This window comes from Actinoplanes sp. NPDC051343 (genome assembly GCF_044455125.1).
GTDB lineage: Bacteria > Actinomycetota > Actinomycetes > Mycobacteriales > Micromonosporaceae > Actinoplanes.
Map to the genome: position 1 here is coordinate 515,082 of NZ_JBITEL010000001.1, position 115,343 is coordinate 630,424.

Below are 115,343 nucleotides of genomic sequence, written 5' to 3' on the forward strand. Positions count from 1 at the left end.
GGTCCGTTCCGGTCGGCGGGGTGAGCACCGGCGACGGCAGCACCCGGCACGACCCGGCGATCTGGTACGGCACCGGCGGCGTGGCCCTGCTGGCCGCGCTCGGTATCGCGGTCGCCGCCCGCCGTCGCGACTTCGTGCTGCCCCGCACCGAACGATGACCGTCATGCCGCGCCGTCGCCCGGTTCTGTTCGCCGCCGTCGCCGTCCTGGCGATCGGCGGCGCGGCCGCGATCGTCGTCGGCCTGCGCGACCGCCCGGCTCCCGAGCCGCCGCGGTCGGCACCGCCGGCCCTGTCCGCGCCACCGGCCACCGCGTCCGTCCCCGGGAAAGCGGGCGAGGCGCTGACTCGTGGTCCCCTGCTGCCCACGTCGGTTCCGACCCGGGTCGCGATCCCGGCCCTGCACGTGAACGTCGCGCTGGCCACCCTCGGCCGCCAGGCCGACGGCAGCATGCAGGTCCCGGCCGACGGGCACACCGTCGGCTGGTACAAGCTGGCGCCGACTCCGGGCTCGCTCGGCCCCGCCGTCCTGGCCGGCCACGTCGACTTCAAGGGCAAGCCGGGCTCCTTCGCCCGCATCTCCACCCTGCACCGGGGCGACCGGATCGCGGTCACCCGCCAGGACGGCACGACCGCGAAGTTCGCGGTGACCGCGGTCGACCGCTACGCCAAGGACCAGTTCCCGTCCGCCGCGGTGTACGGCCCCATCGACCACGCCGGCCTGCGCCTGATCACGTGCGGGGGTCCATTCGACTCCGGCACCGGCCATTACGTGGACAACATCGTCGTCTACGCCGACCTCCGATCAGCCTCCGATGAACGCTAGGCCCACGATGCCGAGCACGTAGAGGACGAGCACGGTGATCGAGTCGGCGCCCATCCGCAGCCATTGCCGTTGCGGACGGAAGACCAGGCCGACCATGTAGCAGACCGTCAGTACCCCGCCCAGGGCGGTCAGATAGACGTCGCTGCGGTGCGCCTGCGGTAGCACCGCCTGCCCGGACAGCACCGTAGCCAACAGAAACAGCACCGGCAGGAACGCGTTGCCGCCGAAGATGTCGCTGACCGCCAGCTGGTAGTCGCCGAGCCGGGTCGAGGTCAGCCCGGTGGACAGCTCCGGCAGCGAGGTGGCGGCGGCCAGCACAGTCGCACCGAACAGCACACCGGACAGTCCCCACCGGCCGAAAAGCTCGTCGCCGCTGCGTTCCAGGAACACCCCGGCGACGAGCGTCGCCGCGGCTGCCGCGGCGAAGACCGATGCCGTACGGCGGGTGCTCACGCCCTTACTGGTGGCCGCGTTCTCCTTGGTGGTGCGTGAGTGGCCGCGCGGCTTCGCCTGGCTGCCGGGCGCGTCGCCGCCCTCGTGCCACGGCAGGCCCCGGCCGGCGCGGCGCAGGAGCAGGAGCCCGATCCCCCAGAGGACGGCGATCAGCACCGGCCCGGGCGCCAGCCGCCACATGATCATCGACGCCGGAAGCTGGGTCGACATGACGACGACCAGCAGCAGGGCGACGACGACGGCGCCCTCGAGCAGCAGGGTCAGCGACGCGGCGAGGTAGGTCAGGGGTTTGCGGGGCCGCACGCCGGCCGCGTCCAGTGCGACCAGCACGACAGTCTGAATGGCGATGCCGCCCAGGATGTTGCCGACCGCGACGTCGAGCTGATGAGCGAGGGCGGCGCTGACCGTGATGGCCAGCTCCGGAAGGTTGGTGGCGACCGCGAGCAGGATCAGTAAGTCCTCAGAGGACGCCCGCCCGGATGGCGAACGCCACGGCATGCACCCGGTTGCGCAACGAGTGACGGCGCATGACCCCCCAGAGGATGTACTTGAGCGTGCGCTCCGAGATGTCCATCGCCTTCATGATCTGGACCGTGTCGAGGCCTTCGGACAGGTAGCTCAGGACGGCTGTCTCCCGCTCGGACAAACCGGGGCACGTCTGCGTACCCGTCCTGACCCGGCGTACCGACCGCAGCTGCCCGCTCAGGTCGGCGGAGGCCCGGGAAGACGCCGGCGCATCGTGGCGGATCGCGTGGTGGATCGCCGCCAGCAAATGGTCCGGGGTCGCCTCGACGGTGTGCATGATCGTGACGGCACCGGCCGCGGACAGCGCGGACAGGTCGGCCTCCGCGCTCCCGTCGGTGATGACGACCACCGCCGATCCGTGCGCCCGGTGCGACACGATCAGCGGCCGCATCGTTGCCCGGGTCAGCTCGGTCAGGTCGGCGATCACCACGTCGCTGCGCCGGTCGGAAGTGAACCGGTGAGCGGACACGCCGGGCAGCCCGTCCAGCATCGCCACGATGCCCGCCTGCCGGAGTTGCTCGTCGGCGAGAACCGCCACCACGGTCGAGTGCGTCATGGCTCTGCACCTCTTGTCGCCCCTCGGACCACCACGCCGGGGACGCTACGGACCCCCGGCAGGCCGGTCGATGACACAGGCATGTCAAACGCGGGTGGTGCCGGCACCACCGCCGCCTTCGTCCGCTCTACCGGTCGGACGCCGATTCAGCGAGCTCGCGGGCGTGGCCGCGGGTGGCGTCGTCGGCCGGGAAGAAGCATTCGATACGCAGTTCCTGCAGCGTTATGTCCTGCGCGGTGCCCAGCGTGGTGACGGTCGAGAAGTAGTCGAATCGGCGGCCGTCGCGGGCGTACTGAATCGGTACGACCGGCGTCGTGGGAGGTGTCGAATCCAGCGACCGCAGCGACGCCGGCACGCCCGGGTAGTCCAGAACTTCCCGCAGGATCGCCTGCGCACGCTCGTCGGCAACTCCGCCGATGGCCTCGCGTCGCACCCGCCGCACCAGCGCCTCGCAGACGTCCGGCCAGTTCCGCACGTACCGCCGGACCCCGTCCGGGTGGAACATCCGGCGCAGCACGTTCGGCGGGTCCGGAGGCGCCGTGGGGTGCCCGGCCTGCAGAAACGCGAAGAAGCGGGCGGCCGCGCGGTTGGCGTACCGGATGTTCCAGTCGCGGTCCATGATCAGGGCCGGGTACGGCTCCTGTTGGGCCAGAATCGCGTCGAGAGCGTGCCGGATCGTGGCCAGTTCCGGTTCGTCGAGGGCCGACTCCTGGTAGACCGGCGCGAAACCCGCGGCGAGCAGGAGGCTGTTGCGTTCCCGCAACGGCACGTCGAGGACCTCGGCCAGCTTCAGTACCATGGCGCGCGACGGGCTCGAGCGGCCGGTCTCGATGAACGAGAGGTGCCGCAGCGAGACCACCGAGTCGGCGGCCAGCGCCAGCTGGCTGAGCCCCCGTGCATTGCGCCAGCGTCTGATCAGCGTGCCGACGTCGGACATCACGCCAGTATCCCCGCTCGCGGCGGCCGCCGCGCTCAGCGGCTCGGATCCCAGGCGTGCGGGCGCAGCCGTTCCTCGAGCGGGAGGTCCGCAACCGTCGCCGTGTAGTTGGTCATCGTCGAGATCGCCACGCCGGCGATGACCTCGAGGACCTGGTTGCGGTCGAAACCGGCGGCGAGGAACGCCGCGGTATCGGCCTCCCCGAGGTGGCCCCGCTGGACGATCAGGGCGCGGGTGAGCGCCGACAACGCGGCGAATCGGGGGTCCGCGGGCAGCCGGCGCTGCCGGATCGCGTCGACCTCGGCCGGCGGCACACCGTCCGCGAGCGCCTCCAGCGTATGGAACGCGACCGCCCACGCGCAGTCGTTGGTCACGGCATTTGACAACAGCAGCACCTGCCGCTCGGCCGGGGTGAAAGTGCCTTCGCCGCGGAAATGGCCGAAGGCCGAGAAGAACGAGTTCATCAACGGTGCCGAGTTCGCCATTGCCGCGGCGACCGCGGGAATGAAGCCGAAGGCCTCCTGAAGGAGGACGAACGGTTGTTTGGCGTAGTCCGGAGCCGTGTCGATGGAGTGCATCGGATAGGTCGTCATGGCGGCAACTCTGCCCCGGCCCCGATCGCGAAACAATTCCCTCCGAGGTAAACCCGGTCCGCCCCGCGACGTCATCGAACGAGGGCCGCCGCGGCGTACATGGCGGCCTCGGCGGGCGTGGGCCGGGGCTGCGGCTCCGCGGCGGCCCGCCACTGCGTGGTCGGCACGACGCCCGGGGGAAGCAGGCTCATGCCCTCGAAGAAGCGCGCGACCTCGGCCCGGCTGCGGAGCCGGCTGGGCACACCGCTGCGCGTGCCGGCTTCGTCCACCGCCGCCGCGGTCTCGGGGGACATGAAGTCGGCCGTGGCATGACTGATCACCAGACAGCTGCCGGCGGGGAGAGCGGAAACCAGATCCTTCACGATGCGGTACGGGTGCTCGGCGTCGCCGACGAAGTGCAGCACGGCCAGCAACATCAGGCCCACCGGCCGGCCCGGGTCGAGGGTGGCCCGCAGCGTCGCGTCGTTCAATATCCGCTGCGGGTCACGCAGGTCCGCCTCGAGGTAGGCGACGGCGCCCGCGCTCCCCCGCACCAGCTCCTGGCTGTACTCGAGCACCAGAGGATCGTTGTCGACGTAGACGACGCGCGCGTCCGGCGTGATCGCCCGGGCCACCTCGTACGTGTTGCCCGCGCTCGGAATACCGGTGCCGATGTCGAGAAATTGCGAAATGCCGAGTTTGCGGGACAGGTGAATAACCGCGCGGCGAAGGAAACGGCGGTTCTCGATGGCCGAGGTGCGAATCGCGGGTAGCGCGCCGGCGATCGCGTCACCGGACTCGCGGTCGGCGGCAAAGTTGTCTTTTCCGCCGAGCCAATAGTTGTACCGCCGGGCGGGATGAGCCACCGTGGTGTCGATTCGCGTATTGGCGTCTTCCATGGTGATGGAGGGTAAACGCCGCCGCGATCACCGGAAGTACCTTGTCCATGCCGGTCAGATCTTCTTCCCTTTGGAACACCTCCGCGCCGGCGGCCGAGCATCCGGTCGTCATCTGACCCGGACGTCGCCCGATTGACCGCCCGCGTCCAGATATCGCAGCACCGCGACCACCCGCCGGCTCGCGCTGTCCGTCGGCGGAAGGCCGAGCTTGCTGAAGATCCGATTGACGTACTTGTTGACCGCACGTTCGGTGACGACCAGTTCGGCGGCGATCGCCGAGTTGGACAGCCCCCGCGCCATCAGCCCGAGCACCTCCCGCTCGCGCGGGGTCAGCCCGGCCAGTGCGTCGGTGCGGGCGAGCCGGTTGAGCAGACCACCGACCACCTCCGGGTCCAGCACGGTGCCACCGGCCGCGACCGTACGCAGCGCCGCCAGCAGCTCGGTCACGTCGCTCACCCGATCCTTGAGCAGGTAACCCACCCCACCTCCGGCATCGGCCAGCAGCTCACGCACGTAGGCCTGCTCGATGTACTGCGACAGGATGAGGATCGGCGTGCCGGGCCGGCGCCGGCGCGCCTCGATGGCCGCGCGCAGACCCTCGTCCCGATAGGTCGGCGGCAACCGGATGTCGACGATCGCGAGGTCGGGACGCTCCCGGTCCAGTGCCTCCAGCAGCGCTTCCGGATCGGCCACGGCCGCGACCACCGTGCAGTCCAGCTCGGTCAGCAGCCGTTTCAGGCCCTCCCGCAGCAACAGCAGGTCCTCGGCGATCACTACGCGCATGGCAGCTCCACGTGCAGCACGGTCGGGCCGCCGACCGGGCTGGTCAGCGACAGGTCACCGTCGAACGCGGCGACCCGGCGACGGAGGCCGAGCATCATGCTGAGCGACCCGAGGCGGCCCGGCGCGCCGTCGTGCAGATCGCGGCCCCGGAACGCCGGCACCGGCCGGTGCAGCATCGCTCGTACGCCGGTCAGCGCATTCGCGGTCATGAGACTGAAGTCCTGGCGGATCACTGGCCCGACTCCCATGGTCATGGCGCCGCCGGTCGTCGCGCTATCGCTGCTGACGCGGGGCGGAAAGAGTTCGGCACAGGGTATCAGCGAGGTCGGGCAGCGTACTGACATCGACACCGGCTCATAGGGTGTTCCGGCCGGCCGATCCCGGCCGTGGCGGATCTACCATGATCTTCATGACGATTTTCGACGTGACGATCCCGGGCGGCACCGACCCGGACGCGAAGCTCGGCGCGCGACCGGGTGTCGCCACCCTGGTGGTGAATGTGGCGTCCAAGTGTGGCCTCACGCCGCAGTACAACGGCCTCGAGCGCCTGCAGGAGAAATACGCCGGCCGGGGATTCACGGTGCTCGGCGTGCCGTGCAACCAGTTCGGCGGGCAGGAGCCGGGCACCGCCGAGGAGATCGCCGAGTTCTGCTCGGCGACCTACGGCGTCAGCTTCCCGCTGACCGAGAAGGTCGAGGTCAACGGCGAGAACCGGCACCCGCTGTACGCCGAGCTGGTCGACGTTCCGGACGCCGACGGTTACACCGGCGACATCCGCTGGAACTTCGAGAAGTTCCTGGTCGCCCCGGACGGCACGGTCGTGCGTTTCGGCCCGCGGACCCAGCCCGAGGACGAGTCGGTGGTCACCGCGATCGAGGCGGCGCTACCCGCCTGACCGGCCCTGTACTCTGCTCCTTGATCCGAGCCGGAGGGGACCGTGTCCGCGTCAACCTTTACTCTCGCCGGGCGTTACCGGCTGACGCGCGTCCTGGGCGAGGGCGGCATGGGCCGCGTCTGGGAGGCCCACGACACGCTGCTCGGCCGGGACGTGGCGGTCAAAGAGATGCATCCGCCGTCGGGGCTGACCCCGGGCGAGTACGAGCAGTTGCGCCGGCGGGTCCTGCGGGAAGCCCGGGCGATCGCCCGCATCGACCATCCCAACGTCGTTCGCGTCATCGACGTGCTTCACGAGCGCGGTGAGCCGTGGATCGTGATGGAGCTGGTTCCCTCGCGGTCGCTGTTCGAGGCGGTGCGGCGCGACGGCCCGATGTCGCCGGAGCAGACCGTCCGGATCGGGATCGCCGTCCTGGCGGCGCTGCGCGCGGCGCACGCGTCGGGACTGTTGCATCGGGACGTGAAGCCGGCGAACGTCCTGCTCGGCTTCGACGGCCGGGTGGTGCTGACCGACTTCGGGCTGGCGCTGGCCGCCGGGGACAGCTCGATGACGACGACCGGGGTGGTGCTCGGCTCGCCGTCCTACCTGGCGCCCGAGCGTGCCCTCGATCAGCCGGCCGGGCCGGCCGCCGACCTGTGGTCACTCGGCGCGACCCTGTACGCCACGGTCGAGGGCCGGCCACCGTACTCGAAGTCGTCGCCGGTCGCCGTGCTGGCTGCGCTGGCCGGCGACGAGCCGCCGCGCCCGCCGGTCCGGGCCGGCGCCCTGGCCCCGGTGCTGGAGGCGCTGCTGGAGAAGGATCCGGCGCGGCGCGCGGACGCCGAGACGGCCGACCGGATGCTGCGTACCGTCGCGGCCGGCGGCACCGTCCGGCACACGACCGCCCGGGTCGACGCGACGCCCGCCGGCCGCGGCGGCAAGCGGTGGCGGCCGGTCGTGATCACTGCGGCGGCCGCCGCGGTGGTTCTGGCCGCGGCCGCCGGTTTCGTCCTCAACCAGCGGATCCGCCCGGCGGCGGAAGCCTCCGGGCCGGGCGGCGTGAGCGCGCCGGCGCCGCAACCAGGTGGTCCCAGTTCGGCACCGACGCACTCCCCCGCGAGTTCGGCTTCGGCTTCGGCTCCGAGTCCGAGCCCGAGTTCGACGCCGAGCCCGAAGGCAAGCCGGACCGTCGCGCCGCCGCCGCCGATCGACCCGGCGACCTGGTTCCGGCTGGTCAGCCGGGGCAGCCGGAAGTGCGTGGGCGTCCGGGGCGACGCCGCCGAGGAACGTACGCCGGTCCAGCAGTTCACCTGCGGAACGGTCAAGAGCCAGCACTTCCGTCTGATCCCGACGAGCGACGGCAACCTGCGGATCGCGATCCGCCTGGACAGCTCCGAGAGCCTCGACGTCGCCGACCAGTCGCCCGCCGACTTCGCGTCCATCCAGCTCTGGCCCTACAACGGCCGGCAGCAGTGGAAGGCGGTCACCGAGAAGGGCGGCTACTTCCACTTCGTGAGCAGGTTCAGCGGCAAGTGCCTGGACGTGCCGAACGCCTCCACGGAGGAAGCGTTACAACTCGATCAGTTCGACTGCAACGGAACCGCCGCGCAGAGCTTCCGGCTCGAGAAGGCGTAGCTCAGCGCACCAGCCGGGCCTTGAATTGCATCCGCGGGGTGGCGTAGAACTCCTGGGCCGGCACCAACTGCAGCTCCCGTTCGCCGGACCGGTAGGTGGTCTCGATCAGATCGAAGACGCTGGACGCCGTACGCTCCAGGGCCGCCGCCGCATCCCCGGTCGCAACATAATGGGCGGTGAACAGGGCGGCCGTGACGTCACCGGATCCGTTCGCTTTCAACGGCAGGTGCGGGGTGCTGACGAGCCAGGCGCCGGCACCGTCCACCGCGAGCATCTCGATCGTGCCTTCCTCCCGGTCGGGGCGCTCCACGCTGGTGACCAGCACGACCGACGGCCCCATGGCGCGGGCCAGGTCGGCCGACGCGAGGGTCGACTCGATGCTCGCCGGATCGGTGCCGGTCAGGAAGCCCAACTCGAACTGATTGGGGGTGATGATGTCGGCCACCGGCACCACCCGGTCCCGGAGCAGGTCGGGAATCTCCGGCGCGACGAAGCATCCGGACTTGGCGTTGCCCATGACGGGATCGCAGGCGTACAGCGCGGACGGGTTCGCGGCCTTCACCCGGCGCACGGCGTCGACGATGACATCACCGATGCCCACCCCGCCCTGATATCCGGACAGCACGACGTCGATCTGCGGGAACACTCCCCGCTCCTGGACACCGAGGAGGATCTCGGCCACATCCGGCGGCGGGATGAGCGGCCCCCGCCAGGCGCCGTAACCGGTGTGGTTGGAGAAGTTCACGGTGGGGACCGGTACGACCTCGACACCGATCCGCTGCAGCGGGAACACCGCCGCCGAATTTCCGACGTGGCCGTAGGCGACGGCCGACTGGATGGACAAGACCTTCATCGCCCCAGCCTAGAGTCTCCGCCACCCCGGTCAGGGGACGAACGTGACGTCGGGGAAGCGGGGGGACGGCCCGTCCAGCACATGACCGTCGCGGCCGCGCAGCCACCGGTCGAAGAACGCGGCGACGAAGGTTTCCCCGGTGGTGACGGCCCGCGCCTGATCGACGCTTCCGATGACGTCGGTGACGAAGGTGTCCGGAAGTTTGAGCTGCCGGGCGATCTGCGGCAACAGCGGCACCGTGTCCTTGTAGGAGTCCTCGCCGTTCGCACCGTTCAGATTCACGTCGCGGTGCCAGCCCAGGCTGTCGTCCCACAGCATCTTCCAGGACGGTGTCCGGTGGTGGTCGGTGCTCGCGTCGCCCATGAACATGAACGGCCGGTCCAGCCCGTGCCGTGCCACCGGCCACAGCTGGAGCGCGTCCGGGAGGAGCGGTGACTCGACGTTGCCACCGAGGTCGACGGCGGCCCGGATGCGACGGTCCTCGTCCATGGTCTGGAAAGCGATCAGCCCGCCCGCGGACACGCCGAACATGCCGACCCGGTGCAGGTCCAACGCACCGGCCAGACCGGTGGGGAGCCGACGGCCCTCCGCGTCCGGGTTCCGGCCGCGGTCCAGCGCCGTGATCTGGTCGAGAACGAAGCGGGTGTCGGCGATCCGCACGTCGAAGATCTTGGCCGCGAGCGCCGGGAAGTCGTTGTTCTGCTGGGCTTCCTGGAACCACTGCTCCCACCGACTGGCGACCACGCGACCGCCCGGGAACTCCACCTCGGACGAGTCGTAGGTGTGGTCGATCGTCACCACCACGAACCCGCGGCCGGCCAGATCCTGCACCTCGGTGGTCTCGAAGGTTCGCGGGTCGCCGGCTCCGGGCGAATACAACACCACCGGGAACGGTCGCTCGTGCGACGCCACCGGTGCGCCCTCGTGACCGCTGGTCCGGGTCGCGGCGAAGTCCACCGAGTCCGGCGGTATGCCGTACAGGCTGGAGCCCAACATCCCGTTGCCGGCGGCGCTGCCGAAGTGAGCCGCCGCGCCGGGCCGCATGTAGGGCACCGGCGGGAAACGGCCCGCATCCCGCGCCGGGTACCAGATGCTGACCATCAGCTCGCGATACGGCGGTGTGACGGTCCACGGATCGGCGCGGGAACGGTCGATCAGGTGCAGGTCGACCGCGCCCACCGGGTATGGACCGGTGGGGGCCGGCAGGGTCAGCCGGGCCTGCGCCGCGCCGGCCGGCGAGGCGGACGACGACGTGGCGGACGCGGTGACGGCACCACAGACGAGCAACGAGGCGACCAGTGCTGCACATGCTTTCCGCACCATGAACTACTCCTCGGGAGAACCGGACTTCATCGGTTCAACGCTATGAGCGCCGAGGGGTGCCATAGAAGGGGGCTGATACCCACTTCGGGGATGGGGGTCAGCCCCCATCACGCCAGGTTGCGCGCGAGGTGATCGGTGACGGCGCGGGCGTCGTCCTCGATGCCGCTCAGGAACGTCGACCGGCGCCGGCGCAGCAGGGGCAGGCCCAGAGCGTAGAGACCCGGGGCGTCCAGCACACCCCCGTCGTGGCGGAGCCGGCCCTTCGCGTCGACCACCGGCACGTCGAGCCAGCCGTAGTCGGGACGGAACCCGGTGGCCCAGACGATCGAGCCGATCTCGCCGCCCCGCAGGTCGATCCGCAGCCGTGTGGCGGTCGGCACCACCGTGGGCGGGAACTGCTCGGGCGGTCCGACGTCGGGCTCGCGCCCGGCGACGTGCGCCCACTCGTCGAACGTGGCCAGCAGCCGGTTCATCTTGAGGTCGGCCAGTGAGCACACGTTGCGCAGCCCGCCGGAGAACAGGGCGACCCCGTCGCGGACCGTCGCGAACCGCCCGACCAGCTCGACACCCAGGCCGGTGAGCGCGTTGAGGTCGAGCGTGCCGCGCCCGGCCGTGCCGACCAGTTGCGGCGAGGGCAGGCGGCGCGCCCGGTCGAGGTCGTCGATCTCGTCGTAGCGCTGGTCCCAGACGCCCGAGTGGTGCATCCACCAGAGCACGTCGCGTTTGCGGTAGAGGCGCGGCAACCGGACGTGCTCGCCGGTCGCGAGGACCACCGGGCGACCGGACTGCCGGATCTCGGCCGCCAGCTGCACTCCGGTCGCCGACGCGCCCACGACGAGAACGCCGCCGTCGGGAAGCTGCGCCGGCCCGCGGTAGCCGAGCGGGGTCACCTGCTCGACCGACGACGGCACCTCGCCGGCGAACGCCGGCACGGTCGCCACGTTGCAGGCGCCGCTGGCCAGCACGACCGCCCGGCATCGCAGCTCACCATCGCCGGTGACGACCTGGTAACCGTCGTCGGCCGGGCGCACCGAGGTGACGTTCGCGCCGGTTCGAACCGGTGCCCGGGTGGCGTCGGCGAATCGCGTGATGAAGTCGGCCACCTCGCCCGATGTCATGTATCCGTCGGGGTCGGGGCCGTCGTAGGACTGGCCCGGCAGCCGGCTCAGCCAGTTGGGGGTGAGCAGCCGCAGCGAGTCCCACCGCTCGCGCCGCCACGAGTTGGCCACCTCGCCCCGTTCGAGCACGACGTGATCGACCGATCGTTCGGTGAGGAAGTGGCTGGCGGCCAGGCCGGCGTGCCCGGCGCCGATGACAACCGTGGTGACGCGTTCGATGACTCGGCCCCCGCCTCAGGCGACTTCGACGGTGACGTCGGTCGGATTGGTCAGGGCGTCGAAGACCGCCGAGCGCTTCTGCGACTGGGCGACCAGGGCCTCGATCTCCTCCTTCGTCGCGTCCGCGTCGACGTTGAAGACGACCTTGATGCCGTTGAAGCCGTTGCGCACGTCACTGTCGGCGCCGAGGATGCCGCGGATGTCGTGCTCGCCCTCGACGGTCGCCTCGACCGAGCGCAGCTGGATGCCGCGGTTCTGCGCGACCGAGGCCACGCCGGCGGTCAGGCAGCCGGCCAGACCGACGAGCAGGTATTCGATCGGGGTGATGCCGTTGTCCTCGGCGGCGAAGACCTCGGGGTGGTCGGCCGCGAACACCGTCTCGCTCTTGTGCGACTGCTCCTGGCCGAGCCCGAAGAACTTCTCCACCTTCGTGGTGCTGTGGACGCCGTTGTCCCACTTCGACGAGGCCCGCCAGACGAACTGGGCCGCTTCCGGCGCCCCCTTGAGCACTTCGCGCGCTTCGAGCAACGCCTGCACGTTGACGCCGTTGTCCACCGTCATGTTCGGATTCTCCCCTTAGTGACTGTCTCCTACTGAATCCATAGAGATTCTCGACAACCATAATGGCCCGGCCGGACGGCGCATAGATATCATCGCCCACATGGTGGCACCCTCGGCTCTTCCGGCCGGCACGGTCGGCACGGTCGAAACCCGATTCCTCGATCTGCCGCAACCGTTGCCGCTCGACTGCGGGCGCGAGCTGCGTTCGGTCCGGGTGGCCTACGAGACGTACGGCACCCTGTTCCCCCGGCGGGACAACGTCATCCTGGTCTGCCACGCGCTCAGCGGCGACGCCCACGCGGCGGGCTACTCGGCGACGGCCCCGGCCGAGAGCACCCGTGACGGGTTCGCCGCGGAGACGCGCGACGGGGCGGCCGGCAAGGCGCTGGGCTGGTGGGACGGCATGATCGGGCCGGGCAAGGCGTTCGACACCGACCGCTGGTTCGTCATCTCCACCAACCTGCTCGGCGGCTGTCGCGGCACGACCGGACCGTCCTCGACCGATCCGGAGACCGGCCGGCCGTACGGGTCCGGGTTTCCGGTCGTCACCGTGGCCGACATGGTGCGCTGCGAGCGCGCCTTCCTCGACGAACTGGGCATCGAGCGGCTCGCCGCGGTCGCCGGCGGGTCGCTGGGCGGGATGCAGGCGCTGCAGTGGGCGGTCACCTACCCCGACCAGGTCGACTCGATCGTGGTGATCGCGTCGACTCATGCGCTCCACCCGCAGGGGCTGGCCTGGAACGCGATCGCCCGGGAGGCGATCATCCGGGACCCGGCCTGGCAGGGCGGCGACTACTACGGCACCGGCCGGGCACCCGAGGCCGGCATGGGCGTCGCCCGGATGGTGGGGCACGTCACCTACCTGTCGGCCCCCGCGCTCGAGGAGCGCTTCGGCCGGCGGTTGCAGTTCGCCGACGACATCCGCTACACGTTCGACGAGCCCGAGTTCGAGATCGAGAGCTACCTCGACCATCAGGCCGACTCGTTCGTGCGGCGCTTCGACGCCAACACCTACGTGCGCCTGTCGCGGGCGCTCACCTACTTCGACCTCGCCCGGCAGCACGGCGATGGGTCGCTGGAGCGGGCGCTCGCCGGCATCAGCGCCCGGACCCTGCTGATCGCCTTCAGCTCGGACTGGCTCTATCCGCCCGCCGCCTCGGCGGAGATCGAGACCGCCCTGCGCGGCCTCGGCAAACCGGTCGAGTTCCATCTGATCGACGCGCCCTACGGGCACGACTGTTTCCTGCTGGAGGAAGCCCGGCAGATTCCCGTCGTCCGCCGCTTCCTGAACGAAGGTCGAGCATGACAACACAGCGCACCGAAGAAGCACACGAGTTCGGGTTCGAGACCCGTCAGTTGCACGCCGGTCAGCGGCCCGACCCGAACACCGGCGCGCGGGCGGTGCCGATCTTCCAGACGACCAGTTACGTGTTCGAAGACCCCGAGTCCGCGGCGGCGTACTTCAATCTGCAGGAATACGGCAACACGTACTCCCGGATCATGAACCCGACCGTCGCGGTGTTCGAGGAGCGCGTGGCCAACCTGGAGGGCGGCTCCGGCGCGGTGGCCTTCGCCAGCGGCATCGCGGCCCAGGCGGCCGCCCTGTTCACGCTGCTCCAGCCGGGCGACCACGTGGTCGCGTCCTCGGCGCTGTACGGCGGCAGCGTCAATCAGCTCAAGCATCTGCTGCGCAAGATGAACGTCGAGCTGACCTGGGTCGATCCCGACGACCCGGACGCCTGGCGCAAGGCGGTCGGTCCCAATACCAAGGCCTTCTTCGGCGAGACCATCGGCAACCCGGGCGGCAACATTCTCGACATCGAGACGATCGCGGGCATCGCCCACGAGCACGAACTGCCGCTGATCGTCGACAACACCTTCGCCACGCCCTATCTGTGCCGCCCGATCGAGTGGGGCGCCGACATCGTGATCCACTCGGCCACCAAGTTCATCGGCGGGCACGGCACGAGCATCGGCGGCGTCGTGGTGGAGGCCGGCACCTTCAACTGGTCGAACGGCCGTTTCCCGGTGATCGCCGACCCCTCCCCGGCCTATCACGGCCTGCAGTTCCACGAGACGTTCGGGGAGTACGGATATCTGATGAAGCTGCGCGCCGAGACCCTGCGGGACCTCGGCGGGGCCCTGTCGCCCTTCAACGCGTTCCTGTTCCTGCAGGGTCTGGAGACGCTGTCGCTGCGGATGGAGCGCCACGTGACGAACGCGCGGAAGATCGCCGCCTTCCTCGACTCGCACCCGCAGGTCTCCCGCGTGAGTTATGCCGGCCTGCCGGAGAGCCCCTACCGGCCGCTGGTCGAGAAATATCTGCCGCGCGGCGCCGGCGCGGTGTTCTCGTTCGATTGCGTCGGAGGCCGCGAGGGCGGGCAGGATCTGATCCGTGGCGTGACGCTGTGGTCGCACCTGGCCAACGTCGGTGACGCCAAGAGCCTGATCATCCACCCGGCCAGCACCACGCACCGCCAGCTCAGCGACGACGAACTGCAGGCGGCGGGCGTCGGGCCGGGCACCATCCGGCTGTCGGTCGGCACCGAGACGGCCGAGGACCTGATCTGGGACCTGGAGCAGGCGTTCAAGGAGATCGAGGCGCGATGACCGAGCTCGAGCACTACCAGGACGTCACGCGGATCCAGCGCGTGCTGCACAACACCAGGTCGATCGCCATCGTCGGCCTGTCGAACAACCCGCTGCGGGCCAGCTACTTCGTCGGGTACTACCTCAAGCGCCACGGCTACCGGGTGATCCCGGTCAACCCGCGGGAGCCGGAGATCCTCGGCGAGACCAGCTACCCCAGCCTGCGGGACGTACCCGAGCCGATCGACGTGGTGGACGTCTTCCGAGCGCCCAGCGCCGTCCCGGACATCGCCCGGGACGCCGTGGCCGTCGGCGCCGGCACCCTCTGGACCCAGTTCGGCGTCATCAACTTCGACGGGGCCCGGATCGCCGAGGAGGGCGGCCTGAACGTGATCATGGATCGCTGCCTCAAGATCGAGCACGCGCGGTACGTCGGCCGGATGCACTGGCTCGGTTTCAACACCCACCGCATCACCTCGGTGCGGACCGGACTGCAGTGACGTGACGCACCCGAGCCCGGAGATCTGGCTCCGGTTCCTCTCCGGTCCCGACGTCGACGGTCTCGGCATCACCACCGCCGAGGTGATCGCGGCCGTCGAGGCGGTCGTCGACGCGCACGGCCGCGGCCGCACGGTCTTCGAACCGCGCACCCACCTCGTGCCGGACAACGGCGGCGTGGGTCACTTCAACGTCCTCCGCGGCCATGTCTCCACGCTCGGCGAGCACGGGCTGAGCGGTGTCAAGGTGGTCGGCGACTTCGTGCCCAACTACCAGCGGGGCCTGCCCAGCGAACTCGCGCTGATGACCCTCTACGACCCCACCACGGGCGTTCCCCTGGCGATCATGGACGCCACCCTGATCACCGAGGTACGCACGGGCGCGATGACCGCGGTCGGCGCCAAACATCTGGCCCGGTCCGACTCGCGGGTCCTCGGCCACGTCGGCGCGCGTGGCACCGCGTTCGCCAACGTGACCATGCTCGACAGTCTCTTCCCGCTCGAGGAGATCCGGGTGACCAGCCGGCGTCCCGAGTCGCGCGAGGCCTTCGCCGCGCGGTTGCGGGAGGTGACCGACACCCCGGTGCGCGCGGTGGCGACGGCGGACGAGGCGTACGACCAGGCCGACATCCTGGTCGAGGCCTCCCGGCTCGAAGAGCCGACCCCCCTCCTGCGGACGGCCGCCGTCCGGCCCGGCGCGTTCGTGGTCCCGTACGGCACGGTCAGCGCCGTCGAACCGGACCTGCTCGACGTGATGGACAAGGTGGTCGTCGACGACTGGCGCGAGTCGCGCTCGGGCCGGTTCGGCGCGCTGCGCGCCCACGTCGACACCGGCCGGCTGAGCGAAGAGACGCTGTACGCCGAGATCGGCGAGATCGTCAGTGGACGCAAGCCGGGCCGGGAGAGCGCCGGCGAGCGGATCCTCTTCTGGCACCGCGGACTGTCCATCCTCGATGTGGCCCTCGCCGGCCTGATCCTCACCCGCGCGCAGGCCGCGGACGCCGGCACGATGCTGCGCTACCGGTAGGGCGCTCCCGGAAGGGCACAGCCGAGCGCAGTCGACGAGGGCACGGCCCGGGTGTCGACCAGGGTCTTTCACGGGTTCGAGCCGCACCGGCCGTTGCGAGGCTTCGGTGTATCGAGGAAGCCCGTTCGCCAGGCCGCTGCCGACGGGCCACGTCGGCCTGCCCGGATTCCGGCTTCCTCGCGCACGGACTCCGACCGAAAGGTAGTGCGTGACATGACCACGATCCGGCCCTTCACCGTGCACTTCCCGTCCGAGGCGTTCGACGACCTGCGCCGGCGGCTGGCAGCGACCCGCTGGCCGACCCGGGAACTCGTCGGCGACCGCTCGCAGGGGGTGCAGCTGGCCACCATGCGGGCGCTGCACCAGTACTGGGAAAAGGAGTACGACCTGCGGCGACTTCAGAACCGATTGAACGCGCTGCCGCAGTTCACCACCGAGATCGACGGGGTGGTCATTCACTTCGTCCACGTCAGATCGAAGCACTCCGGCGCGCTACCGCTGATCATGACGCACGGCTGGCCCGGCTCGGTGATCGAGATGCTCGACTCGGTCGGACCACTCACCGATCCGACCGCGCACGGCGGCACCGCGGCGGACGCGTTCCACCTCGTGCTGCCGTCGCTGCCCGGCTACGGCTTCTCGAGCGAGCCGGCCGAGGTCGGCTGGGACCTGGTGCGCACCGCCAAGGCGTGGGCGGAGCTGATGCGCCGGCTCGGCTACGACCGGTACGTCGCCCAGGGCGGCGACGTGGGCGCTGGTGTCACCGACGCGATGGGCCGGCTGGGACCCGACGGCCTGGCCGGCATTCACACCAACCTGCTGGTGCCGGCCCTGAACGACCCGGCGTCGCTGCCGGCTCGGACCGAAGAGGAACAGGCGGCGCTGGCCGCGATCAAGGTGTTCCAGACCAGCGGGAACGGCTACTTCGTGGAGATGGCCACCCGGCCGCAGACCATCGGGTACCCGCTGCTGGACTCGCCGGCCGCACTCGCCGCCTGGATGATCGACCACGACACCGACGCGTACTACAAGATCGCCGGCGCGTTCGTCGACGGGCGGCCCTCGGGAGGCCTGACCCGGGACCACATCCTCGACGACATCATGGCGTACTGGCTGACCGGTACCGGGGCCTCGACGTCCCGCTCCTACTGGGAGGCGTACGGGCCGGACGCGCCCGCCGCGGGCAGCAAGCCTCTTCCGGACCCGCGGATCCCGGTCGGCTTCAGCACGTTCCCGGGTGAGATCTGGCGGACGCCGCGCAGCTGGGCCGAGCAGTCCTATCCGACGCTCAACTACTTCGGGGTGGCCGCACGGGGCGGCCATTTCGCGGCCTGGGAAGAGCCGGAGCTGTTCGCGGAGCAGGTGCGGGCCGCGTTCCGTCCGCTGCGCTGACCGTTGACCAATCAAGAGGTGGAGAAACGATGACTTCGTCCGCGTCCCAACCCACTCGACGGCAACTGCTGCAGGGCGGCCTGGCAGCCGGCATCACCGTTGCCGCATCGGCCGCTCTCGGGACGGCGCCGGCCGGCGCCGCACCGCCCACCGGCCCGGCCGGGATCCGCCCGTTCCGGGTCGCCGTTGCACGCGAGCAGGTGGCCGACATGCGCCGTCGCGTCGCGTCGACCCGCTGGCCGTCCCGCGAGCTCGTCCCGGACCGCTCGCAAGGCGTGCAACTGGCGACTGCCCAGGCTCTCGCCCGGTTCTGGACGACCGGCTACGACTGGCGCCGATTCGAGGCGAAACTCAACGCGTTTCCGCAGTTCACGACCGAGATCGACGGCGTCGACATCCACTTCGTCCACGTACGTTCGCGGCACCGCAACGCCCTGCCGCTGGTGATGACCCACGGCTGGCCCGGTTCGATCGTCGAACTTCTCGAGGCCGTCGGCCCGCTCACGAACCCGACGGCGCACGGCGGCACCGCGGCGGACGCCTTTCACGTCGTGCTGCCGTCGATCCCCGGCTACGGCTTCTCCGGCAAACCGGACAAACTTGGCTGGGACTCCGTCCGGACGGCGCGCGCCTGGGCGGAACTCATGCGCCGCCTCGGCTACCCCCGGTACGTCGCCCAGGGCGGGGACGTCGGCGCCGCCGTCACCGACAACATCGGCCGCCTGGCGCCCGCCGGTCTGCTGGGCATCCATCTGAACCTGCTGGTGCCGGCGTTGGCCGGCACCGGCAACCTGCCGAAGAACACCGACGAGGAAAAGGCCGCGGCGGCCGCCCTGCAGGTCTTCTCGACCAGCGGCAAGGGCTACATCGTCGAGCAGTCGACGCGACCGCAGACGATCGGCTACGCGCTGCTGGACTCCCCGGTCGCGCTGGCGGCCTGGATGCTCGATCACGACACCGACAGCTACCTGAAGATCTCCCGCGCGTTCCGCGGCGGTCCGCCGTCGGGCAACCTGACCCGCGAGCACGTCCTCGACAATATCTCGGTCTACTGGCTGACCGGCACCGGCGAGTCGGCCGCCCGCATGTACTGGGAAAGGACGCAGTTCGCCGGCTCCGGCCAGCCCCTCCCGCCGGTGGCTGTCCCGGTCGCGTTCAGTGCCTTCCCGGGCGAGATCTTCCAGGCGCCGCGCAGCTGGGCCGAGAGCAGTTACCCGACCCTCGACTACTACCACCAGGCCTCGCGAGGCGGACACTTCGCCGCCTGGGAGGAGCCCGAGCTGTTCACCCGGGAGGTTCGTGCGGCCTTCCGGCCCCTCCGCTGAGAGGCAACCAGCCGGCTCCGGGCGCTGTTCAGGTCAATGCGGCGATGGCCGTGGTGACCGCCAGATGGCTCAGCGCCTGGGGCAGGTTGCCCCAGAACGCCTCGTCGCCGGCATCGACCATCTCGGCGAACAGGCCGACGTCGTTGGCCGAACGCAGCAGCTCGCTCAGGCGCTTCTCGGCCTCGGCGCGCCGGTCGAGGCCGGCCAGGGCGGCGACGGCCCAGAAGCCGCAGGCGGTGAAGGTCTTCTCCTCGGCCGCGGCACCGGTGTAGCGGTAGAGGTGCGGCCCGGCCGACAGCTCGTCGAGGATGGCGTCGAGCGTCGAGTTCATGCGCTCGTCCGCGGCGAAGCCGGTGGTGCGGGCGTGCAGCAGGACCGACGTGTCGAGCCGGGTCGTGCCGGGATACCAGGTGTACGCGCCGACGTCGTCGTTCCAGCAATGCCTGTCGATCCACGCGCGGATGCGGTCGCGTTCGGCCCGCCACCGGTCGTTCTGCCCGGTGATATGGCCCGCCTCGACCAGGTCACCGGCGTGCTGGAGCGCCTGCCAGCAGGCCATCTTTGAGCTGGTGTAGTGCTGGGAGTCACGGAGTTCCCACATGCCGGCGTCCCGGTGGCGCCAGATGTCGCAGACCCGGTCGGCCGCGGCGGCGAGGAAGCGGGCGGTGTCCAGATCGAGCACGTTCCCGGCCTGGACGTAGGTGTGTACCAGGTCGAACAGGTCGCCGTACACACCGAGCTGCAGCTGCCCGGTGGCGGGGTTGCCGGACACGACCGGGCCGATGTCGCGCCAGCCCGGTACGTCGTGCTCGGTGATGCCATCGGGTTGCGCGCCGTCCAGGCCGGCGAGCACGGGAACGCCGCCGTGCCGGGACCGGACGGTGCGTAGCAGCCAGGAGACGCTGGCGTGCATGTCCTCGAAGTCGCCGAAGGCCAGCATGCAGTGCAGCGCGTACGCCGAGTCGCGCAGCCAGGCGAAGCGGTAGTCCCAGTTCTTACCGCCGGCCGGGCTCTCCGGCAGTGACGTGGTCGCGGCCGCCGCGATGGCCCCCGACGGCCCGTGAGTGAGCAGCTTGAGCGTCAGCATGCTGCGCAGGGCCTCATCCTGCCAGGGCCCGTCGTAGGTGAATTGGCTGCTCCAGCGCCGCCACTGCCGCCGGGTGCGCTCGATGTTCTGCTCGACGCGGTCCAGCTCGGGCAGCCGCAGCGGTTCCCCGCGGCTCGCGACCAGGGCCAGCAGGTGCCGGGAGCCGCCGTGAGTGGTGAAGCTGCCGTGCACGGCCTGATCGTCGACCGACCGCTCGCCGATGTTGCCGGCGCACAACGCCATGGTGATGGCGTCCAGGCGCAGCACCGCGCCGTGCGGCGTCTGCTGCACCCACGGTGACCTCGAGTTGAGGCCGGTTCCGGGCGCGACCCGCCAGCACATCTCCACCCGGCCGTCGACGCCTTCCACCTGCCGTGCGAGCTCGGTCCAGGGCGGCGGTCCCGCGACGCCCATGGTGAGCGCGTCGGTGACCCGGACGACACCGGACGCGGTGCTGAACGTGGTGACCAGGATGTTGGTGCGGTCCTCGTAGCGGCGACTGACCTCGAACTCACCGACCGGCCGCAACGCGAAGAACCCGCCGTTCCCGGCGTCCAGCAGACGGGCGAACACCGGCATCGAGTCCAGCCCGGGTATCGGGAGCCAGTCGATCGAGCCGTCGGTGGCGATCAGAGCGACCGTACGCGTGTCGCCGATCGCGCCGTAGTCGCGCAGGCCGGCGTAACCGGCGTCCGATCGCATCCGCACCTTCTTCCCGCTCAGAACGCCCCTACACCTGGCCGCTCACCGCGCCGCCCTGATCGAACAGCCGTTCCTTGCGGACCTGGTCGATCACGGCGGCCGACATCTGCCGTCCCCAGCCGGGCCGGGCGTGCTTCTCCAGGACGGTCTGCGGGTCCACGCGAAGGCGTTCCGCGATCGCGCTGATGCGCTCCCGCATCTCCTGCTCGACGGCCGCCCGGTCGGCGGTCAGCCCGTGCTGATCCAACGTCTCGACGAACTCGTCCACCAGGCGAGCGAGTGTGATGGGTGCGGGCAACGGTGGCTCCTCGGGCTGGTCGGTGATCTGGCGAAAGTCTGGACCCCCGATGATCACGCGGCCGCGACGACACGGCGGTCAAGATCGGGGTATCCGTCGTGCGGGGTCGGCCGTTCGACCAGTCCGCGGTACGTCCGCGCGGCCCCGTCTGCCGCATCCTCTACTGGACCTGATTCTCCCCAGGCCGTTGATACAAGTCGATGGCTTTGCCAGGCTGGCCGGGTGAGAACACAACTCAGCCGTACGCTCATCGCCTCCGGCGCGGCCCTGGCCGTCGCGTTCGTCCCGGCCGTGACCGACGCCGGGGCCGCCACCGCGGCACCGGCCGCTCCGCACTCCCCGCGCCCCGCGTCGGCGACCGCCGCGCCGGGCAACTACGACGCCCGCCACGACCCGGCGATCACCGGAATGCCCGGCAACCGGGTCGCCAAGCCGACGACGGCCGTCAGCAGCATCCGGGCCACCCTCGGTGAGCAGGGCATCGTCGACATCGACCCGCTGACCGGCACGCCGCGGCAGCTCGCCCGGCTCGACGGTTTCCTCACCGGGCCGTCCCGGAAACCGGCCGTGCAGGTCGCCCGCGACTATCTCAGGGCGCACGCCGACCTGTTCGGCGTGGACCCGGCGACGCTGAAGCTCAGCCGCGACTACACCGACATCGCCGGCACGCACCACCTCAGCTTCCTGCAGCGGGTCGGCGAGGTGCCGGTGTTCGGCAACGGCATCCGGGCCGACGTCGCCCGCAACGGCGCCCTCATCCAGATGACCGGGTCGCCGGTGCGGCAGGTGCCGGACGGGCTGGCCGCGGCCCGGCTCACCGGCAGCCAGGCGCTCGACACAGCCCGCCGCGACGCACAGGAGACCCGGCCGACCCCGAGCGACAAGGCCGAACTGGTCGCCTTCCCGACCGCGGGCGGCCTGCGCCTGGGCTATCAGACACTCACCATGCAGGCCGGCTTCCTGCACGTCGTCGACGCGCAGACCGGCCGCATCCTCTACCGGCAGAACCTCACCGACGACCAGACCGGACCGGACGCGACGGTCTGGGACAACTATCCCGGTGCGCCGGCCGGCGGCCGGCAACGGCCGGTCTCGCTGGGCCGGTGGCTTTCGCCGTACGCGAAGACGCTGAGCGGCACCTCGTCGCACGTGTTCTCCGACCTGAACGACAACGACATCGCCGACCGGGGCGAGGAGGTCGGGCCGAGCTCGCCGGGCCACTTCGTCTACCCGCTGAAGCAGTTCACCGGCGAACTCTGCTCCGCGCAATATCAGTGCACCTGGGATCCGTACCGGCCGTTCTCCTGGCAGGCGAACCGGGCGATGGACGCGACCCAGCTGCTCTACTTCACCTCGGTCTTCCACGATCACCTGCTGGCGGCGCCGATCGGGTTCACCCGCGCGGCCGGCAACTTCGAGACCCGCGACGGCGACCCGGTCGAGGTCAACGACCTGGACGGGGCGAACACCGACAACGGCTTCCCGGACGCCGCCCACGTCGACAACGCCAACATGGCGACCCCGCCCGACGGCACCTCGCCGACGATGCAGATGTACCTGCAGCCGGCGCCGAACACGCCGACCCTTCAGGACCCCTACGTGCCGTCCGACGTCGGCAACGAGGCCTCCTCGGTCTACCACGAGTACACGCACGGGCTGTCCAACCGGCTGGTCGTCGACGCGGCCGGGGTGTCCACGCTCAACGGTCCCCAGTCGGGGGCCATGGGTGAGGCGTGGAGCGACTGGTACGCGTACGACTACCTGCAGAGCGTCGGACTGGAGAAGGACACCCGCAAGCCGGGCGAGCTGGTGATCTTCGAGTACTCCACGGCCGGGGCGAACACGATCCGCACCCAGCCGCTGGACTGCCCGGTCGGCGCCTCGGCCACGGTCTGCCCGGGCACGCCGACCGCGGGGCCCGGCGGCTACACGTACGGCGACTTCGGCAAGATCTCGCGGCGCGGCGCCGAGGTGCACGCCGACGGCGAGATCTGGGCGGAGACGCTGTGGGACCTGCGTACGGCTCTCGGCAGCAGGCTCGCCGAGTCGCTGGTGACCCGGGCGATGGAGCTCTCCCCCGCCGACCCGTCGTACCTGGACATGCGCAATTCGATCCTGATGGCCGACCGGGTCGTCGCGGCCGGCCGGCACCAGCACGACATCTGGAAGGTGTTCGCCGCCCGCGGTATGGGCTTCTTCGCCGCCGTGGCCGACGGCTCGGACACCGCGCCGGTCGAGGACTTCTCGATGCCGCCCGCGCCCGGTGCGGCCAGGAGCTCGGTCGCCGGCACCGTGACCAACCGGGACACCGGCCGGCCCGCGGCCGGTGTGGCGGTCACCTTCGGCGGCCACAGCTCCGGCTTCGGCGGCTCGTACGCCGCGGTCACCGACGCTCGTGGCCACTACCGGATCAGCAACGTCTTCGCCGGCACCTACCCGAAGGTCGCGGCCGGCGGCGCCGGCTTCGAACGCCAGGTCCGGACGGTCACGGTCACCAGGCAACCGGCCACCGTCGACTGGGCCGTCCGCCGGGACTGGGCCGCGTCGGCGGGCGGCGCGCAGATCGTCGGCTTCAACGGCGAGGACAGCAGCGGCTTCGGCTGCGGCCCCGCCCAGGCGATCGACATGTCGCAGGGCACCGGTTGGAGCTCCGACGCCGCCCTCACCGGCGGTACGGCGATCGAGCCCCGCTTCGTCACGGTGCAACTGCCGGCGGCGGTCGACCTGACGTCGATCGAGGTCGAGCCGACCGGCGCCTGCGGCGACGACCCGAGCGCCTCCACCGGCGACTACCGGGTGGAGACCTCGCCGGACGGCGCCGCGTGGACGGTGGCGGCGACCGGGCACTTCGGCCCGGCCGACCGCGACCGGATGAACGCGGTCCCGCTGACCGCCGGAACGGCCGGCGTGCGGTTCGTCCGCTACACGATGCTCGGCACCCAGGTCGCCGACGAGGGCGGCACCTGCCCGAGCGATCTGAGCGGCTGCTCCTTCGTCGACACCGTCGAGGTGGGGGTGTACGGAGCCGCCTGAGCCGCCACCCCGAGCTGAATGAGGTACCCGTAGGAGCTCACAGCTCGGCGGCGAGGACCGCGTCCACCCGGCGCATCTCGACGTCATGGCCGGATCGGGCGGCGGCGAACGCCGTCCGGTGCCGGGCTATCTGACCGTTCTGGTCGGTGGCCTCGAAGCCGTGCCAGACGTCGAGCACGTGTGTGCGCTGTTTGCAGACGACGTCGGCCGAGGCGGCCGCCGTCTCGGCCGGCGTGATGTGCGGGCTGTCGATGTCGAAATCGGTGCCGGCCACCGCGGGCGACGCGTAGTGGTGACCGCTTTCCAGCATGCAGGCGGACCACCGCGCGAAGGCGGCCGTCACCGCGGGGTCGTGCAGCGCGTCGCGGAAGGATCCGCTGCCCAGCGCGGCCACCACGTCGGCCTCGCCGACCACGCCGTCCGGGGACAGGGCGGTGACCGCTTCCCGGGTGCAGGTGCCGGTCAGCGCGGTGCGCATCGCCGGGGTCAGGGCGCCGAAGCCCGGTGCCGGGGACGTGCCGCCGAGGTTCCGGTTCACCAGGTGGTAGCCGTACCGGGCGGCAATCGCGGGGTCGGTCACGCCGTAGCGCCGCTTGTTGCCGTACCAGCCCAGGTCGGTGACGGTGTGGGCGTTGCCGGCGGCGATCTGCTGGCGGGCCTGGTCCGGGTCGAACGCGTAGCCGAGCCTCCGCATGCACTTCCCGGCCAGCAGCTCGCGGGCGAGGTCGATCCGGCCGGTCTCGGGCAGGGTGAACGCGTACGCGTCGGCCGGCAGCACGAAATCGCCGTGTGTGTCCGCGGGAGGCGGGGCCGCGGCCGGCGGATCGGCGGCGCAGCCGGCGAGCAGTACGACGGCGAGTAGAACGACGGCGAATTTCATCGGGAGCCCCCATCGGTGGCCCGCCGGGAGGCGGCGCCGGGCGCCGCCTCCCGGTCGGCATCAGTAGACGACCTTGACCGAGGCGTCCTCGTTGTAGGTGTACGAGAGCTGGCCGGTCTCCTGGCCGTTCAGGTAGTCGGCGTTGCCGGCGTACCCGTGGTTGAAGAAGATCCAGCACTTGCCGGTGGTCAGCAGGTCGCAGGAGGCGGCCGCCGCGTTGTTCTTCACCGCCTGGCCCGAGCCGGCGCCGGTGCCGCTGAAGAAGGTCTTGCCGGCCAGGTCCGAGACGTCGGAGCTGGTGCCCCAGTACGCCGTGCTGGCGCCGCTGTTGTAGTAGAGGCAGAGCGTGTACACGGAGCTGTTGCAGCGCGACTCGACGCCGGCGATCGTGCCGACGTGCCGGCTCGCCGCGTTCGCCGCCCCGGCCGGGGTCAGCGCCGCGGTCAGCGCGATGCCGGTGGCCAGCGCGCTCAGGCCCATGGTGCTCAGCTTCTTGATGACGGTCATGCTCGGGTTCTCCGTTCGGTTGCCGACGCGGCTTTTCACCGCTGCACCGACCACATCGGAATTCGCCGATGTTCGGCAGAGCCGGGGAAGACCGAACAATCAAGACCGAACATCAATTCTTGTACGCGGCGGCCGGCCGAACAATCGCATCGTCGCCCGGCCTGCCGTTTCGGCCCCGGACCGCACCACCAGCCGATTGGTTGATCAGGCCGGGTAGGCGCAGGCCGCCGCGGCCGCCGCCACCCGGTCCGCGGCGCTCAGTACGACTTCCGGGTGACCGGAGGCGGCCGAGCGCGCGTCGACCACGGCGGTCGGGCCGTCACCGCCCAGGCAGGCCGCCGCCACGATCAGCACCGGATCGGGCCCGGCCTCGGACGGCTCGAGCTTCCACGGCACCCGGAAACCGGGCTTCGCGACCGATTCCTCGGTGAATCCGACCTGTCGCCATCGGCGGGGCGAGTCCGGCCCGTACAGCGCGGCGAAGCCGACGATGTCCAGGCGGGTGCCGGTGGCGCTGAGCCGCATCGCGCCCGGCAGATCGGGGTCGGCGCCGACCGCCAGGCGAACGGCGGCCGGGCCGGGCCGGTCGTCGGAGCAGTGCGAGGGTGCGAGCCCGGCCGGCGGGTTGCCGTGCACGATGCCGGAGGCCACCACCCCGCCGCCGGGCAGTTCGAACCAGCGCACGTCGGGCGTGCCGCCGGTGCTGTCGTGGATCTTCTCCCCCACGCAGTAGCCGGCGAAGCCGACCGTGCAGCCGGCCGGGATGGTGACGAGCGGCGCCGTGTCGCGGGCCGCCCCGGCGCGTACCCGTGCGCCGGCGCCGTAGGTGACCGCGGTAAACGCCGGCTTCGCGGCCTGCGCCGGACAGGGGGGCGCGGCGCCGGCCTGCCCGGATGCGGCGGCGCGCGACGGGTAGGGATCGTCGATCGCGAAGGCGCCGACCGCGCCGATGACCAGGGCGGCGAGCGCGGCGAACACCCCGAGCTTCCACCGCCACAGCGGCCCGAGACGCGCGGTGAGCCCGGCCGGGGCCGGCGGATCGGCCGGGGAGGGTTCGGGCCGCGTCCAGGTCGGCACGTCCGGCGCTTCCGGCGGCGCGGCGCCGTCCAGCGCGATCTGCAGTTCCTGCCAGCGCTCGCGCCACAGTCCGACGTCACCCTGGCACGCGCCGACGTAGGCCAGCACGACGTCCAATGTGGGCCGGCGGACTCCGCCGGCGGCCTCGGACAGGGTCCCGGCGCCGTACCCGGCCGTCCTGGCCAGCACCCGGTACGTGGGACTGCCTGCTTCGGCGCGGACCTTGCGTAACTCGTACGCGAAAGCCTGCAACGGTCCCGCAGCCGGATCGACCATTTTCTCCTGGCGAGCCACCGCGCCTCCCCTCGGACGTGACCGATGGCGATCGATGGGTCACCGTCGCACGCCGAATCATCCCGGGAGTATCACGAAGGAGACACGTGTCGTTCGACACGTGCCTCCCGCAAACACAGTGGACGGTTCAGCCGCAGTGGCCGTACCCGCTGGTCCAGCTGCTCGTCTTGTACTTGCCGCCCCACTGCACGCACGTGTGCGGCGCGTACGCGGTGACCGGCCCGGCGTAGTAGGTGTACGAATGGTTGTCGCTGTGCAGCGTGCCGCCCTGCACCTGCAGCGACGCGTTCATCGGCACCACGCCGTCGATGTCGGTGGCGAGCGTGACCACGCAGTTGTCGCCGGTCGCCGCGTTGTACGCGAGGTAGACGGTGGCCCCGGCCAGCGCGTGGTGGTCGACGACGCCGTAGCCGCTGCCGCACACCTGCGTCGCGCTGTACGGGTTGGACGTGTGCGGTGCCGGCGAACCGCCGCCGCTGCCGCAGTGCTCGTAGTCGCTGGTCCAGGACGCCGACTGGTAGGCGCCGCCCCACCGCACGCAGGTGTTCGGCGCGTACGTCGTCACCGGCCCGGCATAGTACTGATAGGCGTGCGGGTCGTCCTTGAGCGTGCCGCCCTGGGCCTGCAGCGTCGCGTTCATCGACACCGTCGCCGACGGGCTGTCGGCCAGGGTGACCACGCAGTTGTTGCCCGAGTCGTCGTCGTACAGGAGGTAGATCGTGGCCCCGGTGATGTGGTGCGAGTCGACGACGCCGTACCCACTGCCGCACACCTGCACCGGCGAGTACGGGTTGCCACCGGACGGCGGCGTGGTGCCGCCGCTGCCGGACGCGCCGACGATGCCGGTGATGTAGTAGTCGGCCGCCGACACGAACGCGCCGGTGTGCGCCGACGCCGCCGGAATGGTGACCTTGACGACCGACGAGGTGACGGCGAAGTGTGCCATCGTGCCGCTCTCGCCACCCCAGTCGCCGTTCGCGGTGACGACCGAGCCGTCCGAGTTGACAGCGGTCACGATCGCGACGTGGTCGGCGTACCCGCCCGGGCTGGACGAGTAGACGACCGCGTCACCGGGCTGGGCGGTCGTGTGGAAGGTTCCGTTCGACTGGCCGTACGTGTAGAAGCTCTGCGCCGCCGCGGTCAGTCCGGCAGTGCTCAGGCCCGAGTTCCCCCACACCCATTTGGCGAAGTCGGCGCACCAGTATTCGGGGCCGCCGGAGTAGCCGCCGGCGCAGCTGTGCTCGTACTGGCTGCCGCCGAGCGAGTTGGTGGTCGGGTGGTCGGCGCAGGTGCCGGCGCTCTTGCCGATGTTGGCCGCGGCCAGCGCGGCGGCGCCGCTGGTGGTGGCCGCGGTCGCGGGCCGCGGGGCGGCCTGGGCCGGCGCGACGGTCAGGAACGCCACCGCGGCTGCCGCGGCGACGGCCCAGACCGAGAACGTGGTGCGTCTCAACGGGATCCTCCGTCCGGATGCGCCGCCGGACCGGACGTCCGGGGCGCTCCCCGAGGTCTATCGGCCGGAGCCGTTGTTCGGCAGGGCGGCGCCGCCGAATCAATCAATTCCGGACAATGAACGGCAGACTATGTAGCCATGTGTATAGTGGCGCGCCATGACGATCGCCGCAGCATTCCTGGCGTTGCTCGAAGGCCGCCCGCAGCACGGCTACGACCTCAAACGCGCCTACGACCAGCACTTCGGGCACGACCGGCCGCTGCACTACGGGCAGGTCTACACGACGCTCGCCAAGCTGCTGAAGAACGGCCTCGTCACGGTCGACGGCGCGGAGGGCGAGGGCGGCCCGGACCGCAAGCGGTACACGATCACCGAGGCCGGGGTGACCGACGTCGAGCGGTGGCTCGACGAACCCGAGAAGCCCGATCAGTACCTGCAGAGCACCCTGTACGCCAAGGTGATCGGCGCGCTGCTCACCGGACGCTCCGGGGCCGGCGTACTCGACGTGCAGCGCGAGGAGCACCTGGTGGCGATGCGCGAACTGACCCGGCGCAAGCGGGGCGGCGACCTCGCCGACCGGCTGATCTGCGACCACGCGCTGTTCCACCTCGAGGCGGATCTGCGCTGGCTGGAACACACCGCGACCGTTCTCGGTGAACTGGCCGAGCAGGTGCGGCGATGAGCGCGCTGCTGGTGGCCGGGCAACTGCACAAGACGTACGGGCCGACGACCGCCCTGGCCGGTGCCGACCTCGCGGTGCAGGCCGGCGAGATCGTGTCGGTGATGGGCCCGTCCGGCTCCGGCAAGTCGACACTGCTGCACTGCGCGGCCGGGCTCACCGCACCGGATGCGGGCCGGGTGACGTACGACGGACATGACCTTTTCGACATGAGCGACGTGCGCCGCAGCGCGGTACGGCGGCGCGAGTTCGGCTTCGTGTTCCAGTTCGGACAGTTGGTGCCGGAACTGACCGCCCTGCAGAACGTGGCTCTGCCGCTGCGGCTCGACGGCGTCTCCCGCCGGGTGGCCGAGCGCCGCGCCGCCGGCCGGATGGACCGGCTGGGCCTCGCCGACAAGGCACGGTCCCGGCCCGGGGAGCTGTCCGGCGGGCAGCAGCAACGGGTCGCGGTGGCACGCGCCCTGATCACCGACCCGAAGGTGATCTTCGCGGACGAGCCGACCGGCGCCCTCGACTCGGTCGCCGGTGAGCACGTGATGGACATGCTGACCGACGCGGCTCGCGAGTCCGGCGCCGCGGTCGTCCTGGTCACGCACGATGCACGGGTCGCCGCGTACGCGGACCGCGGCATCGTGGTGCGGGACGGCCGCAGCTTGACGCGGCGGGCAACACGGTGAGCCGGGTGTTCGCCGAGCTCGCCCTCGGCATCCGGCTGGCGTTCTCCGGTGGCCGGCGGGGCGGGATCCGCACCGCGATGGCGACCCTCGGCGTGGCCATCGGCGCGGCCGGGCTGCTGCTCGCGGCGTCCGTGCCGGTCATGCTCGACGCCCGGCACGCGCGCACCGAAGCACGCGACGACGGCACCCTGGGCCGGGTGATTCCGGCCGGGCGCACGACGATCGTCGCCGACAGCTCCTCGTCATGGCACGACCTCGAGATCCGCGGGCGGCTGATCTGGCCGGACACGCCGGACAGCCCGCTGCCGCCCGGCGTGCCCGCGTTTCCCGCCGACCGTCAGATGTACGCGTCGCCCGCGCTCCAGGACGCCCTCGCCGGGCCGGACGGGGCGACGCTGCGACGGCAGATGCCGTACGGCATCGCCGGAACCATCGCGCCGGCCGGGCTGTCCGGGCCGCACGAGCTCGCCTACTACGCCGGCTACCGGCGGTTGACGACGCTGGACGAGAGCAGTTCCTGGCGGGTGGAGCGGTTCGGTGTCCCGGACGACTACACGCCCAGCACCAGGACGTACGTGATCGTGGCAGCCATGGTCGCCACCCTGCTGCTGCCGGTCGCCATCTTCATCGGCGCCGCGCTCCGGTTCGGCGGCGACACCCGCGACCGGCGGCTCGCCGCGATCCGCCTGATCGGCGCGGACCGCCGGGCGGTGCTGCGCATGGCTCTCGGCGAGAGCCTGGTCCCGGCCGGGCTGGGCCTGCTCCTCGGCGTACTTCTCTACCTGGCGACCCGCAGCCAGATCGCCCGCTTCCGGCTCTTCGACGTCAGCGTCTTCCCGTCCGACGTCCATCCCGTACCGCGCCTGGCCGCGCTCGTGGTGGCCACGGTCGTGGTGTTTTCCGCGGCCGTCACCCTGACGGGTTTCCGCGGTGTCGCGGTCGAGCCGCTCGGGGTGTTCCGCCACGCGGGCGCCTGGCACGGCCGGCTGTGGTGGCGGCTTTTCCCGCTCGCCGCGAGCGCGCTCCTGCTTTATCCGGTCCTGCTCGGCGACACCGCCCTCAACCGGGACCGCACCGGTCTCGGCGTGGTGCTCCTGATGGTCTCGCTGATCCCGCTGCTGCCGTACCTCGTACCGCTGGTCGCCCGGATCCTGCCCGGCAGCACCGCCTCCTGGCAGCTCGCCTCCCAGCAGTTGCGGCGCAACCCGGCCGCATCGACCCGGGCGGTCAGCGGCATCGTCGTAGCGGTGGCCGGGGTGATCGCCCTGCAGTCACTGTTCGCGGCGGTCGAGGCGCACCGGTCGATCCCGTTCGACCCGGCCGGCCGGGCGTTCGTCCTGCAGGCGCCGGGCCGCCTGACCATGGACGCCATGCGGCAGCGCACCGCGAGGTTCGAGCGGGTCCACGGCGTACGGGCCGGGACGGTGGTCAAATACACGCTCTACCACCAGGCCGGCCTCGGAACCAGCTATCTGATCGTCGGCGACTGCCGTTCGCTGAGCCAGATCGCCGCCCTGGGCCGGTGTGCGGACGGCGACGCCTTCACCGTCGGCCGGGTCGGCACGACGGTCACCCTCGACCGGGGCGGCCCCGTGCCGGTGCCCGGCCGCCGGCTGGCGGTCCCGCCGGGCACCCGCCACGCCACGCTGGTCGGCATCGACGCGCAGGTCGTCGGGTCCGCCGTGCTGATGACCGCACTGCCCGCCGAGACGGCCGGAGTCGAACCCTGGTTCGTCGAGACCAGCATGTTCACCACGGAGGATCCCGGGAAGGTGACCGGGCAGCTTCGCGGCATCTCGGTCGAGATCGACCCATTGGCCCAGTTCACCGCCACCGCCCCGAAGGCCGACGCCTACGGCTCGCTGCGCACCGCACTCGACATCGGATCCACACTCGTCCTGCTGATGCTGGCGGTCGGCCTGCTGCTCGACGTGGCCGCCCGGCTGCACGAGCGGCGCCGCCTCCTCGGCGTGCTGTCCGCGGTCGGCGCCCGCAGCTCCACGGTCGTCTGGTCGGTGCTGTTGCAGGCGCTCGTGCCGGTGTCCGCCGGTCTCACGCTGGCGGTCGGCGCCGGAGCCGGGATCGGGGCGATGCTGATGCGGTTCTCGGAGGTCCCGATCCGGTTCGGTGCTTCGGCGATCCTCACCCCGGTCGCGGCCGGCGCCGGGCTGGTGCTGTGCACCACGGTCGCGGTCCTCCTGCCGGCCGCTCGCCGCATCACCGGGACCGAGGAATTGCGTTACGAGTGATGGATAATGCATCGATGTCCCCCGTTGGAATGATGAAACGGTTCGGGCCGTCAACCGGATTGACCCGGGGACTCGACGATTCGAGACTGGCTGCTGGACTCATGCCGACCCGGAAGGCCATCGTGAAGGCGAACAACGCCGGCAGATCGGCCGACGGCACCGAAATATCCAGTGGGCTCGTGGTCAGGCACAATTTCGACGACTCGGTGGTTGAAGTCGCCGTCCGCGGCCAATGGTGCCGGCAGACCGCGATGCACGTCTACGAGGCGATGCGCAAAAGCCTCGCCGAGCACCCCTCCGCCATCATCTTCGACCTCCACGAGCTGAGCGATCTCGACGGCCGCAGCGCCGCCGCCTGGATCGCCGCGAGCAAGGCGGCCGCGACGCTGCAACCACCCGCACAGGTCGCGTTGTGCGCGCAGCCCACGCGTCAGGTCGTCGCCCGCCTCCGCCAGCTGGGCTGCACCCGGTTCCTGTCGCTGTTCGTCACCCTCGAACAGGCCCGGACCGCGGTGGCAGGCGCCCTGCCCCTGACCGACCGGCTGCAACTGCGGTGGATTCCGCCGCATGCGGAATCGCTCACCGCCGTACGCGACATGGTCGCGCTCGCCTGCCGGGTGTGGGGAATGGGCGTGCTGGCCGGTGTCGCTCAGGAGGTGGCGATCGACCTGGTCGCCGACTCGCTGATGCATGCGGGCACCACGATGCTGTTCACGGTGAGCCGCCGCAGCAGCAGCCTCTACCTCGCCCTGCGTGATCACGGAACCGCGCTGCCTCCCCTGCACCAGCCCGGCCGGTTGACCGTCCTGACCGACCGCAGCTACGTCTGGGGAGCCTCGGCCACCCACGACGGCAAGGTGGTCTGGGCCGTCGTCCGGGCCCGGCGCGGCTGCAAATGACGTCACCGCTGTTTGCCGGGCCATTCCGTCGGCCGGCCGGTCTCAGTTCACGAAGTCCTGGGTGACCCAGACGCGGCCGTCGCTGCCGCGGGTCACGGCCAGCCCGAGGTGCTTGAAGCCGGCGTTGAGCAGGTTCCTGCGGTGGCCGTCGTTCGGCGCCACCTCGGCCAGCATGAGGTCGGTCAGCCCGTTCGCGGCTTGCGTGATCGAGGCCGGGTTGTCCTGCGCGTTGCCCTGACCGATGTTCTCGCCGGCCGAGGTCCAGGACACGCCGGCGGCCGTGAACCGGTCACCGAGGCCGGCCTCGCCCGGACACTGGTGCGAGAGGCCGCAGCCGCCCACCATCAGCGCGTTGTGCGCCTCGGACGCCTTCGACAGGGTGGCGCTGAACGCGTACGCCGGAAGGCCGTTCGCCGCCCGGGCGGCGTTGATGTGCGCCAGCACCGCATCGAGCACCGCGTCGCCGGTCGGGCTCACCGGAGGCGTGGTGGCCGGCGCGCTGGTCGGCGGCTGGGCGGTCGGCGGCTGGGTGGTCGGCGGCTGGGTGGTCGGCGGCTGGGTGGCCGGCGGCGCCGTGGTGGGGACGGTGGTCGGCGCGGTCGTGGCGGGATCCGTGGTCGGCGGCTGGGTGGCCGGAGGACGGGTGGACGGCGCCGTAGTAGGAACCGCGGTGGTTGCGGTGGGCCGCGGCCGGTGCGGACGGGCGGCGGCAAGCTCGGTGGCCGGGCCCAGGTTCGGGGCGGCCTGCCCGGCGGCCGGACGGTGATGCGTCGTCTGGGCCGACGCGATCCCGGCGGCTCCGGCGCCGAGCACGCCCAGGGCGCAGGTGGTCAGCACGAGATATCGGGTACGGGCAGGCTTGCGGTGACGCGTGGGCACGGCGTTCCTCGTCGATCGGCGGGGCGTGGGGTTCCCGCGGTGGTCGTCCCGGGCCGGGACGGACGCCGGACGGGCGCCCGCTCGACTCTGCGGGGCGGGCATCCCGCCCGCACGATCGCTAAGGAATATTTAAAGAGAGGCTCACCGGCGCCTAAAGCCGGCGGTACCGCATCGGCAGGCTCAACGGGCCCCGCACGAACAGGCTCGCCTTCCACCGCAGCTCGTCGCGCGGCACGGTGAGCTCGAAGTCGGTGAAGCGTTCGAGCAGCCCCCGGAACGCGATCTGCGCCTCCAACCGGGCCAGCGGCGCACCGACGCAGAAATGCACGCCGGCGCCGAACGCCAGGTGCGGATTTCCCGTCTCGGGAGCCAGGTGCGGGCAGGCGCCACCGGAGAAGCGGCGCGGGTCCTGGTTGGCCGCGGCGAGCAGCACGGCGACCACGTCGCCCGCGCGCATCCGGGTGCCGGCCAGCTCGACGTCCTCCACCACGTACCGGAAGGCGGTCATTTTCGCCGGGGCGTCCACCCGCAGCAGTTCCTCGACCGCCCCGTCGACCCGGGACAGGTCGCTCTGCAGCTCGGCCAGCATCGCCGGGTTGTCCAGCAGCGTCAGCATGCCGTTGCCGATCAGGTTGAGCGTGGTCTCATGACCGGCGGCGACCAGCGCGAACACCATCGCCGCAGCCTCCGCGGGCGTCATGGTGGCGCCGCCCTCGGAGACGGTCACCATCGCACTCAGAAGATCATCTTCGGGCTGCGCCCGCCTTTTCTGTACGAGCGAGCCGGCGAACGACAGCATCTCCGCCATGGCGGCCGGCACGAGGGGCATCTTGTCCGGATCGCCGGTCGCGAACAGCCCCGCCCACCGGTGGAAGTCCGCACCGCGCTCGGGCGGCACGCCGACCAGCCGCATGATCACCGAAACCGGCAGCGGGAACGCGAAGTCGCGCACCAGGTCGCACTCGTCGCGCCGGGCCATGGCATCGAGCAACTCGTCGGCGATCTGCTGCACCGAGGGCCGCAGCCGCTCCACCCGGGCCGGCGTGAACACCTTGTTGATCAGCCGCCGCAGCCGGGTGTGGTCGGGCGGGTCGAGGAACGGCAGCATCGGCGGCAGGCCGGCCACGTCCTGGTGGACGAGCATCGGGGACGCTCGCGCGGCCGGGTTCGCGTACGACTCGCGGTTGGCGAACCGCCGGGCGTCGGTGAGCAGCTTGCGTGCCTCGTCGTGCCCGGTGACCAGCCACATGTCGACATCGTGGTAGCGCGCCTGATGGATCGGACCGGCGGCATGCAGGCGGGCGAAGATCTCGGCCAGCTCGGTTCCGCTCGCCGCGGTGAGCGTGGCGACATCGATCGGCATGCGTCCAGATTAGACGCTCGCACGTCACGGCAGGGCGATCGCGGCCACCGCGAGAGCGCACAGGGCAAGGCCGGCACGCTGGGCCGGGCTGAACTGCTCACGCAGCAGCACCCGGGCGAGCAGCACGGTGACGCCGGGGTAGAGCGAGGTGAGCACGGCGACGATTGCCAGCAGCCCGGTGTGCGTGGCGTAGAAGTAGAGCAGCGTCGCGAACAGGCCGGCGACACCGACCAGGGCCGCCACGGCGGCGGAGCGTGGCGGCAGCCGTACGGATTGGCGCGCACGCACCGCGAGGGCGACCATCAGCAGAAACGCACTGGTCTGTTCGCAGGCGATCGGCCACAGTCCGGCGCCGTCCCCGGCCCGCGCCAGGCCGACGAACATCAATCCGAAGGCCAGCCCCGCACCCAGACCGTCAGCAAACCCGGCCCGGAAAGCAACCCGGCCAACCCTGCCGGTGCCCGTCTTCGCGGCGCCATCCTTCCCGGCGCCGGCCTTTCCGCTGCTGGCCACGAGGGCGATTGCCGGCAGCGCCACGAGAATGCCCAACGTGGTGAAGATGCCCGGGCGCTCGCCCGACACCATGCCCACGGTCACCGGCAGAACCGCCGCCCCGACCGCCGAGACCGGTCCGACCACGCTCATCTGCCCGCGGCTGAGCCCCCGGTAGAGCAGCAGCGTTCCGGCTCCCCCGCCGATGCCGCTCGCGAGGCCCCAGCCGATCGCGGACGACGACGGCCAGGCCCCGCCCATCAGAACGATCGCCATCCAGGCGACGACCACGGCCGGCGCCGCGCCGAACAGGTTGACGGTGAGCGATCCGTTCCGGCGCGACAGCAGACCACCGGTGAAATCGGCGCCGCCGTAGAGAAGGGCGGCGGCGAGACCGAGCAGGAGCGCCATGTCACCCCCACTCGGCCACGCCGCGGCATCGTTGCCGTAACGGTAGACGACAGCCCGGCGGGGCGTGGGTCCGCCGCCCGGGCGGCGCAGGCGTCAGGGGTTGTCCGGGGCGAGCCGGCCGACCAGGGAGTGCGCGGCAGCGGTGACCAGGGTCCGGTCGTAGCTGACGACGAACTCGAATTCGCGGTCCCCGTCGGTGCCGGTGTCGCCGAGGTCGCGGGCCATCAGCGCGCCGCACGTGTGTGCGCCGAGGACGACGACGGTCCACTCGGTGGCCAACGGGTCCAGCACGGACAGCGATGCACCGCGCACACCGGGTGCCGGAGTGTCCGGCATGTCCACCCCGAGCGCACCGACGAACGGCAGCTTGGCCGCGAGTGCCGTGAAGTCCCGGACCGTCGACGGCCGGAAGAAGCGCGCGTGCTCGAAGGCGGCCAGCACCATCGGTGGCACCGCGGCCTGCAGGGCCATCAGTTCCAGCGTCTTCGACAACGGGATCAGCAGGTGCTTGGGCGCGTGCCGCACCCGCCGGTGGCTACCGATCAATCCGTACGGTGTCGCGTGCAGCGCCGGGCCGATCGCCCGGGCCGCGAACCGCTCCGGCCGGAACGGCGGCGGTGTGAACCGGCGCTCACCCCGGCCCCACAGCCAGCCCTGGCCCAGGGTCGCACCGAGCACGAGGGCCCGCGTCAGATCCTCCGGCGTTTCGATGCCCTCGGCGACGACCTCGGCGCCGGCCTGCTCCGCGTACGCGCGGACGGCGCCGGCCACGACGACGGTCGCCGGGTCCTTGACCGTGCGCAACAGGCTCAGGTCGAGCTTGACCACCTCGGGACGCAGCAGCGGGATCAGGGCCAGCGACTCGGGCTCCGCTCCGACATCGTCCAGGGCGATGGCGCACCCGGCCGCGCGAAGGCGTTCCGCCCCGGCGAGCACCCCGGCCAGGTCGGCGGCCAGCGCGCGCTCGGTGATCTCGACGACCACCTGAACCTGAGGCGCCCGCCCGGCGAGCGCTTCCAGCACGACGTTCAGGTGCTCGGTGAGCGTGCTGGGCTCCAGGTTGACGAACAACGTCACCGGCCGGCCACCCGAGAGGTGGGCCGCATCCGTCAGCGACGCCTGCAGCGACGCCCGTTCCAGGTCGGCGAGACGTCCCGCCGCCCGGGCCGCGTCGAGCAACGCCAGCGGCGACTCCCACGGCGTACCGGCCGGTCCGCGGAGGAGCGCCTCGTGCGCCATCACCGCGCCGGAGTCCAGGTCGACGAACGACTGGTACAGGCAGTACAGGCCGCCGTTGCGCAGCAGGTCGTCAAGACCGGGACGAAGATCGACGGATTCCGGCCGGGCGGGCATCGCGGTCACCTCCGCCCTATCGGCAAGCGCGCTGGTTCCCTGAGCCGGTCGGGGGCGGCCGGGGTGGCAGGATGATCCAGCATGAGCGTCAGGGTAGCCGTGGTGACCGGCGGCGGAAGCGGGATCGGGGCGGCCACGGCACGGGAACTGGCGGGCGACGGCTGGACGGTCGCGATCGCCGGGCGGCGGCCCGGTGCGCTCGACGAGGTGGCGGCGCAGACCGACCGGATCGAGCCGGTGCCGACCGACGTGACGAGCGAGGCCGGGGTGCGGCGGCTGTTCGACACCGTGGTGGCCCGGCACGGCCGGGTCGACCTGCTGTTCAACAACGCGGGCACCTCGGCGCCCGCGGTCGAGCTGGACGAGTTGCCGCTGGACGCCTGGAACCAGGTGGTGGCGGTGAACCTGACCGGCGCGTTCCTGTGCACCCGGGAGGCGTTCCGGGTGATGCGGAGCCAGGACCCCCGCGGCGGCCGGATCATCAACAACGGGTCGATCTCGGCGCATACGCCGAGGCCGAGATCGATTGCGTACGCGGCGACCAAGCACGCGATCACCGGGCTGACCCGGTCGACGGCGCTCGACGGCCGGCCGTACGACATCGCGTGCGGGCAGATCGACATCGGTAACGCGGCGACCGCCATGGGCGCCGGCATGGCCGCGGGCACGATGCAGGCCGACGGCAGCGTCCGGCCGGAACCGGTGATGGACATCGCCGAGGCGGCCCGGGCGGTGCGGTACATGGCGTCACTGCCGCTGGACGCCAACGTGCTGACGATGACCGTGATGGCGACCAGGATGCCGTACGTGGGCAGGGGGTGACGCGATGTATGCGTGGGACGTGGACCGGACGATCGTGCGGTTTCCCGATCCGGCCGTCGAGGTCGTCGACCGGCGGTTCGCCGGGCTGATCGTCGGCCACGAGGTGGTCGAGCGGCTGTGGACCGGCGGGCGCTGGCTCGAGGGGCCGGTGTGGTTCGGCGACGGCCGGTACCTGCTGTTCTCGGACATCCCCAACAACCGGATCCTGCGGTGGGACGAGCGTACGGGCCGGGTCGAGCCCTATCGGGAGCCGTCCGGCAACGCGAACGGCAACACCCGCGATCTCGTCGGCCGGCTGGTCACGTGCGAGCACCTGACCCGCCGGGTCACCCGTACGAACCACGACGGCACGATCACGGTGCTGATGGACTCGTACGACGGCAAGCCCCTGAACGCACCCAACGACGTGATCGTGAGCCGCGACGCGGCGGTGTGGTTCAGCGATCCGGGCTGGGGCATCGTCGGCAACTACGAGGGCGACGAGGCGGACGAGCAGATCGGCCGGTACGTCTGGCGCATCGACCCCTCCACCGGAGCCGGTGAGCCGGTCATCGAGGGCATGGACCGCCCCAACGGCTTGTGCTTCTCGCCCGACGAGAGCCGGCTCTACGTGGTCGACATCGGGCACATCCGGGTCTTCGACATGGACGGCACCCGGCCGGTCAACGGCCGGGTCTTCGTGGACATGTCCCCGGGCGGCTCGGACGGGATCCGCTGCGACCGTGACGGCAATCTGTGGGCGGCGGCCGGCGACGGCGGGGCCGGGTTCGACGGGGTGCACTGCTACGCGCCCGACGGGACGCTGCTGGGCCGCATCCACCTGCCGGAGACCTGCTCCAACCTGGTGTTCGGCGGCGTCAAGAAGAACCGGCTGTTCATGACGGCCAGCCGGTCGCTCTACAGCGTCTACGTGGAGGCCCTGGGCGCACAGTGGCCGTAGTCAGACGACGCCGAGGACGTGCTGAATGCCGACCACGGCCGCGCCGCGGGCCCAGTCGGTGAACGTCAGCGGCGTGGCCACGATGTCGAGGGCGCACCGCTGGACCTCGTGCGGGCCCGGCCGCAGCCGGTCGGCGACGGCCTCGTTCATCGCCGGTGAGGCGGTGAGGGCGGCGACGTCCTCCCCGGCCAGCACGACGCAGGTGCTCTGCAGCGCTCCGGCGAACGTGGCCACCAGGTGGCCGAGCGCCCGGGCCGCGCCGGAGATCAGGTCCGTCGCGGCGGGGTCGCCCGCGTCGCTCGCGCCCACGATCTCGTCGAAGGTGACCGGACGGCCGAGGGCACGGCCGGCGTGGTCCTCGATGTCCTCGCGATTGAGATAGGCCGCCACGCATCCGGGATGGCCGAGCCGGCATCGCGGTCCCCGCGGGTCGACGGGCGCGTGCGCGAGGAGGTGCCCGTTGTCGATCAGTTCCTCGACGGCGATCCCCTCACGGACGACGCCGAACCCGAGGCCCGCGCCGACCGTGACGACGCCGAACGTGGAGTGGGTGCGCCCGGCGCCGAACCACAGCTGCTCGCGGGCCAGCGCGGTGACGTCGTTGGTCACGATCACCGGCAGTCCGGTGTGCTCCGCGACCGGCGTGGCGAGGTCGACGTCGCGCCAGCCGAGAAAGGTTCCTTCCGTCACGATCGCGCGCCGGGCGACCACGCCGCCGACCGCCAGCCCGATGCCGTCGATGGCCGGAACCCGGCGCGCCAGCCGGCCCACCAGCCGGGCGATGACCGTCACGGCGGCGGCGAACGGCACCGTGCCCCGCGCGTCCGGCTTCGGCAGCGCCATCCGGGCGGTGGCCCGGACGGTGCCGAGCATGTCGCAGACCACGCCGTAGGCGGTGTCGGCGGTGAGCTTGCAGCCGACCACGTGGCGGGCGGCGGGCACCGCGGTCAGAACCTGGCGCGGGCGTCCGATCGCGGTCTCCGGCACGAGCGCCTCGGATGCCATGCCGCCGTCGACGAGGGCACGGGCGAGGCGGGACGTGGACGCGTACGACAGGTTCAGGTGGTCGCCGAGGTCCTGGCGGGTGGACGGACCGTGGATCAGCAGGTGTCGCGTGACCGCCAGTTCGGCCGATGACAGTCCCGGTCGCGTCGCCGGCGATCGGGCGCTCTTCACCATCTGCCCAGTCTACGAGTGACCCTTGTCACAGCATTGACCGATGGTCATTTTCAATCAGATTGCAAATAAAGCCAAGGCACATTCTCCGGCGAAGGAGACCCGATGGCGATCAGCACCACTACCCCCACCCGGCACGCCCCGAGAACCGCGGGCGCGGGGCCGAAGCGCCGGGACGACACCCGGCTGGCGATCCTGTTCATCGCCCCCGCACTGATCGGCTTCCTGGTCTTCATGGTGTGGCCGACCCTGCGCGGCATCTATCTGAGCTTCACGAAGTTCAACCTGCTCACGCCGCCGAAGTTCAACGGCGTCGACAACTACGTCCGGATGGTCCAGGACCCGGTGTTCTGGAACGCGCTCAAGGTGACCCTCTACTACGTGGTCGTGAACATCGTGATCCAGACGGCGCTGGCGCTGGTCATCGCCGTGATGATGCAGCGGCTGACCCGGCGGACCTGGCTGCGCGGCCTGGTCCTGACGCCCTACCTGGTGTCGAACGTGGTCGCCGCGATGGTGTTCCTGTGGATCCTCGACTACCAGCTGGGCATCGGTAACAAGGTCATCGCGCTGCTCGGGCTGGACCGGATCGCCTTCCTCTCCGACAGCGCGTGGGTCATCCCCACCATCGCGCTGATCAACGTGTGGCGGCACGTCGGCTACACGGCGCTGCTCATCTTCGCCGGCCTGCAGTCGATTCCCGAGACCGTCTACGAGGCCGGCCGGATCGATGGCGCCAGTGAGGTCACCATGTTCCGCCGCATCACCGTGCCGCTGCTGCGCCCGATCATGGCGCTCGTACTGATCATCACGGTGGTGGGCTCGTTCCAGGTGTTCGACACCGTCGCGATCGCCACGCGCGGCGGACCGGTCGACTCCTCGCGGGTGCTGCAGTACTACATCTACGACATGGCGTTCGGCCGCTTCCAGTTCGGCTACGCCTCGGCGATGTCGGTGGCCCTGCTGGTCATCCTCGCGGTCATCACCTTCACGCAGTACCGGCTGACTCGCGCCGAATCTTCCGACCTGGCCTGAGGAGGGAACCCCATGGCTATCACCACCGTGCCGGTGACCGCGCCGGACGTGCGTACGGAATCGGAACCGTCGCCGAGGGCGGCGTTCAATCCCGGCCGAGCCCTGGCCTGGGTCTTCATGATCTTGATAATCCTGGTCAGTCTCTTCCCGTTCTACTGGATGCTGCGCACCGCCCTCTCGAGCAACAACGCCCTCTACGCCGGCTCGGACAGCGTGCTGCCGGTGCGGTTCTCGTGGGGTGGCTTCGAGCGCGTCTTCGGCCTGCAGACCGGCCAGGCCGCGATCGACGCCGGCGGGGCGGGCCAGGCGATCCAGTTCTGGCACTACCTGCTCAACTCGGTCATCGTGTCCACTCTGGTCACCGTCGGGCAGGTCTTCTTCTCGGCGATGGCCGCGTACGCGTTCGCCCGCCTGCGATGGCGGCATCGGGAGAAGGTCTTCGGCTTCTTCCTGGCCGGCCTGATGATCCCGTCGATCTTCACGCTGCTGCCCAACTTCGTGCTGATCAAGCAGCTGGGCCTGGTCGACACGCTGCTCGGCATCGCCCTGCCGAACATGCTGATGACCCCGTTCGCAGTGTTCTTCCTGCGCCAGTTCTTCCTCGGCATCTCCTCCGAGGTCGAGGAGGCGGCGCTGGTCGAGGGCGCCTCGAAGGTGCGGGTCTTCTTCCGGCTGATCCTGCCGATGGCGTCGGCGCCGATCGCGACCCTGTCGATCCTGACCTACATCACCTCGTGGAACGACTACTTCTGGCCACTGATGGTCAGCTACACCGACCGGTCGCGCGTGCTGACCGTGGCGCTGGGAGTCTTCAAATCGCAGACCCCGCAGACCGGGCCGGACTGGTCCGGCCTGATGGCGGCCACGCTGGTGGCGGCGCTCCCGATGCTGATCCTGTTCTTCTTCTTCGCCAAGCGGATCGTGAACTCGATCGGATTCAGTGGGATCAAATGAGACGCCGCCTAATAGCACTGTTCTCCGTGATGCTTCTCGCCGGCTGCGGCTGGAGCGGCGCCGACGCGACCAACTCCGCGGGCGGCGGCACCATCGAATACTGGCTCTGGGACTCCGGCCAGCAGCCCGGTTATCAGAAATGCGCGGACGCCTTCGCGCAGGCCAACCCGGGGCTGCGGGTGCACATCTCGCAGTACGGCTGGGACGTCTACTGGTCCAAGCTGACGGCCGGTTTCATCGCCGACACCGCCCCCGACGTCTTCACCGATCACCTCTCGAAGTTCGCCCAGTTCGCCGACCTCAAGGTGCTGCAGCCGCTGGACGAGCTCGGCCCGACCAGCGACGTGCAGGACTCCGACTACCAGGCCGGCCTCGCCGAGCTGTGGAAGGGCCAGGACGGGCACCGGTACGGCACGCCGAAGGACTGGGACACGATCGCCATGTTCTACAACGCGGCGGCGTTGAAGGCGGCCGGCGTGGACCCGGCCACCCTGAACGACCTGAGCTGGAACCCGCAGGACGGCGGCACGTTCGAGAAGCTGGTCGCGCACCTCACGATCGACAACAGGGGCGTCCGCGGCGACCAGCCCGGCTTCGACAAGAGCCACGTCAAGCAGTACGGGCTCGGCTCGGACGGCTCCGGGGGCGGCGGCTGGGGTCAGACCCAGTGGTCCGCCTTCACCGGCAGCGCCGGCTGGAAGGCCACCGACCGCAACCCGTGGGGCACCCACTTCGATCTCGACTCGCCGGTCTTCCAGCAGACCCTGGCCTGGTACTTCGGCCTGGCCCGCAAGGGATACATGCCGACCTACGGGGAGATCGGGGGCGCCAACCCGATCGGGCCGGACAAGCAGATCCAGTCCGGCATCGCGGCCATGGGCCTCAGCGGATCGTGGATGATCTCCACCTTCAGCAAGCTCACCGACGCCGCCGGCAAGAAACTCGAGATCGGGATCGCACCGACCCCGACCGGCCCGGACGGGCAACGAGCCTCGATGTTCAACGGCCTCGCCGACTCGGTCACCACGCTCTCGAAGCAGCCGGAGAACGCGGCCAAGTGGGTAAAGTTCCTCTCCGGGGAGCAGTGCCAGGACATCATCGGCAAGTCCGGCGTGGTCTTCCCCGCGCGCCCGCAGGGCACGCAGCTGGCCGTCGACTACAACCGCGACGAACGCGGCCTCGACGTCACCCCGTTCACCGACCAGGTCAAGAACAAGACCACGTTCCTGTTCCCGGTCACCAGCAACGCCGCCGACATCACCGCCCTGATGAACCCGCGCATGGACGCGGTCTACATCGGCAGCGCACCGGTCTCGTCGCTCACCACGCTCAACAACCAGCTGAACAAGCTTTTCCAGGTGGCCCGGTAAGGCCGTCGCGGCTTACGACGCGATAGCGCGCATGTTCGGCATTGTCGGCGAGCCTCGAGCTCGTAATTCAGCCGTTCGACATCGGGAGTCCGCCGAGTTCTGGGGCCTCTCCGACCCTCGGGCCTTCGCCCTGGAGTCCGGCGACACTCTTTTCGCCGAACAACCCGCGGAAGTCGGCTCCGGCACGGTCAACGACCCGGCGAACCGCACACAGCTCGAGATCGACGTGGTGGCGATGGCAGCGCAGCAGGCGAACAGTCCCCGGCGCATCCTGTCCCTGGGCGAGGTCAAATGGGGTGAGGTGATGGGTCGCCACCATCTCCAGCGGCTGGCGACGGTGGTTGACCTGGCGCGGCTGTATTCCTGAACCGCTTCGGGTGTGGTCAGCGGGTCGGGCCGAGGTGGTCGTTGGCCCAGAGGGCGATCGTCAGGTCGGTGCGGCCGGTGGCCTCGAGGGGGTTGGAGCCGGTCAGGTCGCGGACCCGTTCCAGGCGGTGGCGGACGGTGTTGACGTGCAGGTATTGGGCCCGTGCGGTGTCGATCAGGGACGCGTTGGCGGCCAGGAAGGCCCGCAAGGTCGCCACGTAGTTGGTACGGCGGTCGCGGTCGCTGCGCAGCAGTGGTTCGAGCAGGCGGTCGACGAACGGGGCCAGCCGGTCCGGGGACTGCTGGGCGAGCAGGCCCTCCAGGGTGGCCAGTCCCGCCGGGCCGACCGCCTCGCCGGGGCGGCGCCGGGCCAGGTCGAAGGCGGCCCGGGCCTCGGACAGGGCGCGGGAGGAGTCGGCCAGGGGCACGGTCCGGCTGTAGCCGCAGGGCAGGCTCAGGTCGGCGGAGGCGCGGCGGACCGGAGCGTCGGACGCGGTGACGGCGAAGGCCACGGCCGAGGTGTCGCCGAGCAGGGCGGCGACGGTGCCCAGCGCGGGGCCGAGCCGCCGGGCGGTGCCGGCCGGCCAGACCGAGAAGATCAGGGCGCCCGTGGCCAGGCCGGCGGCCGTGGCCAGCGGTTCGAGGGCGGCCGGGGCGGCCAGGCGCTCGGCGACCAGGGCGATCAGTTCGCCGGTGCGCTCGGCCGCCCGGAGTTCCGAGGTGCCGGCGTCGGCGCGGCGGTCGGCGATCCACTCGCTGATCGCCATGAAGGGCCGGCCGAGCGGGGCCACCAGCAGGGGCATTGCGTGGGCCCGGCAGGCGGCGAGCAGAGCCTCGGGCACGCTGTCGTGCACGTCGCCGGTGCCGAAGCAGATGCCGCTGGCGCCCACCGCGGCGACCGCGCCGACCAGACGGCGGGCCGTCTCGTCGCCGGTGACCGCGGTGCCGACGGTGCAGACCAGTTCGCCGCCGGACAGGTAGGGCGACGGGTCGAGCAGTTCGGTGGAGTGCGCCCAGCGGACCGGCCGGTCGAGCCCGCCCGCCGGGTAGGCGCACTCGAGGTCGAGCGAGGGCTCGCCGACGAGGTCGGCCAGCGTGGTCGGCGGCGGGGTGTCCGGCACGGGGCTGCTCCTTTGGAGGATCGTACAACCCGGGGACCGCGAGCTCGTCGTCTCGTACCGCAATAAGGGTTTGACCTTGTGCTTTGCCTCTCCATCCCGGGATCTTTCGCCGAAAGAATCCCCGGAGGTCCGATGAGCCACGCGTCCTCGACACCCCATCCCGACCACGTGCTGAGGCGCGAGTTCTCGCTGTGGTCGTCCTTCGCCTTCGCCTTCGCGTTCATCTCGCCGATCGTGGCGCTGTACGGCATCTTCGGTCTCGCGATCGGGGTCGCCGGCGGCACGTTCTGGTGGGGCTTCCTGGTCGTCTTCGCCGGGCAACTGCTGGTCGCGCTGGTCTTCGGCCAGCTGGTCTCGCGGTGGCCGCTGGAGGGCTCGATCTACCAGTGGTCGCGCCGGCTGGTCGGCAAGGGTTACGGCTGGTTCGCCGGATGGGCGTACCTCTGGACCCTGGTCATCGCGATGGCGACCGTCGCCCTGGGCGCGGCCGGGTTCCTGGCCAACATCTTCGGCGTCGACGCACCGACTCCCGGCCAGAAGTCGTGGATCGCGGCGGCGATCCTGATCGCCGGAACCGCGCTGAACCTGATCGGCCGGCAGGCCCTCAAGATTTTCATGACCGCGAGCATCGTCGCCGAGGTCATCGGGTCCCTCGGCCTCGGCACCTGGTTGCTGCTGTTCCACCGCCACCAGCCGCTGTCGGTGCTCACCCATGGCGGCCACGGCTACTTCTCGCTCTCCGGGCCGTTCCTGGTGGCGGTGGCTTTCATCGGCTGGTCGTTCGTCGGGTTCGAGAGCGCGGGCGCGATCGCCGAGGAGGTGCACGAGCCGCGGCGCAACCTGCCCAAGGCGGTGATCTTCTCGCTGACCTTCATCGCGATCGTGGTCATGTACTCCAGCCTGGCGATCATCCTGGCCATCCCGGACATGGGCGACGTGACCTCGGCGCCGGACGCCCCCGACCACGTCGCCGACCCGGTATACGGCACCCTGACCGCCGCTCTGGGCAGCGGCATCGCCCGGCCGGTCGAGGTGCTGTTCGTCTTCGGCTTCCTGGCCAGCTTCCTCGCCCTGCAGACCTCCGGCTCCCGGATGATCTGGGCGTTCGCCCGCGACCACGCGCTGCCGGCGCCGCGGCTGCTCGCCCGGCTTTCCCGCGGCCAGAAGCAACCGGTCGTGGCCATTCTCGTGACCACGGTGATCGGCGCGCTGCTGTTCCTGCTCAGCAACGTGTCGCCGAACGTGTACGCGCTGATGGTCAACTTCACCACCGGCGGGTTCTTCCTGGCCTTCCTGTTCGCCCTGGTCGGCGCCCTGGCCGTGCAGCTGCGCGGCACGTGGCAGCCGGGGCCGTTCAGCCTCGGCCGATGGTCGCTGCCGCTGACCGTGATCGCGGTGCTCTGGGCGGCGTTCGAGTTCCTCAACATCTCCTGGCCGCGCGCGGTGAACGCCGACCGTTACCTGGACTGGTCGGTGTGGATCGCGGTCGCCGTCCTCGGTGCGGTCGGCGCGGTCATCTTCGTGTCGATGCGCGGGCGGATCACGGCGTCGGCGGAGGAACCCGTCGGGGTGCGACAGTGACCCGGGTGGCGGTGGTGACCGGCGCGGCCAGCGGCATCGGCGCGGCGATCGCGGCCGAGCTGAAGGACCGCGGATGGCGGGTGGCCGGCCTCGACCTCGTGGACGCTCACGGCTGCGACTTCTCGGCCCGGGTCGACGTGCGGGACGCGGCGGCGGTGGCGGGCGCGGTCGCCGAACTCGGCCCAGTTCAGGCCGCTGTCTCCGTCGCCGGTTACTACGAGATGCTGCCGGTCGAACAGATCGAACCGGAGCGCTGGCAGCGGATGCTCGGCGTGCACCTCGGCGGCCTGGTCAACCTCACCCGCGCCACACTGCCGGGCATGCTCGGGCGCCGGTCCGGCGAGATCGTCGCCATCGCCAGCGAGCTCGCGGTCGGCGGCGGCGCCGAGGACGCGCACTACGCGGCGGCCAAGGGCGCCATCCTCGGACTGGTCCGCAGCCTGGCCGCGGAGGTCGCGCCTTCGGGCGTACGCGTCAACGCCGTCGCGCCCGGCCCGACCGACACGCCCCTGCTCGCCCCCGACTCACCCTGGCGGGCCCCGGACTACCTGGCCACCCTGCCGTTACGCCGGTTGACGAAACCGGAAGAGGTGGCGTTGTGCGTCGCGTGGCTGCTCGAAGAGGGCACGTTCGCGGTCGGTGAGGTCCTCAATCCCAACTCCGGAGCGGTGATCTGAATGGGTGCCACCGACCTCACCGGCCGGGTCGCGCTCGTGACCGGCGCCGCCCAGGGCATGGGCGCCGCCCACGCCGACCGGCTCGCGGCGGACGGCGCGACCGTCGTCGTCAACGACCGGGTGCCGGGCGCGGCCCTCGACGAGGTGGCCGCGCGGGTCGGCGGCGTCGCGATGCCGGCCGACGTGCGGGATCCGGCGGCGGTCACCGCGCTGGTGGGCGCGGTCGAGCGGCGCTTCGGGCGCCTCGACGTGCTGGTCGCCAACCACGCGTACATGAGCATGGCGCCCTTCCTCGACCACGATCCGGACGACTGGTGGCGGATCATCGAGACCAACCTTTCCGGTACGTTCCACCTGATCCGCGCGGCCGTGCCCGGGATGCGGTCCCGCGGCGAGGGCCGGGTCATCGTGGTCTCCAGCGGGTGGGGCGTGACCGGATGGCCGGAGGCGACCGCGTACGCGGCGTCCAAGGCCGGGCTGATCGCGCTGGTCAAGACGCTCGGGCGGGAACTCGCCCCGGACGGCATCATCGTCAACGCGATCGCACCCGGCGTCATCGACACCCCTCAGCTGCAGGTGGACGCCGACGCGGCCGGTCGGCCACTGGCCGAGATGCACGCCGAGTACGCCCGGGCGATCCCGATCGGACGGATCGGCGCGCCGGCCGAGATCTCGGCCGCGGTGTCGCTGCTGGCCGACTTCCGGCTCCAGTCCATGGTCGGCCAGATCGTGCAGGTCAACGGCGGCGAAAACCGAACCCGAGCCTAAGGGGCAGCGTGAACGAGCACCACCTCCACTACGACAACGGCGTCATCGGGCCGGTCGACGGACTCCAGGTTCCGCGCTACGCCGGGCTCACGACCTTCGCCCGGCTCCCGCGCCGCGAGGACGTCGGCGACTACGACGTGGCCGTCCTGGGCGTCCCGTTCGACTCCGGCGTCACCTACCGGCCGGGGGCCCGGTTCGGCCCGTCGGCCATCCGCCAGGCGTCGCGGCTGCTGCGGCCCTACAACCCGGCGCTCGACGCGGCGCCGTTCCGGATCGCCCAGGTGGTGGACGCGGGCGACGTCGCCTGCAACCCGTTCGACATCGAGGCCGGCCTCGTTCAGATCCGCGACGGCGTCGCCGAGGTGACCCGGGACGGCCGGCCCGTCGTGGTTCTCGGCGGCGACCACACCATCGCCTTGCCGGTGCTGCGGGCGCTGCACGAGCGGCACGGACCGCTCGCGCTCGTCCATTTCGACGCCCACCTCGACACCTGGGACACCTACTTCGACGCCCCGTACACGCACGGGACGCCGTTCCGCCGGGCGAGCGAGGAGGGCCTGATCGTGAAGGGCCGCTCGGCCCACGTCGGCCTCCGCGGCTCCCTGTACGACCGGCAGGACCTCGCCGACGACGATGCGCTCGGCTTCACCGCCATCCACAGCCGCGACGTCGACAGCATCGGTGTCCCCGGCATCGTCGACCGGATCCGCGACCGGGTCGGCGACGCGCCGCTGTACGTGTCGGTCGACATCGACGTGCTCGACCCGGCGTTCGCGCCCGCCACCGGCACTCCGGAAGCCGGCGGCCTCACCAGCCGGGAACTGCTCGCGATCCTGCGCGGACTCCAGCCGCTGCGGCTGGTCGGCGCCGACATCGTCGAGGTGGCACCGGCCTACGACCACGCGGAGATCACCGCGGTGGCGGCGGCCAACCTGGCGTACGAGTTCGTGACGCTGATGGCGATGCGGAGCAGCCGGTGAACTGGCCGGACGGGTTCTCCGCCGCGGCCGCCTTCACGTTCGACGTCGACGCCGAGTCGGCGATCCTGTGGAACGCCCCGCACCACGCCGACCGGATGAGCGTGATCAGCCACCAGGCGTACGGCCCGCTGGTCGGCGTCCCACGGCTGCTGGGCCTGCTCGAACGGCACCGCATCCGGTCGACGTTCTTCGTGCCCGGCTACACGGCCGAGCGCTATCCGCAGACGGTCAAGGCGATCGTCGCCGCCGGGCACGAGATCGCCCACCACGGCTACCTGCACGAGCAGCCGACCGGGCTCAGCCGGGCGCAGGAGATCGAGGCGCTGGACCGCGGGCTGGACGCGCTGCGGCGTACGGCCGGCGTCACCCCGGCCGGCTACCGGGCGCCGATGTGGGACCTGTCCTGGCACACCCCGGCCCTGCTGGCCGAGCGCGGCTTCCTGTACGACTCCAGCCTGATGGACGCCGACGCCCCGTACGAACTGCGCGTCGACGAGCGGCGCAGCCTGGTGGAGATCCCGATCCAGTGGAGCCTCGACGACTGGGAGCAGTTCTGCTATCTGCCCGACATCTCCGGCAGCGGGCTGATCGAGACGCCGGCCAAGGCGCGCGAGCTGTGGCAGGCCGAGTTCGACGCGCTGCACGAGGTGGGCGGCTGCTGGGTGATGACCAACCACCCGTTCCTGACCGGGCGGCCGTCCCGGGCCCGCGAACTCGGCCGCCTGATGGAGCACGTGACCTCGCACGACGACGTCTGGGTGGCCGCGCTCGGCGACATCGCCGCGCACGTACGCGGTCTGGGTCTGACGCCGCGCTCGATCGTCCGGCCCCAGCCGTAGCGTCTCAGACGACCGGGCTGCCGGTGCTCAGGCGCACGGTGAACCCGTGCTCGTCGGAGGTGAACGCGACGTGACCGCAGATCTGGTGGGTGATCCAGAGGCCCAGCCCGCCGCCGTTGGCGTTGTTTCCCGGCAGCAGCCCGGCGAACGGGTCGCCCGGTCCGTGGCCCGCGTCGGTCACCTCGACGATCACGCGGGCGGTGTCCGTCCAGATCCGCATCCGGGCGGGCGGCTGCCCGTAGCGGGCGGCGTTGGTGACGATCTCGCTGACCGCGACCAGGAACTCGTCCAGATCGCTCGCGGCCAGCCCGGTCGGCGCCGTCTCGCGCACCGCCTGCCGGGCCCGGCTCGCCGAGGGACCGGTCAGTTCGGCTCGGGGTGCGGTCGCGCGGAGCCGGTCCGGTGGCAGCGGGCGCCGCTCGGCCAGGAAGACGCGGGGGTCGATGTAGGGCTCGTTGGCCGGGTGCCGGCCGTCGGGCAGCGCGGTCCGGGGATGGGTACGCGCGACGTCGTCGAGCACCGGCACGGGCGTGGTGCGCACGTCGTAGGCGCACATGCTCCACAGCGGGAACTCGTCGTACGCGTGGTTGATGGCCGACTCGTAGCGGGCCCACGAATCCCAGACCGGGCCGAAGGACGCCGCCGGCAGCTCGCCGATGATGCGGATCTGCGCGGCGCCGCCGGCGACGAGGTCGCCGAGCATGCCGCGGTACGCGCGGATGGCCGCCGCCGGGCGCGCATAGGTGTCGCCGCCCGCGAGATAGGTGACCGGGCAGTCCGCCGGAAGCGCGGCCCGGACCAGCTCGGCGTTGCGCTGCCCGAGCGCCACCACCGCGGGCTCACCCGCCTCGGCACCGCCGGTCAGGAACGGCACGACGACGCCGAGCAGGTGCTCGTCGGAGTCGTAGCAGACCGCCTCGTGGTAGTAGCCGTGGTGCCCGGCCGCCGCTCCGGTTCTCATGCCCCGGCCTCGATCCGGACGTGGCGGAGTCCGAGGAGGTCGGCGAGCCGCTGTGTCCCGGTGTGCGGGGTGCGCAGGACGGCGGTCGTGCCGTGCCGCTCGGCGAACCGCTCGAGGATCAGGAGGCTGCGGTGGTCGGCGAAGCGAAGGCCGTCGGCGTGCACGACGATCGGCCGCCCGGTACGCACCGGGCCGGTCCGGTGCAGCGCCGCCGTGAACAGGTCTTCGGTGGCCGCGTCCAGCTCGCCGTCGAGGAACACGTCGTCGCTCTCCGGGTCGGCCGGATGCAGGTGGAACGGGGTGGCCCCGGCGCTCGAACGCGGGTGCAGGCAGGCCGCCTCGGCGATCGCGGTGTCACCGAGCGCGCCGCGGTCGTAGCCGCACACCGCCCGCATCGGTGCGGTGAGCATGTAGCGGCCGATGGCGAACTCGTACCGCGCGAAGGCGTCGAGCTGGGCCGGGCTGCCGACCAGCCCGCTGACCTCGGCCGCGACCCGGAGCCCGGAGTAACCGGCGGCGAGCGCTGCCTCGGTGGCCGCGGTGTAGGCGGCGACCTGGGCCGCCGGATCGACGACGGAGCCGGTCGCGTAGGCCTCGGTGACGTCGACGAACCGCCCGGTGCCACCGAGGACGGCGGCGACCTCCGAGGTGGCGGTCGCACCGACGTACCACGTGAGTTCGCCCGCGGCGGCGCCCGCACCGAGGAACTCGACCGCGCAGGCCCGGAAGTCGGCGAGATCGTCGTACGCCCAGCACAGGTGGCCGGCGGCGGGCGAAGGTGTCATCGAGCGCGGCTGACATGGGGAGTCACCCGGCAAATATTAGGAGTGCCGGGCCGCCGTTGCCACCGGAGCGATCGTCAGGGACGCCCGGGGCTCCGGGGCCGGGCCGGGCGGTGGAGAGGTCGGCGTGTGGAGGCCTCAACTGCGCAACTGGGACTGCAACACCAACGCTGCGGCGCCGGTGGCTGACGCCATCGCCGCGGCCGAGGACACCGTGACCGACACCGCGCGGTGCCAGGTCCGGGCGTCGGCCGCGGTCAGCCGCGATCTGATCGCGGGGCCGTAGATGAACGATGCGGCGGCGAATCCAGGACCGGTCAGCACCAGCAGGTCGATGTCCAGGAGGTTGACCAGTGACTCGGCGGCCGCGGCGACATAACGGGCAGACTCGGTCAGCAAAGCTGTGCAACGGGGGCCGCCGGCTCGTGCCGCGCGAGCTATCGCGGTGAATTCCGTGACCGTCCGGTGCACCCCGGTCCGCGAATCCAGTTCGGCCTCCGCGGCGGCCACCGGGTCGGCCCGGGCGGCCTCGACGACGGCGCGAGGCCCGGCCACTGCCTCGAGGCAGCCCCGGCTGCCGCACCAGCACGCGGGCCCGTCCACTTGGACGATCACATGACCGAACTCGCCGGCGTTGGCATGACGTCCCTGTAGCGCGACACCATCCAGCATCAGTCCGCCGCCGATGCCACTGCCCAGGTAGAGGGCCGCGAACGGCCGATTCCGGTCCAGCCGGGCCACCCAGTACTCGCCCACTGCGGCGGCGGTGGCGTCGTTCTCCACGTGCACCGGCCAGCCCGTCACCTCGGCGATCCGACGGCCAAGATCGTGGCTGCGCCAACCCCGCAGGTGCGGAGGCGGCTCGTCGAGCCCAGCGACCCCATCGCGCGGTCCCGGCCAGACGATGCCGATGCCCCAGCAGCGCGCGCGGTCCACACCCGAGCCGTCAAGCAGTGCGTCGATTCCGGCCACCAGATCCCGGACGACGCTGTCGGGTTCGATGTCGGCCGGTGCGGGCCGGGCCAGTCGCGAGATCACACCTCCGGTCTGACCGGTCAAGGCGTAGGTCGTCAGCCCCTCGTCCAGGTGAATCCCGACCGACAAGCGCGCGCCGGAGTCCAGACCCAGCAGCGTGCGCGGCTTGCCGGCGGTGGGCGCCCGGCCGGTCTCCACGACCAGGCCTTCATCCAGCAGCCGGCGTACCGTCATCGAGACAGCGGCTTCGGTGAGCCCGGTCCTTGCGGCCAGCTCGACCCGGCTGAGCGGTTCGGCGGCCCGGATGACATCAAGGATTCGTTCCCGTGCCCCCGGGCCGTTACGGCCCGGATTGACACCGTCGTGGGCCAATGCCGAGGTGCCCATGGCAGCCCCCTTTTCTGTACGACCGCTCCGGCGCGCGTTTCGCTGCTAGGACACATTGCCGGCCTGGTCGGCTGCTCGAGAGTAGCTGGAACGGGAGAAGCCGATCGAGCCATTACCCGGTCGCCGCACCCTCTTCTCTAGGTCGGCGCGGGGCCCGTACTGGCCCGCCTCACGATCCGGATCGGTGGACCGGCGTGGTCGCGGCGCGGAGCGCCGGCCAGCACGTCGAGTACGGCCCGGCCGATGCCGACGCCGTGTTCATGCGCGTCGACGCTCATCGCCGACAAGGGCGGGACCGCCAGCTCACAGAGCGCGGAGTCGGCGTAGGCCAGCAGGCTCATCTGCTCGGGCACCTGTACCCCGGAGCGCACCAGGTCCTCCTCGGCAGCGACGGCCATCACGTCGTTGTCGAACACCACCGCGGTGGGGGGCGGCCGGTCGGCCAGCAGCTCGCGAGCGCCTCGCACACCTGCCTGGGCACTGTAGTCGGCCTCGACGATGCGTACCTGAATGCCCAGCCGTTTCCCGGCCGCGCGCATGGCTTCCGAACGCTCGGCGGTGTGCACCAGGTCGGCCGGTCCGCTGACACGGCCGATGATCCGGTGCCCCAGGCCGCCCAGCAGCTCGACCGCGGCGTCGATGGCGCCGGCGTCGTCGGTCACCACGCTGGTGAGCGCCGCCGGACCTGGGTAGCGACCGGCGAGCACCGCCGGCAGCCCGGCAGCGGCCAACCGCGCGGGGCGGATGTCGCCGTGCACGAGGTTCACCACGACCACCGCTTCGACCGTGCCACCGGCGGCCCACCGTTCGTACGTCGCCAACTCCGCGGCGGCATCGCGAACGACCAGTAGCAACACGCTGGCACCGGTAGGAGCGAGGACCTGTTCCAGGCCGCCGATGAGCTCCATGAAGAAGGGCTCGACGCCGACCCGGGCGGCATTCTCGGTGAGCACGAGACCGATCAGCCTCGGTGCGTCGAGCGTGTCGTCCATGGCCGGCCTCAGCGAGCACCCGCCGGCACGACGAGGGCGTTCGCTGAACGCAGCACCTCGGGTGCGGTGAAAGCCTCCGGGTCTACGACGGTGCCGGTACGGACGATGAATGTCCGTGTCTCGCCCGGCAGCAGGTCGACCAGCATGTCGTCGATCATCGCGTCCGGCGCTATCCGATCGGCGAGCACGGCTACGTCTCGGGCGAACGACGAGGCCGTCACCGTCACCGCCCAGCCGTCGGGCGTCAGCTCGGCGGCGGCCGAGACGGCGTCCGGTTCGTAGGCGAGCTCGGTGTCTTCCGCGAACAGCCGGACGGCGCGTAGCCCGTCGATGTCGGCGATCACCACCTCGCGGCTGGGATCCCCGACCGCGAGCAGGTCGGCTGGTAGCGGTGTGTCGGTCACCGCGCGGGGCGGTGCGAGCAGATCGATCTCCGCGGTAGCCAGTTCCCGGCCGTCGAAGTCGCTGCGTACCAGCCTTACCCGCCCCTCCCACGGCTCTGCGGTGTCGTTGACGGCGGCCAGAGTCACGTCGTCGCCGCGCAACTGAAAGCTGATCAGACGCGGCGCGTACGACCGGCGCAGCGCGTACCAGGCCGGCTTGAGCCGGCCGTCGCCGTCCACCACCGCCCACGAGGTCACCGGCCAGCAGTCGTTGAGCTGCCAGAGGATGCTGCCCATCGTGTGCGGAGCGAGCGAGCGCAGGTACTGCACGGCGTACGTCGTTGCCCTGGCCTGATTGAGCTGGGTCGCCCAGTGCCATGCGGGGAATTCGGCCGGCACCGGCAGATGGTGGGCCAGGCCGCGATCGAGCTTGCCGTTGCCGTCGGCGGCTTTCTGATGCAGCAGGAAACCCGGTGACTCCTTGCGCAGGTCCTGAAGTTCCAGCGCGGCGGTCAGGGTGGACCAGGCGGGCGGCGCCTGCCAGCCGAACTCCGAGCAGAACCGCGGCGTGAAATTCGCGTGCCACGTGTAGTCGCGCCGGTTCCACGCCTCCCACTCGTGGCGGGTACCGTACCGGTCGTCGTTGGGGTGTACCAGTTCCGGATCGAAGCCGGGGCTGGACGGGCTGCCGGGGTGGTACGGCCGGGTCGGGTCCAGCTCGGCCAGCAGGGCCGGAAAGTCCTCGTAGTAGTAGCGGGCCCCCCAGCTGAGGCCGCCGAGGCGGGTCTTCCAGTCCCAGTCCTCGTGACCCCAGATGTTCTCGTTCCCGCCGTTCCAGATGACCAGGGACGCGTGCGAGCACAGCCGGGTGACGTTCTCCCGGGCCTCGGCCAGGATCTCGGAGCGGATCGGGTCCTCCTCCGCGTAGGCAGCGCAGGCCAGCAGGAAGTCCTGCCACACCATGACGCCGCGCTCGTCACAGACATCGTAGAAGTCGTCGGACTCGTAGATGCCGCCGCCCCAGATCCGGAGCAGGTTGGCGTTGGCCGCTACCGCGCGGTCGACCGCTTCGGCGTACCGCTGCCGGGTCAACCGGGTCAGCAGGTGGTCCTCGGGGATCCAGTTGAGTCCGAGCGCGAAGATCTCCTGGCCGTTGACGACCAGCGCGAAGCGGCTTCCGGCCTCATCGGGGCTCTGGTCCAGCGTCACCGAGCGGAAGCCCACCCGCCGGACGAAGGTATCCAGCGCGGCGCCCTCGCCGGCCGGGTCGAGCAACTCGACCGTGACCCGAGCCAGTGGATGATCGCCGTACCCGGCCGGCCACCATACCGGGGCTCGCGGTATGACGAACTCCACGACGCCGCAGTCCGCGTTCGCCGGGACGGTGATGTCGCCGACGACGCCCGCGGAGCTGGTCGGGAGGTCACCGACGGTTACCCGGATCGGCAGGTCACGAGCCGATTCCAGCCCTGAGCGCTCGATCTCGACGTGTACGCGTAGCCGGCCGGTGCTGCCGTCGGCGTCCAGGGTCGCCAGCGGGCGTACCTGCGCGAGCCGGGCCACACGCCAGCGTTCCAGACGTACGGGCTTCCAGATGCCGGCCGTCTGCAGGTCCGGCCCCCAGTCCCAGCCGAAGCTGCAGGCCATCTTCCGGACGGCGTTGAACGGATGGTCATAGGCGCGCGGCCGGGCGCCGACCTGGTCCTGGACCGCCTCGGCATGCTCGAGCGCGGAATCGAACCGCACCGCGAGCGAGGTGTCGGTCCCCGGCAGGGCCTCCCGCACGTCGAACCGGTAGCTGCGGTGCATGTTCGCGGTGCGACCCAGTTCGACCCCGCCGAGCAACACCGTGGCGACGGTGTCCAGTCCGTCGAACACGAGGTCGAGGCGTTCGTCGGCAGCGGCCGGCGCGGCCGACACCGTGGTGTCGTATCGCCAGGTGCTGCGATGCAGCCACCGCAGGTCCGCCTCGTGAGTGCCGACGTACGGATCGGGGATCAGCCCCGCGGCCAGCAGGTCGGTGTGCACGGTGCCCGGCACGGTGGCGGTCAGCGGCGAGTCGCCGACCTCCGGGGGGACGCCGCCGACAGCCCGCACGGTCCAGCCCGAATGGAGGTCGTTCTTGATCATGTGATGGCGTCCCGTCGTCTCTGAAGTCGTCAGCCGGAATACATTCTTAAGTTACTGAAGGAAAGCAGCGCAGGCGTCGTTCAGCGGCGCAGTTCGCCGATCCGCCGTTCCGGGTTGGGAGCGGCGGCCGCCAGCGTCTTCGTGTACTCGTGCTGCGGACTCAGGATGACGTCGTCGGCGGTGCCCCGCTCCACGATGCGGCCCTGGTACATGACCAGGATCTCGTCGGAGAAGTGCCGGGCCGTGGCCAGATCGTGGGTGATGTAGAGGACACCGAGGTCCTCTTCACGCTGCAGAGTGGCCAGCAGGTTGAGCACGCCCAGCCGGATCGAGACGTCCAGCATCGAGACCGGCTCGTCCGCGATCAGAATGCCGGGCTCGGGCGCCAGGGCGCGGGCGATGGCGACGCGCTGGCGCTGGCCGCCGGAGAGCTCGTGGGGGCGGCGGGCGGCGACATTCTCGGCGGGCGTCAACCGGACGCGTTCGAGCAGTTGCAGAACCCGGCGGTGCACCTCGTCCTTGGTCAACTGCGGGTGGTGCAGCCGCACCGGACGTTGAAGATGGTGCTCGACGGTGTGGAACGGATTGAGCGAGGCGAACGGATCCTGGAAGACCATCTGCACCGTCCGGCGGTAGCGCTTCAGCCCGGCGCCGCGACGCTCGACCGACTTGCCGTCCAGCAGGATCTCGCCGGAGGTGGGCCGTTCCAGCTGGAGCAACAACTTGGCTATCGTCGACTTCCCGCTGCCGCTCTGCCCGACCAGCGCGACCGTGCGCCGCGGGTCGAGCGTGAAGCTCACGTCGTCAACGGCGCGTAGCGGGCGGGTACGCACCCCCTGTCGAAGGTGGTACTGCTTGATGAGGTTGTGGGCCTCCAAGGTGGTCATGCGGCACTCCCGGTCTTCGGATCGTTCACGCGCACGGCATCGAGGGCGAGCAGGCGTTCGTCCATGCCGCCCCGGACGAAGGATCCGCGTTCGCCGGTCAGGCTGGGGAACGACGCCAGCAACTGCTTGGTGTATTCGTGTTTCGGACCGGTGTAGAGCTGCAATGCGTCACCGAGCTCGACCACCCGGCCCGCCCGCATGACGGCGATGCGGTCACTGATCTCCAGAAGCAGCGGCAGATCGTGGGTGATGAAGATGACCGCGAAGCCGAGCTCGTCGCGTAGCCGGGTGATCTCGCGCAGGATCTCCCGTTGCACGACGACGTCCAGGGCGGTCGTCGGCTCGTCCATGATCATGACCTGCGGCTCGAGTGCCATGGCCATGGCGATCATGACGCGCTGCCGCATGCCTCCGGACAGTTCGTGCGGGTAGGCGTTGAGCCGGCCCGGGTCCACGCCGACCCGGTCGAGCAGCTCGGCACACCGCCGGCGGCGCTCGCGACGGCCCATCTCGGGGCGGTGGGCGATGAAGATGTCCTCGAGCTGGTCGCGGATGGAGATCACCGGGTTGAGGGAGTTCATGGCGCCCTGGAACACCATGGAGATCTTGTCCCAGCGGGTAGCCCGCAGGTCCTCGGCGTGCAGTTCGTTCCAGTCGATGTCGAACCCTTCAGGGGAGTGGAACACCGCCCGGCCCGAAGAGATCACGGCCGGCGGCTTGAGCAGCCGCACGATGCCGTACGCGAGGGTGCTCTTGCCGCAGCCGCTCTCCCCCGCCAGCCCGAGCACCTCACCCCGGCGTAGCGTGAGGGAGACGTTGCGGACCGCGTGCACGACCGGGTCGACGAGGTAGTCGACGCTGAAGTCTTCGACGGTCAGGACCGGCGCGGAGACGACCGGCTTGACCGGCGGCCGGGATGCCGGTGTGCTCACAGCGTGGCCTCCTTGGCGGTTTCCAGCTGCTGCGGTGACATCCGCCAGGCGCGGCGGGCGGCGCGGGTCTGATTGCGCAGCTTGGGATTGATGATCTCGTCGATCGAGAAGTTGATCAGAGACAGAGCGGCGCCGAACAACGCCAGCATCAGGCCCGGCGGAACGAACCACCACCACGCGCCCAGCCGCAGCGCGAGGCCGTTCTGCGCGTAGTAGAGCATCGTGCCCCAGGTGAACGAGCCACTCGCGCCGAGGCCCAGATACGACAGGCCGGCCTCGCCGAGGATGGCGAAAATGACGGCGAATACGACCTGCGAGGCGAGCAACGGCATCAGGTTGGGCAGGATTTCCACGGCGAGCGTGCGCCACCGCTTCTCCCCCGCCACCCGGGAGGCCAGAACGTAGTCGCGGTTGCGCAGGCTCAAGGTGTAGCCGCGCAACACCCGGGCCGAGCCCGCCCAGCCGGTGATCGAGAGCACCAGCGCCACCAGCCACAGGCTCTTGTCCGGCACGTAGCTGGAGATGACGATCACCAGCGGCAGGCCCGGGATGACGAGCATGACGTTGGTGAACAGAGAGAACAGTTCGTCCACCACGCCGCCGGCGTAGGCGCCGACGACGCCGAAGAAGGCGGACAGGATCAGCGTCAGCAGCCCGACGATCGCGCCGATGGTCAGCGAGCCCCGGGTGGCGTACGCCAGCTGCGCGAGCACGTCCTGCCCGGTCTGGGTGGTGCCGAGCAGGTGTTGGCCGGTCGGCCCGGTCAAGCCCATGTCGTTCACCCGCGACGGGTCCTGGACGAACAACGGACCGAGCAGACCGAACAACAGGATCGCGCCGCCGATGATCAGCCCGGCGGCGAGCTTGCCGGTCATCGGCGGCAGTCCGAGCCGCCGCCGGGCCGGTCTCGAGGCGGCGCCGGCGCCGTCCGGGGCGCCGATCGGCCCGGCGGCCTGGGTGGTCAGTGCCACGATGGTGTCCTCTCAGCCTCGCGCCCGGGTGCGCGGATCGATGACGGAGTACAGAAGGTCGACCAGCAGGTTCGCGCCCAGTACCGACAGCGTGATCACCAGAAAGATGCCCTGCATCAGCGCGTAGTCGTTGCTGCCGACGGCTTGCAGCAGCGCGGAGCCGATACCGGGATAGGAGAAGACCGCCTCGGTGACGATCGAGCCGGCGACCACGAACCCGAGCGAGATGGCGAAGCCCGAGACCGACGGCAGGATCGCATTGCGTGCCGCGTAGGTCCGCATGATGCGCCCCGGACGCAGACCCTTGGCCTCGGCGGTGAGCATGTAATCCTCGGACAGCGTCGAGACCATCATGTTGCGCATGCCGAGCATCCAGCCGCCGACCGACGAGATGATGATGGTCAAGGCGGGCAATGTGCCGTAATAGACCACCGATCCGAGGAACTGCCCGCTCCAGCCCGGCTCGACGTTGTAGACGTCGTAGCCTCCATTGAGCGGGAAGACCTGCCAGGTGCTGCCGAACAGGAAGAGCAGGATCAGCGCCAGCCAGAAGTACGGTACGGACTGGAACATCGTGGTGACCGGGATGACGTTGTCCAGCCAGGAACCCCGCTTCCAGCCGGCCACGGTGCCCAACCCGATGCCGATGAGGAAGGACAGGATCGTCGACAGGCCGATCAGCCCGATCGTCCACGGAAGCGTCGCCACGATGATCGAACTCACGCTGGCCGGGAAGTAGGACACCGAGACACCCAGATGCCCGGCGGCGAGATTCTGCAGATAGTCCCCGTACTGCGAAAGCAGGGACTGGTGGGAGTCGGCGCCGAGGAGCGCCTCGATCGAGCGGCGGGTCTCCGGGGTCACCGGGCCGTGCTGCCCCAATTTGGAGATGAGGATGTCGACCGGATCGCCCGGCATCAGCCGCGGGATGAAGAAATTCACCGTGAGCGCCGCCCACAGCGCGACCAGGTAGAACCCGAGCTTCCTCAGGATGTAGCGCACGTGGGTCCGGGCCCTTCCACTCGTGTTCCTCGGCGCCGACGCACGGCTACTTGGCCGGCTTCAGGTTCGACAGCACGACGCCGTTGTCCCAGGCCTTCCAGGACGCCGGGAAGGCGTACTTGTCGGCGTTGCTGGGCCATCCGGTCGCGCGGCTGGTGTTGAACTCGGTCAGCGTGGAATTGACATAGATCGGGATGTACGGCAGGTCCCGTACGATCTCCTGCTGGACGACCGCGTACTGCTGCTTCTGCGTGTTCTCGTCGTTGGTGGCGGCCGCCGCCGCGATCGCCTGGTCGACCTTCGGATTGCTGTAGCGGGCGTAGTTGCCGCTGGTGGAGGCGTTCTGCCCGACCTTGGCCGTGGTCACGGTCGAGTACTTGGGGTTGTAGGTGAAGTACGGGTTCGAGGACGCGCCGAGCCCGATCGAGTCCAGGGAAAGCTGGAACTTGCCCTGTACCTCGTTGTTGTTCCACTCGTTGTAGGACAGCTGCTGCGGCTTGAGCTCGATACCCACCGGCTTGAGTGCCTGGGTCATCGAGTCATTGAGCGAGATGTAGTCGCTCCAGCCCGTCACGGTCTGGATCGTGAGGGTCAGCCGCTGGCCGCCCTTGCTCCGGATACCGTCACTGCCCTTGACCCAGCCGGCCTCATCGAGGATCTGGTTGGCCTTCGCGACGTCGGCGCCGGCCGGCGTCTTGAGGTCGGCGGCGTCCGCGATCCACTTCTGGTCCCGGTCGGGCAACAGCATCGTCGGGGAACCGGTTACCGCGAAGCCCCCGCCGGCCAGCTTGTTCAACTGGTCACGGTCGATGGCGTAGTAGATGGCCTGACGGACCGCCGTGTCGGTCTGCGGACCGCTGCAGCCCTTGGCCGCGTTGGAGCAGGTGAAGATGGATGTTGTCAACGCCGGCGTGTTGACGTAGGTCAGATCCTTGTGGCTGCCGAGGATCTTGTCCAAACCGGGCAGGAACGCACTCATCCAGTCGACCTGCCCGGCCGTCAGCGCGGCGCTGGCCGCGTCGGCCGTCGTCAGCGAGATGTACCGAACGGTGTCGATCTGCGGTTTACCGGGCTGCCAGTAGGCCGGGTTCTTCTCGAGCACGTAGGTCTGCGGAGAGAAGGACTTCAATTTGTACGGCCCGGTACCGACCGGCTTCGGGTTCGTGGTCTTCGCCGGGTCGGAGATCGAGCTCCAGCTGTGCTGCGCCAGGATCGGCGTGTTGCCGAGGATGTTCGGCTCCGCGGTGAACGAGGTCTCCGGGAACGTCAGCACGGCGGTGTGATCGTCAGTGGCCCGCGCTGAAGTGATTTTGAGTCCGGATGCGTTGATCGCCGGCGTCCTCCGGATCAGATCGAAGGTGAACGCGACGTCCCGGGCGGTGAACGGCTGGCCGTCCGACCACTTCACCCCGTCCCGGGTCGTGATCGTCAGCTGCTTGCCCTGGGCATCCCATTTGAAGGCGGTCCCGAGCATCGGCTTCGGCGCGACGTCGGTGGCGAGGTTGTAGTAGTACAGCGACTCATAGATCACGCCCAGCGTCGGCTGCAGCAGGCTGGGCGAGAACGGGTTCCAGTTCTCGGTGACGGTGTTCGTATTGCCGTTGAAGATGGTGATCGAGCTGGGCTTACCGGCGCCCCCGCCGCCCGTGGAGGACGTGATGGAGCACCCTGTGGCGGTCAGGGCCACCGCTACGGCAGCGGCCGTCGCGAGGCCAGGACGCCGGGACAGGCGTCGCGAGAAAAGTGGCATCAGCGGATCCCTCGGTCGGATCGCCGCGGAGGAGGCGGCGACGCTCGGGCGCGGGTCGCGCCGACGCATCCACAGCGACACGGCGGTGGAACTCGACCTCGCCGAGCCATTATTAAGCTGCTTAAGTTTGGGTTGTCAAGTAACGATGTCAAGCCTTCGTCAGGGTGGTTTCGATGACGCCGTGTCGCAGACTTGTCTCGTCCGAAGAGGAGCACTGGACCTATGCCACTGTGGGACCTGGACCCGGAAAGCCTTACCGGCTACTCCCCCGAGGTCGCCGAGCCGGCGGATTTCGACGAGTTCTGGACCGGCACACTCGCCGAAACGCGGCAACACGACCTCAACTTGACCTTGACGGCCGCCGATACCGCGCTGGCGCTGGTCGAGGTCTTCGACGTGACCTTCGCCGGATTCGGCGGTCAGCCGGTTCGCGGCTGGCTGACCCGGCCGCGAGGGACGACGTCGCCGCTGCCGGCCGTGCTGACCTGCAACGGCTACGGTGGCGGCCGCGGGCTGCCGACCGGGCATCTGGGCTGGGCGGTGGCCGGTTACGCGGAGCTCTTCCTCGACACCCGCGGGCAGGGCAGCCGCTGGGGCGACGGTGGTGACACCCCCGACCCGGTCGGCTCCGGCCCGGCCACGCCCGGATTCATGACCCGTGGCATCACCGATCCGAAGGAGTACTACTACCGCCGCCTCTACACCGACGCCGTACGGGCCGTGGAGGCCCTCCGGTCCATCGACGGAGTCGACGCCGACCGGGTGGCGGTGGCCGGCGGCAGCCAGGGCGGTGGCATGGCACTGGCGGTGGCCGGTCTGGTGCCCGACATCGCGGCGGTGCTGCCGGACGTGCCGTTCCTGTGCCACATCCGGCGCGCGGTCGAGATCGCCGCCACCGATCCGTACGCGGAGGTGTCGCGGTACCTGTCGGTGAACCGGGGACACGCGGACGCGGCGTTCCGCACCTTGTCGTACGTCGACGCGGTCAACCACGCCCGGCGGGCCGTCGCGCCGGCCCGCTTCTCGGTCGCCCTCATGGACACGATATGTCCACCCTCGACGGTCTATGCCGCTTACAACCGGTATGGCGAACAGGCCGGCGCCGCCGGTCAGTCGATCCAGAAGACGATCGATGTGTGGCCGTTCAATGACCACGAGGGCGGCCTGGGCCACCAATGGGAACGACAACTGCCCTGGCTGGCCGACGTACTACTTGACCGACTTACTTAAGCGGTTTTAGATTCTCCTGCAGCCAGGCGTGCGCTCGCCGCTACGCAAGTGCGGGCGCGCGCCGGCCGCCGCCAGCCGCCTGCACCGAGGCGGCGGAAACCTTGGAGACGACGATGATTCTCCGCCCACCGGCGCGCGCCCGGCGCCTGACCGCAGTGCTGACCGCGACCGCTCTTCTCGCCCTCGGCAGTCCCGTCGCCGCCTCCGCAGCGCCTCCCGCGCCGGCGGCCACCAACCCGCCGTTCGTCACCCGTGACGGCAGCCAACTGCAGATCGGTGGCAACCCGTTCCGGTTCGCCGGCACCAACAACTACTACCTGCTGTACCAGTCGCCGACGGCCCGCAACAACGTCATCGACAAGGCCGCATCCTCCGGCTTCGACGTGCTGCGCACCTGGGGGTGGTTCGACACCGGCACCGCCGACGGCACCGCCCCGACCTCCGGCAGCCAGAACGGCGTGTATCTGCAGTACTGGGACAACACCGGGCACCCAAAGTACAACGACGGCCCGGACGGCCTCGCCCGGTTGGACGCTGTCATCGCCCGGGCTCGCCAGGACCACCTTCGGCTCGTCATCGCCTTCACCAACAACTGGGCCGACTTCGGCGGCATGGACAAGTACGTGGAGTGGGCCGGCGACAGCCACCACGACGACTTCTACACCGACCCGACGATCCGCAAGTGGTTCCAGGACTACATCGCGCACCTGCTCAACCACACGAACACCGTGACCGGCGTGAAATACAAGGACGACCCCACGATCATGACGTGGGAACTCGCCAACGAACCGCGCTGCATCGGCTCCGGTAAGTACCCCCGGTCGGCCGACTGCGGCACCAGCACGATCACCTCATGGGCCGGCGGCGTCTCCAGCTTCATCAAATCCGTCGACCGCCGGCACCTGGTCAGCGTGGGCGACGAAGGCTTCTTCGCCGACCAGCCCACCAGCGACGACTGGACCCACAACGGCGGCGAAGGCGTCGACACCGTCGCCCTGGCCTCGCTTCCGAACGTCGATGTGATGAGCTATCACCTTTACCCCGACGGCTGGGGCAAGACCGCCGACTGGGGCACGCAGTACATCCTCGACCACGCCAAGGCCGCCAAGAAGATCCACAAGGCGGTGATGCTGGGCGAGTTCGGACTGAAGGACAAGAGCGTCCGCAACCCCGTCTACCAACGATGGACCGACGCGGTCTACGCCTCCGGCACCAACGGGGCGCTGTACTGGATCCTCTCCGACGCCCTCGACGACGGCACCCGGTACGGCGACTACGACGGATTCACCGTCTACTGCCCCAGCCCGGTCTGCACCACCATCAGCGACTTCAGCCGGCGGATGCGCGGCACCGGGCTGACCTTCGCACCGGTCGCCGACGACGACATGGCCACCGTCGACTTCGGCACCGGCGCGGCAATCAAGGTCACCGGCAACGACATCTTCTGGTTGCCGGCAGTCCGGATCGATCCGCGCACCGTCGACCTCGACCCGGCGGCGGGCATTCAGCGGACCAGAACGACCGCCACCGGCACCTTTACGGCCGATGCGTCCGGCACGGTGAGTTTCGTGCCGGCCGAGGGCTTCGCGGGCCGCACCACCATCACCTACACGGTGGCGGACAACTTGCGGCGAACGTCGAACCAGGCGAGCATCACCGTCACGGTCAAGCCGTCGCCCACCGGTACGCGGACTCTGTTCGATTTCGAGAACGGCGTGCAGGGCTGGGCACCGGCAACCTTCAATGCGACCGCCGGTAGCACTGCCACCACCACGGCGTTCCACGCCGATGGAGCGCAGAGCCTGCAGATCACCGGCACGGACGGCGGCTGGTTCGGCGCAGCCCTGGCCGACCCGCTGGACCTGAGCGCCCGCAGCGAGCTGAGCTTCGCCTCCCCATCGGCCAACGGCTCGTTCGCGGTGTCGTTCCAGACCGGACCCGGATACGACTGGTGCCAGGGCGACGCACGTCCGGCCGACGGACAGACCGGCGAATACGTCCTCGACCTCACCGCCGTTGCGGCCGGCTGCCCGGGGATCAACGACGTCAGGACGGTCAACGTCTACGTCGGTGGTGGTCAGCAGCAAATGATCGATGCCATGACCATCAGCTGAGACGGTGCGTTGATCGGCCGATACCGATAGCTTGGTCCGATGATGCGGAAGCTCGCCGTAGCGCTGGTCCTGGCACTGTCGACGTCCGCCGGGCTCACGGGCAGTGTCGTGCTCGCGGGCAGTCCGGCCGGCGCCGCCTCCCCTCCCGCGACGCCGGGGTCGCCCGGCATCGGCGACCCCTACTACCCGCTGGACGGCAACGGCGGCTACGACGTCCAGCATTACGACCTGGCGATCAGATATGCGCCGGCCTCCGACTCGCTCGCCGGCGTGGTGCAGATCCGGGCCCGGGCCACGCAGCGTCTGTCCGCCTTCAACCTCGACCTCGACGGCCTGACGATCCGGTCGATCACCGTGAACGGCCGCTCGGCGACGTGGTCCCGCAACGGCACCGAGTTGACCGTGACGCCCCGCCGGTCGCTGAGCAAGGGCCACCTCTTCGACACCCGCATCGTCTACGACGGCGTGCCCACCGTCATCCGCGACCCGGACCTCGGCGACGGCGGCGCCTTCACCACCGACGACGGCGTGATCATTCTGGGCGAGCCGGATGTCGCCCAGGCCTGGTTCCCGTCCAACGACCACCCGAGCGACAAAGCATCCTTCTCGATCGCGCTGACCGTGCCGAACGGCCTGCAGGCCATCTCCAACGGCACCCCGGCCGGCCGATCGAGCGCCAGGGGCTGGACGACATGGCGCTGGGAGCAGGCCGAGCCGATGGCGACGTACCTCGCCATGGCGTCCATCGGCAAGTTCGACGTCAAGTCCTACCGGAAGGACGGCATCCAGTTCCTGGACGCGATCGATCCGGCGCTCCCCACCGCGACGTACGCCCGGGTGGCCAGGTCGTTCGCCCGCGAGCCGGAAATCCTGCGGTTCCTGTCCGGCTACTTCGGGCCGTACCCGTTCCGCGCCGCCGGAGGCATCGTCGATGCCGACGGCGAATGGGACTACGCGCTGGAAAACCAGGGCCGGCCGATCTACACGCCGCAGGACTTCGCCACCCAGGAAAACGGCGACAGCGTCGTCGTTCACGAGCTCACCCACCAGTGGTACGGCGACAGCGTCTCGGTCCAGCACTGGCAGGACATCTGGCTGAACGAGGGCTTCGCCGCCTACGCCGAGTGGCTCTGGAGTGAGCACGAGGGCCTTGGCACGGCGCAGCAGATCTTCGAGAGGGAGTACGCGACCCCGGCCACCTCGTCGTCGTGGAAGTCGAAGGTCGCCGACCCCGGCCCTCCGAACCTCTTCATCGGCGCCGTCTACAACCGCGGCGCGATGACGCTGCACGCCCTGCGGACCACCGTCGGCGACCAGACGTTCTTCCGCATCCTCCGTTCCTGGGCCCGGACCCACCGCTACGGCAACGGCAGCACGAAGGAGTTCATCGCCCTTGCCCAACACCTCTCCGGCCGGAACCTCGGGGCGCTGTTCACCGCGTGGCTGTACACGCCGTCCAAGCCCGCTCACCCGTAGGCCTACCACCGTAGGATTCCCGGATGCTGCTGACCGACCACGTCATCACGGTTCCGCTCGACCACGATCACGCCGACGGGCCGACCATCGAGGTTTACGCGCGGGAGATCGCGGCGGCGGACGGGCGCGACCGGCCGTGTCTGGTCTACCTCCAGGGCGGCCCGGGATTCGAGGCGCCGCGGCCGTCGTCCCGGCCGATGTCGCCGTCCTGGCTCGAACGGGCACTGAAGGACTTCCGGGTCATCATGCTCGACCAGCGCGGCACCGGCCGATCGACGCCCTACGGCGACCCCGGCCCGGACGCCGCGGCGGACGCTGCGCGCCTGACCCGTTTCCGGGCCGACGCCATCGTCAAGGACGCCGAATGCCTGCGGGAACACCTGGGCGCCCGGAAATGGAGTCTTCTCGGCCAGTCCTTCGGCGGATACACCGCGCTGCACTACCTGTGCGCCGCGCCCGACAGTCTTCGAGAGGTGCTCTTCACCGGTGGCCTGCCGCCGGTCGGGCGTCCGGTCGACGAGGTCTACTCGGCCACCTTCGACGCGATGCGGGTGCTCAACCGTCGCTACCACCGCAGGTTCCCGCACGATGCGGCCCGGCTCCGGGAGCTGCTCGACCGCTGCGACGCCGGCGACGTGCGGAGCCCGGACGGTGAGCCGATCTCCCGGCGGCTGATGCGCACCATCGGCCACCATCTGGGCATGGACGGCGGTGCCGACAACGTGCATCACGTGCTCGAGCTCGATTTCGGGTCCCCCGCCTTCCGGCACGACGTCGCCGCGATGCTGCCGTTCGACGCCCGCAACCCGCTGTACGCGGTGCTGCACGAGTCGAGCTACGCCGACGGCGGGGCCACCCGGTGGTCGGCCGAACGCGTCCAGCCGGAGGACTTCGGCGGCGACTCCCTCCTGCTCACCGCCGAACACCTGTACCGCTGGCACTTCGAGGAAGTGCCCGGACTGCGGCCGTACGGTGACGTCGCCGCGGCCCTCGCGGAGCACGAGTGGCCACGCCTGTTCGACGCCGAGATGCTGGCCCGGGTCGACGTGCCGTGCGCCGCCGTGATCTACGCCGACGACCCGTACGTGACCCGGCGGTTCTCGGAAGAGACCGCCGACCTCCTGCCCGGCATGCATCGCTGGCTCACCGACGAATACCTGCACAACGGCCTGCGAACGGACGGCAACCGCATCCTCGACCGGCTGCTCACGCTGGCCCGGGGCTGATCGCGAGCGACCGCCTCCGGCCAGCGGCGCGGGAGTTCGACCGAGGGGGTCGCGAGGGCGGTCGGGCGCGGGGCGTCGTCGACCACGCTGGTCGTCACCGCGGTCGACTCGAGCAGCGTTCCGGCCGGGAGGGCGCCGTCCGCCCGGTCGAGGACCAGGCGCTCGCCCAGGTAGCGGCCACCGGCCGGGTCGATCACGATCTCGTTGGTGCTGGCCGGCGCCCCGGTCAGGCCGAACGCCGCGCCGGTCGCCCCGTCGAGCACCACCGAGTTGGTGACCACGCTGATGCCGGGGACCCGCAGATATTGCCCGGGCCCCGGCACCGGGTCGGCGGTGGTGACCTCGGCGGCCGCGGTCGCGCGGGACATGTTGCGGGCGGTGTGCGTGGCGGTCACCAGCAGCCAGGCCAGCAGCGACCCGTCGACGAAGCGGACCGCGTCACGCTTGCGCCAGGCTTCCGGGAAGGTGATGCCGACAACGTCCTTGGCGTCCTCGGGTGAGGGCACGAGGCGCCGGCTGTGTCGCAGGATCCGCTGCTGGTGGCGGTCGAAGATCTCGGCGAACGCCGCGCCGTCCCCGGCGAGGGCCGCGGTCCAGGCTTCGACGTCCGTTCTCGGTGGGCTCACATCGGGTACTGTCCGCCGGCCGCCCCGGTGGTTCAAAACGGGGCGAGGGCTCCCGCATCGCGGGAACCCTCGCCCGCCTGTCAGGACTTCTTGAGAGAGAAGTCGGTGGTGGTGGTCGCGCCCTTGGCGATCTTCACCGTGGCGACCCGCGGCTGGAAGCCGTCCTTGGCGACGATCAGCTGAAGCGGGTTGTTGCGGGTGTCGAGCCACAGCTCGTACGTGCCGTCGGCCCGGGTCTTCAGCGTGTAGCTACTGGCCCACGTGTCGACCTGGACGGTGGCCCCGGGGATCGGCTTACCGTCCGCCGCCGACGTGATCGTGCCGGCGATCTTGCCCCAGGTCTTGGGCGGCTTCACCGTCATGGAGACCGGCACCGCCGGCACCGCGTACGGCGTGTCCGTGCCGAGCGCCACCGCGCCGGTGTAGAGACCCGGCTGGGTGATGTCGGCGACCGCGGCGTTCAGGCCGACGGTCACCTTGACCGACTTGCCCGGTGCCAGCGTCACCTCGGTGGTGCTGAGGCTCAGCCATGACACGTCGGCCGCCGCACCGCAGTTGGTGAAGCCGGGCAGCACCTCGGAGGACGCCACCGGCGGTACGAGGAAGCCACCGGGGTTGCCGCCGATCCGGTACAGGCCGCAGGCGCCGCCGGAGCGGTACAGGGTCTGGTTGGCGTTCGGCATCGCGGCCCAGGAGTTGGCGACCGGGTCGTAGGCGTAGCCCTGGTTGGTGACCGTGCTGCTGTCGTCGACCACGCCACCGGAGACCAGCAGCTGTCCGTTGGCCGCGGCCGTCACCGCACCCCACATGTCGGTGGGCATGTCGGCCCGCTGCGACCAGCTGTTCGCGCCCGGGTCGTACGCGTAGACGCTGGTCAGCGTGGCGCTGTCGGTGTTACCGCCGGCGCAGTAGACGGTGCCGGAGATGGCGCCACAGGCCTGCCACGCCACCGCCACCGGGTACGGCGCGGCCGTCGACCAGGTGTTGGCCGCCGCGTCGTACACCTCGACCGTCTTGCTGCCGCACGAGTCGGTGCTGCAGCCGCCGACCAGGTAGAGCTTGCCGTCGAGGACCGCCTTGCCGGCCGCCGCCGCGGGCGCCGGGTTGGCCGCCCCGGCCGTCCATTTGTTGCCGGCCGGGTCGTAGAGCTCGGTCTTCGCGTCCGGTGCACCGCCCGGGCCCCAGCCGCCGGAGACGACCAGTTTGCCGTTGACGAAGTCGCCCCGGGCCGCCTCGCGCGCCTCGGAGGCCGGCGCCATCGCGGTCCAGGCGCCCGCTTCCGGGTCGAACTGGTAGCCCGCGGTGGTGTCCGACGAACCGTCATAGCCGCCGACCGAATAGACCTTGCCCTGGTCGTAGGCGACGACGTTGTCCATGATCGCCGTCGGGTAGTCGGCGACCTGCTGCCACGGCGCGTCCGACGGGTTCGCGTCGACCTTGGCGGTGGCCTTCCGGCCGGCCGCGGAGGACTGGGCCCGGTTGGAGAACGTGCCCTTGACCTTGTTGAGCGGTGCGCCGCCGGTCAGCAGCGGCGTGCTACCGCCGTTGCGCTCCCCCAGCTTGACCGTCGCCGGCGCGGTGCCGGTGTTGGTCAGCGTGATCGGCGCGCTGGCGGTGCCCTGCCAGGCCACCGTCTTGTCGATGCTCGCCGGCGACACCTTGACCTGGCCGGCCTTGAGCGTGAAGTCGGCACCCGTGGCGTCGTCCGCCACGATGACGACGTTCTTCGAGGCGGCGGCGTAGTGGCCGCCCGACACCTTGACCGTGTGCGAACCGGTGACCTTGGAGAAGCCCCAGTAGAACCCGGCCACCGTGGTGACGGTCAGCGCGGCGTCCGGTACGGACACCTCGGCGCCGTTCACCGGGTTGCCGGTGTTGGCGTCGTCGACGTGACCGTAGACGAGACCGCCCGGGACCACGTCGCAGCTGTCGTTGCCGACGGTCACGTTGTCGATCTCCCACCACCAGGCGTACGTGCCGGTGTAGTGGAAGCGCAGTCGCAGGCTGTCCTTGCCGGCCGCCTGCGGCACCGGGACGGCCACATGCGTGGTGCGCAGGCTGCTGCCACCCCGGGTCCAGATGTCCGACCACGTCGTGCCGCCGTCGAGCGACATCTGGACGGCCGCCGTCGAGGTCAGCGCGTAGTAGTCGGTGTCGAAGGCGACGTACGGGTCGGCCGAGTCCGGCACCGTGAGGGCCGGGCTGGTCAGCGTGGTGTCCTGGGAGTGGCCCTCGCCGCCGTGGTCGCTGTCGACGATGGCGTAGTTGCCGGCACCGCCGGTGAGGTTGTCCCGGCTGCCGGCGAACGACCAGGTCGCGCCGGTGCTGCCGGCCGCGTCGGTGACCGTCCACCCGTCCGGGGCGGTGGCGCCGTCGAACGACTGGGTCGCACCGGTGTGATGGGTCAGCTTGTAGCCGGGCGCCGTGTCGCAGGTCGTCGAATCGACCTTGACGCCGACGTCGGCGGTCACCGCGGACGACCCGACGGTTACCGTCCTGGTCGCGGTCGCGTAGCCCGGGTAGACCGGCGTGACGTGCAGGTTGTAGTCGGCGCCCTGGGGCAGCGTCAGGTTGTAACGGCCGGTGCCGGGATCGGTGTAGACACCGCCGCCGGGCACACCGTCGGCGGTCACCTTGGCATACAACGGCCAGCCGTGGCCCGAGGCGTCACTGACGATGCCGTGCACGGTCGAGCTGGGCACGGCGTCCAGTGCGAAGTTCTCGGTGACACTGGCATCCGGGGCGACGGTCACGGCCGCGACCTGCTTGCTCTTGTAGCCGTACGCGGTGACGACGACGTCATAGGCACCGACCGCGGCGTGGATGTCGTACTTGCCCGCCGAGTCGGTGGTGGCGCCGCTGTCGCCGGCGGTGACGGTCGCTCCGGAGATCGGCGCGCCGGTGGCCGCGTCGGTCACCGTGCCGACGATCTCGCCGTGCGGGCCGGTGGCGAACGCCGCGATGCCCTTCGGCGTGCCCAGGCCGGTCGGTCCGTCGTACCCGGCGCCCGCGGTGCACAGGTAGGCCGGGGTGCAGGTGCCGTTGGCCCCGCTGGTGACGTCGTTGAACGCGCCCGGGTTGTCGTACAGGTAGGAGGCCGGGTTCGTACCGGCCGACGGCGAGCCGGCCGCCGCGTAGACGCCGGCGATGATCGGCGACGAGGCGCTGGTGCCGCCGTAGACCTGCCAGCCGACCTTACCGTAGGTCTGGTAGACGGCCACGCCGGTCAGCGGGTCGGCCACCGCGGCGACGTCGGCCACCGAGCGGTTGGCGCATCCGGTGTCCTTCTGCCACGCCGGCTTCGGCTCGTACGCCGAGCAGCCGCTGCCCGGACCGCCGAAGCTGTTGTGCCAGACCGATTCGGCCCACCCGCGCGGATCGGCCGACGACCGGTTCAGCGCGGTGCCGCCGACCGAGGTGACGTACGGCGAGGCGGCCGGGTAGGACACCCCGTAGTCGCCGTCACCGGAACTGGCCACCATGGCCACACCCGGGTGGTTGTAGTACTGATCGAAATCGGTGACCTCGGTCGGGTCCTCGCCGCTGCCGGGATCGCTGGTGTAACCGCTGCCGTAGCTGTTGGAGACGTACTTGGCGCCGGACGCGACCGCCCGGTTGACCGCGGCGCCCATGTCCTCGAAGGCGTTCGTGTCCGACTCGACCAGCAGAATCTTGGCGTTCGGGGCGATCGCCGAGACCATGTCGAGGTCGAGCGAGATCTCGCCCGCCCAGCCCGGGTCGGGCGACGGGTAGGCGGTGCCGCCCCGCTGATCGATTTTGGAGAAACAGCCGTTGTCGGTCGTGCACGCCGGCAGCCCGAACTGCTGGCGGTAGACCGCCAGGTCGGCCTCGGCGGTGGGGTCGTCGAACGCGTCGACGATCGCGACGGTAGCGCCGGCCCCTCCGTCGGCCGGCAAACCGTACGCGTTGAGCAGATCGGCCGGACCGTAGCCGGCGGGCGTCTGCGCGTTCGGCAGCAGGCCCTTCACCGGCTTGATGTCGTCCCGGCGCAGAGCGAAGCAGCCGACGTACCCCGCCTTGGGGGTTTCGCAGGCCGGGGTGACGCTGACCTTGCCCGAGGCCGGGGTGGGGGTTTCGGCCTGTGCCACGCTGGGTAGACCCAGCACCGCACCGGCGACGACGAGGATCGACGCGGTCAGACGCGATGGCGCCCTCCGCGTATTCCCGGTATACCTGTTCGAGTGCATCAGGGGCCCTCTCTGCCTCTTTGCACCACGGCCGGGTGCCCAGCCGGACAACGACAGGTGTCACTGTCGTGATCACCTTCCGCACGGTGTTCCACGATGGTCAATGATCGACCGTCGCCAACATGCGCAGGCGCTCAAATGCGCGCCCTCGCTCCCACGATGCGGGAAGATTTCGACATGGACGGTCCGCGCGAAACGAGCGATTAACCGAACCTTGCTATGTTCCTGCGGTGACGGACGTCGAAACGACGCCACGGCTGACCGCCATCGGCCTGAGTCCGCGGCAGGAGCAGGCGTACCGCTATCTGGTGACCGCCGGCGAGACGCGCACCGCGGCCCAGATCGGCGACGCGGTCGCTCTCGGCGAGCAAGACACCGACCACCTGCTCCGCGACCTGGAATCGGGCGGCCTCGTGATCCGGGCCACCGGACGCCCCGGCAGCTACCGGGCCAGCCCGCCCGAGGTCGCCCTGGGCACCCTGGTCAGCCGGCGCGACGGGGAACTGGACCGGATCCGGCTGCTCACCGCCGAACTCCAGGGCCAATACCGCGAGGCGGCCCGGCAGCGAAGCACCGACCACTCCATCGAGGTGGTGCGCGGCACCGAGCAGATCAACCGCTACTACCTTCACCTCGTGCACGGCGCCCGGTACGGCCTGGACGTCCTGACCAAGCCGCCCTACCTGGCCGGCGACGGGCTGCTGACCACCCTGCGCGCCGAGGACGCCGGCATCCGCCGCGGCGTGCGGTCCCGCTCGGTGTACGACGGCGACGCGCTCGACGAGCACGGCACGCTGGCCATCGCCGAGCAGAGCATGGAGTTCGGCGAGGAGGCCCGGGCGACGACCGGCTTGCCCTTCAAGATGGCCATCGTGGACGGCCGCACCGGCTTCATGCCGCTCGACGTCCGCTCACCGGCGGTGGGTGCGCTGCTGGTGCGCTCGCCACCGCTGCTGGAGGCGATGATCGCGCTGTTCGAGGGCATCTGGCTGCGGGCCGTACCGATGCGGGCCGGCCGCGCCCACACCGGCGCCGACACGCTGGACGCCCGGGCCGCCGACGTGCTGCGGCTGATGTCGGCCGGCCTCAAGGACGAGACAATCGCGAGGGCGCTCCACCTGAGCCGGCGCACGGTGCAGAAGCACGTCACCGACGTGATGACCGCACTGGGCGCCCGCACCCGCTTCCAGGCCGCGCTCCTGGCCAAGGACCGCGGCTGGGTCGGCTGAGCCCCTGTTGTTCTCGACGCCGACCCTCACCTCTTGCGCGACCTGGTCACCGCCGGCCTGCTCGCCCCGGTGGGCCGCACCCGTGCCCGCTTCTACACCGAAGGCCCGCGTTTCCCCGAATCGGCATTGGAACTGGCCCGCACGCCCTTCACGCTCGACCCGCCGTACGACCTGCCCCGGTGATCAGTGCTCGTTCTTGATCACGAAGAACGAGCCGCGGATCGTGCCGGCCAGCTTCGACTTCTGCCGGGCGAACTTGAAGCCGTCCAGTTCGGCCGGGACCTCCATGCCGTCGGACAGTTTGAACCCGACCGCCCGCTTCCCGTCGTCGTCGAGCGTGTACAAGACGTTGATCGACAGGCCGCTCCGGTAGAAGACGTAGGCCCACCGGATGTTCTCGACCTGGAACTCGGTCGCCTCGAGCGGCGGCGAGGAGACGACGATGCCGCGTTCCTCCTCGAGGATGCGGCTCACCCAGTCGACGGTCGCCTTCGCGTCGTCCGCCGGCTCGGTCGTGAACACGTGGTCGTACTTGTTCTTGAAGTAGCGGGCCTCGTTCGCCCGCAGTCCGGCGAGCGCATCCGCGACGGGCGACGACTCCAGCCCGGTGGTCGACACGGCGGCGAAGTCCACGGCGTACGGCATGATGATTCCTCTCAGCTGTCCGAAGGCGTACACCTCCCTGACGGATCCGCCTCGCCGATCGTGACAAGGGCGTCGGTAGGGCTCACGGGGCCTGGAAGGTGGCGCGGTAGGCGTCGAACTCGGCCCGCTGCACGTCGAGCTCCGGCGAGCCGCCCGGGTAGACGTTGTCGAACATCGTCACCGGCTCCGGGCCGGGCATGGCCAGGACGCGTTCGCGCAGGCCGAGGGCGATCTTGCGGGCGTCCTCGTCGACCTCGGCGAAGAAGTCGTCGTCGGCGAGTCCCTGTTTGGACAGGAAGGCCTTGACCCGGCTGATCGGGTCGCGGGCGCGCCACGAGTCGAGCTCGCTGGCGATGCGGTAGCGGGTCGGGTCGTCGGAGCTGGTGTGCGCGCCCATCCGGTACGTGTACGCCTCGACCAGCGTCGGCCCCTGCCCGTGGCGGGCGTTGTCCAGGGCCGCCTTGGTCACGGCGTAGGTCGCCAGCACATCGTTGCCGTCGACGCGTACACCGGGGAAGCCGAAGCCGTCGGCCCGCCGATAGACCGGGTTGCGGCTCTGGCTGTTGAACGGCTGGGAGATGGCCCACTGGTTGTTCTGGCAGAAGAAGACGATCGGCGCGTTGTGGACGCTGCCCCACACGAACGCCTCGTTCACCTCGCCCTGGCTGGTGGCGCCGTCCCCGAAGTACGCGATGACCGCCTCACCGTCGTCGGTGCCGACGTTGCCGTCCAGGGTGATGCCCATGGCGTAGCCGGTTGCGTGCAGCGTCTGGGCGCCGATGACCAGGGTGTACATGTGGAAGTTGAACTCGCGGGGATCCCAGCCGCCCTGATCGACGCCGCGGAACAGCCCGAACGGCATGATCGGGTCGATGCCGCGGGTGTAGAGCACGCCGTGCTCGCGGTAGGAGGGGAACGCCATGTCCTGCGGTCGCAGGGCCCGCCCGGAACCGACCTGCGCGGCCTCCTGACCCAGCAGTCCGGCCCACAGGCCCAGCTCGCCCTGGCGCTGCAGGGCGAGGCCCTCGGCGTCGAGGCGGCGCACGATCACCAGATCGCGGTAGAAGTCCCGGTAGTCGTCGTCGGTGAAACTGACCGGGTACGTCGCGTCCTCGACGCGCTCGCCCTCCGGTGTCAGCAGCTGCACATAACCGCCTGCCGGGTCGACCGTCATTGCGTGCCCTCCGTCGCGAAGTTACTGCTAGGTAAGGATCTCAGCAGAGCGCGGCGGTGGGGTGCAGCGGTGGTGATCAGGCTCTCATCAGGTAGGACGACGGGCGTGGTTCGGCACGAAAGCGTGACGTACCGGCCGCCGCCGAATTTGTAACGTCCGGTGCATGGGCGACTTCAAGTTCGGACGGCGGCGGTTTCTCGGTCTGGCGGCAGCGGCCGGCGCGGCGGCGGCCGGTGGGGTGATGCTCGGTGAGCCGTACGCCGCGGCGGCCACCGGCGTCGACTACGCGGGGCTCAAGCGGGCCCTCAAGGGTGCGTTGCTGCGGCCCGGCGACGCCGGCTACGCCACGGCGGCCCAGCCGTACAACAGTGCGCTGGGCGTACGGAAGCCGGCCGCGATCGCCAAGGTGGCCGGCGTCGACGACGTGCGGGCCTGCGTGCGGCGGGTACGCGGGCACGGCGTACCGCTCGCGGCCCGGGCGGGCGGCCACAGCTACGCCGGGTTCTCGACGCCCGACCACGGTGTCGTCGTCGACCTCTCGGCCCTCAAGGGCATCACGGTCTCCAGCGACGGGACGGCCGTCGTCGGCGCCGGGGTGAAGCTCCTCGACCTCTACTCGGCGCTGGCCGCGCACGGCCGCGCACTGCCGGCCGGGTCCTGCCCGACGGTCGGCGTCGCCGGAAGCACCCTCGGCGGCGGCATCGGGGTGGTCGCCCGGGCGTACGGCCTCACCTGCGATCACCTCAAGTCGGCCACGGTCGTCACCGCGGACGGCGCCCTGCACACGGTCGACGGCAACCACGACGCCGACCTGTTCTGGGCGCTGCGCGGCGGCGGGGGCGGCAACGGCGGCATCGTCACCAGCTTCACGTTCGGCACCGTGCCGGCGCCCACCGTCACGATCTTCTCGCTGCACTTCCCGGCCGCGCGCACGTCGCGCGTGCTGCGCGCCTGGTCGCAGTGGATGGACGCGGCGCCGGACCAGCTCACTTCGCTGTGCGCGGTCACCGCCGCGCACACGCCGACCAATCGGGTGACCGGTACCTGGACCGGCTCGGCGTCCGCGCTGACCGGTCACCTCTCGGCGCTGATCGCCGCGGTCGGCGCGAGCCCGACCTCCCGGACGACCCACACCTACAACTATCTCAACGCGATGAAGTACTTCGCCGGGCCGGCCGCCGGTCGGGAAGCGTTCCGCGCGGCGTCGCGGATGCTCGAGCGTACGGTCACCGCGTCCATCGCCGACCGCGTCGTCGCCCTCATGAGCAAGCAGAAGGGCATGGTGCTGCTCTTCGACTCGCTGCGCGGCCAGGCCGGGCGGATCAAGACGGCCGACACCGCGTTCGCGCATCGCGGCGCGCACGCCTCGGTCCAGGTCTACAGCGGCAACGCGGCGAACGGCCCGGCGGTGCTCGCGGTGCAGCAGGCACTCGCGCCGATCGTCGGCACCGGCGCGTACGTCAACTATCTGAACCCGGGCCAGAAGGACTGGGCGAGCGCCTACTACGGCACCAACCTGACCCGCCTGCGCCAGGTGATCCGCAAGTACGACCCGGACCGCGTCTTCGACTTCGCCCAGTCCGCCCTGCGCGCCTGAGCTGAGCTGAGCGTGGCCGGCCGGTCACGAACGGGGGTGCGGCACCGCCGCCCTTCCCGTCGTTCCCGCCGGACGACCCCGACGATCAGTAAGGATCAGCCGGCTCGGTTCCGTCCGGCGCGCGGCTTGGCCGAGCGTGGCGGGTTGGCCCGCATGTGTTCGCGGACGCGACCGAGCACCGCGCCGAATGCGGCGAGGTCGCCGTCGGCCATCGGGTCGAACAGCAGTCGCCGGACGCTGTCGACGTGTCCGGGCAGCACCCGGGCGATCAGGTCACGGCCCGCGTCGGTGACCGCCACGATGACGCTGCGCTCGTCGTCGGGAGACGGCGAGCGGGTGATCAGGCCGCGCTTGTCGAGCAGTCCGGCCTGATAGGTGAGCCCGCTGCGGCTGTAGACGACGCCGTCGGCCAGATCCGTCATCCGGAGGCTGCCCTCCGGCGCGTCGACCAGCCGGGCCAGGATCTGGAACTGCACGAAGCTGAGGTCGCCGTCGGCGCGCAGATGCTCGTCGACGGCGTACTGCAGCAGGCTGCTGACCTCGATCAGGGCGAAGTACGCGCCGAGTTGCTCGGTGTTCAGGCCGGCCGCCGGGTCACTCACACCGCACACCTAACCACGCCGGGTTCCGGGCACGATGACCACCTTGCCCACGACCGGCCGCCGGTACGAACCAGGACCGCTCCCGGCGTTTCGATGTCAAGACGCCGGGAAGCCGGGGGTGATGACCGCGACGCTATTGGCCGTTCTGGCTCCGCTGACCATGCTCGGATTGGCGGCCGTCGGCATTCGCACCCGCGGCGGCTGCGAGCGCTGCCCGGCGCACCCGCACATCACCGCCCGGGCCCACGTCACGCAGGGTCTTCGCCATTGAGCTTCCAGAGCTCTTCAAGCGTCTCCATGGGCTTGATCCCCTGATCGATCTCGCGCAGCAGCAGCATCGCCTCGGCAAGCGCCGTCAACGCGCGGACCACCTCGGTGTCGGTCGACGGCAGGACGGCTTCGAGCGTCGCCACCTCGGCGACGCACACCTTGAGGGCCTCCTCGGCCGAGGAGGCCCGGGCAAAGGTCTCGTCGACGACCAGCAGGGCCGCCATGAGCTGAATTCCCTGCAGTACATCGGCAGAGGCCTCGGGCACAGACCTACACTACGTAGGGATCGCCCCGGAGGCGTCCCATATTGCGACAGCCGTGGCCGGCACCGGAACGCAGGCACACCCGGATGCGCCACCCGCGCGAGGCTCCGGCTGGACGCAGACGCTCCGGTTTTCCCTGAGCCGTCCGAGGGTTCGAATCTCGGGGTGCAATCGGGGTGATCATCGATGGTTCCGGCCGTCGCGGCGGCCGACGCTGATGCCATGACAATCCGGTTCAGCGTCGTCGTTCCCTGCTACAACGAGGAGTCCTATCTCCCCGGCGCGATTCGATCCCTGCAGCGGCAGGACTTCGACGGTGAGTACGAGATCGTGGTGGTGGACAACAACTCCACCGACGCCACCGCCGAGGTCGCGCGCGGGCTCGGCGTCCGCGTGGTGAGCGAGCCGGCGCCGGGGGTGTGCAACGCGCGCCAGGCGGGCACCGAGGCGAGCCGCGGGGAGATCGTGGTCTCGGCCGACGCCGACACGACGTACGCGCCGGACTGGCTCGCGAAGATCGACCGGAACTTCCACGGCACCGGCGACGTGGTCGCGGTCGTCGGGCCGTGCCGCTACAAGGACGGGCCCCGGTGGGGGCAGGTCTTCGCGCGGGCGCTGTTCGGCGCGGTCGGGCTGGTCTACCGGACCACCGGCCGCACCTACTACGTGAGCGCCACCAACATCGCCTTCCGCCGCGACCGGTGGAGCGGCTACGACACCACGCTCACCCAGGGCGGCGACGAACTCGATGTCCTGCGGCGGCTGCGACGTCAGGGCACCGTCGTCTACGACGGGACCAACCCGACGTTCACGTCGGGGCGCCGGTTCGCGCGCGGGTTCGCCTACAACCTGTTCGTCTCGCTGTTCGTCTTCTACCTGTCCGCCTACTTCGTCAACCGCCTGTTCGGGCGCCGGGTGCTCGGCACCGCGCCGGTGTGCCGGGGCACCCGTCCGGCGCCCGCCCGGCGGTTCCGGTTCGCGGTCGCGGCCGTACTCGCGGCGCTGTCGCTGGTCGCGTTCGAGAAGCCGCGGCAGTACGTCGCCCACACCGCGAACAACGTCGCGCAGTACGTCCAGGGCCGGCCCCGGTGATCGCGCTCGGGGTGGTCGCGGCGATCCTCGTGCTGTGCTGGTTGTTCCTTGCCCCGTCCGCGCAGGTGTTCGGGCGCTACCCCTACCGGGGTGACCGCGCCGATCGCGTCGTGGCGCTCACCTTCGACGACGGTCCCAACGAGCCGTACACCTCCGAGATCGCCGATTTCCTGGACAGCCGCGGGATTCGCGCCACCTTCTTCCAGGTCGGCGTGTGCGTGGAACGGCACCCCGCGACCACCGACCGGCTCGTCGCGGCGGGCCACGTGGTGGGCAACCATTCGATGACGCACCGGTTCACCACGTACCTGCTGCCGGGCGCCTTCCGGCGCGAAACCGAGGAGAACCAACGCTTGCTGCGCAAGCACCTCGGGCGTACGCCGGCGCTGGCCCGCACGCCGTGGCTGTGGCGGCAACCGGTGATGCTGCGAATGTTGCGGAGGCGGGGCCTGGAACCGGTTTCCGGGGTGTTCTGCCATCCGCTGGAGGTGTTCCAGCGCGACGCCGCGGGCATCGCCCGATGGGCCTTGGCCCGGACGAAGCCGGGCACCATCCTGATCTTCCACGACGGGTTCGACGGGCGCGGAGGGTTCCGCGGCGCGACCGTCGAGGCGGTGCGACTGACCGTCGACGGCCTGCTGGCCCGGGGCTACCGCTTCGTCACGGTCGACGAACTGCTCGGCGTGCCCGCGTACCGGCGTGACGGTGTGTCGGTGGACACGAATTCGTCATAGCGCCGCCATCGCCCGTTGTCCTCGCGTAGCTTTGAACGCCGCCCCCGGGCGGCTGAGTGCCGCGCGCCTGGCCGACGTTGACCCGCGAGGTGGAGATGGAGCACGCCCGGTGACCGTGACGACCGATCGGCAACCGATCGAGCTCCCCGCGATTGCGGTGTTCCGCTCCCCGTACCCGCCGGTCCGCCGCACGCTTGTCGACATCGTCGACGCGACCGTGCAGGCCCACCCTTCGGCCGTCGCCATCGACACCGGCGCCATCACGCTTACCTATCGCGAGCTGGCCGACGAGATCGAGGCGCTCCGGGCCACCCTGAGCGGGCACGGCATCGGTCCCGGCGACCGGATCGGCATCCGGGTCTCCTCCGGCACGGCCGAGCTCTACCTGGCCGTCCTGGGCGTGCTGGCGGCCGGCGCGGCGTACGTGCCGGTGGATGCGGACGACCCCGAGGAGCGGGCCGAACTGGTCTTCGGGGAGGCCGACGTCTGCGCGGTCATCGGCGACGGGCTCACCGTGAAGCTCCGGCGTACGCCCGAAGGCCGCCCCGGACGGCCCGGACCGGCCGACGACGCCTGGATCATCTTCACCTCCGGATCCACCGGCACGCCGAAAGGCGTGGCCGTCACCCACGGCGCCGCGGCCGCGTTCGTCGACGCCGAGGCGCAGCTCTTCCTGGCCGACGACGCCGCGATCGGCCCGCACGACCGCGTCCTGGCCGGTCTTTCGGTGGCCTTCGACGCCTCCTGCGAGGAGATGTGGCTCGCCTGGCGGCACGGCGCCGGCCTGGTGCCGGTTGCGCGCTCGCTCGTCCGCAGCGGCGTCGACCTGGGCCCGTGGCTGGCCGAGCAGCGCATCACGGTCGTGTCCACTGTGCCCACTCTGGCCGCGCTGTGGCCGGTCGAGGCGCTCGACGACGTGCGGCTGCTGATTTTCGGCGGCGAGGCGTGCCCGCCCGAGCTCGCCGAACGGCTCGCCGTCGAGGGACGCGAGGTCTGGAACACCTACGGCCCCACCGAGGCGACGGTCGTCGCCTGCGCCGCGCGGATGACCGGCGAGGGACCGGTGCGCATCGGCCTGCCGCTGGCCGGCTGGGAACTCGCGGTGGTCGACCCGGCCGGTGTCCCGGTGGCGATGGGCGGGACCGGCGAACTGGTGATCGGCGGGGTCGGCCTCGCCCGCTACCTCGACGCCGCGAAGGACGCCGACAAGTTCGCGCCGCTGTCCGCCCTGGGCTGGCCCCGGGCGTACCGCAGCGGCGACATCGTCCGCGCCGAACCGGCGGGCCTGCTGTTCCTCGGCCGCGGCGACGAGCAGGTGAAGCTCGGCGGCCGCCGGATCGAACTGGGCGAGGTCGACGCGGCGCTGCAGGCACTGCCCGGCGTCGCCGGCGCGGCCGCCGCGGTGAAGCGGACCGCCGCGGGCAACCAGCTGCTGGTCGGATATGTCGTGCCGCGCGAGGGATTCGACGCCGCCGCGGCCCGGCTGCGCATCCGCGAGCAGCTGCCGGCCGCGCTGGTCCCGCTGCTGGCCGAGGTCGAGGCTCTGCCGACGCGCATCTCCGGGAAGGTGGACCGGGCGGCGCTGCCGTGGCCGCTGGCGGCCGGCGGCGATGCCGCCGAACTGACGGCGACGGAGGACTGGCTGGCCGGCGGCTGGGAACGGATTCTGGGCGTACGCCCCGGCGCGGCCGACGCCGACTTCTTCAGCAGTGGTGGCAGCAGCCTGAGCGCGGCCCAGCTGGTGGCCTGGATCCGCCGGCAGCACCCGCAGGTGTCGGTGGCCGGCGTCTATCAGCACCCCCGCCTGTCGCAGATGGCGGCCGTGCTCGACGCGCTGGACGCGACGGCGACGGTCCGCCGCGAGGTCCGGCCCACTCCCCGGCGGACCGGGCTGTTCCAGGCCCTGCTGATGCTGCCGATGCTCGCGCTCGTCGGGCTGCGCTGGACCATCGTGCTGGCGGCGCTGGGCAACGTTCTGATGCCCTGGGCGCCGCAGGCGTCCTGGTGGTGGATCGCGGCCGGCTGGCTGCTGCTGTTCAGCCCGCCCGGGCGGATCGCGGTGGCGGCCGCTGGAGCACGGTTGCTGCTGCGCGGCGTACGCCCGGGCGACTACCCGCGGGGCGGCGGCGTGCACGTGCGGCTGTGGGCCGCCGAGCGGCTCGCCGAACTGACCGGTGCGACAGGCGTCGCCGGGGCGGGCCTGATGATCACGTATGCGAAGGCGCTCGGCGCACAGATCGGTCCGGACGTCGACCTGCACTCCGTGCCGCCGGTCACCGGCCTGCTCAAGCTCGGCCGCGGCGCGGCGGTCGAGCCCGAGGTCGACCTGTCCGGCTACTGGATCGACGGCGACGTCGTGCGGATCGGCAAGGTGCGCATCGGTGCGGGCAGCCGCGTCGGATCCCGGAGCACGCTCATGCCCGGCGCCCGGATCGGCAAGGGCGCGAAGATCGCGGCCGGTTCAACCGTCACCGGTGCGGTGCCGGCGAACCGGCGCTGGGCCGGCTCACCGGCCGCGCCCGCCGCCAAGGGTGCGGCCGCCTGGCCCGAGGAGCGTCCGGCGCGGCGGTCCCGCCTCTGGGTGGCCGGTTACAGCCTGACCGCCCAGCTCCTGGGAGTGCTACCGGTGGTGGCGATCGTTCCGGCCCTGGAGCTGGTGGCCGCCTCGCCGTTCCTGGTCCCGGCCGCGGCCGTCGCCTATTTCCTGACCTACGCCCTGCTCGTCCTGGTCGGGGTCCGACTGCTCAGCCTCGGGGTGCGGGAGGGCTTCCACCCGGTACGCGGGCGGGTGGCCTGGCAGGTGTGGACCACCGAGCGCCTGATGGGGATGGCCCGGTTCGCGCTGTTCGGAATGTACGCCAGCCTGTTCACGCCGGTGTGGCTGCGACTGCTGGGCGCCAAGGTGGGCCGCAACGTCGAGGCTTCCACGGTGCTCGCGCTGCCCGCGATGACGACGGTCGACGACGGGGCGTTCCTGGCCGACGACACGATGGTCGCCACCTACGAGCTGAGCCACGGCTGGCTGCGGGTCGCGCCGGCCCGCATCGGCAAGCAGGCGTTCCTCGGTAACTCTTCGATGGCGGCGCCCGGCCGTTCGGTGCCCAAGCGGGGCCTGGTCGGTGTGCTCTCCTCGGCCCCGCGCAAGGCGAAGAAGGGCTCGTCCTGGCTCGGTGCACCGCCGATGCCGCTGCGCCGCACGGTCGGGGCGGCCGACACCAGCCGCACCTACGACCCGCCGCTGCGGCTCAAGCTGGCCCGGGCCGCCATCGAGCTGTGCCGGATCGTCCCGGTGATGCTGGCCGGCGCGCTCGCGGTCGTCGTCCTCGCCGCGCTCGCGTGGGTCTGGCAGGCGGCCGGCGGCTGGGTGGCCGCGCTGGCCGCCGGTCCGGTGCTGCTGGCCGCGGCGATCGTCGCCGCGCTCACCGCGACCGCCGCGAAGTGGCTGCTGGTGGGCCGGTTCCGGGTCACCGAGCACGCCCTGTGGACGTCGTTCGTCTGGCGCAACGAGCTCGCCGACACGTTCGTCGAGGTGCTCGCCGCGCCGTGGCTGTTCCGTTTCGCCACCGGCACCCCGCTGCTGAACATCTGGCTGCGGACGCTCGGCGCGAAGATCGGCCGCGGCGCCTGGCTGGAGACCTTCTGGCTGCCGGAGTACGACCTGGTACGGCTCGGCCCGGGTGCCACCGTCAACCGGGGCTGTGTTGTGCAGACCCACCTGTTCCATGATCGGATCATGAGCATGGACGAGGTGACCCTGGGCGCGGGCGCCACGCTCGGCCCGCACGGGATCGTGCTGCCCGGCGCGAGCATCGGCGCCCGCACCACCGTCGGGCCCGGCTCGCTGGTCACCCGCGGCGACGTCGTCCCCGAGGACAGCCGATGGCTGGGCAACCCGATCGCGAACTGGGCATGACCCCGAGGGTGGGGCCCTTCGGCGCCGCACCCGGCGCCGAGCACTCGACCGACTCCTACCTTCCCGCACACGGCAACGGTGGCTATCGCGTCCTGCACTACGACCTCGACCTCGACTACCGGGTCACGACCAACCGGCTCGCCGGGAAGGCGGTCGTCACCGCCCGGGCCGTCCAGTCGCTGTCCCGGTTCAGCCTCGACCTCGGCCGCTTCCGGGTATCGGACGTCCGGGTCGACGGCCGGCCGGCGAAGTTCACCCACCGGGCGGGCAAGCTGCGGGTCAAGCCGGAGGACCCGATCGCGTACGGCACGATATTCACCATCGAGATCCGGTACGCCGGGGTGCCGGCCCCGATCCCCGGCCGGTGGGGCGACATCGGCTGGGACGAGCTGACTGACGGCGCGCTGGTGGCCAGCCAGCCGAACGGGGCGCCGTCCTGGTTCCCGTGCAACGACCGGCCCGACGACAAGGCCACCTTCCTGGTCACGCTGACCGCCGCCGCCCCGTACACCGTGGTGGTCACCGGCGACCTGGTTTCCCGGCGCCGCGGCGCCGGCACCCGGACCTGGGTGTACGAGCGGAACGAACCCACCTCCCCGTACCTGATGAGCGTGCAGATCGGGCGCTACGAGCTGGTGGACCTGGCCAACGGCGAGGTGCCCCAGCTGGCCGCGGTCCCGGCCCGGCTGCGGGGCGTGCTCGCACACGACTTCGGGCGGCACGGCGAGATCATGACGACCCTGGAGGAGTTGTTCGGGCCGTACCCGTTCCGGGAGTACGTCGTCGTGGTCGCCGACGACGACCTGGACGACCCGATCGAGGCCCAGGGCATGGCGGTCTTCGGGCGCAACCACCTCGACGGGCGGCGCACCCACGAGCGGCTGGTCGCCCACGAGCTGGCCCACCAGTGGTTCGGCAACAGCCTCACGGTCGCCGACTGGCGGCACATCTGGCTCAACGAGGGCTTCGCCACGTACGCCGAATGGCTGTGGTCGGCGGCCTCGGGAGGCCCGTCGGCCGACGTCCACGCCACCCGCTGGCACGCCCGGCTGGCGGCGCAGCCGGCGGATATCGCCATCGCGAACCCGGGCGTGGACCGGATGTTCGATCCGCTGGTCTACAAGCGGGGTGCCCTCACGCTGCACGCCCTCCGCACCAGGATCGGCGATCCGTCGTTCTTCGCCCTGCTGCGGTCGTGGGTCGCCGAGCACCAGCACGGGACGGTGACGACCGACGAGTTCCGGGAGCACGTCCGGCGCTTCGCCACCGGACCGGTCGACGAACTGCTCACCGCGTGGCTCGACCGCCCGGCACTGCCCGCGCTGCCGGTCTTCGGCTTCTGACCCCGGTGCCGGTGGTCGAATTCCGGCCAATGGCTTGAGACCGGGACGAACGGCTGAGGAAGTGAAAGACGTTTGTCTCTGGCGTCTACCTTGATGTTCGCCGAATCTGGCAGCAGGCATCGTCCGTCCGGACGCTGATGCTTCACGGGGAGAAAAGTGCATACGAAGCGTTTCGTGGCCGGCGCGACCGCCGGCGTGGCGACTCTGGCCTTGATCGGGGCTTGCGCCCAGCAGGTCGAGCGTCTGGAGCCGGGGCTGGAGCTGCGGGCCGCGGCCCAGCATCTGGCCGCCGAGAAGCAGGCCGGCTTCACCTTGAAGGTGACCGGTTCCGCCGACGATCTGATCGCGGCGATGAAGGCCCAGGCCGCCAAGGACAAGAGCGACGACGGGCCCTGGACCGACGACGACACGAGCTCGTTGCGTAAGGTCCTCAATTCCTCCGTCACCGTCGCGTACGACCAGGCCGGGCCGGGCGCCGATGACGACCGGATGCGGCTGGCCGCGACCGTCGACGGTGTCGAGGGCACCGAGCTGCGGGTCGTCGACAAGATGCTCTACGTCAAGGCGCCGGTTGATGAGCTGGCGCAGAAGTTCGGTGCCGCCGCCGGCGACGTGTCCTCGGCGCGCAAGGGCGCCACCGAGGATTCGCCGGCGTTCGGTGCCTTCTTCGACGGCGGCTGGGTCTCGTTCGACACGAAGGACGCGGCCGGCCTGCCCGCTACCGCGTTCGGCGTGCCGACCGGGAAGACGGACAACGCGAAGACCCTGGCCGAGCTGAAGTCCAGCGCGTCCAACCTGTTCAAGGGCGCCCAGATCACGCGCGACGCGGCCGACCCCCGGCACCTGGTCGTCACCTCGTCGACCGCCAAGGCGTACACGGAGTTGAAGCGCCTGGTCACCACCGTCAGCGGCGCGCAGGCCAAGGAAATGTCGGACGCGTTCGACAAGGCGCCGAAGGACCGGCCGATCGTGGTCGACGTCTGGGTCGACCACGAGAAGCTGACCGCTCTCGAGCTCAACCTGCTGCAGTTCGTCGACGGTGCGACCGGTCGCGTGGCGCTGCGCATCGACGCGACCACCGGTGAGCCGATCGACGCTCCGCAGGGTGCCACCAAGATTGACTCCGCGGCGCTGAGTGGCCTGACCGGCAACCTGGCGGGCGGCTCCGCCGGGCCGGCCGACCTGCCGGGCGGGGCGGGCGACGCTCCGAGCGCGACCGACACCGCCGAGGCGGTCGGCTTCGCGGCGATCGGGCAGGCCGCGGAGGAGAAGGGCAAGCCGGCCGACTACCTCCCGGCGGCCATCGCCAACATGCCGCCGTCCTTCGGCAAGGTGCGGATCGTCCGGCACGGCGTGGCCGAGGTGACCGTCAAGGGCGCCAAGGCGTGTGTGAAGGTGCCCGCTTCGGTCGGCAAGGAGCCGAAGGTCACGAAGGGCGCCTGCTGACGAACGGGAAGACCGGGGCTATCGCTGCGGCCGGTCGACGCCGGCGATCGCGTGCATCAGGGCGCGGTACGCCGGCTTCGCCGAACCGTCCGCGCGTCGCAGCCCGAAGAAGTTCTCGTTGGAGTCCTTCTCCGTGCTGAGATCCCGGTCGGCGTACCAGAACAGGCCCTGGATGTCGCGGTCGCCGGACGCGCTCGTCACCGCGGCCGCGGCGATCTGGGCCTGACGCTTCTCGGTGACGTGCGTGGTCCTCGACGTGATGCTCCGCACGCTGCCGTCGGAGACGGTGCCCGGGCCGCCGGTGGGTGCGCCGATCTCGGTCACCCACACCGGCAGATGGGGCGTGCCGAACGCCTTGAGGACGGACCGGAGCGTGACCGGCGACTCGTCGATCTTTTCCCACGCCGTGCCGAAACGCGTGCGGGTGCCGGGCAGGTAGGGGTAGGTGTACGGGTGATAGCCGACCGCGTCGACGACCCGGTTGCCGCCCAGCTTGCACACCTGCGTGAGGAAGTCGAGCTGGGAATATCGGTTCTTCCCGGTCGTGGTGGCGGCCAGGCCACCCAGCACGATCTTCGCGGCCGGGTCGGCGCCGCGGACCGCCCGGCTCGTGGCGATCAGCAGGCCGGTGTAGGCGACCGGGTCGGGCGCGGGCTTCCAGAAGCCCAGGTTCGGCTCGTTCCACACCTCCCACGAGTGCACGCCGAGGGGCGCGTACCGCTGGGCCGCGTCGCGGGCGAAGGCCGCGAACTTCGAGGCATCGGCCGGGCCGCAGGTCGGCTGGGTGCAGCCGGCGGGGCGCGCCCACGACGGCGTGTAGGCGAGCACCGGAAGCATCGACAGGCCGCGGGCGCGGGCCGCGGCCAGCACCCGGTCGAAGAGCGCCCACCGCGGCTCCCCCGGGCCGTCGGAGGCCAGATCCTGCCAGGAGAGATCGGCGCGGACCCATTTCGCGCCGACCCGGACGGCGTCGTCGAGCGCACCTCCGAGCGCGGCGTCACTCATCCACACCAGCGTGTCGCCGTACGAGAGGCCGACGCGCAACAGAGGTTTTCCGGCCGAGTTGGCCGGCACCGAGAAGCTCACGCCCAGGAAGATCATGAGGAGGCACACCGAGGCCGCCGCGGAACGAGCCCAGCGACCACCGCCTACCGCACGGGACACCACTGTACGAGCGTAACCGACATACATGATCAAAAGGTCTTATTCGGTCGCGGGTAGGTTCGGGACATGGCGATCGACACGGCCTGGCGAAGGCGACGGCAGGCCGCGCTGTGGACGCTCTCGACGGGCAGCCTCGCCTGGGCCGCGCTGCGTGGCACGGGCTGGGAGCCCGCCCCTCTGGTGCCCCTGCTCGCCTTCACCCCGCTGGCCGCCGGCGGATCCGTGCTGCCGTTTCTCGCCGCCGTCGCGGGCCGGCGCTGGGCGACGGCCGTACCGGCCGCCCTCGCCCTCAGCCTCTTCACGGCCTGCCTCGCGCCGCGGGCCATCGCCGATCGGCCGGTCGGCCCCGGCCCCGGCAGCGGCGTCGCGTTGCCGGTGATGACCGCCAACCTGCTGGCCGGTGGTGCCGACCCGGCGACGATCCTCCGGCTCGTGCGGGCCAACGACATCGCGGTCCTCGCGCTGCAGGAATTCACCGGCCAGGCCCGGTCGGCACTCACGGCCGCCGGGCTCGGCACGCTTTTCCCGTACGCGTCGGTCGCGCTCCCCCGCACCAGCGACCCCTTCGACACCACGGGTTCGGCGCTCTACTCCCGCTATCCGCTCAGCGGACCCGGCGTGCGCCTCAACGTGGGCGGATTTCAGCAGGCCTACGCGACCGTCGAGGTGCCGTCGGGGGGTCCGGTGGCGATCGAGTCGGCGCATCCGGTGGCTCCTCACAGTCTCGCGGTCATGGACGAGTGGCGCACCGATCTCGGCAACGAGCCGGTGCCGGACCCGGACGGGCCGCCCCGCATCCTGCTGGGCGACTTCAACGCGACGCTCGACCACGCCGCGCTCCGGCGGCTGATCGGGCGCGGTTACCGGGACGCGGCGGACGCGACCGGTCAGGGACTTCGGCCGACCTGGGGCCCGTACGCGATCCGCCCGGTCAAGCTGGTGACGATCGATCACGTGCTGGTCGACCGTCGCATCGGGGTCTCGCGTGTCGCCGTCCATGCCCTCCGGCGCAGCGATCACCGCGCCGTGGTGGCCGACCTGTGGCTGCCCGCCCGCCGTTAGCCCAGGGCACGCTCGAACACCTCGGCCGTCCGATCCGCCTGCCGTTGCCACGACAGCCTTTCCGCGACCGTGGCGGCGCCGGCGGCCCCGAACCGCTCGGCCCGTTGCCGGTCGCCGAGCACGGCGGCCAGCGCCCCGGTCAGCGCCGGGACGTCCCCGGCATCGACGAGCAGCCCGGTTTCCCCCTCGGCGACCATCGTCGGGATCGCACCGACCCGGGTCGCCACCACCGGCCGCCCGGTCGCCATCGCCTCGACGATCACGGTCGGGAAGTTGTCGAAGTGCGTCGGCAGCGCGAGCACCCGCCCTCGCCGATAGGCCGCGGCCAGGTCTTCACCGCTGAGGTGCCCGGCGAACGTCACCCGTCCGGCGATGCCGAGCCGCCCGGCGAGCGCCCGGTAGTCGTCCTCCGCCGAGCCGGCACCGACCACCTCGAGGCAGGCCTGCGGAATCGCCTCGGCCAGCGCGGCCAGCGCGTGCAGCAGGTCCGGAAGTCCTTTGTAGCTCGCCGTGCGCTCCAGCGAGCCCACGAACACGATGCGCGGTCCGGGCGGCAGCGGCGCCGGCGCGAAGAGGCTGAGGTCGGCGCCCGGCTCGATGACCGCCGCGCGCCCGGCGAACAGCCGCGGGAATTCTTCGACCACATGTTCCGACGCGCAGATCACCGCTTCCGCTTTGCGGGCGGTCGCGGCCATGACCGTACGCTCGTAGGCCGCGCAGACGGCGTCCGGCAGAAGCGCCTGCTTGCGCATGCGCCCGGCGTGGTAGGTCAGCACGAACGGCACCCGCCCGGCCGCCCGCCGGGCCGCGTCGGCGAACAGCGGGACCGGCCCGTGCCCGTTGACGAGGTCGACCCCTTCCGACCGGATGACCCGCCGGATGGCCCGCGTCCAGCCGAGGCCCACCGGGGTCTGGGAAATCCGGGCCAGCGCGGGCAACCGGTACACGGTGATGCCCTCGGCGGTGTCGGCGCGGGACGGCCCGGCGCCGTCGCCCGCGGTGGTGACCACGACGACCCGGTGCCCGTGCCGGGCCGTGAGCTGCCGGGCCAGATTCTGCACGTACTGCTGGACCCCGCCCAGGCTCGGCGGGTAGAACGGCGTGGCCAGGAGAACGGTCGTCATGCGGGTTGCTCCTCGCGGGGATTCCTGACGAGGCCCACGGCGGCCACCGCACCGCAGAGCAGGTTGCCCAGGCCCCAGGCGATCGGCGCCCAGATCAGGCCGTCGTGCAGCTTCCCGAGCGCCACCGCGAGGATCACGACGATGAAAACGAGGTTGGAGGCGACCAGGCGCCCGAGCCGGCGTTGCACCTTGAGCAGGAAGCCGGCCCAGGTGTTGAAGGCGACGGCCAGCGACGAGAACGCGAAGAGGACCAGCGTCGCGGTTCCGTGCCGCGCGTAGTCGTCGCCGAAGACCCGCAGGATCGGCACGGCCAGCGCCGCGACGGCGGCCACCGCGGTCGCGGTGAGCGCGAGCATCATGCCGCCCGACCGCAGGGCGAGGCGGCGCAGTGCGCCGGGCTCGTGCGAGCCCTCGGCGAAGAGCGCCTCGCCGATGGCGTACGAGGCGGCGCTGACCAGGTTCGAGATCTGGAACGCCACGAAATAGACGGCCGCCAGCACCGGTCCCAGCTCGTGCAGCACGATGATCGGCAGCGCGATCTGCGGCAGCAGATTGAGGCTCCCGGAAAGGTAGCTGCCGAGCGAGTAGTTCAGCATCGCCCGCAGCGACGCCCGGCTGAACAGTGCGCGGGCCCGGATCGCGAGCTGTTTGCGGATCACGGCCAGGCTGACGATCGCGGCCAGCGTGGAGGCGGCACCGCTCGCCGCGAAGATGCCGAACGCCCCGTACGCCACGGCCAGGACGGGCAGCCCCAGCTTGACGGTGCTCATCAGGATGCCGTTGATCAGCAGGTTGGTGCGGGTCGCGCGGACCGCCACGAAGATCGAGTCGGTGAGGAGGTTGACCGCCGCGCCGGCCGCCAGCAGCACGAAGACGGCCAGCCGGCTGCCGGTGGAGCGCAGGAAACCCAGGTCGCCGGCCAACCACGGGGCGGCGAGGCCGAAGCCGGCCGAGATGACGAGGCTGCACAGGACGACCACCGAGATGGCGGTCCCGGCGTCCCGCGCCCGGTCCCGGCTGGTCGGCAGGAAGCGGATGAGCGCGTTGCTGAAGCCGAAGAGGCTGAAGTACGAGAGCAGCGCCACGCTGGACAGCAACGACGACGCCCGGCCCACCTCGGCCGTCGGATAGAGCCGGGCGACGATCAGCCAGAAGACGAACCCCGAGCCCGCGCCGAGAGCCGCGGTGGCCATCAGGAAAAACGAGTTCCGCACCAGCGGGTCGCTGCGCAACTCGCGGATCGGCAGCAGCGCGGGCCGGGCAAGCACGCGGGGCTGACTCATGAGGTGCTCGCCGCCTTTCCGATGTCGAGTGGGTAGCGCTCCAGGAGTTCGGCGGCGTGACGATGCCAGGAGAAGGTGTCCAGGGCGTAGCGGCGCGACCAGTCGCCCATCGCGCGGCGCCGGGCCGGGTCGGCGGCGAGTTCGGTCAGGGTCTCGCGCAGCACCCGGGCGTCGCGGGGCACCAGCCGGATGTGCTCACGGTCCAGCCGGTAGGGCCGGTAGCCCGGGTCGTCGGTGGTCACCACCGGCAGGCCGCAGGCCATCGCCTCCTGCACGGTGAGCGGGAAACCCTCCGAGGTGGACGGCAGCGCGAAGACGTCGCAGGCCCGATAGGCCGCCGCGAGCCCCGGCTGGTCGAGCCGCCCGAGGTAGTGCACGCCGGGCTCGGACGGCGGCGTGCCTTCCCGTCCGTCGCCGGCGAAGACGAGGTCGTACTCCGGGCCCGCGGCGGAACGCAACAGTTCGTGGCCCTTCTTCGGGACGAGCCGGCCCGCGAACAGGACCAGCATCCGGTCGGCCGGCAGACCGAGGCGTACGCGCAGGGCCCGGCGCTCGTCGTCGCTCGGGCACGGCGAGAAGAGCGCGGCGTCGACACCGTTGGGCAGCAGCCCGACCCGCCCGGGACGCGCACCGTGGTCGCGGACGAACGCCGCCACGGTGTCGTTGAGCACGAAGACCCGTTCGGCCCGGCGGAGCAGCGCACGGCCGGCCGTGGACCAGACGGCGCGCTGGACGAGGCGTACGACCGCGGCCGGATGGTCAACCAGCGCGACGTGCTGGGTCATCACGAACGGCGTGCCGGTGGCCGCCGCCGCGGCGGCGGCCGCCCAGGACGTCGCATAGGCCCCGTCGTGCAGGTGCACCACGTCGGCCCATCGCGCCAGGCTCCGGGCGAGCGCGACGATCGCCGGCCCGGGCACCGGAAACGGCACACCCGCGCGGTGCTCGATGCCGTCCCACGCCCGCTGACGCATGATTCGTACGCCGGAAAACGTCGTCTCGTCGCCCGGCCGGCCCGTCGTCAGAACCGTGACGTCCGCGCCCGCCTCGGCCAGATGCCGGGCTTCCTGCGCGACGACGTTCTCGATGCCGCCGAGATGCGGGGGAAAGTAGTGACTGACGAGAAGGATCCGCGGCCGCCCGTTCACCGGTAGACCTCCGCTCCGTCGCTGCTGTAGATCTTGTTCTTCGTCTCGTCGAGGAGACCAGCCGGATAGTGGTAGGTCACCAGATCGCCCCGGTAGAAGACCGTGGCCTCTCCCTTTCGGACAGTCGTGTAGCCGAGGAAGACGTAGTTGCCGGTGCCGATCAGGGTCGGGTAGATGTCGTTGCCGGCCCGGCCCGGCAGCAGGCTGTGCATGCTGCCGAAGGTGTAGCGATCGGTCTGGACCTCGGACTGCACGCTCTCGAGCTCCTTCTCCGAGGCCCGCGCCCGCAACCAGGCGATGCCGGAACGCTCCTCGGGATGCACGTAATAGATGTCGTAGTACTGGCCCGAGTTGGCCAGATGCAGCTGCGCCGGATAGCCGCCGAGCGCCTTCGGGACCACCCCGGCCAGGTCGAGGAAGAGCGCCAGGCACACGCCGAACGCGAGAACCGGCGCCCGGTGGCGGGTCCAGCGGAAAATCCAGACCGAGGCGGCCGCGATGAACGGGGCGAAGAAGAACAGCCCCTGCTGGAACGCGCGCAGGAGGCCGTAGTCGACCGACAGTTCGGGCAGCACCGTCAGGATGCCCAGCACGCCGATCGAGGCGAGGCTCAGGGCCGTGAGCTCGGTCCGGGCGGTGAACGGCGGCCGGCGGCCGAAGGTCACCACGATCATCCCGACGACCAGGAGGGCCTGCAGCAGGCGGGCCGCCGACAGCCGGACGAGGGTGTTCAGCCCGGTGACGTCGAGCCCGATACCGCGCAGCCATCGTCCCAGCCCGGTGAGCGGCATGTCCGGCTGCTCGGCCGCCTCGACCCGATACCGGCCGATCACGTCGAGCGGCAGATAGTCACCCTGCGCCCGGCCCCGGGCGGTGTCGGAGATCGTGTCCTGCGCATAGGCGTCCAGGCGCTGCTCCGTCGTCACCCGGCCGCCGCCGAGCAGGCTGTACGCGGTGTCCGAGGAGGCGCTCTCGTCCCGCTGCCCGAGCATTTCCAGCACCGCGGCCGTGGCGGTGTCGCGCGCCTGCTGGCCGGTGTGGGTCAGCGGCCCGGTCCAGAGCACCGCGGCCACCGCGGTGGCGACCACCATCCACCAGGTCACGAAGAGCGGATCCGGCCGCCGGTTGCGGTGCCGCCCGATTCCGGGCAGTCCCAGGGCGCGGGCCAGAAGGTACGCGAACGCCAGCGACGCCAGCACCACGTACGTCGTGGAGTAGTGCGTGATGACGATGCCGACCAGCAACGCCGTGACGAGAACCCGGCGCGGCCCCATCGCGCGGCCGCGGTCGGTGAGCACGACCATGATGCAGCCGAGCAGCAGGAAGGCGATCTCCTGGCGGCCCAGGAACGCCATGTCGGTGAAGTAGGTCGGGAACAGCACGAAGTAGAACGCGGACAGCAGCGCGATGCTCTGCGGCGCCACGTTGCGGACGGCCCGGTAGAGCCCGACCGGGGCGGCCGCGAACAGCATCGGGATGAGGGCCTTGAAGACGTAGACGCCGGAGATGCCGGTCAGCCGGGACACCAGGGCCGGCCACAGGTTGATGCTCAGGCACGCGTTGTACGGATTGCGGAAGGCCTCGATGCTCCAGTGCTGCGCGGCGTAGGTCAGCTGGAAGACGCCGTACTCCCGCTGGATGTCGTGCCCGGTGATGTACCAGCCACGCAGCGAGGAGAGCAGGAGCAGGCCGAGCGCGACCGCGAAGACGCCCAGCGCGGTGGCCTCGGGCGCGTGCCGCCGCCGGCCGAGGAACAGCACCGCCATCAGGGCCGCCGACGCCAGCAGCGCCGCCACCGCGGCGGCCGCGCCGAGCCCGTTGTTGAGGCGTACCGGCCCGGCGATCGAGAGCAGCAGCACGAGCACGCTCAGGCCGGAAACCACGCCCAGGCCCCGGTTGTCGGCCAGGCGGATGCGGAACGGGACGACGGGCGCCACCGCCGCGAGCGCCACGACGGCGAGCACCACGGCGTACGTCAACGGGATGCGCGACAGCGGATGCTCGATGCCGGCCCACGGCAGAACCGTGTTGAGCACCAGCGCCAGCACGATGTCGGCCAGCACGGCGCATCCCAGCGCGACCACGGCGCCGCCGTCGCGGGACGAGACCAGGCGGCGGCAGATCGCGTACCAGAGCACGACCGGCGCCGCGAGGAGCAACCACAGCCCGGCCGCCGCCCACACTCCGACCGGCACGGCCGGGAGCAGTTCGGTGGCGCCCGCCACCAGGGTGATCGCGAGCAGGATCCAGCGGCGGCGCAGACGGCTCAGCCCGACGTCACGCAGCCGCCGGGCACGGCTCCCGGTCGGTCGCGGGGACACCGCCACGGGCACTATGACGAGCGTGTCGGCCAGGGCCGTGCTCACGGGATCGCTTCGGCGTAGACGGCGGTGATCCGGTCGACGACGGCGGTCCAGGTGTAGGCCCGCGCCGCCTCGGAACTGCCGCGCGCGAGCCGCTCGAAGAGCTCCGGGTCGGCCGCCACGGTGTCGACGGAGGCGGCCAGTGCGTGCGGGGCGGGCTCGGCGAGCACGGCGACGTCCTTCAGCAACTCGATGTTGCCGGGCACCCGGGTGGCGACGACCGGGAGGCCGGCCGCCATCGCCTCCAGCGCGACCAGCGGCATGCCCTCGCGGTCCGAGGGCAGCACGAAGACGTCGGCCTCGGCGTACGCCCGGCGCAGATCCGCCCCGAACCGGGCGCCCGCGAAGGTCACCGTCTCCGACAGGCCGAGACGCCCGGCCATCTCACGCAGCTGGTCCCGCTGCTCACCGTCGCCGACCACGGTCAGGCCGACCGGCTGCTCGCACATCGACACCGCCTCGAGCAGCCGGGCCACGTTCTTCTGCGGGCTGAGCCGGCCGACGTAGAGCAGCCGGCACGGTCCGCCCGCGCGGGGGGCGCGCCGGGGCGGCATGAACTGGTCCTCCCCGACGCCGTTCGGCACCACGTGCAGGCGGCGGCGCGGGACCGCGTACGTGTGGTGCACGAAGTCGGCCTGGCTGCCGGTCAACACGATGACCCCGGCCGCGGCGCGCAGCACACGGCCGAAGACGTGCCGCTTGTAGTACGGCAGCAGCCAGCCGAGCGGTCCCGAGCTGTCCACGTCGAGGTGGAAGTGCAGCAGGAACCGTTGCCCACGCAGCCGGGCGATCAGTGCCACCAGCTCGGGCAGTAGCGCGTGCGCGCTGTGCAGGTGCAGGATCGCCGTCTTCGGCGTACGGGCCAGCGACAGCACCAGCCCGGGCGCGATCGGGGTGTGCGCGAGCTCGATCGACCGGTGCCGGCGTACCCGCAACCGCCCGGTGACCTCCCTCAGCCGCGCCGGACCGGCGCCGATCGTGGTGGTCAGGACCGTCACGTCGTGACGGCTCCGCAGGCCGTTCGCGATGTTCTCGACGACCTTCTCCATGCCACCGAGGTGCGGCGGGTAGTACGGCGTGATCTGGGTGATGCTCGCCATTGGATGTCAGTCCCCCGTCGTGACGAGTTCGCCGTTGGTCAGGTAACGGACGTCCGCCCGGCCACCGATGTGTTCGAGCACTCGCTCCAGCCGGGCCCAGTCACCGCGGGCGTCGACCTCCCAGCTGTGGCCCCACAGGTGGAAGACTCCGCCGTCCCGCAGGCAGGCCTCGAACCAGGCGATCGCCAGGTCGTCCCAGTTCAGGAACAGCCGGGCCGCCGCGCGCGGACGCCGGCCGGCCATCCGGACGGCCACCGGAACGTCGACCCGGTGGGCGTACGCGTTGACCGTGGTGCGCGCCTCGAACGGATCGCCAGGGTCGAGCGCGTGGCGGCGTACCGTCCGGGCCGTGCGGAAGCCGCACTCCCGCACCATCGCGACGTGCTGGGCCTGATATTCGCCGCGGGGGTAGCAGAAGCTCACCACCTCCCCGCCGATGGTGTCCTCGACGTCCTGCTTGCCGGCGCGGATGTCCTCCCGCGCCGCCGCGTCGGGAATCTTCGGCAGCCGGTAGTGCGACAGCGTGTGCCCGCCGATCTCGAAGCGTTCCGCCAGCTCCCGTACGCCCGGCGCGCCGAGATGGTCGCCCTTCTCGAACTCGATGTTGCGGGGCGCGATGTAGAAGGTGCCGGGCAGCCCGTAGCGGTCCAGCAGCTCGGCGAGGCGCACGTCGAGGCGGTGGCCGTCGTCCCAGCTCGTGGTCACGACCGGCCGGTTCACTTCGTGGCCTGCGCTTCGAGCCGGTAGTGAAGTGATTGGGTGTGGTTGATGAGGGTCACCTCGATGAGGTAGTCGGAGGGCTTCCGGCCGTTCGGCGTCAACGTGAACGTCTGCTCGGCGACCCGGCCGGGCTGGGCCCACAGGCCGGCTTCGGCCGCGACCGGCGGATCGGCGACCGCCACCTTGACCCGGCACAGCTGGGTGCTGCGGCCGTGGTGGACCAGCGCGACCGGAACCCGGACGACCGGACGGCCGTCCCGCGTGGTCAGCGCCGGGGTGCCGGCGAAGTAGAGCTCGGTGTACTCGTCCGGCAGCCGCGTGAACGACTCCCGGACCTCGGTCCGGACAGTGGACGACACGGCCGTGGCGACACCCGCCGCCAGCAGCACGGCGCTCACCGCGCCGGCGCCGATCAGCGACCGGGACGTCCGGGTCATATCGCACCCAGTGCGCCGGCCGGTGCCGGCTGCTCGGCCGGCGCGGGCGGCAGCTGTACGGGCACCGGGATCGCCTTACGGAGGCGATGCCGAAAGAGCTGGCACAGGTTGCCGATGCCGTCCGGGAGCGCGTTGAGCTTGACCTCACCCCCGCGCGGGCGGTACTCGATCGGCACCTCGGTGAAGCGGAACCCGGCCGTGGTGGCGGCGTTCTTGATCTCCTGCGAGAACGCCATGCCGCCCGATTCGACGCGCAGCCGCTCCCAGACGTAGCGCCGGAAGATCCACATGCCGGACTGGGAGTCCTTGACGTTGTTGCGGAAGAGCGCCCGGCTGACGCCGCTGAGAAGATGGTTGGCCAGCGTGTGCGAGATCTTCATGGCCTGCCGGTTGCGTCGCAGCAGCCGGTTGGTGGTGAGGAACTCGACCTCGTGGTCCTCGAATGCCGAGAGCATTTCCGGCAATGCGTCGAAGGGGTACGTGCAGTCCGCGTCCCCGGTCGCGATGACGTCGCCCGAGGCCGCCGTCAGTCCCGCGCGATAGGCGTTTCCGTAACCACGCTCCTTTTGAAAGACCACCGTGGCGCCGAGTTCGCGCGCCAGGTCGCCGGTTCCGTCCGTCGAATTGTTGTCGACGACCAGGATTTCGGTGTTCCATCCCATTCGGCGCAAGTCCCGGACAGGGATCGTCTCCATCAGAGGAAAAAGATTCTCCGCCTCGTTGAATGCTGGGATAACGACCGAAAGCGTCTTCGCCACGTCTATCCTTGATGTCCTAGGCCGGCAATGCGAGCAAGGTCGGATCTTGTTGACCGAGCCACAAAGATCGAGGCCACCGGCCTCGATCCGCCACGAAGCTAGCACCGCCGGTTTGCAGACGAAAGTGCGCTCATTTGAAACGGACCACCGGTACGTCCACCATTCCTCCGGTGCGTCGACGTTCCCTGACGATGGTATTAATCCGTTCGGGTTGCCCGCGCCGACAAATGCATCGTGAAACACGAAACGTCATCGCATCGCTTCGTATTCAGGAAACGAATCAGTGACGAGGCGCACCCTTATTCGGATGCCATTTGCCGTAACCCTTCGAATTTCCCCTGGCCACGGCGGTCGGCTGCCGCGAGTGAGAGAAAAGTTCACGATGCCGCGCGGCGGAACGCGGGTCCCGCGACGCGGGTCACCCTCGCGGGTCCCCCGTCAGAGGGAACGCCCCGGCGTGTCGAGCGGATCGAGAAGATCGGCGAGTCTGACCAGTGTGCGAGCCTCCAGCAACAGCCGACCGGGCTCCGGGCGTCCGCGATGACGGGCTCCACGACTCCGGCACCCGCCGCTGCAGCCGGGCCGCAATCAGTTCCGGCGGGAGCCACCACAGTCGGTCGGCCGGCGGCTCGGCGCGAATGCGGAAGGCATTGTCGAATGCCGGTGGCGCCCTCGCCCGGCGCGATGAATTGCCGCCGGCCGCGACGCGGCGACACCTCGATCGACGGCAATGCTCGGCTCAAGGTGACCGCCACGATGACGAAAAATGCGGTATTCGGATTCGCCGTCGGTCACCGTGCATTCGGCGAGTGCGACGGGACGGCCGTGCAATGTGGCCGAAAGACTGTGGGTGACGCCGCCGGGCATGCGCCGGCCTCGGTCGACGACCGGCTCCCAGGTGAACCGCCAGCCACTCGCCCGCGCCCACTCCTCCAGCCGACCGCGCCCCCGGCGCCGCCGGCGGACACTGTAGACCACCACCAGGGCCACGAGCACGGCGAGAACCAGACAGAGAGCGACGCCCGCACCGCCGATCGGCTCACCCACAGGCCACCCGGCGAAGCGCGGCGCCCGCACCGCCGATCGGCTCAGCCGTCGGCCACACGGCGCAGCGCGACGCCCGCACCGCCGATCGGCTCAGCCGTCGGCCGCACGCCGGCGGCACCGGCGATCGGCTCAGCCGTCGGCCGTGCGGCGTAGAGCGGCGCCCGCCGCCAGCACGGCGAAAATCGCGTCGGCCACGGCGATGGCCGCGCCGGTGGCCGGGACCAGACCGAGGATCGCCGAGGAGCCGAGTGCCCCCGCGAGCACCGCCAGCACGGCGACCACGGTCAGCGCCCGAAACCATGCGATCGCCGCCGCGGCGCGAGCGGTCGAGCGGCGGCCCCGGAGGAATGCCGCCGTCGCGACCAGCATCACGATCGCCCCCACCAAGGCCGAGACTCCGAGCAGGACGAAGGTCGCCGCCTCCGCGGGCTGGCCCGGGCCGTCGCGGTGCAGAGTCCACATCAGCCACCCGAGCCAGGCGAACGCCACGTCGACCAGGGCCAGCATGCCGGTGAGTACGGCGTGCAGGGTGCTACGGCGTACGGAAGGCGCCATGCCGCACGCTCAGCCGGTGGCCGCCGCCGGCGGCCAATGACCGCCGGGGAAGGCCGTGTCGTCGTCGAGCTTGAGCCGCAGGCCGGTGTTGGCCGACGCGCAGGAGGCCTTGAGAACCTCCGAGCCGGTGATCAGGGACGCCGAGGCGGCGAGGGCGGCCGCGGCGGCGATGAACGGTGCGGCCGGCAGGCCGGCGATCGTCGCGACCGAACTGACCGCGCCGACGATGCCGATGATCAGCGCACCGAGCGCGGTCACCAGCAGCCCCCAGAACAGGACGATGCTCGACGCGACCGCGGTCAGCGCGGACGCGATGCCGTCGGTCATCGTCGACTTCACCTTGTCGAGCGCCGCCTTCTGCAGCGGCAACGCCTGCCGGTACGCCTCCGCCGCCGTGCCGTCCCACGTGGTGTCGACGCTCAGCAGGCCGGCGTCGGCCGACTGCACCTGGCCGCTGACCGGGCGGCCGACCAGATCGCTCCAGGCGTTGGCGGCGGCCTGCAGGGCGGACGGCGAGCCCAGATTCGCGATGACCTCGCCGAGGTTGTCCCAGACCCGCTTCAGATAGCCGCAGAACGCGTTCCAGCCGTCGACGACCTTGTCCCGCAGGCCGCCGGGCAGCCAGTGCAGCTTGCCGGTGAGCGACTCCTGCAGTTCGGTGGTCTTGCCGTCGATCCGGGCGATCACCGAGTTGATCTTCTCGAGCAGTTCGGCCTCGCTACTCATGGACGTCCCACTCCCCGTCGAATCGGGCGGCCGCCTTGTCGTCGCTCAACTGATAAGCCGTGGCGACCTCGTCCAGCGTGACGCTCAGGCCGCGGGTCACGTCGCGGCCCTCGCCGAGCAGCGCCGCCACCTTCCGCTGGATCTCCTGGTAGGTGTCGAGCAGGCCGGTCGGCACGCTCGCCCACGACAGTTGTGCCTCGCCGAGCGTCAGAGCCGCGGCTTCCTGACCGGCCCGGCCGACCACACCGGACACCTCGTCCCACACCGCGGCGTCGTGCCGCATCGCCTCGATCGCGACGGCGACCGTCGTCATCCTGCCTCCTCGTCACTCGATGACCCGCAGCCGGCGGGCCAGACCGAGCGGGTCCTGCCCCGCCCGTTGAACGGCGCCGAGCGGACTGTCGGCGATCAGTCTCTGCACACCGTGTGCGGCCACCTCCGCGTACGCGGCCCGGAACGCGGCCGTCGCCTGCCGGCCGATATTGATCTCATGGGCCTGGCGCAGCCAGGAGCCCTCGAACCGGACCGCCGTCACCTCGCCGCCACCGGTCATCGAGACCGTGACGTGCCGGTCCGGGCTGCGGCCGGTGTGAGCGGCGCCGAGCGTCGACCGGAGCTTGGCCGAGACCTCGTCGAGGCCCTGCTCGATGTCGCGGGCCATCGCCAGTAGTTCGCCCAGGGCCGCCCGCAGGTCTTCTCCGGACATCTGGCCCGACGCCGCCGCTCGCAGGCGCCGCTGCAGCTCGGCCCGCTGCGGAAACGGATCGGGTGCCGATGAAGACTCATCGGCACCCGACGCATAGCTCTCACCCCACGCGGCAACGCGGTGGGAAACGGCGTTCTGGACCGCGCTGCGGACCGCCTCCCCGAGCCGGTCCTCGCTGACCCGCTGCGGCCAGCCGGCGACCACCGAAACCGCGGCCACGCGGCCGTCCGGGTCGAGCGTGACGCTCACCGCCCCGCTCGCGTCCGTTCCCGGCGCGCCCACCGCATCCTTCGCCGATCGGGCGCGCCGGACGAATTGCTCACCGGCCTCGTAAAGGTCCCCCATGCGCGTCCCCCGTGTTGGTGTCGCGCCGGACTGTCTCAAGCATCAGCCCGGCGCGCAACCCACGTTGGACGGCCCGCCTCAGGCGTCCCGGCGGCGCATCAGCCACGCACCGACGATCAGCGGGATCACGCACTCGGCGAGCATCCACAGATAGCCCGCCCAGGGGCCCAACTGCCCCGGCGTGTGGATGACCTCGGTGATGCGCTGGCCGGCGTTCGTGGTGAAGTGCTTCGAGATCGAATTGCCCCAGTCACCGGGCAGCAGACCGGTCAGCGGCGGCACCACGAACAGCAGGGCGACCGCGGTGGTGATCGAGCCCGCGGTGTGCCGGATCAGCGCACCCAGCGCGAGACCGAGCAGCCCGGCCGCCAAGGCGATCAGACCGGCTCCCAGCACCGCGCGAAGCACTCCCGGGTCGGAAAGACTGGCCGCCAGGTCGTGCGACGACCAGAACGACATCGCCACGAAGAACGAGACGAACGCCGACACCGTGCCGACGACCCAGGCGACGACCCCGAACACCAGAACCTTGGCCAGCAGCACGCGCAGCCGGTTGGGCACCGCCACGAACGTCGTCTTGACGCCGCCGGTCGAGTATTCGCCGGCAATGATCAGTGCGCCGAGCACCGCCAGCGCGAGCTGGCCGAACGCGATGCCGACCATGGCGGCGTTGGTGACGTCGAGCGTCGCGCGGTCGTGGGCGTCCATCTTGTCGACATTGCTCGACGCACCCCAGGCCAGCAGTGTCGAGAAGCCGACCGTCACGACGAACGCGATCAGCAGGGTCCACCAGGTCGAGCGCAGCGACCAGAACTTCGTCCACTCCGAACGGAGCACCCGGGGCAGCGTGGCCCCACCGGCCGGGAGCGCGGACGTGCGCCGCGGCGGCATCGTCGTAGTCGTCATTGCCCGCTCCCCACGGTCGCGCCGGTGGCCTGGTATTCGACCGAGTCCTTCGTCATCTCCATGAACGCCTGCTCGAGCGACGAGCGCTGGGTGAAGAGCTCGTGCAGGGTCAGCTGGTGCTGTGCGGCCAGTTCGCCGACCGCCTCGGTCGTCGTGCCCAGCAGCTCGATGTGCCCGTCGACCACGTTGGGCTGAAGGCCGGCCTCACGCAGGGCATCCAGCATTTTTTCGAGGTCGGGCGTGCGCACCCGGACCAGACCGGCCGAGTTGGCCGCGATGAAGTCGGTCGTGCTCATGTCGGCGAGCAGCTTGCCGAGACCGATGACGATCAGGTGCTCGGCGGTGTTCTCCATCTCGCTCATCAGGTGGCTGGAGACGAAGACCGTCCGCCCCTCGTCGGCCAGCGAGTGCATGAAGCGCCGGATCCAGAGGATGCCCTCCGGGTCGAGCCCGTTGACCGGCTCATCGAAGATCAGGATCTCCGGGTCGCCGAGCATCGCCGCCGCGATGCCGAGCCGCTGCGACATGCCGAGCGAGAAGCCCTTGATGCGGCGGCCGGCCGCTTCAGTCATGCCGGTCATCGCGAGGACCTCGTCGACCCGCCGCCGGGGCAGGCCGTTCGACTGGACCAGCGCGGTCAGGTGGGCCCGGGCGGTGCGGCCACCGTGTACGTCCTTGGCGTCGAGCAGAGCGCCGACGAGTTGCATCGGCGTGCGGGCCGACGTGTAGGGCCGGCCGTTGATCAGCGCCTCGCCCGAGGTCGGCCGGTCCAGGCCCAGAATCATGCGCATGGTGGTGGACTTCCCGGCGCCGTTCGGCCCCAGGAACCCGGTGACGATGCCCGGACGTACTGTGAAAGACAGATCGTTGACGGCAAGCTTGTCGCCGTAACGCTTGGTGAGGCCTCTGGCCTCGATCATGACGGACTCCCCCCGATCCGTAGCGAGTGACCGGCTGACCCTACGACGTCACCGCAAGCCGGGTAAGGGTGGAATACCCGTAGTCAACCCCTGACATCTGTCACCCGTTCGGCAGGCCGCGGCCGCGGACCAGCGGGAGGAAGACCTCGTCGACGATCTCGACCAGGACCTCGTCGGGCACGGCCGGGACGCCGCGCAGGGCGTACTCGCCGCGCAGGAGCATCATCGGCAGCGACGCCACCCGTGGCTGCACCGCCTCGGCCGCCGCCTCGCCGCGGGCCACGGCCCGGCCCAGCAGGGCGAACCAGGCGGCGTTCAGCGCGCCGCCGCCGGCCTGTTCGCGCAGCAGTTCCAGCAGGGCCGGCTCGTCGACGGCCGCCGCGAGGAGGTCGCGCAATATTGCCCCACGGGGCGACGACCAGGTCGCGTTGGCCTGTCGCAGCAGTTCCAGCGCGTCGCCCCGGAGGCTGCCGGTGTCGGGCGCCGGGGTGCGGGCGTCGGCCAGGTGTTTGTAGGCGGCGATGCCGAGCGCGGCGCGCTGCGGCCAGCGCCGGTAGATGGCGTTCTTGTTGGTGCCGGCGCGCTGGGCGACCTTGTCCATCGTCATGCCCGCGTAGCCGGAGGCGGTCAGTTCCTCGGCGGCGGCACGCAGGATCGCCTGCTCCAGATCGGCCCCGCGCCGTCGCTGCCCTGCCGCCACGGTACGCATCGTACCGTAAAGCGTGTACGGTACTACCCGTACCGTAAAGGAGGCGGCAAATGCGCGCTTGGGGCGTCACCTACGACACCGGCTTCACCAACCTGGGCACCACCACCCACGAACCCTTCGACCCCGGCATCGTCGCGGACGACATGCGGGTCATCCACGAGGTACTGCGCGCCGACGCCGTCCGGATCACCGGCGGCGTCGCCGAGCGCCTGGAGATCGCCGCCCGGCACGCGGCCGCCGCCGGGCTCGAGGTCTGGTACTGCCCGTTCACCAACGACCTGACCGTCGACGAGCTGCTCGAGTTCCTGCTGGACGCCGCCGAGCGCGCCGAGCGCATCCGCCGGGAGGGAGCGAACATCCGGTTCCTCACCGGCTCGGAGATCAGCATGATGACGATCGGGCTGATGCCCGGCGCAACCCTGACCGAGCGGGCGGCCGCCATCAGCCGCGAGGTCCTGCCGCGCGTGCAGCGGGCGACGAACGCCGTGCTGGCCCGGGCCGCCGCGGGCGCCCGGGAGCGGTTCGGTGGCCTAATAGGGTACGCGTCGCTCCCTATGGAGGCGGTCGACTGGACGCCGTTCGACTTCATCGCGACCGACGCCGGCTACCGCGACGCGACCAACGCCGCCGCGCTGCCCGGAAATCTCGCCGCCATGACCTCGCAGGGCAAGCCGTTCGCGGTCACCGAGTTCGGCTGCGCGGCCTTCACCGGCGCCGCCGACCGGGGCAGCCGCGGCGCCATCATCGGGTACGACGAGCACACCGCGCAGGCCGTGCGGCTCACCGAGACCGTTGAGCGCAACGAGGCCGAGCAGGCCGCGTACGTGCGCGAGCTGCTCGGCATCTTCGACGCGGGCGGGGTCGACACCGCGTTCGTCTACACCTTCGCCTGCCGGCATCTGCCCACCTCCGACGACCCCGAGCGGGACTTCGACCTCGGCAGCTTCGGCATCGTGAAGGTTCTCCCCGAGGGCGGGCGGTGGGAACCCAAGGCCGCCTTCCACGCCCTGGCCGACTATGGCCGCGCGCGGAAGGAAGGTTAGATCACGCCGATTCCAGGTGGATGTGGGCCGCCCATAGGGACGGCTGGTGCGGGGCGTCCGCGCGGACGGCCCGGACCGCCTCGTGCAGCGCCCGGGCCGCCCCGCCGGTCTCGAGGGACGGGCCCAGACCCGCGTAGAAGGCGGCCGCGACGCGGCCCGCGGCGGCGTCGGCGACCGGCCACAGTGTGCCGACCACGTGGCGGCAGCCGGCCAGCTGGAGCGCGGTCGCGATGTGCACGACCTCGTCGGCCAGCGCCTCGCTCGATCGGGCGGTCTCGCAGGCCGACAGGTACCCGAGTTCGACCGAACTGTCCAAGGCCGACAGTTCGACGGCGGTCAGCGGGGCCGACTCGTGGTCGTGCAGCAGCAGCCGGTTCAGGGCCGGCGAGCGCTCGTCGGTCACGGCGTGGCAGGCGAAGTGCGCGATCCGGTGCCGGGGCAGGGCGGCCAGCACGGCGTCGCGGGTGGCCGCGCGTCCGGACAGGTGGGTCAGGCCGGGCGCGAGGCCGGCCAGTTGCCGGGCCTCGGCGCGGGCGCCCGGAAGGTCGCGGGCTCCGGGCGTACGGCTCATCTCGACCAGCAGAAAGCCGGCGCCGGACCGCCGGGCCGGGGTGTCGCGGGGGCGCAAGGCACCGACCGTGGCCGTGTAGGACGACACGACCTCGTCCATCGCCGCGGCGTGCAGCGGCAGGAACGACGCGATCCCGACCGGGCACCACCAGATCCGCGGGGCGGCCCCGGGCGTGGACAGCAGTCCGAGCTCGGACAGCACCGGCCTGACCACCCGGCTCCGGAGCCAGGCCAGGTCCCGCAGCAGGCGCCGATCGTCGGGCCGGGGCTCCTGGAAGGCGCGCGCCCGCGCCAGCATGTCCGCGTAGTCGCAGTCCAGCCGGATCGCCCGGACCGGCTCCCCCGCGGTCAGCAGCAGGGCGTCGCACCGGAAGCGGCCGGCGTTGACGACCACGATCGAGCCGTCGGCCGGCGGTTGCGGCGACCGGGCGGCCGGTGGCTGCAGGAAGCCGGCCAGGCCGGGAAGCCGGCGGATCTCGGCGAGCAGGCTCTCCCACCGTTCGGCGAGTTCGCGATGCCGGCGCGTGCGGTCGCCGAGCCGCACCACCGTCTCGTCGTCGTGGTAGAGGTCGACGCCGGCCCGGTCGGAGGCGTCGAGGCGGTCGCGGAGGCGGACGAGTTCCGCCGCCCTCGCCGGGTCGGCCCGGCGCAGCGCCTCGAGTTCGCGCCGCGCGCCGATCGCCTCCCCCAGCAACAGTCCGCGCGCCCGCTCCAGCAGTGTCAGCGCCTCCTGAAGGCGGCCGAGGCTGAGCGCGGCCGCCGCCGCTTCGGCCGGCAGGCCGGCCAGCTCGCCCAGTCCGTGCTCGCGATCCGGGCGGAGCAGACGCCGCGGGGCGAGTTGCGGCAGGAGGCCGACGGCTTTCCGGTACGCGTCGAGCGCCGTCTCGTAATCGCCGGTTGCCGTCGCCGCCGCGCCGAGAAACACCGACGCGAGGGCCTGGGTCCGCGGGGTGGCGGCGTCCGGGGTCAGCCGCACCATCTCCTGGACGACTTCCGGACTCGGCGGTTGCTGAGCGAGGGCCCGGATCAGCGACATCTGGGCCATCGCGCGGGACGGATCACCGGTGGCGGCCGCCTGCACGGCTTCCCGGCCGGCCCGGACCGCCGCGTCCAGCGCCGTGCGGTCGCCGGTGCGCTCGAACAGGGCCCGCGCGACGATCGTCAGGTTGTTCAACCGCGCAGAGTGCCCGATGTCGCCCGGCACTCCGGTGTCCACCGCCTCGAGGGCCGCCCGGACCGCCTCCAGCAGTGTTCGCACGGCCTCCGGTCCCTGCGTCTGGGACAGCAGGTGGAGCGCGTTCCCGAGTTCGGTCAGCCGACCGGCCCGTTCCGGGGTGCCGGGCGGGCTCAGCTCCACCGCCTCGCGGGCGGTCGCCGCGGCTTCCTCGGCGGCGGGCGCCCGGCGGGTCCGCTTGTACAGCTCCTGGCACGCGGCGCTCAGGTTGGCCAGATATCGCGCACGCGTCCGATGGCCGGGCGGGGTCCGGGCGACCGCGGCCCGGCCGGCCTGGACGGCTTCCTGCAGCTGGGTCCGGTCGCCGCCCTCCTCGAACGCCGTCCGCAGGGCGATGCCGAGGTTGTTCAGGCACGTGCCCTCATATCGGTAGCCGGCCGGGGCGGCCCGGACCGCGGCCCGTCCCATCTCCACCGCTTCCTTCAGCGTGGCCGGCGAACGCTGCTCGTACGTGAAGAGCGCGTGCAACGAGTTGCCGCAGCCGGTCAGGACCAGCGCGCGGTCGGGGTCGTCCGGCGGGCCTTCCCGCACCGCCCGCCGTCCCACCTCGGCCGACTCCATCAGCAGCTCGGGCCGGCCCGTCATCAGCGCGAGCCGGCGCAGGCTGGTGCTCAGCTGGATCAGGCACTGCCCGTGTGCGGGATCGCCGGGCGACGAGAAGGCGACCCTGCCCCGGTCGGCCTCGACCAGTTCGGCCAGCAGCCGGGGGTCCTCCGTCCACTCCGCCGCCGCGTGCAGGCAGACGCTCAGGGCCTCGAGCTGGATGGGCCGGTCGGCTCGGTCGCCGGTGGCGGCCTCGCGGGCGAGGACGACGAGCCGGCCGAGCACGTCCGGGCCGGGCTCGGCGACGATCACCCGGGCCAGGAACGGGAGCAGGTCGCGCCGGAACACCACCCGCACCCAGTCGCTCTCGGGCAGCTCGTCGACCAGCGACTGCCGGATGCGCAGCAGGCGGTCGACGGCGGCCGGGTCGGCCGTCAGCTCGTACAGCACCATGCATCCGGCCGCCGCGTTGCCGAGGCAGGCGGGCCGATCGGGGTGGTCGGGCTCCATCACGCGGAGGAGCTCGGTCATCTCGTCCAGGCCGGCGGAGATCAGCCCGGCGTCCCGGCGCGCACGGCCCTGGGTCAGCATCGAGGTGGCCCGGGCCGCGGCCCGGTTGTGCTTCCGAAGATGCCGAACCATGCCCCGCCTCCCTTGTGGAGCGAAGCATGGTTCGCCGAGACCGTCAATCAGGCCTGCTCGAGCACTTCCTCGGCCCGTTCCGGGCTGCCGTCGGCCAGACCCCGGTCGATCGAGCGCCGGGAGGCCAGCCAGATGACGACCCCGACCACGAAGACGATGACCTCGGTGACGGTCAGGGCCCAGATGATGCCGGGCAGCCCGAACCAGAGCTTGCCGGCGATCACGATCGGGATGAACAGGACGCCCTGCGACACCGACATGACGGTGGCCGGCAGCGCCCGCCCGGTCGCCTGGAAGAACGAGGTGATCAGGCCGGTGAAGCCGTTCGCGACCATCGCGGTGAGCTGCGCCGCGAGAACCGTGATGCCGAGCTTGAGCACCGAGTGGTCGGCCGAGAAGGTGGAGAGTACCTGCGTGCGGAAGGCGAACACGGTCGTCGAGAAGAGCAGCACGATGGCGCCGACGGTGAGCGCGGAGCCGCGCAGGGCCGCGTTCAGCCGCACCCGGTCGCCCTTGCCGTACGCGTAGGCCAGCAGTGGCAGCACGCCGATCGTCACGCCCATCACCAGGAATTCGGGCACCTGGGCGATGCGGACCGCGACGCCCATGGCGGCCAGCGGGCCGTCGCCGTAGCCGGCGGCGAGGTTGTTGAGCACGAGCGCGGTGACGATCAGGAACGCGGACTGTAGCAGCTCGCCGACACCCACCCCGAAGACGGGCTTCACGACGGCCGGCGAGAGCGTGAACCAGCGCGGCGCGAGGTTGACGTGCTCGCTGTTGCGCTGCAGCCAGAAGGCGAAGTACGCGACGGTGACGGCGTTCGCGAGGCCGGTCGACAGCGCGGCGCCGGCGACACCCCAGTGCAGCGCGAGGATGAACAGCACGTCGAGCACGACGCTGGCGACCGTGGAGGCGATCAGCCCGATCATCGCCTGGCGCGCGGCGCCCTCCGCCCGCACCAGCTGTTCGAGGCAGAAGGCGGCCGCCATCACCGGCACGAAGGCCAGCATGACCCCGACGTAGTGAGTGGTCGCGGCGACCGCGGCGGCGTTCGCGCCGAGCAGCGACACGAGCGGGTGCAGCAGCATCAGGCCGAGGCCGCCGAGGACGGCTCCGGCGACGACCGAGCCCCACACCGCGAACGCCGAGACGTGCTTGATCTGGCCGGCCTTGGCCGGGTCGTTCTCGGAGGCGCCGAGCAGGCGCCCGATGAGCGAGCTGCCACCCACGCCGAACACGCCGCCGACGCCCATGACGATGCCGAGCAGAGGTGTGCCGAACGTGACGGCGGCCAGCAGCGCGGTGTTGTGCTGCGAGCCGATGAATCCGGCGTTGACGACGTTGTAGATCGCGCTGACGATCATGGCGGCGGCCATCGGCACGCACAGGTGCACGAGGGCCCGGGCGATCGGAGCGGCGGACAGGTACCAGCGGTTGGTGCCGACGGCGTCGGCCTTCGCCGGGTTTTCCAGGGTCTCGGTGCTCACGGCAGACTCCTTCGGCAGATTTCGGGCATGGTTGATGGCGCGTCGGCGACGCCGACACGGCCGGGCATGATTCATCGCGCGCCGGCGGTGCCGGCACGGCTTGCGGGTGTACGCGCGGGGACTAGCGGGTCGGTTGCGGCAGCTCCGCGGTGATCTTCAGCAGCAGCGCGTGCAACGTGTCCCGCTCGGCCGGATCGAGGGGGGCGAGGATGGTCTCGTCGGCCGCGTTCATGGCGGTCTCGAAGCCGGCGGTCAGCTCGGTGCCGGCCGCGGTGAGGTAGATGCGCTTGCTGCGCTCGTCGCCGGGCACCGTGCGGCGCTCGACCAGGCCGCGGCGCTCGAGGCCCTGCAGCAGCCCGGAGACGCTGGCCGGGCTCGTGCGCGTGGCCTGCGCGAGGTCACGCTGGATGGCACCGGGGTTCTGCGTGAGGTAGGCCAGGGCGAAGCTCTGCTCGAAGCTGAGCTCGCGCTCGCGAACCCATTCCTCGCCGGCCTTGCGCTGCGCCCATCCGATCCAGCGCAGCAACTCGAGCGTGCTGGTGAGCTTCGGTGCGTCCATGCTTAAGAAGCTAACCGTTAGGACCCTAACTGTCAACATCCAAACTATCAGGACCCGAACTCATCTGAGCGAAGCCTTCGTGCCGCAGCCTTGGACCCTCGCGCCTCGGCGGCAGACCACCACCCCCGCGCGCCTTCCAGATCTCCGCGGTCCTTCAGAACGTCGCCGATGGTAGCCAGCACCGCCGCGGCACCCTCCAAGCCTGGGGGCCTTGTTCCTCTGTTCGCCTTGCGTCGACCCACAAGAAGGGTCCGCAGCATTGCCGCGCCCAAATCGTCATCGGCATCAGCCGCAGCCCGGAGCCACCTCTCTGCATCCGGCTCGTCACCGCGAAGCAGAAGCAGGGTTCCTAACCAACCCATGGCAGGCACGTGTCCCAATTCAGCGGCTTGTTCCCACAGGCTCCAGGCATCTGCCCACCTTTCAGCCTGAAAATGCAGGCTGCCCAGGCCATACATCGCGGGGACGTGACCGAGTCGGATCGCCCGTTTGTACTGGGCTTCCGCTTCCGCCGCCCTGCCACTGCCCCTCAGGAGGTCCGCCAGGGTCGACATCACCGCCGGTTCGCGCGCTTTGATAGCCATGCGCAACCACGGTTCGGCCAGATCAGGACGTCGTTCGATGCGGTAGAGCCCGATTCCCAGCGCACCCGCTGCCAGTAGATCACCGGCCTCGGCCGAGCGCCTCATCCACTGCTTGCCCTCTTCAGGATGCCCCGCCATGTACAACTGTGTGCCGAGCGTTCCCATAGCCGGCCAGTAGCCCTGCTCGGCACCGGCACGAAGCCAGTCGATCCCTTGGTCGACGAGGCCCAGGTCGAGGGCACCGGTCCCCGCCATGAACATCGCGTCGACGTTGCCGGCCTCCGCGGCCAGCCGATAGCCCTGATACGCGTGCTGTGTCATGTCCTGCTCGTAGGCGGCGCCCGCGACGGAATAGGACGCTTCCGGATCGCCCAAGTCGAGCAATGTTGTCCACACGAGTTCCGGTACGGACGTCGCTGCGGCGCGCTGGGCGTAATCGGTCAGATAGTCGAAGGGTCGGTAAAGTCCTTCACCGACGGGCTCCAGACAAGAGCTGGCACCGCGAACCGGATACATTGCCCACTCAAGCCCTTCGTTGAAGGAGGACAGTCCCCGCCGATGACGGAGCCGCGGATCAATATAATCAAGGTAGAGAGCTTCGAGGAGGTCCCGGGCCAAGGAGTTCCTGTAACCAGCTCGCCGACAATCCACCGCGGCCGAGACAATGGCGGCACCAACGGGGTCTTCGCCGTCGGATCCCGACTGCCACCGTTGAAGGGCAGCCGGAGCGGCGCAGATATATTCGGTCAGGCCGCCCCCGGTGGACTGATCGAGAGCATCCGCAATTCGTTCATCCCAGCGCCATTCGCCTGCCTGCCTTGTCTCGTCAGCCGAGAGGCGAGCCGGCAGCCTGATGATGTTCGCGATCTCCAAAATCTTCCGGACACGTCGAAATCTGTTTTCGGTTACGAGTTGGGACTGATCGCCTGCGGTCATCGACCGTTCAAGGAAGCGACGCTCCTCCGAGCGCATCGTCGCCAGTAGAACCACACCTTCTCGCTCAGGACCGCATAGCTCTGCCAGAAGGTGCTCGTCGAAGGTCGGGCTCGCGAGGTAGAACTCGAAGTCATCCAGCCAGATCACCAATTGCGGAACCTGAGCGAGTTCACCCGCCACTTCCCGGAGCTCGGCCACGTCCCGTGGGTTAGACATGAACCACTCCGCACACGAACGCTGCAGGGCAGCAAATGCGGTTCGAGTCTTGCCCGACGCAGATGCCCCTTCGATCAGAACAAGTCCACCGATTCCAACAGCCGCATCGATTTGTGCATCGACATCTCGCGGAATGTAAGGCGGCAGGTCGACCGCCATTCCTAGTGCCGCCAGCCGCGCAGCCGTCGACTCGCTACTCGGGGCCGACCGATGGACTCCGATGTGTATGGGCGAAAGTTCTGCCACGCGCAACAGCCGAGGAGCCGATCGGGAACGCCGCCGGTCGCTCGGTCCAACGTCACTTGGTTCCCGCGGGGTGCAAAACTGTTCAGCCGCTACGCGCCCGAAAAATGCTTCCACGAGTTCGAAATCGCTCCGAAGCTGCTCCGAAAGCTCTTCCCCGTCCCAGCACTCGAATTGGATTCCCGACTCCCGGAGAGCCAGGGTCGCCCTCTCCACTGCCTCTGCCTGCTCGGTCCGGTCCAGTTGGGCGCGTGTAGCGATAACGAACATTTCGGTACGGGCGGCCCATATCCCCCGGAGAAATCTCTCGACCGCGTCAGCTATTTCTGAACCAGTCATTCTGGCGACGTTCCGACACTGAATCGTTCGGTACCGGGAGGCATTCGCCCCGGCCTTCCGCAGAAGGCAGTAAAGGTCGATGCCATGTTGATTCTGACCTCTGGTGCCATAGAGGCGGCCACGATCCACCTCGCTGTCGCGGCGCGCCAATCGAAGGATCAGCCGCTCGAAGTTCTCCCACGTCAATTCGTGAAAGGGGAGCAGCTGTGGACGAGTTGCTATGAGGGGCGGCGGGTTGCCTGTCGGAGGCTCCTCGAGCCATGGCGGTATCGGCGAAGCGCTCTCGGCGTCGGCGGCCGATCCGTTGCCGGCACGCCCGCCTCCCATCGCAGAGTCGCCGGGCATCATCGAGCCTGACGGACCTGGAGCCAGACCTGCTCGATCGGGTGCGATGTGCAGGCGTCGGCCGCCTCTCGCACGCCTTCCACCCCGGCCACACCCTTAGCGGAAAAGACCGTCTCCCGATCTGAAGCCATGCGAGAGGACAGTACCCCGGTGTCACGGCGCCGTCACGGGCCGGTATGCATTGCCGGCTGAACGGTGTACACGTTGCGGGCACGTCGGGTGCCGAAGGGCTGCGCCGGTGAGCGATCAGGTGTTATGACCGCTCACCGGCGCATTCGCACGCCGTGGATTACCTGGTGACCGTGAAGGGCTCGGCGACCTTGGTCGCCGACTTGGCGCCGGACAGGGTGACCGAACTCGCGCCCGGCTTCGCCCGCCCGGGCACGCTGATGGTCGCGCCCGAGATGACCCCGTCGGCGTTGGCCTTGAGGGCCGTGGCCGTGAGGCCGTCGCCGAAGGTCCCGGTGACGTTCTCGTTCGGCGCGAAGCCGGAACCGTCAACGGTGATCGCCGTGCCGCGCGGGCCCGCGGCGACCGACAGCTTCACCTGCGGCTGGTAGGCCGGTACGGCCGCCTGCTCGGGCGCCTGGACGGTGACCGCGGTGGCGGACGCCGCCGCGGCCTTGGCCACGGTCACCGTGAGGGTGACCGTGCTGCTGGACAGCGTGTCCCACGCCGTGACGTGCACCGTGTAGGTGCCCGGCTGGGCGTAGATGTGCGTCCCGCTGATCGCCCCCGACCCGTCGACCGTGGCGTCCGACGGCGCCGTGCCGTCGCCCCACTGGACGTGGGCCTGGTAGCCGGTGGAGCCGGCGAGGCCGCCGGTGACCGAACCGAGCGGGGCGGTGAGCGCCTGCCTGGCGGTCGCCGACTCGTTCTTCCCGGCGGTCAGCGCCAGCGCCTCGCGCGGCGTGCCGTCGTCGGCGACCGCGAACACGTGGATCCGGCCGGCCGTGCCGGGGTCACCGGTCTGCTTCGGCAGGGTCACCGAGACGAGCGTCCTGCCCGCCGGGATCTGGTAGGGCGCGGTAGCGAACACGAACGGCACCGCGCCGTCCTTGTCCGTGCCGTGCAGCCGGTAGGCCGACTTGGCCACCACGATGTTGCCGAACGACGGGGTGCCGTTCGCGTTGCCACCCAGCGTCCAGTCGCTGAACTGGATCGGTGTGGTGGCGGTGCTGCCGTCGCCGAAGGTCAGCGTGGCCGTGGTGTTCTGGTTGCCCTCGGTCCCGGTGCCGATGAACGAGATGCTCTTGGCGTCGGAGGGCAGGTTGAGGGCGATCGTGCTGCCGTTGCCGGTCGCGTTGTCCGGCTGGTTGGCCGGGACAACGGGCGCCGTGAACGACAACGCCGTACCAGGCACCGCCGTCCGCTTGCCCTGGGTCAGGCCGGCCGCCGCGAGCGCGGCCCGTGAGTATTCCCAGCCCTGCGTGTCGCAGTTCGCGCCGGGGACGCCGTCGTCGCCGATGCAGACGCTGTCGAACGCGGCGGTCAGGCTGTTGACCGGCGCGTACGCCACGTCGACGCCGACCGTGGCGGAATCCTGGCTGGTCCCGTCGGCCACCGTCACCGAGGCCTGGTAGTAACCGGGCTGGGCGTACGTGTGCGAGCCGCTCACCGCGTACACGGCCCGCGAGCTCGGCGAGATCGTGCCGGCGGTGACCGGCGAACCGTCACCCCAGTCGACCGTGGCCTTGTAGTCGGCCGCCGTTCCGCCGGTGACGGTGGCCAGTGGCACCGACACCGCGGCACCGGACCGGGCAGCCACGCCGCCCGCGCCGCTCACCGTGACCGCGCCGCCGCCGAGTACGACGTCGCCGCCCGCGAGCAGCTCGATCTCGGCGAGGTTCGGCGTCGCCGTCGTGGACTTCGTGACCAGCAGCCGGTAGTAGCCGAAGCTGCCCGGCAGGCCGATCCGGTAGTCCTTGGTCTGGTTACGCCACTGGAATACCTCGCCCGGCCGGTAGTCGACCGTGGTCCACTTGATGCCGTCCTTGGAGGCCTGCAGCTGCCAGTCCTCGGGGTCGCCCGGGGTCGCCCCCGAGGTGACGGTGTAGTAGGTCGGCGCCTGCTTGCCGCCCCGGTACGCCCAGGTGATGGTCGGGGTGCCGGTGGTGAACGACATCTGCGTCCGGGACGTGTCGTCGAACAGCTTCGACGCGTCCTGTCCGCCGGTCGCGGTCGCGGTGCCGAGACCGGGACCGGTGGTGTCCTGCAGCGGCTTCGGCACCGCGGTGCCCTTGGTCAGCGACACCGGGGCGTCGTTCTT

99 protein-coding genes and 1 pseudogene (2 of these 100 cut by a window edge) are annotated in these 115,343 nt (G+C 70.9%); 40 read left to right on the top strand and 60 right to left on the bottom strand.

The annotated features are described in order from the left end of the window. Both ACIA5C_RS02235 and ACIA5C_RS02240 read left to right on the top strand, forming a co-directional pair. On the top strand, positions 1-158 hold the final stretch of the coding sequence (locus tag ACIA5C_RS02235; RefSeq protein ID WP_396050340.1) for a hypothetical protein. Its footprint begins 649 nt before the window's first position; 158 of the gene's 807 nt are visible here — the last part of the coding sequence; the start codon falls outside the window, past its left edge; its stop codon occupies positions 156-158. 5 nt (positions 159-163) lie between these two features. Then, the gene (locus ACIA5C_RS02240) at positions 164-823 is read left to right on the top strand and encodes a class F sortase (protein WP_396050342.1); all 660 of its coding nucleotides are present in this window, start codon (positions 164-166) and stop codon (positions 821-823) included. On the opposite strand, the gene ACIA5C_RS02245 is transcribed toward ACIA5C_RS02240, so the two are convergent. The 7 genes from ACIA5C_RS02245 to ACIA5C_RS02275 all read right to left on the bottom strand — a co-directional run bounded on the left by ACIA5C_RS02245 (position 803) and on the right by ACIA5C_RS02275 (position 5,757). After that, positions 803-1,774: a sodium:calcium antiporter gene (locus tag ACIA5C_RS02245; RefSeq protein WP_396050344.1), complete on the bottom strand. Its 972-nt coding sequence runs from the start codon at positions 1,772-1,774 to the stop codon at positions 803-805. The genes ACIA5C_RS02240 and ACIA5C_RS02245 overlap by 21 nt on opposite strands. After that, positions 1,737-2,357, bottom strand: a complete 621-nt coding sequence (locus ACIA5C_RS02250) for a LuxR C-terminal-related transcriptional regulator (protein ID WP_396050345.1) — start codon at positions 2,355-2,357, stop codon at positions 1,737-1,739. The genes ACIA5C_RS02245 and ACIA5C_RS02250 overlap by 38 nt, the downstream gene beginning before the upstream one ends. 127 nt (positions 2,358-2,484) lie before the next feature. Then, a complete protein-coding gene (locus tag ACIA5C_RS02255; RefSeq protein WP_396050347.1) occupies positions 2,485-3,294 on the bottom strand; it encodes a helix-turn-helix domain-containing protein in 810 nt (269 codons plus the stop codon). Positions 3,295-3,329: 35 nt separating this feature from the next. Further along, positions 3,330-3,887: a carboxymuconolactone decarboxylase family protein gene (locus ACIA5C_RS02260; protein ID WP_396050348.1), complete on the bottom strand. Its 558-nt coding sequence runs from the start codon at positions 3,885-3,887 to the stop codon at positions 3,330-3,332. A 71-nt stretch (positions 3,888-3,958) separates the two neighbouring features. Beyond that, complete coding sequence (locus ACIA5C_RS02265; RefSeq protein ID WP_396050349.1) at positions 3,959-4,765, bottom strand: SAM-dependent methyltransferase; 807 nt, start codon at positions 4,763-4,765, stop codon at positions 3,959-3,961. A 108-nt stretch (positions 4,766-4,873) separates the two neighbouring features. After that, positions 4,874-5,548 (bottom strand): response regulator, encoded by a 675-nt coding sequence (locus ACIA5C_RS02270; RefSeq protein ID WP_396050351.1) that lies wholly within the window; start codon positions 5,546-5,548, stop codon positions 4,874-4,876. Next, positions 5,539-5,757, bottom strand: a complete 219-nt coding sequence (locus ACIA5C_RS02275; RefSeq protein ID WP_396050353.1) for a hypothetical protein — start codon at positions 5,755-5,757, stop codon at positions 5,539-5,541. The genes ACIA5C_RS02270 and ACIA5C_RS02275 overlap by 10 nt, the downstream gene beginning before the upstream one ends. Positions 5,758-5,957: 200 nt before the next feature. On the opposite strand from ACIA5C_RS02275, the gene ACIA5C_RS02280 reads away from it, so the two are divergent. Further along, a complete protein-coding gene (locus tag ACIA5C_RS02280) occupies positions 5,958-6,443 on the top strand; it encodes a glutathione peroxidase (protein ID WP_396050355.1) in 486 nt (161 codons plus the stop codon). A gap of 42 nt (positions 6,444-6,485) precedes the next feature. Further along, positions 6,486-8,057: a serine/threonine protein kinase gene (locus tag ACIA5C_RS02285; protein WP_396050357.1), complete on the top strand. Its 1,572-nt coding sequence runs from the start codon at positions 6,486-6,488 to the stop codon at positions 8,055-8,057. A gap of 1 nt (position 8,058) precedes the next feature. On the opposite strand, the gene pdxY is transcribed toward ACIA5C_RS02285, so the two are convergent. From pdxY to ACIA5C_RS02305, 4 genes are all read right to left on the bottom strand, one after another. Continuing rightward, positions 8,059-8,910 (bottom strand): pyridoxal kinase PdxY, encoded by an 852-nt coding sequence (gene pdxY, locus ACIA5C_RS02290; RefSeq protein ID WP_396050359.1) that lies wholly within the window; start codon positions 8,908-8,910, stop codon positions 8,059-8,061. Between the two features lie 30 nt (positions 8,911-8,940). Continuing rightward, positions 8,941-10,233, bottom strand: a complete 1,293-nt coding sequence (locus ACIA5C_RS02295; protein ID WP_396050361.1) for a lipase — start codon at positions 10,231-10,233, stop codon at positions 8,941-8,943. A gap of 107 nt (positions 10,234-10,340) precedes the next feature. Further along, on the bottom strand, positions 10,341-11,570 hold the full coding sequence (locus ACIA5C_RS02300; RefSeq protein ID WP_396051996.1) for an NAD(P)-binding domain-containing protein: 1,230 nt from the start codon (positions 11,568-11,570) through the stop codon (positions 10,341-10,343). 15 nt (positions 11,571-11,585) lie between these two features. Further along, complete coding sequence (locus ACIA5C_RS02305) at positions 11,586-12,131, bottom strand: OsmC family protein (protein ID WP_396050363.1); 546 nt, start codon at positions 12,129-12,131, stop codon at positions 11,586-11,588. Between the two features lie 100 nt (positions 12,132-12,231). Between ACIA5C_RS02305 and ACIA5C_RS02310 the strand changes: the two genes are divergently transcribed. From ACIA5C_RS02310 to ACIA5C_RS02335, 6 genes are all read left to right on the top strand, one after another. Beyond that, complete coding sequence (locus ACIA5C_RS02310) at positions 12,232-13,437, top strand: homoserine O-acetyltransferase (RefSeq protein WP_396050364.1); 1,206 nt, start codon at positions 12,232-12,234, stop codon at positions 13,435-13,437. After that, positions 13,434-14,741 carry an O-acetylhomoserine aminocarboxypropyltransferase/cysteine synthase family protein gene (locus ACIA5C_RS02315; protein ID WP_396050365.1) on the top strand — a complete coding sequence of 436 codons (1,308 nt, stop codon included), beginning with the start codon at positions 13,434-13,436 and terminating at the stop codon, positions 14,739-14,741. Before ACIA5C_RS02310 ends, ACIA5C_RS02315 begins: the two co-directional genes overlap by 4 nt. Further along, complete coding sequence (locus tag ACIA5C_RS02320) at positions 14,738-15,220, top strand: CoA-binding protein (protein WP_396050367.1); 483 nt, start codon at positions 14,738-14,740, stop codon at positions 15,218-15,220. The genes ACIA5C_RS02315 and ACIA5C_RS02320 overlap by 4 nt, the downstream gene beginning before the upstream one ends. Position 15,221: 1 nt before the next feature. After that, positions 15,222-16,244, top strand: a complete 1,023-nt coding sequence (locus ACIA5C_RS02325; RefSeq protein WP_396050369.1) for an ornithine cyclodeaminase family protein — start codon at positions 15,222-15,224, stop codon at positions 16,242-16,244. 213 nt (positions 16,245-16,457) lie between these two features. Beyond that, positions 16,458-17,636, top strand: a complete 1,179-nt coding sequence (locus ACIA5C_RS02330; protein WP_396050371.1) for an epoxide hydrolase family protein — start codon at positions 16,458-16,460, stop codon at positions 17,634-17,636. A gap of 29 nt (positions 17,637-17,665) precedes the next feature. Then, positions 17,666-18,961 (top strand): epoxide hydrolase N-terminal domain-containing protein, encoded by a 1,296-nt coding sequence (locus ACIA5C_RS02335; protein WP_396050372.1) that lies wholly within the window; start codon positions 17,666-17,668, stop codon positions 18,959-18,961. A 28-nt stretch (positions 18,962-18,989) separates the two neighbouring features. On the opposite strand, the gene ACIA5C_RS02340 is transcribed toward ACIA5C_RS02335, so the two are convergent. Both ACIA5C_RS02340 and ACIA5C_RS02345 read right to left on the bottom strand, forming a co-directional pair. Continuing rightward, a complete protein-coding gene (locus ACIA5C_RS02340; protein ID WP_396050374.1) occupies positions 18,990-20,750 on the bottom strand; it encodes a glycoside hydrolase family 15 protein in 1,761 nt (586 codons plus the stop codon). 28 nt (positions 20,751-20,778) lie between these two features. Next, the gene (locus ACIA5C_RS02345; RefSeq protein WP_396050376.1) at positions 20,779-21,048 is read right to left on the bottom strand and encodes a hypothetical protein; all 270 of its coding nucleotides are present in this window, start codon (positions 21,046-21,048) and stop codon (positions 20,779-20,781) included. Positions 21,049-21,270: 222 nt separating this feature from the next. Between ACIA5C_RS02345 and ACIA5C_RS02350 the strand changes: the two genes are divergently transcribed. Further along, positions 21,271-24,081 carry a M36 family metallopeptidase gene (locus tag ACIA5C_RS02350; protein ID WP_396050378.1) on the top strand — a complete coding sequence of 937 codons (2,811 nt, stop codon included), beginning with the start codon at positions 21,271-21,273 and terminating at the stop codon, positions 24,079-24,081. 37 nt (positions 24,082-24,118) lie between these two features. Here the strand turns inward: ACIA5C_RS02350 and ACIA5C_RS02355 are convergent, their stop codons facing one another. From ACIA5C_RS02355 to ACIA5C_RS02370, 4 genes are all read right to left on the bottom strand, one after another. Further along, positions 24,119-24,961 (bottom strand): hypothetical protein, encoded by an 843-nt coding sequence (locus ACIA5C_RS02355; protein WP_396050380.1) that lies wholly within the window; start codon positions 24,959-24,961, stop codon positions 24,119-24,121. A 60-nt stretch (positions 24,962-25,021) separates the two neighbouring features. Beyond that, positions 25,022-25,468, bottom strand: coding sequence for a hypothetical protein (locus tag ACIA5C_RS02360; protein WP_396050381.1), 447 nt, complete (start codon positions 25,466-25,468; stop codon positions 25,022-25,024). Positions 25,469-25,672: 204 nt separating this feature from the next. Then, positions 25,673-26,839, bottom strand: coding sequence for a hypothetical protein (locus tag ACIA5C_RS02365; protein ID WP_396050383.1), 1,167 nt, complete (start codon positions 26,837-26,839; stop codon positions 25,673-25,675). A gap of 127 nt (positions 26,840-26,966) precedes the next feature. After that, the gene (locus ACIA5C_RS02370) at positions 26,967-28,289 is read right to left on the bottom strand and encodes a CHAP domain-containing protein (RefSeq protein WP_396050385.1); all 1,323 of its coding nucleotides are present in this window, start codon (positions 28,287-28,289) and stop codon (positions 26,967-26,969) included. A gap of 157 nt (positions 28,290-28,446) precedes the next feature. On the opposite strand from ACIA5C_RS02370, the gene ACIA5C_RS02375 reads away from it, so the two are divergent. The 4 genes from ACIA5C_RS02375 (at position 28,447) to ACIA5C_RS02390 (ending at position 32,793) form a co-directional block, all read left to right on the top strand. After that, positions 28,447-28,971 carry a PadR family transcriptional regulator gene (locus ACIA5C_RS02375; protein WP_396050387.1) on the top strand — a complete coding sequence of 175 codons (525 nt, stop codon included), beginning with the start codon at positions 28,447-28,449 and terminating at the stop codon, positions 28,969-28,971. Beyond that, the gene (locus ACIA5C_RS02380) at positions 28,968-29,645 is read left to right on the top strand and encodes an ABC transporter ATP-binding protein (protein ID WP_396050389.1); all 678 of its coding nucleotides are present in this window, start codon (positions 28,968-28,970) and stop codon (positions 29,643-29,645) included. The genes ACIA5C_RS02375 and ACIA5C_RS02380 overlap by 4 nt, the downstream gene beginning before the upstream one ends. A gap of 5 nt (positions 29,646-29,650) precedes the next feature. Beyond that, complete coding sequence (locus ACIA5C_RS02385) at positions 29,651-31,894, top strand: ABC transporter permease (RefSeq protein ID WP_396050391.1); 2,244 nt, start codon at positions 29,651-29,653, stop codon at positions 31,892-31,894. Between the two features lie 179 nt (positions 31,895-32,073). Then, on the top strand, positions 32,074-32,793 hold the full coding sequence (locus tag ACIA5C_RS02390) for an ATP-binding protein (protein ID WP_396050393.1): 720 nt from the start codon (positions 32,074-32,076) through the stop codon (positions 32,791-32,793). Between the two features lie 42 nt (positions 32,794-32,835). Here ACIA5C_RS02390 and ACIA5C_RS02395 read toward each other — a convergent pair whose 3' ends face one another. The 4 genes from ACIA5C_RS02395 to ACIA5C_RS02410 form a co-directional block, all read right to left on the bottom strand. Continuing rightward, positions 32,836-33,672, bottom strand: coding sequence for a CAP domain-containing protein (locus ACIA5C_RS02395; RefSeq protein WP_396050395.1), 837 nt, complete (start codon positions 33,670-33,672; stop codon positions 32,836-32,838). 151 nt (positions 33,673-33,823) lie between these two features. After that, on the bottom strand, positions 33,824-35,035 hold the full coding sequence (locus ACIA5C_RS02400; RefSeq protein WP_396050397.1) for a cytochrome P450: 1,212 nt from the start codon (positions 35,033-35,035) through the stop codon (positions 33,824-33,826). 24 nt (positions 35,036-35,059) lie between these two features. Then, on the bottom strand, positions 35,060-35,938 hold the full coding sequence (locus ACIA5C_RS02405; RefSeq protein WP_396050398.1) for an EamA family transporter: 879 nt from the start codon (positions 35,936-35,938) through the stop codon (positions 35,060-35,062). A 93-nt stretch (positions 35,939-36,031) separates the two neighbouring features. Continuing rightward, the gene (locus ACIA5C_RS02410; RefSeq protein ID WP_396050400.1) at positions 36,032-37,291 is read right to left on the bottom strand and encodes an EAL domain-containing protein; all 1,260 of its coding nucleotides are present in this window, start codon (positions 37,289-37,291) and stop codon (positions 36,032-36,034) included. 81 nt (positions 37,292-37,372) lie between these two features. On the opposite strand from ACIA5C_RS02410, the gene ACIA5C_RS02415 reads away from it, so the two are divergent. Together ACIA5C_RS02415 and ACIA5C_RS02420 are read left to right on the top strand one after the other, a co-directional pair. Further along, the gene (locus ACIA5C_RS02415) at positions 37,373-38,113 is read left to right on the top strand and encodes an SDR family oxidoreductase (protein ID WP_396050401.1); all 741 of its coding nucleotides are present in this window, start codon (positions 37,373-37,375) and stop codon (positions 38,111-38,113) included. Positions 38,114-38,117: 4 nt separating this feature from the next. Continuing rightward, positions 38,118-39,053 carry an SMP-30/gluconolactonase/LRE family protein gene (locus tag ACIA5C_RS02420; protein ID WP_396050403.1) on the top strand — a complete coding sequence of 312 codons (936 nt, stop codon included), beginning with the start codon at positions 38,118-38,120 and terminating at the stop codon, positions 39,051-39,053. Here ACIA5C_RS02420 and ACIA5C_RS02425 read toward each other — a convergent pair whose 3' ends face one another. Beyond that, positions 39,054-40,232, bottom strand: a complete 1,179-nt coding sequence (locus ACIA5C_RS02425; protein WP_396050406.1) for an ROK family protein — start codon at positions 40,230-40,232, stop codon at positions 39,054-39,056. It lies immediately after the preceding gene. A 102-nt stretch (positions 40,233-40,334) separates the two neighbouring features. Between ACIA5C_RS02425 and ACIA5C_RS02430 the strand changes: the two genes are divergently transcribed. From ACIA5C_RS02430 to ACIA5C_RS02445, 4 genes are read left to right on the top strand one after another with little or no spacing between them, the layout of a single operon-like run. Then, positions 40,335-41,264, top strand: coding sequence for a carbohydrate ABC transporter permease (locus tag ACIA5C_RS02430; RefSeq protein WP_396050408.1), 930 nt, complete (start codon positions 40,335-40,337; stop codon positions 41,262-41,264). A 12-nt stretch (positions 41,265-41,276) separates the two neighbouring features. After that, positions 41,277-42,218: a carbohydrate ABC transporter permease gene (locus tag ACIA5C_RS02435; protein ID WP_396050411.1), complete on the top strand. Its 942-nt coding sequence runs from the start codon at positions 41,277-41,279 to the stop codon at positions 42,216-42,218. A 29-nt stretch (positions 42,219-42,247) separates the two neighbouring features. Next, a complete protein-coding gene (locus ACIA5C_RS02440) occupies positions 42,248-43,588 on the top strand; it encodes an ABC transporter substrate-binding protein (RefSeq protein ID WP_396051997.1) in 1,341 nt (446 codons plus the stop codon). Positions 43,589-43,619: 31 nt separating this feature from the next. Next, positions 43,620-43,955 (top strand): hypothetical protein, encoded by a 336-nt coding sequence (locus ACIA5C_RS02445; RefSeq protein WP_396050413.1) that lies wholly within the window; start codon positions 43,620-43,622, stop codon positions 43,953-43,955. A 16-nt stretch (positions 43,956-43,971) separates the two neighbouring features. Here the strand turns inward: ACIA5C_RS02445 and ACIA5C_RS02450 are convergent, their stop codons facing one another. Then, positions 43,972-45,075 (bottom strand): PucR family transcriptional regulator, encoded by a 1,104-nt coding sequence (locus tag ACIA5C_RS02450; protein ID WP_396050416.1) that lies wholly within the window; start codon positions 45,073-45,075, stop codon positions 43,972-43,974. Between the two features lie 132 nt (positions 45,076-45,207). On the opposite strand from ACIA5C_RS02450, the gene ACIA5C_RS02455 reads away from it, so the two are divergent. The 5 genes from ACIA5C_RS02455 to ACIA5C_RS02475 are packed head-to-tail and all read left to right on the top strand — an operon-like array spanning position 45,208 to position 49,920. Then, positions 45,208-46,656, top strand: a complete 1,449-nt coding sequence (locus ACIA5C_RS02455; RefSeq protein WP_396050419.1) for an APC family permease — start codon at positions 45,208-45,210, stop codon at positions 46,654-46,656. Further along, positions 46,653-47,333, top strand: a complete 681-nt coding sequence (locus ACIA5C_RS02460; RefSeq protein ID WP_396050421.1) for an SDR family NAD(P)-dependent oxidoreductase — start codon at positions 46,653-46,655, stop codon at positions 47,331-47,333. Before ACIA5C_RS02455 ends, ACIA5C_RS02460 begins: the two co-directional genes overlap by 4 nt. Beyond that, complete coding sequence (locus tag ACIA5C_RS02465) at positions 47,334-48,101, top strand: SDR family NAD(P)-dependent oxidoreductase (RefSeq protein ID WP_396050423.1); 768 nt, start codon at positions 47,334-47,336, stop codon at positions 48,099-48,101. A gap of 8 nt (positions 48,102-48,109) precedes the next feature. After that, complete coding sequence (gene speB, locus ACIA5C_RS02470) at positions 48,110-49,081, top strand: agmatinase (protein ID WP_396050425.1); 972 nt, start codon at positions 48,110-48,112, stop codon at positions 49,079-49,081. Continuing rightward, positions 49,078-49,920 carry a polysaccharide deacetylase gene (locus tag ACIA5C_RS02475; protein WP_396050426.1) on the top strand — a complete coding sequence of 281 codons (843 nt, stop codon included), beginning with the start codon at positions 49,078-49,080 and terminating at the stop codon, positions 49,918-49,920. The genes speB and ACIA5C_RS02475 overlap by 4 nt, the downstream gene beginning before the upstream one ends. A gap of 4 nt (positions 49,921-49,924) precedes the next feature. On the opposite strand, the gene ACIA5C_RS02480 is transcribed toward ACIA5C_RS02475, so the two are convergent. The 10 genes from ACIA5C_RS02480 to ACIA5C_RS02525 all read right to left on the bottom strand — a co-directional run bounded on the left by ACIA5C_RS02480 (position 49,925) and on the right by ACIA5C_RS02525 (position 62,072). Continuing rightward, the gene (locus tag ACIA5C_RS02480; protein ID WP_396050428.1) at positions 49,925-50,881 is read right to left on the bottom strand and encodes an anti-sigma factor RsbA family regulatory protein; all 957 of its coding nucleotides are present in this window, start codon (positions 50,879-50,881) and stop codon (positions 49,925-49,927) included. Further along, positions 50,878-51,666 carry an MEDS domain-containing protein gene (locus tag ACIA5C_RS02485; protein ID WP_396050430.1) on the bottom strand — a complete coding sequence of 263 codons (789 nt, stop codon included), beginning with the start codon at positions 51,664-51,666 and terminating at the stop codon, positions 50,878-50,880. The genes ACIA5C_RS02480 and ACIA5C_RS02485 overlap by 4 nt, the downstream gene beginning before the upstream one ends. Before the next feature lie 135 nt (positions 51,667-51,801). Then, a complete protein-coding gene (locus tag ACIA5C_RS02490; RefSeq protein ID WP_396050432.1) occupies positions 51,802-53,025 on the bottom strand; it encodes an ROK family protein in 1,224 nt (407 codons plus the stop codon). A 137-nt stretch (positions 53,026-53,162) separates the two neighbouring features. Continuing rightward, positions 53,163-54,017: a LacI family DNA-binding transcriptional regulator gene (locus ACIA5C_RS02495; protein ID WP_396050434.1), complete on the bottom strand. Its 855-nt coding sequence runs from the start codon at positions 54,015-54,017 to the stop codon at positions 53,163-53,165. A gap of 8 nt (positions 54,018-54,025) precedes the next feature. Beyond that, complete coding sequence (locus ACIA5C_RS02500) at positions 54,026-56,530, bottom strand: glycosyl hydrolase 2 galactose-binding domain-containing protein (RefSeq protein WP_396050436.1); 2,505 nt, start codon at positions 56,528-56,530, stop codon at positions 54,026-54,028. A gap of 80 nt (positions 56,531-56,610) precedes the next feature. Further along, positions 56,611-57,417 carry an ABC transporter ATP-binding protein gene (locus tag ACIA5C_RS02505; RefSeq protein WP_396050438.1) on the bottom strand — a complete coding sequence of 269 codons (807 nt, stop codon included), beginning with the start codon at positions 57,415-57,417 and terminating at the stop codon, positions 56,611-56,613. Continuing rightward, positions 57,414-58,349, bottom strand: coding sequence for an ABC transporter ATP-binding protein (locus ACIA5C_RS02510; protein WP_396050440.1), 936 nt, complete (start codon positions 58,347-58,349; stop codon positions 57,414-57,416). Before ACIA5C_RS02510 ends, ACIA5C_RS02505 begins: the two co-directional genes overlap by 4 nt. Further along, positions 58,346-59,320 (bottom strand): ABC transporter permease, encoded by a 975-nt coding sequence (locus ACIA5C_RS02515; RefSeq protein ID WP_396050442.1) that lies wholly within the window; start codon positions 59,318-59,320, stop codon positions 58,346-58,348. Before ACIA5C_RS02515 ends, ACIA5C_RS02510 begins: the two co-directional genes overlap by 4 nt. A gap of 12 nt (positions 59,321-59,332) precedes the next feature. After that, positions 59,333-60,322, bottom strand: coding sequence for an ABC transporter permease (locus ACIA5C_RS02520; protein WP_396050444.1), 990 nt, complete (start codon positions 60,320-60,322; stop codon positions 59,333-59,335). A 46-nt stretch (positions 60,323-60,368) separates the two neighbouring features. Continuing rightward, positions 60,369-62,072: an ABC transporter substrate-binding protein gene (locus ACIA5C_RS02525; protein WP_396050446.1), complete on the bottom strand. Its 1,704-nt coding sequence runs from the start codon at positions 62,070-62,072 to the stop codon at positions 60,369-60,371. 222 nt (positions 62,073-62,294) lie between these two features. Between ACIA5C_RS02525 and ACIA5C_RS02530 the strand changes: the two genes are divergently transcribed. The 4 genes from ACIA5C_RS02530 (at position 62,295) to ACIA5C_RS02545 (ending at position 68,118) form a co-directional block, all read left to right on the top strand. Then, positions 62,295-63,302, top strand: a complete 1,008-nt coding sequence (locus ACIA5C_RS02530; protein WP_396050448.1) for an acetylxylan esterase — start codon at positions 62,295-62,297, stop codon at positions 63,300-63,302. A gap of 113 nt (positions 63,303-63,415) precedes the next feature. Next, positions 63,416-65,416, top strand: coding sequence for a cellulase family glycosylhydrolase (locus ACIA5C_RS02535; RefSeq protein ID WP_396050450.1), 2,001 nt, complete (start codon positions 63,416-63,418; stop codon positions 65,414-65,416). A 39-nt stretch (positions 65,417-65,455) separates the two neighbouring features. After that, complete coding sequence (locus ACIA5C_RS02540; protein ID WP_396050452.1) at positions 65,456-66,892, top strand: M1 family metallopeptidase; 1,437 nt, start codon at positions 65,456-65,458, stop codon at positions 66,890-66,892. 23 nt (positions 66,893-66,915) lie between these two features. Beyond that, entirely contained in the window at positions 66,916-68,118 is a 1,203-nt protein-coding gene (locus tag ACIA5C_RS02545) for an alpha/beta fold hydrolase (RefSeq protein ID WP_396050454.1), read from the top strand. Between the two features lie 368 nt (positions 68,119-68,486). Here the strand turns inward: ACIA5C_RS02545 and ACIA5C_RS02550 are convergent. Both ACIA5C_RS02550 and ACIA5C_RS02555 read right to left on the bottom strand, forming a co-directional pair. Then, positions 68,487-68,744 (bottom strand): annotated as a pseudogene (locus ACIA5C_RS02550) (RNA polymerase sigma factor); the annotation flags it as partial. 80 nt (positions 68,745-68,824) lie between these two features. Then, a complete protein-coding gene (locus tag ACIA5C_RS02555; RefSeq protein ID WP_396050457.1) occupies positions 68,825-72,853 on the bottom strand; it encodes a carboxypeptidase regulatory-like domain-containing protein in 4,029 nt (1,342 codons plus the stop codon). Positions 72,854-73,182: 329 nt separating this feature from the next. Between ACIA5C_RS02555 and ACIA5C_RS02560 the strand changes: the two genes are divergently transcribed. Then, a complete protein-coding gene (locus ACIA5C_RS02560) occupies positions 73,183-74,181 on the top strand; it encodes a LuxR C-terminal-related transcriptional regulator (RefSeq protein ID WP_396050458.1) in 999 nt (332 codons plus the stop codon). 33 nt (positions 74,182-74,214) lie between these two features. Then, positions 74,215-74,364 (top strand): hypothetical protein, encoded by a 150-nt coding sequence (locus ACIA5C_RS02565; RefSeq protein ID WP_396050460.1) that lies wholly within the window; start codon positions 74,215-74,217, stop codon positions 74,362-74,364. On the opposite strand, the gene ACIA5C_RS02570 is transcribed toward ACIA5C_RS02565, so the two are convergent. Further along, positions 74,365-74,826, bottom strand: coding sequence for a phage tail protein (locus tag ACIA5C_RS02570; protein ID WP_396050462.1), 462 nt, complete (start codon positions 74,824-74,826; stop codon positions 74,365-74,367). A gap of 82 nt (positions 74,827-74,908) precedes the next feature. Next, positions 74,909-76,000 carry a thiamine pyrophosphate-dependent dehydrogenase E1 component subunit alpha gene (locus tag ACIA5C_RS02575; RefSeq protein ID WP_396050463.1) on the bottom strand — a complete coding sequence of 364 codons (1,092 nt, stop codon included), beginning with the start codon at positions 75,998-76,000 and terminating at the stop codon, positions 74,909-74,911. 163 nt (positions 76,001-76,163) lie between these two features. On the opposite strand from ACIA5C_RS02575, the gene ACIA5C_RS02580 reads away from it, so the two are divergent. Then, positions 76,164-77,597: an FAD-binding oxidoreductase gene (locus ACIA5C_RS02580; RefSeq protein ID WP_396050465.1), complete on the top strand. Its 1,434-nt coding sequence runs from the start codon at positions 76,164-76,166 to the stop codon at positions 77,595-77,597. Between the two features lie 95 nt (positions 77,598-77,692). Here the strand turns inward: ACIA5C_RS02580 and ACIA5C_RS02585 are convergent, their stop codons facing one another. Together ACIA5C_RS02585 and ACIA5C_RS02590 are read right to left on the bottom strand one after the other, a co-directional pair. Beyond that, the gene (locus ACIA5C_RS02585) at positions 77,693-78,199 is read right to left on the bottom strand and encodes a MarR family winged helix-turn-helix transcriptional regulator (protein ID WP_396050466.1); all 507 of its coding nucleotides are present in this window, start codon (positions 78,197-78,199) and stop codon (positions 77,693-77,695) included. Positions 78,200-78,447: 248 nt separating this feature from the next. Further along, entirely contained in the window at positions 78,448-78,693 is a 246-nt protein-coding gene (locus ACIA5C_RS02590) for a hypothetical protein (protein WP_396050467.1), read from the bottom strand. Positions 78,694-78,954: 261 nt separating this feature from the next. Between ACIA5C_RS02590 and ACIA5C_RS02595 the strand changes: the two genes are divergently transcribed. The 5 genes from ACIA5C_RS02595 to ACIA5C_RS02615 all read left to right on the top strand — a co-directional run bounded on the left by ACIA5C_RS02595 (position 78,955) and on the right by ACIA5C_RS02615 (position 87,260). After that, positions 78,955-79,824: a glycosyltransferase family A protein gene (locus ACIA5C_RS02595; RefSeq protein ID WP_396050469.1), complete on the top strand. Its 870-nt coding sequence runs from the start codon at positions 78,955-78,957 to the stop codon at positions 79,822-79,824. Further along, complete coding sequence (locus ACIA5C_RS02600; protein ID WP_396050471.1) at positions 79,821-80,558, top strand: polysaccharide deacetylase family protein; 738 nt, start codon at positions 79,821-79,823, stop codon at positions 80,556-80,558. Before ACIA5C_RS02595 ends, ACIA5C_RS02600 begins: the two co-directional genes overlap by 4 nt. A 109-nt stretch (positions 80,559-80,667) precedes the next feature. Beyond that, positions 80,668-84,471, top strand: coding sequence for a Pls/PosA family non-ribosomal peptide synthetase (locus tag ACIA5C_RS02605; RefSeq protein WP_396050473.1), 3,804 nt, complete (start codon positions 80,668-80,670; stop codon positions 84,469-84,471). Further along, positions 84,468-85,814 (top strand): M1 family metallopeptidase, encoded by a 1,347-nt coding sequence (locus tag ACIA5C_RS02610; protein ID WP_396051999.1) that lies wholly within the window; start codon positions 84,468-84,470, stop codon positions 85,812-85,814. Before ACIA5C_RS02605 ends, ACIA5C_RS02610 begins: the two co-directional genes overlap by 4 nt. 156 nt (positions 85,815-85,970) lie before the next feature. After that, complete coding sequence (locus tag ACIA5C_RS02615) at positions 85,971-87,260, top strand: hypothetical protein (protein ID WP_396050475.1); 1,290 nt, start codon at positions 85,971-85,973, stop codon at positions 87,258-87,260. 18 nt (positions 87,261-87,278) lie between these two features. Here ACIA5C_RS02615 and ACIA5C_RS02620 read toward each other — a convergent pair whose 3' ends face one another. After that, positions 87,279-88,361, bottom strand: a complete 1,083-nt coding sequence (locus tag ACIA5C_RS02620) for a cellulase family glycosylhydrolase (protein WP_396050477.1) — start codon at positions 88,359-88,361, stop codon at positions 87,279-87,281. 129 nt (positions 88,362-88,490) lie between these two features. Here ACIA5C_RS02620 and ACIA5C_RS02625 point away from each other — a divergent pair, with 129 nt between their 5' ends. Continuing rightward, complete coding sequence (locus ACIA5C_RS02625) at positions 88,491-89,486, top strand: endonuclease/exonuclease/phosphatase family protein (protein ID WP_396050478.1); 996 nt, start codon at positions 88,491-88,493, stop codon at positions 89,484-89,486. Here ACIA5C_RS02625 and ACIA5C_RS02630 read toward each other — a convergent pair. From ACIA5C_RS02630 to ACIA5C_RS02700, 15 genes are all read right to left on the bottom strand, one after another. Beyond that, positions 89,483-90,610: a glycosyltransferase family 4 protein gene (locus tag ACIA5C_RS02630; protein ID WP_396050479.1), complete on the bottom strand. Its 1,128-nt coding sequence runs from the start codon at positions 90,608-90,610 to the stop codon at positions 89,483-89,485. The two genes, ACIA5C_RS02625 and ACIA5C_RS02630, sit on opposite strands and share 4 nt — an antisense overlap. After that, a complete protein-coding gene (locus tag ACIA5C_RS02635; RefSeq protein ID WP_396050482.1) occupies positions 90,607-91,893 on the bottom strand; it encodes a lipopolysaccharide biosynthesis protein in 1,287 nt (428 codons plus the stop codon). Before ACIA5C_RS02635 ends, ACIA5C_RS02630 begins: the two co-directional genes overlap by 4 nt. Further along, positions 91,890-93,041, bottom strand: a complete 1,152-nt coding sequence (locus ACIA5C_RS02640; protein ID WP_396050484.1) for a glycosyltransferase family 4 protein — start codon at positions 93,039-93,041, stop codon at positions 91,890-91,892. The genes ACIA5C_RS02635 and ACIA5C_RS02640 overlap by 4 nt, the downstream gene beginning before the upstream one ends. Further along, positions 93,038-95,407 carry a hypothetical protein gene (locus ACIA5C_RS02645; protein WP_396050486.1) on the bottom strand — a complete coding sequence of 790 codons (2,370 nt, stop codon included), beginning with the start codon at positions 95,405-95,407 and terminating at the stop codon, positions 93,038-93,040. The genes ACIA5C_RS02640 and ACIA5C_RS02645 overlap by 4 nt, the downstream gene beginning before the upstream one ends. Beyond that, positions 95,404-96,504, bottom strand: coding sequence for a glycosyltransferase family 4 protein (locus ACIA5C_RS02650; protein WP_396050487.1), 1,101 nt, complete (start codon positions 96,502-96,504; stop codon positions 95,404-95,406). Before ACIA5C_RS02650 ends, ACIA5C_RS02645 begins: the two co-directional genes overlap by 4 nt. A 6-nt stretch (positions 96,505-96,510) precedes the next feature. Beyond that, positions 96,511-97,209, bottom strand: a complete 699-nt coding sequence (locus tag ACIA5C_RS02655) for a polysaccharide deacetylase family protein (RefSeq protein ID WP_396050490.1) — start codon at positions 97,207-97,209, stop codon at positions 96,511-96,513. A gap of 11 nt (positions 97,210-97,220) precedes the next feature. After that, positions 97,221-97,661 (bottom strand): hypothetical protein, encoded by a 441-nt coding sequence (locus ACIA5C_RS02660; RefSeq protein ID WP_396050491.1) that lies wholly within the window; start codon positions 97,659-97,661, stop codon positions 97,221-97,223. Then, on the bottom strand, positions 97,658-98,662 hold the full coding sequence (locus tag ACIA5C_RS02665) for a glycosyltransferase family 2 protein (RefSeq protein WP_396050492.1): 1,005 nt from the start codon (positions 98,660-98,662) through the stop codon (positions 97,658-97,660). Before ACIA5C_RS02665 ends, ACIA5C_RS02660 begins: the two co-directional genes overlap by 4 nt. A gap of 933 nt (positions 98,663-99,595) precedes the next feature. Further along, positions 99,596-100,021 carry a hypothetical protein gene (locus ACIA5C_RS02670; RefSeq protein ID WP_396050494.1) on the bottom strand — a complete coding sequence of 142 codons (426 nt, stop codon included), beginning with the start codon at positions 100,019-100,021 and terminating at the stop codon, positions 99,596-99,598. A gap of 9 nt (positions 100,022-100,030) precedes the next feature. Next, positions 100,031-100,747, bottom strand: a complete 717-nt coding sequence (locus tag ACIA5C_RS02675; protein WP_396050495.1) for a WXG100 family type VII secretion target — start codon at positions 100,745-100,747, stop codon at positions 100,031-100,033. Then, entirely contained in the window at positions 100,740-101,060 is a 321-nt protein-coding gene (locus tag ACIA5C_RS02680) for a hypothetical protein (RefSeq protein WP_396050497.1), read from the bottom strand. The genes ACIA5C_RS02675 and ACIA5C_RS02680 overlap by 8 nt, the downstream gene beginning before the upstream one ends. Positions 101,061-101,072: 12 nt before the next feature. Further along, positions 101,073-101,798 carry a hypothetical protein gene (locus tag ACIA5C_RS02685; protein ID WP_396050498.1) on the bottom strand — a complete coding sequence of 242 codons (726 nt, stop codon included), beginning with the start codon at positions 101,796-101,798 and terminating at the stop codon, positions 101,073-101,075. A 78-nt stretch (positions 101,799-101,876) separates the two neighbouring features. Beyond that, positions 101,877-102,704: an ABC transporter permease subunit gene (locus tag ACIA5C_RS02690; RefSeq protein WP_396050500.1), complete on the bottom strand. Its 828-nt coding sequence runs from the start codon at positions 102,702-102,704 to the stop codon at positions 101,877-101,879. After that, positions 102,701-103,624 (bottom strand): ABC transporter ATP-binding protein, encoded by a 924-nt coding sequence (locus tag ACIA5C_RS02695; protein ID WP_396050502.1) that lies wholly within the window; start codon positions 103,622-103,624, stop codon positions 102,701-102,703. The genes ACIA5C_RS02690 and ACIA5C_RS02695 overlap by 4 nt, the downstream gene beginning before the upstream one ends. Before the next feature lie 100 nt (positions 103,625-103,724). Then, positions 103,725-104,324 (bottom strand): TetR/AcrR family transcriptional regulator, encoded by a 600-nt coding sequence (locus ACIA5C_RS02700; RefSeq protein WP_396050504.1) that lies wholly within the window; start codon positions 104,322-104,324, stop codon positions 103,725-103,727. A gap of 59 nt (positions 104,325-104,383) precedes the next feature. Between ACIA5C_RS02700 and ACIA5C_RS02705 the strand changes: the two genes are divergently transcribed. Beyond that, positions 104,384-105,376 (top strand): hypothetical protein, encoded by a 993-nt coding sequence (locus tag ACIA5C_RS02705; RefSeq protein ID WP_396050506.1) that lies wholly within the window; start codon positions 104,384-104,386, stop codon positions 105,374-105,376. A 1-nt stretch (position 105,377) separates the two neighbouring features. Here ACIA5C_RS02705 and ACIA5C_RS02710 read toward each other — a convergent pair whose 3' ends face one another. The 5 genes from ACIA5C_RS02710 to ACIA5C_RS02730 form a co-directional block, all read right to left on the bottom strand. After that, entirely contained in the window at positions 105,378-108,365 is a 2,988-nt protein-coding gene (locus ACIA5C_RS02710) for a CHAT domain-containing protein (RefSeq protein WP_396050508.1), read from the bottom strand. 47 nt (positions 108,366-108,412) lie between these two features. Continuing rightward, positions 108,413-109,852: an MATE family efflux transporter gene (locus ACIA5C_RS02715; RefSeq protein WP_396050509.1), complete on the bottom strand. Its 1,440-nt coding sequence runs from the start codon at positions 109,850-109,852 to the stop codon at positions 108,413-108,415. A gap of 121 nt (positions 109,853-109,973) precedes the next feature. Beyond that, positions 109,974-110,411, bottom strand: coding sequence for a MarR family winged helix-turn-helix transcriptional regulator (locus ACIA5C_RS02720; protein WP_396050511.1), 438 nt, complete (start codon positions 110,409-110,411; stop codon positions 109,974-109,976). A 47-nt stretch (positions 110,412-110,458) separates the two neighbouring features. Further along, positions 110,459-112,306, bottom strand: coding sequence for a tetratricopeptide repeat protein (locus ACIA5C_RS02725; protein ID WP_396050513.1), 1,848 nt, complete (start codon positions 112,304-112,306; stop codon positions 110,459-110,461). 1,057 nt (positions 112,307-113,363) lie between these two features. Next, positions 113,364-115,343, bottom strand: partial view of a GH92 family glycosyl hydrolase gene (locus tag ACIA5C_RS02730; protein ID WP_396050515.1) — the end only. 3,405 nt of this gene lie beyond the right edge of the window; the window shows 1,980 of its 5,385 coding nt (coding positions 3,406-5,385); the start codon falls outside the window, past its right edge; it ends in the stop codon at positions 113,364-113,366.

What these genes read in the sequence shown, in the direction of transcription:
- ACIA5C_RS02240 (WP_396050342.1), top strand. Translation starts at nt 164, where the DNA reads ATGCCGCGCCGTCGCCCGGTTCTGTTCGCCGCCGTCGCCGTCCTGGCG.
- ACIA5C_RS02245 (WP_396050344.1), bottom strand. Translation starts at nt 1,774, where the DNA reads ATGCCGTGGCGTTCGCCATCCGGGCGGGCGTCCTCTGAGGACTTACTG.
- ACIA5C_RS02250 (WP_396050345.1), bottom strand. Translation starts at nt 2,357, where the DNA reads ATGACGCACTCGACCGTGGTGGCGGTTCTCGCCGACGAGCAACTCCGG.
- ACIA5C_RS02255 (WP_396050347.1), bottom strand. Translation starts at nt 3,294, where the DNA reads ATGTCCGACGTCGGCACGCTGATCAGACGCTGGCGCAATGCACGGGGG.
- ACIA5C_RS02260 (WP_396050348.1), bottom strand. Translation starts at nt 3,887, where the DNA reads ATGACGACCTATCCGATGCACTCCATCGACACGGCTCCGGACTACGCC.
- ACIA5C_RS02265 (WP_396050349.1), bottom strand. Translation starts at nt 4,765, where the DNA reads ATGGAAGACGCCAATACGCGAATCGACACCACGGTGGCTCATCCCGCC.
- ACIA5C_RS02270 (WP_396050351.1), bottom strand. Translation starts at nt 5,548, where the DNA reads ATGCGCGTAGTGATCGCCGAGGACCTGCTGTTGCTGCGGGAGGGCCTG.
- ACIA5C_RS02275 (WP_396050353.1), bottom strand. Translation starts at nt 5,757, where the DNA reads ATGACCGCGAATGCGCTGACCGGCGTACGAGCGATGCTGCACCGGCCG.
- ACIA5C_RS02280 (WP_396050355.1), top strand. Translation starts at nt 5,958, where the DNA reads ATGACGATTTTCGACGTGACGATCCCGGGCGGCACCGACCCGGACGCG.
- pdxY (WP_396050359.1), bottom strand. Translation starts at nt 8,910, where the DNA reads ATGAAGGTCTTGTCCATCCAGTCGGCCGTCGCCTACGGCCACGTCGGA.
- ACIA5C_RS02295 (WP_396050361.1), bottom strand. Translation starts at nt 10,233, where the DNA reads ATGGTGCGGAAAGCATGTGCAGCACTGGTCGCCTCGTTGCTCGTCTGT.
- ACIA5C_RS02305 (WP_396050363.1), bottom strand. Translation starts at nt 12,131, where the DNA reads ATGACGGTGGACAACGGCGTCAACGTGCAGGCGTTGCTCGAAGCGCGC.
- ACIA5C_RS02310 (WP_396050364.1), top strand. Translation starts at nt 12,232, where the DNA reads ATGGTGGCACCCTCGGCTCTTCCGGCCGGCACGGTCGGCACGGTCGAA.
- ACIA5C_RS02315 (WP_396050365.1), top strand. Translation starts at nt 13,434, where the DNA reads ATGACAACACAGCGCACCGAAGAAGCACACGAGTTCGGGTTCGAGACC.
- ACIA5C_RS02320 (WP_396050367.1), top strand. Translation starts at nt 14,738, where the DNA reads ATGACCGAGCTCGAGCACTACCAGGACGTCACGCGGATCCAGCGCGTG.
- ACIA5C_RS02330 (WP_396050371.1), top strand. Translation starts at nt 16,458, where the DNA reads ATGACCACGATCCGGCCCTTCACCGTGCACTTCCCGTCCGAGGCGTTC.
- ACIA5C_RS02335 (WP_396050372.1), top strand. Translation starts at nt 17,666, where the DNA reads ATGACTTCGTCCGCGTCCCAACCCACTCGACGGCAACTGCTGCAGGGC.
- ACIA5C_RS02340 (WP_396050374.1), bottom strand. Translation starts at nt 20,750, where the DNA reads ATGCGATCGGACGCCGGTTACGCCGGCCTGCGCGACTACGGCGCGATC.
- ACIA5C_RS02355 (WP_396050380.1), bottom strand. Translation starts at nt 24,961, where the DNA reads ATGAAATTCGCCGTCGTTCTACTCGCCGTCGTACTGCTCGCCGGCTGC.
- ACIA5C_RS02360 (WP_396050381.1), bottom strand. Translation starts at nt 25,468, where the DNA reads ATGACCGTCATCAAGAAGCTGAGCACCATGGGCCTGAGCGCGCTGGCC.
- ACIA5C_RS02375 (WP_396050387.1), top strand. Translation starts at nt 28,447, where the DNA reads ATGACGATCGCCGCAGCATTCCTGGCGTTGCTCGAAGGCCGCCCGCAG.
- ACIA5C_RS02380 (WP_396050389.1), top strand. Translation starts at nt 28,968, where the DNA reads ATGAGCGCGCTGCTGGTGGCCGGGCAACTGCACAAGACGTACGGGCCG.
- ACIA5C_RS02400 (WP_396050397.1), bottom strand. Translation starts at nt 35,035, where the DNA reads ATGCCGATCGATGTCGCCACGCTCACCGCGGCGAGCGGAACCGAGCTG.
- ACIA5C_RS02405 (WP_396050398.1), bottom strand. Translation starts at nt 35,938, where the DNA reads ATGGCGCTCCTGCTCGGTCTCGCCGCCGCCCTTCTCTACGGCGGCGCC.
- ACIA5C_RS02410 (WP_396050400.1), bottom strand. Translation starts at nt 37,291, where the DNA reads ATGCCCGCCCGGCCGGAATCCGTCGATCTTCGTCCCGGTCTTGACGAC.
- ACIA5C_RS02415 (WP_396050401.1), top strand. Translation starts at nt 37,373, where the DNA reads ATGAGCGTCAGGGTAGCCGTGGTGACCGGCGGCGGAAGCGGGATCGGG.
- ACIA5C_RS02420 (WP_396050403.1), top strand. Translation starts at nt 38,118, where the DNA reads ATGTATGCGTGGGACGTGGACCGGACGATCGTGCGGTTTCCCGATCCG.
- ACIA5C_RS02425 (WP_396050406.1), bottom strand. Translation starts at nt 40,232, where the DNA reads ATGGTGAAGAGCGCCCGATCGCCGGCGACGCGACCGGGACTGTCATCG.
- ACIA5C_RS02430 (WP_396050408.1), top strand. Translation starts at nt 40,335, where the DNA reads ATGGCGATCAGCACCACTACCCCCACCCGGCACGCCCCGAGAACCGCG.
- ACIA5C_RS02435 (WP_396050411.1), top strand. Translation starts at nt 41,277, where the DNA reads ATGGCTATCACCACCGTGCCGGTGACCGCGCCGGACGTGCGTACGGAA.
- ACIA5C_RS02440 (WP_396051997.1), top strand. Translation starts at nt 42,248, where the DNA reads ATGCTTCTCGCCGGCTGCGGCTGGAGCGGCGCCGACGCGACCAACTCC.
- ACIA5C_RS02445 (WP_396050413.1), top strand. Translation starts at nt 43,620, where the DNA reads ATGTTCGGCATTGTCGGCGAGCCTCGAGCTCGTAATTCAGCCGTTCGA.
- ACIA5C_RS02455 (WP_396050419.1), top strand. Translation starts at nt 45,208, where the DNA reads ATGAGCCACGCGTCCTCGACACCCCATCCCGACCACGTGCTGAGGCGC.
- ACIA5C_RS02465 (WP_396050423.1), top strand. Translation starts at nt 47,334, where the DNA reads ATGGGTGCCACCGACCTCACCGGCCGGGTCGCGCTCGTGACCGGCGCC.
- ACIA5C_RS02480 (WP_396050428.1), bottom strand. Translation starts at nt 50,881, where the DNA reads ATGAGAACCGGAGCGGCGGCCGGGCACCACGGCTACTACCACGAGGCG.
- ACIA5C_RS02485 (WP_396050430.1), bottom strand. Translation starts at nt 51,666, where the DNA reads ATGACACCTTCGCCCGCCGCCGGCCACCTGTGCTGGGCGTACGACGAT.
- ACIA5C_RS02490 (WP_396050432.1), bottom strand. Translation starts at nt 53,025, where the DNA reads ATGGGCACCTCGGCATTGGCCCACGACGGTGTCAATCCGGGCCGTAAC.
- ACIA5C_RS02495 (WP_396050434.1), bottom strand. Translation starts at nt 54,017, where the DNA reads ATGGACGACACGCTCGACGCACCGAGGCTGATCGGTCTCGTGCTCACC.
- ACIA5C_RS02500 (WP_396050436.1), bottom strand. Translation starts at nt 56,530, where the DNA reads ATGATCAAGAACGACCTCCATTCGGGCTGGACCGTGCGGGCTGTCGGC.
- ACIA5C_RS02505 (WP_396050438.1), bottom strand. Translation starts at nt 57,417, where the DNA reads ATGACCACCTTGGAGGCCCACAACCTCATCAAGCAGTACCACCTTCGA.
- ACIA5C_RS02525 (WP_396050446.1), bottom strand. Translation starts at nt 62,072, where the DNA reads ATGCCACTTTTCTCGCGACGCCTGTCCCGGCGTCCTGGCCTCGCGACG.
- ACIA5C_RS02530 (WP_396050448.1), top strand. Translation starts at nt 62,295, where the DNA reads ATGCCACTGTGGGACCTGGACCCGGAAAGCCTTACCGGCTACTCCCCC.
- ACIA5C_RS02535 (WP_396050450.1), top strand. Translation starts at nt 63,416, where the DNA reads ATGATTCTCCGCCCACCGGCGCGCGCCCGGCGCCTGACCGCAGTGCTG.
- ACIA5C_RS02540 (WP_396050452.1), top strand. Translation starts at nt 65,456, where the DNA reads ATGATGCGGAAGCTCGCCGTAGCGCTGGTCCTGGCACTGTCGACGTCC.
- ACIA5C_RS02545 (WP_396050454.1), top strand. Translation starts at nt 66,916, where the DNA reads ATGCTGCTGACCGACCACGTCATCACGGTTCCGCTCGACCACGATCAC.
- ACIA5C_RS02570 (WP_396050462.1), bottom strand. Translation starts at nt 74,826, where the DNA reads ATGCCGTACGCCGTGGACTTCGCCGCCGTGTCGACCACCGGGCTGGAG.
- ACIA5C_RS02575 (WP_396050463.1), bottom strand. Translation starts at nt 76,000, where the DNA reads ATGACGGTCGACCCGGCAGGCGGTTATGTGCAGCTGCTGACACCGGAG.
- ACIA5C_RS02580 (WP_396050465.1), top strand. Translation starts at nt 76,164, where the DNA reads ATGGGCGACTTCAAGTTCGGACGGCGGCGGTTTCTCGGTCTGGCGGCA.
- ACIA5C_RS02590 (WP_396050467.1), bottom strand. Translation starts at nt 78,693, where the DNA reads ATGGCGGCCCTGCTGGTCGTCGACGAGACCTTTGCCCGGGCCTCCTCG.
- ACIA5C_RS02595 (WP_396050469.1), top strand. Translation starts at nt 78,955, where the DNA reads ATGACAATCCGGTTCAGCGTCGTCGTTCCCTGCTACAACGAGGAGTCC.
- ACIA5C_RS02610 (WP_396051999.1), top strand. Translation starts at nt 84,468, where the DNA reads ATGACCCCGAGGGTGGGGCCCTTCGGCGCCGCACCCGGCGCCGAGCAC.
- ACIA5C_RS02620 (WP_396050477.1), bottom strand. Translation starts at nt 88,361, where the DNA reads ATGATCTTCCTGGGCGTGAGCTTCTCGGTGCCGGCCAACTCGGCCGGA.
- ACIA5C_RS02625 (WP_396050478.1), top strand. Translation starts at nt 88,491, where the DNA reads ATGGCGATCGACACGGCCTGGCGAAGGCGACGGCAGGCCGCGCTGTGG.
- ACIA5C_RS02630 (WP_396050479.1), bottom strand. Translation starts at nt 90,610, where the DNA reads ATGACGACCGTTCTCCTGGCCACGCCGTTCTACCCGCCGAGCCTGGGC.
- ACIA5C_RS02635 (WP_396050482.1), bottom strand. Translation starts at nt 91,893, where the DNA reads ATGAGTCAGCCCCGCGTGCTTGCCCGGCCCGCGCTGCTGCCGATCCGC.
- ACIA5C_RS02650 (WP_396050487.1), bottom strand. Translation starts at nt 96,504, where the DNA reads ATGGCGAGCATCACCCAGATCACGCCGTACTACCCGCCGCACCTCGGT.
- ACIA5C_RS02660 (WP_396050491.1), bottom strand. Translation starts at nt 97,661, where the DNA reads ATGACCCGGACGTCCCGGTCGCTGATCGGCGCCGGCGCGGTGAGCGCC.
- ACIA5C_RS02670 (WP_396050494.1), bottom strand. Translation starts at nt 100,021, where the DNA reads ATGGCGCCTTCCGTACGCCGTAGCACCCTGCACGCCGTACTCACCGGC.
- ACIA5C_RS02675 (WP_396050495.1), bottom strand. Translation starts at nt 100,747, where the DNA reads ATGAGTAGCGAGGCCGAACTGCTCGAGAAGATCAACTCGGTGATCGCC.
- ACIA5C_RS02680 (WP_396050497.1), bottom strand. Translation starts at nt 101,060, where the DNA reads ATGACGACGGTCGCCGTCGCGATCGAGGCGATGCGGCACGACGCCGCG.
- ACIA5C_RS02685 (WP_396050498.1), bottom strand. Translation starts at nt 101,798, where the DNA reads ATGGGGGACCTTTACGAGGCCGGTGAGCAATTCGTCCGGCGCGCCCGA.
- ACIA5C_RS02690 (WP_396050500.1), bottom strand. Translation starts at nt 102,704, where the DNA reads ATGACGACTACGACGATGCCGCCGCGGCGCACGTCCGCGCTCCCGGCC.
- ACIA5C_RS02695 (WP_396050502.1), bottom strand. Translation starts at nt 103,624, where the DNA reads ATGATCGAGGCCAGAGGCCTCACCAAGCGTTACGGCGACAAGCTTGCC.
- ACIA5C_RS02705 (WP_396050506.1), top strand. Translation starts at nt 104,384, where the DNA reads ATGCGCGCTTGGGGCGTCACCTACGACACCGGCTTCACCAACCTGGGC.
- ACIA5C_RS02710 (WP_396050508.1), bottom strand. Translation starts at nt 108,365, where the DNA reads ATGGTTCGGCATCTTCGGAAGCACAACCGGGCCGCGGCCCGGGCCACC.
- ACIA5C_RS02720 (WP_396050511.1), bottom strand. Translation starts at nt 110,411, where the DNA reads ATGGACGCACCGAAGCTCACCAGCACGCTCGAGTTGCTGCGCTGGATC.
- ACIA5C_RS02725 (WP_396050513.1), bottom strand. Translation starts at nt 112,306, where the DNA reads ATGGCGGTCGACCTGCCGCCTTACATTCCGCGAGATGTCGATGCACAA.